At 61.4% G+C, this 115,343-nt stretch carries 97 protein-coding genes, 1 tRNA gene, 2 pseudogenes and 2 CRISPR repeat arrays (2 of these 102 running past the window's edge); of the genes and pseudogenes, 47 read left to right on the top strand and 53 right to left on the bottom strand.

All coding sequences use genetic code 11. The annotated features are described in order from the left end of the window. Both cobA and hemC read right to left on the bottom strand, forming a co-directional pair. Positions 1-525 carry the 5' portion of a uroporphyrinogen-III C-methyltransferase gene (gene cobA / locus HYG82_RS33735; RefSeq protein WP_179261463.1) on the bottom strand. Its footprint begins 312 nt before the window's first position, so 525 of the gene's 837 nt are visible here — the first part of the coding sequence; its start codon is at positions 523-525; the stop codon falls past the left edge of the window. A gap of 17 nt (positions 526-542) precedes the next feature. Next, the gene (gene hemC, locus HYG82_RS33730) at positions 543-1,676 is read right to left on the bottom strand and encodes a hydroxymethylbilane synthase (protein WP_179261461.1); all 1,134 of its coding nucleotides are present in this window, start codon (positions 1,674-1,676) and stop codon (positions 543-545) included. Positions 1,677-1,938: 262 nt separating this feature from the next. Here hemC and HYG82_RS33725 point away from each other — a divergent pair, with 262 nt between their 5' ends. Continuing rightward, on the top strand, positions 1,939-2,304 hold the full coding sequence (locus HYG82_RS33725) for a group I truncated hemoglobin (RefSeq protein WP_179261459.1): 366 nt from the start codon (positions 1,939-1,941) through the stop codon (positions 2,302-2,304). A gap of 266 nt (positions 2,305-2,570) precedes the next feature. Then, complete coding sequence (locus HYG82_RS33720; RefSeq protein WP_179261457.1) at positions 2,571-4,886, top strand: nitric-oxide reductase large subunit; 2,316 nt, start codon at positions 2,571-2,573, stop codon at positions 4,884-4,886. A 193-nt stretch (positions 4,887-5,079) separates the two neighbouring features. Here the strand turns inward: HYG82_RS33720 and hemL are convergent. The 6 genes and pseudogenes from hemL to HYG82_RS33690 all read right to left on the bottom strand — a co-directional run. After that, positions 5,080-6,427: pseudogene (hemL, locus tag HYG82_RS33715) on the bottom strand (glutamate-1-semialdehyde 2,1-aminomutase). 63 nt (positions 6,428-6,490) lie between these two features. Then, complete coding sequence (locus tag HYG82_RS33710) at positions 6,491-8,338, bottom strand: DUF7405 family protein (RefSeq protein ID WP_179261455.1); 1,848 nt, start codon at positions 8,336-8,338, stop codon at positions 6,491-6,493. Between the two features lie 370 nt (positions 8,339-8,708). Next, positions 8,709-10,388: an ammonium transporter gene (locus tag HYG82_RS33705; RefSeq protein ID WP_179261453.1), complete on the bottom strand. Its 1,680-nt coding sequence runs from the start codon at positions 10,386-10,388 to the stop codon at positions 8,709-8,711. A 533-nt stretch (positions 10,389-10,921) separates the two neighbouring features. After that, positions 10,922-11,953, bottom strand: coding sequence for a porphobilinogen synthase (gene hemB / locus HYG82_RS33700; RefSeq protein WP_179261451.1), 1,032 nt, complete (start codon positions 11,951-11,953; stop codon positions 10,922-10,924). 52 nt (positions 11,954-12,005) lie between these two features. Beyond that, positions 12,006-13,625, bottom strand: coding sequence for a succinic semialdehyde dehydrogenase (locus HYG82_RS33695; protein WP_179264499.1), 1,620 nt, complete (start codon positions 13,623-13,625; stop codon positions 12,006-12,008). A gap of 606 nt (positions 13,626-14,231) precedes the next feature. Beyond that, positions 14,232-14,771, bottom strand: a pseudogene (locus HYG82_RS33690) (RNA-guided endonuclease TnpB family protein); the annotation flags it as partial. A gap of 61 nt (positions 14,772-14,832) precedes the next feature. Between HYG82_RS33690 and HYG82_RS33685 the strand changes: the two are divergent. After that, positions 14,833-15,621 carry a TrmB family transcriptional regulator gene (locus HYG82_RS33685; RefSeq protein WP_179261449.1) on the top strand — a complete coding sequence of 263 codons (789 nt, stop codon included), beginning with the start codon at positions 14,833-14,835 and terminating at the stop codon, positions 15,619-15,621. A 606-nt stretch (positions 15,622-16,227) separates the two neighbouring features. Continuing rightward, positions 16,228-16,551 (top strand): 4Fe-4S dicluster domain-containing protein, encoded by a 324-nt coding sequence (locus tag HYG82_RS33680; protein ID WP_076582629.1) that lies wholly within the window; start codon positions 16,228-16,230, stop codon positions 16,549-16,551. Between the two features lie 10 nt (positions 16,552-16,561). Here the strand turns inward: HYG82_RS33680 and HYG82_RS33675 are convergent, their stop codons facing one another. Both HYG82_RS33675 and HYG82_RS33670 read right to left on the bottom strand, forming a co-directional pair. Beyond that, on the bottom strand, positions 16,562-16,726 hold the full coding sequence (locus tag HYG82_RS33675; protein ID WP_179261447.1) for a DUF6757 family protein: 165 nt from the start codon (positions 16,724-16,726) through the stop codon (positions 16,562-16,564). A gap of 59 nt (positions 16,727-16,785) precedes the next feature. Further along, positions 16,786-17,562: a PHP domain-containing protein gene (locus HYG82_RS33670; protein WP_179261445.1), complete on the bottom strand. Its 777-nt coding sequence runs from the start codon at positions 17,560-17,562 to the stop codon at positions 16,786-16,788. 236 nt (positions 17,563-17,798) lie between these two features. Here HYG82_RS33670 and HYG82_RS33665 point away from each other — a divergent pair, with 236 nt between their 5' ends. Continuing rightward, complete coding sequence (locus HYG82_RS33665; protein WP_179261443.1) at positions 17,799-18,086, top strand: DUF5789 family protein; 288 nt, start codon at positions 17,799-17,801, stop codon at positions 18,084-18,086. A 270-nt stretch (positions 18,087-18,356) separates the two neighbouring features. Further along, positions 18,357-19,988: an outer membrane protein assembly factor BamB family protein gene (locus HYG82_RS33660; RefSeq protein WP_284144998.1), complete on the top strand. Its 1,632-nt coding sequence runs from the start codon at positions 18,357-18,359 to the stop codon at positions 19,986-19,988. 64 nt (positions 19,989-20,052) lie between these two features. Here HYG82_RS33660 and HYG82_RS33655 read toward each other — a convergent pair whose 3' ends face one another. After that, positions 20,053-21,114 (bottom strand): zinc-dependent alcohol dehydrogenase family protein, encoded by a 1,062-nt coding sequence (locus HYG82_RS33655; protein WP_179261439.1) that lies wholly within the window; start codon positions 21,112-21,114, stop codon positions 20,053-20,055. Positions 21,115-21,710: 596 nt separating this feature from the next. On the opposite strand from HYG82_RS33655, the gene HYG82_RS33650 reads away from it, so the two are divergent. Further along, positions 21,711-23,516, top strand: a complete 1,806-nt coding sequence (locus HYG82_RS33650) for an outer membrane protein assembly factor BamB family protein (protein ID WP_179261437.1) — start codon at positions 21,711-21,713, stop codon at positions 23,514-23,516. A 26-nt stretch (positions 23,517-23,542) separates the two neighbouring features. Here the strand turns inward: HYG82_RS33650 and HYG82_RS33645 are convergent, their stop codons facing one another. Continuing rightward, positions 23,543-24,550 (bottom strand): DUF5784 family protein, encoded by a 1,008-nt coding sequence (locus HYG82_RS33645; protein WP_179261435.1) that lies wholly within the window; start codon positions 24,548-24,550, stop codon positions 23,543-23,545. Between the two features lie 181 nt (positions 24,551-24,731). Between HYG82_RS33645 and HYG82_RS33640 the strand changes: the two genes are divergently transcribed. Beyond that, a complete protein-coding gene (locus HYG82_RS33640; RefSeq protein ID WP_235217901.1) occupies positions 24,732-24,905 on the top strand; it encodes a DUF5786 family protein in 174 nt (57 codons plus the stop codon). Positions 24,906-25,091: 186 nt separating this feature from the next. Here the strand turns inward: HYG82_RS33640 and HYG82_RS33635 are convergent, their stop codons facing one another. Then, the gene (locus HYG82_RS33635; protein ID WP_179261433.1) at positions 25,092-26,096 is read right to left on the bottom strand and encodes a YkgJ family cysteine cluster protein; all 1,005 of its coding nucleotides are present in this window, start codon (positions 26,094-26,096) and stop codon (positions 25,092-25,094) included. Positions 26,097-26,207: 111 nt separating this feature from the next. On the opposite strand from HYG82_RS33635, the gene HYG82_RS33630 reads away from it, so the two are divergent. The 3 genes from HYG82_RS33630 (at position 26,208) to HYG82_RS33620 (ending at position 27,591) form a co-directional block, all read left to right on the top strand. Next, a complete protein-coding gene (locus tag HYG82_RS33630) occupies positions 26,208-26,453 on the top strand; it encodes a DUF7561 family protein (protein ID WP_179261431.1) in 246 nt (81 codons plus the stop codon). 179 nt (positions 26,454-26,632) lie between these two features. Continuing rightward, on the top strand, positions 26,633-27,163 hold the full coding sequence (locus tag HYG82_RS33625; RefSeq protein WP_179261429.1) for a DUF7342 family protein: 531 nt from the start codon (positions 26,633-26,635) through the stop codon (positions 27,161-27,163). After that, entirely contained in the window at positions 27,160-27,591 is a 432-nt protein-coding gene (locus HYG82_RS33620; RefSeq protein ID WP_179261427.1) for a toxin-antitoxin system TumE family protein, read from the top strand. The genes HYG82_RS33625 and HYG82_RS33620 overlap by 4 nt, the downstream gene beginning before the upstream one ends. Before the next feature lie 493 nt (positions 27,592-28,084). Here HYG82_RS33620 and HYG82_RS33610 read toward each other — a convergent pair whose 3' ends face one another. Beyond that, a complete protein-coding gene (locus tag HYG82_RS33610) occupies positions 28,085-28,279 on the bottom strand; it encodes a hypothetical protein (protein WP_179261423.1) in 195 nt (64 codons plus the stop codon). Positions 28,280-28,814: 535 nt separating this feature from the next. On the opposite strand from HYG82_RS33610, the gene HYG82_RS33605 reads away from it, so the two are divergent. The 10 genes from HYG82_RS33605 (at position 28,815) to HYG82_RS44320 (ending at position 44,164) form a co-directional block, all read left to right on the top strand. Continuing rightward, positions 28,815-29,036: a hypothetical protein gene (locus HYG82_RS33605; RefSeq protein WP_235217686.1), complete on the top strand. Its 222-nt coding sequence runs from the start codon at positions 28,815-28,817 to the stop codon at positions 29,034-29,036. A 581-nt stretch (positions 29,037-29,617) separates the two neighbouring features. Next, positions 29,618-31,431: direct repeats of the CRISPR family, unit length 30 nt; unit sequence GTTTCAGACGAACCCTTGTGGGGTTGAAGC. 228 nt (positions 31,432-31,659) lie between these two features. Next, on the top strand, positions 31,660-32,466 hold the full coding sequence (gene cas6, locus HYG82_RS33600) for a CRISPR-associated endoribonuclease Cas6 (RefSeq protein WP_179261419.1): 807 nt from the start codon (positions 31,660-31,662) through the stop codon (positions 32,464-32,466). After that, positions 32,453-34,600 carry a type I-B CRISPR-associated protein Cas8b/Csh1 gene (gene cas8b, locus HYG82_RS33595; protein ID WP_179261417.1) on the top strand — a complete coding sequence of 716 codons (2,148 nt, stop codon included), beginning with the start codon at positions 32,453-32,455 and terminating at the stop codon, positions 34,598-34,600. The genes cas6 and cas8b overlap by 14 nt, the downstream gene beginning before the upstream one ends. A 1-nt stretch (position 34,601) precedes the next feature. Beyond that, positions 34,602-35,678 carry a type I-B CRISPR-associated protein Cas7/Csh2 gene (gene cas7b, locus HYG82_RS33590; protein WP_179261415.1) on the top strand — a complete coding sequence of 359 codons (1,077 nt, stop codon included), beginning with the start codon at positions 34,602-34,604 and terminating at the stop codon, positions 35,676-35,678. A 2-nt stretch (positions 35,679-35,680) separates the two neighbouring features. Beyond that, a complete protein-coding gene (cas5b, locus tag HYG82_RS33585) occupies positions 35,681-36,499 on the top strand; it encodes a type I-B CRISPR-associated protein Cas5b (RefSeq protein WP_179261413.1) in 819 nt (272 codons plus the stop codon). Position 36,500: 1 nt separating this feature from the next. Further along, a complete protein-coding gene (locus HYG82_RS33580) occupies positions 36,501-39,113 on the top strand; it encodes a CRISPR-associated endonuclease Cas3'' (RefSeq protein WP_179261411.1) in 2,613 nt (870 codons plus the stop codon). Continuing rightward, positions 39,110-39,658, top strand: coding sequence for a CRISPR-associated protein Cas4 (gene cas4, locus HYG82_RS33575; RefSeq protein WP_179261409.1), 549 nt, complete (start codon positions 39,110-39,112; stop codon positions 39,656-39,658). The genes HYG82_RS33580 and cas4 overlap by 4 nt, the downstream gene beginning before the upstream one ends. Before the next feature lie 2 nt (positions 39,659-39,660). Then, positions 39,661-40,653: a type I-B CRISPR-associated endonuclease Cas1b gene (gene cas1b / locus HYG82_RS33570; RefSeq protein ID WP_179261407.1), complete on the top strand. Its 993-nt coding sequence runs from the start codon at positions 39,661-39,663 to the stop codon at positions 40,651-40,653. 1 nt (position 40,654) lies between these two features. Next, positions 40,655-40,915: a CRISPR-associated endonuclease Cas2 gene (gene cas2, locus HYG82_RS33565; RefSeq protein WP_179261405.1), complete on the top strand. Its 261-nt coding sequence runs from the start codon at positions 40,655-40,657 to the stop codon at positions 40,913-40,915. Positions 40,916-41,022: 107 nt separating this feature from the next. Further along, a CRISPR array of direct repeats spans positions 41,023-43,957; the repeat unit is 30 nt; unit sequence GTTTCAGACGAACCCTTGTGGGGTTGAAGC. A 72-nt stretch (positions 43,958-44,029) separates the two neighbouring features. Next, positions 44,030-44,164 carry a hypothetical protein gene (locus HYG82_RS44320; RefSeq protein ID WP_284144996.1) on the top strand — a complete coding sequence of 45 codons (135 nt, stop codon included), beginning with the start codon at positions 44,030-44,032 and terminating at the stop codon, positions 44,162-44,164. A gap of 174 nt (positions 44,165-44,338) precedes the next feature. Here the strand turns inward: HYG82_RS44320 and HYG82_RS33560 are convergent. After that, positions 44,339-44,426, bottom strand: a tRNA-Gly gene (locus HYG82_RS33560). Between the two features lie 217 nt (positions 44,427-44,643). On the opposite strand from HYG82_RS33560, the gene HYG82_RS33555 reads away from it, so the two are divergent. Continuing rightward, complete coding sequence (locus HYG82_RS33555; protein WP_179261403.1) at positions 44,644-46,509, top strand: helicase C-terminal domain-containing protein; 1,866 nt, start codon at positions 44,644-44,646, stop codon at positions 46,507-46,509. A 49-nt stretch (positions 46,510-46,558) separates the two neighbouring features. On the opposite strand, the gene HYG82_RS44315 is transcribed toward HYG82_RS33555, so the two are convergent. The 8 genes from HYG82_RS44315 to HYG82_RS33520 all read right to left on the bottom strand — a co-directional run bounded on the left by HYG82_RS44315 (position 46,559) and on the right by HYG82_RS33520 (position 54,409). After that, a complete protein-coding gene (locus HYG82_RS44315; RefSeq protein WP_284144995.1) occupies positions 46,559-46,681 on the bottom strand; it encodes a hypothetical protein in 123 nt (40 codons plus the stop codon). 412 nt (positions 46,682-47,093) lie between these two features. Beyond that, positions 47,094-48,188 carry a class I SAM-dependent methyltransferase gene (locus HYG82_RS33550; RefSeq protein ID WP_179261401.1) on the bottom strand — a complete coding sequence of 365 codons (1,095 nt, stop codon included), beginning with the start codon at positions 48,186-48,188 and terminating at the stop codon, positions 47,094-47,096. A 303-nt stretch (positions 48,189-48,491) separates the two neighbouring features. Continuing rightward, positions 48,492-48,797 carry a hypothetical protein gene (locus HYG82_RS33545; protein ID WP_179261399.1) on the bottom strand — a complete coding sequence of 102 codons (306 nt, stop codon included), beginning with the start codon at positions 48,795-48,797 and terminating at the stop codon, positions 48,492-48,494. A 645-nt stretch (positions 48,798-49,442) separates the two neighbouring features. Beyond that, positions 49,443-50,618, bottom strand: a complete 1,176-nt coding sequence (locus tag HYG82_RS33540) for a 60S ribosomal export protein NMD3 (RefSeq protein WP_179261397.1) — start codon at positions 50,616-50,618, stop codon at positions 49,443-49,445. Positions 50,619-51,731: 1,113 nt separating this feature from the next. Further along, positions 51,732-51,953 (bottom strand): hypothetical protein, encoded by a 222-nt coding sequence (locus HYG82_RS33535; protein ID WP_179261395.1) that lies wholly within the window; start codon positions 51,951-51,953, stop codon positions 51,732-51,734. A 207-nt stretch (positions 51,954-52,160) separates the two neighbouring features. Further along, positions 52,161-52,973 (bottom strand): CPBP family intramembrane glutamic endopeptidase, encoded by an 813-nt coding sequence (locus HYG82_RS33530; RefSeq protein WP_179261393.1) that lies wholly within the window; start codon positions 52,971-52,973, stop codon positions 52,161-52,163. A 106-nt stretch (positions 52,974-53,079) separates the two neighbouring features. Beyond that, the gene (locus tag HYG82_RS33525) at positions 53,080-54,051 is read right to left on the bottom strand and encodes a BtrH N-terminal domain-containing protein (protein ID WP_179261392.1); all 972 of its coding nucleotides are present in this window, start codon (positions 54,049-54,051) and stop codon (positions 53,080-53,082) included. Positions 54,052-54,193: 142 nt separating this feature from the next. After that, on the bottom strand, positions 54,194-54,409 hold the full coding sequence (locus HYG82_RS33520) for a helix-turn-helix domain-containing protein (protein WP_179261391.1): 216 nt from the start codon (positions 54,407-54,409) through the stop codon (positions 54,194-54,196). Between the two features lie 277 nt (positions 54,410-54,686). On the opposite strand from HYG82_RS33520, the gene HYG82_RS33515 reads away from it, so the two are divergent. From HYG82_RS33515 to HYG82_RS33500, 4 genes are all read left to right on the top strand, one after another. Next, the gene (locus HYG82_RS33515) at positions 54,687-54,884 is read left to right on the top strand and encodes a hypothetical protein (protein ID WP_179261390.1); all 198 of its coding nucleotides are present in this window, start codon (positions 54,687-54,689) and stop codon (positions 54,882-54,884) included. Beyond that, entirely contained in the window at positions 54,832-55,227 is a 396-nt protein-coding gene (locus HYG82_RS33510) for a hypothetical protein (protein ID WP_179261389.1), read from the top strand. The genes HYG82_RS33515 and HYG82_RS33510 overlap by 53 nt, the downstream gene beginning before the upstream one ends. 304 nt (positions 55,228-55,531) lie before the next feature. After that, positions 55,532-56,854, top strand: coding sequence for a putative manganese transporter (locus tag HYG82_RS33505; protein ID WP_179261388.1), 1,323 nt, complete (start codon positions 55,532-55,534; stop codon positions 56,852-56,854). A gap of 363 nt (positions 56,855-57,217) precedes the next feature. Beyond that, a complete protein-coding gene (locus HYG82_RS33500; RefSeq protein WP_179261387.1) occupies positions 57,218-57,430 on the top strand; it encodes a hypothetical protein in 213 nt (70 codons plus the stop codon). 366 nt (positions 57,431-57,796) lie between these two features. On the opposite strand, the gene HYG82_RS33495 is transcribed toward HYG82_RS33500, so the two are convergent. Continuing rightward, positions 57,797-59,029 (bottom strand): carbohydrate-binding protein, encoded by a 1,233-nt coding sequence (locus HYG82_RS33495; protein ID WP_179261386.1) that lies wholly within the window; start codon positions 59,027-59,029, stop codon positions 57,797-57,799. 471 nt (positions 59,030-59,500) lie between these two features. Between HYG82_RS33495 and HYG82_RS33490 the strand changes: the two genes are divergently transcribed. The 4 genes from HYG82_RS33490 (at position 59,501) to pspAB (ending at position 62,238) form a co-directional block, all read left to right on the top strand. After that, on the top strand, positions 59,501-59,815 hold the full coding sequence (locus tag HYG82_RS33490; RefSeq protein WP_179261385.1) for a YbjQ family protein: 315 nt from the start codon (positions 59,501-59,503) through the stop codon (positions 59,813-59,815). 86 nt (positions 59,816-59,901) lie between these two features. Next, positions 59,902-60,369 (top strand): hypothetical protein, encoded by a 468-nt coding sequence (locus HYG82_RS33485; protein WP_179261383.1) that lies wholly within the window; start codon positions 59,902-59,904, stop codon positions 60,367-60,369. Positions 60,370-60,672: 303 nt separating this feature from the next. After that, complete coding sequence (gene htpX / locus HYG82_RS33480; RefSeq protein WP_179261381.1) at positions 60,673-61,560, top strand: zinc metalloprotease HtpX; 888 nt, start codon at positions 60,673-60,675, stop codon at positions 61,558-61,560. Between the two features lie 24 nt (positions 61,561-61,584). Further along, positions 61,585-62,238: a PspA-associated protein PspAB gene (gene pspAB / locus HYG82_RS33475; protein WP_179261379.1), complete on the top strand. Its 654-nt coding sequence runs from the start codon at positions 61,585-61,587 to the stop codon at positions 62,236-62,238. Positions 62,239-62,625: 387 nt separating this feature from the next. On the opposite strand, the gene HYG82_RS33470 is transcribed toward pspAB, so the two are convergent. The 3 genes from HYG82_RS33470 to HYG82_RS33460 all read right to left on the bottom strand — a co-directional run bounded on the left by HYG82_RS33470 (position 62,626) and on the right by HYG82_RS33460 (position 65,667). Next, positions 62,626-63,027, bottom strand: a complete 402-nt coding sequence (locus tag HYG82_RS33470; RefSeq protein WP_179261377.1) for a DUF5518 domain-containing protein — start codon at positions 63,025-63,027, stop codon at positions 62,626-62,628. Between the two features lie 109 nt (positions 63,028-63,136). Then, on the bottom strand, positions 63,137-64,885 hold the full coding sequence (locus tag HYG82_RS33465) for an excinuclease ABC subunit C (protein ID WP_179261375.1): 1,749 nt from the start codon (positions 64,883-64,885) through the stop codon (positions 63,137-63,139). A gap of 26 nt (positions 64,886-64,911) precedes the next feature. Then, complete coding sequence (locus HYG82_RS33460) at positions 64,912-65,667, bottom strand: hypothetical protein (RefSeq protein WP_179261373.1); 756 nt, start codon at positions 65,665-65,667, stop codon at positions 64,912-64,914. A 190-nt stretch (positions 65,668-65,857) separates the two neighbouring features. Between HYG82_RS33460 and HYG82_RS33455 the strand changes: the two genes are divergently transcribed. From HYG82_RS33455 to HYG82_RS33440, 4 genes are all read left to right on the top strand, one after another. Further along, entirely contained in the window at positions 65,858-66,127 is a 270-nt protein-coding gene (locus tag HYG82_RS33455) for a DUF7967 family protein (protein WP_179261372.1), read from the top strand. 122 nt (positions 66,128-66,249) lie between these two features. Then, complete coding sequence (locus HYG82_RS33450; protein WP_179261370.1) at positions 66,250-67,182, top strand: ABC transporter ATP-binding protein; 933 nt, start codon at positions 66,250-66,252, stop codon at positions 67,180-67,182. Continuing rightward, positions 67,179-68,150, top strand: coding sequence for an ABC transporter permease (locus HYG82_RS33445; RefSeq protein ID WP_179261368.1), 972 nt, complete (start codon positions 67,179-67,181; stop codon positions 68,148-68,150). Before HYG82_RS33450 ends, HYG82_RS33445 begins: the two co-directional genes overlap by 4 nt. A 123-nt stretch (positions 68,151-68,273) precedes the next feature. After that, on the top strand, positions 68,274-69,257 hold the full coding sequence (locus tag HYG82_RS33440) for an ArsA family ATPase (protein WP_179261360.1): 984 nt from the start codon (positions 68,274-68,276) through the stop codon (positions 69,255-69,257). A 733-nt stretch (positions 69,258-69,990) separates the two neighbouring features. Here the strand turns inward: HYG82_RS33440 and ligA are convergent. From ligA to HYG82_RS33415, 4 genes are all read right to left on the bottom strand, one after another. Further along, positions 69,991-72,075 (bottom strand): NAD-dependent DNA ligase LigA, encoded by a 2,085-nt coding sequence (gene ligA / locus HYG82_RS33430; RefSeq protein ID WP_179261359.1) that lies wholly within the window; start codon positions 72,073-72,075, stop codon positions 69,991-69,993. An 85-nt stretch (positions 72,076-72,160) separates the two neighbouring features. Beyond that, positions 72,161-72,547 (bottom strand): 2Fe-2S iron-sulfur cluster-binding protein, encoded by a 387-nt coding sequence (locus HYG82_RS33425; RefSeq protein WP_179261358.1) that lies wholly within the window; start codon positions 72,545-72,547, stop codon positions 72,161-72,163. Between the two features lie 25 nt (positions 72,548-72,572). Next, positions 72,573-74,039: a selenium-binding protein SBP56-related protein gene (locus HYG82_RS33420; protein WP_179261357.1), complete on the bottom strand. Its 1,467-nt coding sequence runs from the start codon at positions 74,037-74,039 to the stop codon at positions 72,573-72,575. Between the two features lie 61 nt (positions 74,040-74,100). Beyond that, positions 74,101-74,481 (bottom strand): 2Fe-2S iron-sulfur cluster-binding protein, encoded by a 381-nt coding sequence (locus HYG82_RS33415; protein ID WP_179261356.1) that lies wholly within the window; start codon positions 74,479-74,481, stop codon positions 74,101-74,103. 172 nt (positions 74,482-74,653) lie between these two features. Here HYG82_RS33415 and rio1 point away from each other — a divergent pair, with 172 nt between their 5' ends. The 6 genes from rio1 (at position 74,654) to HYG82_RS33385 (ending at position 83,680) form a co-directional block, all read left to right on the top strand. After that, positions 74,654-75,529 carry a serine/threonine-protein kinase Rio1 gene (gene rio1 / locus HYG82_RS33410; RefSeq protein ID WP_179261355.1) on the top strand — a complete coding sequence of 292 codons (876 nt, stop codon included), beginning with the start codon at positions 74,654-74,656 and terminating at the stop codon, positions 75,527-75,529. Between the two features lie 90 nt (positions 75,530-75,619). Beyond that, positions 75,620-76,123: a metallophosphoesterase gene (locus tag HYG82_RS33405; protein ID WP_179261354.1), complete on the top strand. Its 504-nt coding sequence runs from the start codon at positions 75,620-75,622 to the stop codon at positions 76,121-76,123. Between the two features lie 117 nt (positions 76,124-76,240). After that, entirely contained in the window at positions 76,241-76,798 is a 558-nt protein-coding gene (locus HYG82_RS33400; protein WP_179261353.1) for a KH domain-containing protein, read from the top strand. Between the two features lie 208 nt (positions 76,799-77,006). Next, positions 77,007-78,680, top strand: a complete 1,674-nt coding sequence (gene thsA, locus HYG82_RS33395; RefSeq protein ID WP_179264497.1) for a thermosome subunit alpha — start codon at positions 77,007-77,009, stop codon at positions 78,678-78,680. 568 nt (positions 78,681-79,248) lie between these two features. Then, the gene (locus HYG82_RS33390) at positions 79,249-82,521 is read left to right on the top strand and encodes a glycosyl hydrolase (protein ID WP_179261352.1); all 3,273 of its coding nucleotides are present in this window, start codon (positions 79,249-79,251) and stop codon (positions 82,519-82,521) included. 166 nt (positions 82,522-82,687) lie between these two features. After that, positions 82,688-83,680 carry an ornithine cyclodeaminase family protein gene (locus HYG82_RS33385; RefSeq protein ID WP_179261351.1) on the top strand — a complete coding sequence of 331 codons (993 nt, stop codon included), beginning with the start codon at positions 82,688-82,690 and terminating at the stop codon, positions 83,678-83,680. A 476-nt stretch (positions 83,681-84,156) separates the two neighbouring features. Here the strand turns inward: HYG82_RS33385 and HYG82_RS33380 are convergent, their stop codons facing one another. The 4 genes from HYG82_RS33380 to leuS all read right to left on the bottom strand — a co-directional run bounded on the left by HYG82_RS33380 (position 84,157) and on the right by leuS (position 91,087). Next, positions 84,157-84,933 carry a YqjF family protein gene (locus HYG82_RS33380; RefSeq protein WP_179261350.1) on the bottom strand — a complete coding sequence of 259 codons (777 nt, stop codon included), beginning with the start codon at positions 84,931-84,933 and terminating at the stop codon, positions 84,157-84,159. A gap of 133 nt (positions 84,934-85,066) precedes the next feature. After that, entirely contained in the window at positions 85,067-85,831 is a 765-nt protein-coding gene (locus HYG82_RS33375; protein WP_179261349.1) for a bacteriorhodopsin, read from the bottom strand. After that, positions 85,828-88,086 carry a methyl-accepting chemotaxis protein gene (locus tag HYG82_RS33370; protein WP_179261348.1) on the bottom strand — a complete coding sequence of 753 codons (2,259 nt, stop codon included), beginning with the start codon at positions 88,084-88,086 and terminating at the stop codon, positions 85,828-85,830. Before HYG82_RS33370 ends, HYG82_RS33375 begins: the two co-directional genes overlap by 4 nt. A gap of 352 nt (positions 88,087-88,438) precedes the next feature. Then, positions 88,439-91,087: a leucine--tRNA ligase gene (gene leuS / locus HYG82_RS33365; protein WP_179261347.1), complete on the bottom strand. Its 2,649-nt coding sequence runs from the start codon at positions 91,085-91,087 to the stop codon at positions 88,439-88,441. Positions 91,088-91,263: 176 nt separating this feature from the next. Here leuS and HYG82_RS33360 point away from each other — a divergent pair, with 176 nt between their 5' ends. Beyond that, positions 91,264-92,034: an SDR family NAD(P)-dependent oxidoreductase gene (locus HYG82_RS33360; protein ID WP_179261346.1), complete on the top strand. Its 771-nt coding sequence runs from the start codon at positions 91,264-91,266 to the stop codon at positions 92,032-92,034. A gap of 27 nt (positions 92,035-92,061) precedes the next feature. On the opposite strand, the gene HYG82_RS33355 is transcribed toward HYG82_RS33360, so the two are convergent. The 3 genes from HYG82_RS33355 to HYG82_RS33345 all read right to left on the bottom strand — a co-directional run bounded on the left by HYG82_RS33355 (position 92,062) and on the right by HYG82_RS33345 (position 94,052). Then, complete coding sequence (locus HYG82_RS33355) at positions 92,062-92,880, bottom strand: hypothetical protein (RefSeq protein WP_179261345.1); 819 nt, start codon at positions 92,878-92,880, stop codon at positions 92,062-92,064. A gap of 232 nt (positions 92,881-93,112) precedes the next feature. Then, positions 93,113-93,532, bottom strand: coding sequence for an Hsp20/alpha crystallin family protein (locus tag HYG82_RS33350; RefSeq protein ID WP_179261344.1), 420 nt, complete (start codon positions 93,530-93,532; stop codon positions 93,113-93,115). A 64-nt stretch (positions 93,533-93,596) separates the two neighbouring features. Further along, entirely contained in the window at positions 93,597-94,052 is a 456-nt protein-coding gene (locus tag HYG82_RS33345; RefSeq protein WP_179261343.1) for a peroxiredoxin, read from the bottom strand. A 210-nt stretch (positions 94,053-94,262) separates the two neighbouring features. Here HYG82_RS33345 and HYG82_RS33340 point away from each other — a divergent pair, with 210 nt between their 5' ends. Next, positions 94,263-94,421: a hypothetical protein gene (locus tag HYG82_RS33340; RefSeq protein WP_179261342.1), complete on the top strand. Its 159-nt coding sequence runs from the start codon at positions 94,263-94,265 to the stop codon at positions 94,419-94,421. Between the two features lie 69 nt (positions 94,422-94,490). Here HYG82_RS33340 and pheA read toward each other — a convergent pair whose 3' ends face one another. Both pheA and HYG82_RS33330 read right to left on the bottom strand, forming a co-directional pair. Further along, on the bottom strand, positions 94,491-95,303 hold the full coding sequence (gene pheA / locus HYG82_RS33335) for a prephenate dehydratase (protein WP_179261341.1): 813 nt from the start codon (positions 95,301-95,303) through the stop codon (positions 94,491-94,493). A gap of 304 nt (positions 95,304-95,607) precedes the next feature. Beyond that, positions 95,608-95,916, bottom strand: coding sequence for a non-histone chromosomal MC1 family protein (locus tag HYG82_RS33330; RefSeq protein WP_179261340.1), 309 nt, complete (start codon positions 95,914-95,916; stop codon positions 95,608-95,610). A 238-nt stretch (positions 95,917-96,154) separates the two neighbouring features. Here HYG82_RS33330 and HYG82_RS33325 point away from each other — a divergent pair, with 238 nt between their 5' ends. After that, entirely contained in the window at positions 96,155-96,352 is a 198-nt protein-coding gene (locus tag HYG82_RS33325) for a hypothetical protein (RefSeq protein ID WP_179261339.1), read from the top strand. Positions 96,353-96,677: 325 nt separating this feature from the next. Then, the gene (locus HYG82_RS33320; RefSeq protein WP_425495344.1) at positions 96,678-99,566 is read left to right on the top strand and encodes a M14 family zinc carboxypeptidase; all 2,889 of its coding nucleotides are present in this window, start codon (positions 96,678-96,680) and stop codon (positions 99,564-99,566) included. A gap of 25 nt (positions 99,567-99,591) precedes the next feature. Here HYG82_RS33320 and pheT read toward each other — a convergent pair whose 3' ends face one another. The 3 genes from pheT to HYG82_RS33305 form a co-directional block, all read right to left on the bottom strand. Continuing rightward, positions 99,592-101,304 carry a phenylalanine--tRNA ligase subunit beta gene (gene pheT, locus HYG82_RS33315; protein ID WP_179261338.1) on the bottom strand — a complete coding sequence of 571 codons (1,713 nt, stop codon included), beginning with the start codon at positions 101,302-101,304 and terminating at the stop codon, positions 99,592-99,594. Beyond that, complete coding sequence (gene pheS, locus HYG82_RS33310; protein ID WP_179261337.1) at positions 101,304-102,830, bottom strand: phenylalanine--tRNA ligase subunit alpha; 1,527 nt, start codon at positions 102,828-102,830, stop codon at positions 101,304-101,306. The genes pheT and pheS overlap by 1 nt, the downstream gene beginning before the upstream one ends. A 137-nt stretch (positions 102,831-102,967) precedes the next feature. Further along, entirely contained in the window at positions 102,968-103,111 is a 144-nt protein-coding gene (locus HYG82_RS33305) for a hypothetical protein (protein WP_179261336.1), read from the bottom strand. Between the two features lie 185 nt (positions 103,112-103,296). On the opposite strand from HYG82_RS33305, the gene HYG82_RS33300 reads away from it, so the two are divergent. Next, a complete protein-coding gene (locus HYG82_RS33300; protein ID WP_179261335.1) occupies positions 103,297-104,283 on the top strand; it encodes a DUF5518 domain-containing protein in 987 nt (328 codons plus the stop codon). 105 nt (positions 104,284-104,388) lie between these two features. Here HYG82_RS33300 and HYG82_RS33295 read toward each other — a convergent pair whose 3' ends face one another. Together HYG82_RS33295 and HYG82_RS33290 are read right to left on the bottom strand one after the other, a co-directional pair. Further along, positions 104,389-105,690 (bottom strand): hypothetical protein, encoded by a 1,302-nt coding sequence (locus HYG82_RS33295; RefSeq protein ID WP_179261334.1) that lies wholly within the window; start codon positions 105,688-105,690, stop codon positions 104,389-104,391. Positions 105,691-105,870: 180 nt separating this feature from the next. After that, the gene (locus tag HYG82_RS33290) at positions 105,871-107,466 is read right to left on the bottom strand and encodes a tryptophan--tRNA ligase (RefSeq protein ID WP_179261333.1); all 1,596 of its coding nucleotides are present in this window, start codon (positions 107,464-107,466) and stop codon (positions 105,871-105,873) included. 104 nt (positions 107,467-107,570) lie between these two features. Here HYG82_RS33290 and HYG82_RS33285 point away from each other — a divergent pair, with 104 nt between their 5' ends. Then, positions 107,571-107,966 (top strand): methylated-DNA--[protein]-cysteine S-methyltransferase, encoded by a 396-nt coding sequence (locus tag HYG82_RS33285; RefSeq protein WP_179261332.1) that lies wholly within the window; start codon positions 107,571-107,573, stop codon positions 107,964-107,966. Positions 107,967-108,019: 53 nt separating this feature from the next. Further along, positions 108,020-108,949 carry an ornithine cyclodeaminase family protein gene (locus tag HYG82_RS33280; RefSeq protein ID WP_179261331.1) on the top strand — a complete coding sequence of 310 codons (930 nt, stop codon included), beginning with the start codon at positions 108,020-108,022 and terminating at the stop codon, positions 108,947-108,949. 8 nt (positions 108,950-108,957) lie between these two features. Here HYG82_RS33280 and endA read toward each other — a convergent pair whose 3' ends face one another. The 8 genes from endA to HYG82_RS33240 all read right to left on the bottom strand — a co-directional run. Continuing rightward, positions 108,958-110,028 (bottom strand): tRNA-intron lyase, encoded by a 1,071-nt coding sequence (gene endA, locus HYG82_RS33275; RefSeq protein ID WP_179261330.1) that lies wholly within the window; start codon positions 110,026-110,028, stop codon positions 108,958-108,960. A gap of 254 nt (positions 110,029-110,282) precedes the next feature. Beyond that, on the bottom strand, positions 110,283-111,059 hold the full coding sequence (locus HYG82_RS33270; protein ID WP_179261329.1) for a DUF91 domain-containing protein: 777 nt from the start codon (positions 111,057-111,059) through the stop codon (positions 110,283-110,285). A gap of 446 nt (positions 111,060-111,505) precedes the next feature. After that, positions 111,506-112,132, bottom strand: coding sequence for an OsmC family protein (locus tag HYG82_RS33265; protein ID WP_179261328.1), 627 nt, complete (start codon positions 112,130-112,132; stop codon positions 111,506-111,508). Between the two features lie 187 nt (positions 112,133-112,319). Further along, positions 112,320-112,550: an Lrp/AsnC ligand binding domain-containing protein gene (locus HYG82_RS33260; protein WP_179261327.1), complete on the bottom strand. Its 231-nt coding sequence runs from the start codon at positions 112,548-112,550 to the stop codon at positions 112,320-112,322. 55 nt (positions 112,551-112,605) lie between these two features. Next, on the bottom strand, positions 112,606-113,307 hold the full coding sequence (locus tag HYG82_RS33255; protein ID WP_179261326.1) for a hypothetical protein: 702 nt from the start codon (positions 113,305-113,307) through the stop codon (positions 112,606-112,608). Between the two features lie 172 nt (positions 113,308-113,479). Further along, positions 113,480-114,712, bottom strand: coding sequence for a DUF7345 domain-containing protein (locus HYG82_RS33250; RefSeq protein WP_179261325.1), 1,233 nt, complete (start codon positions 114,710-114,712; stop codon positions 113,480-113,482). Between the two features lie 205 nt (positions 114,713-114,917). After that, on the bottom strand, positions 114,918-115,292 hold the full coding sequence (locus tag HYG82_RS33245; RefSeq protein ID WP_179261324.1) for a hypothetical protein: 375 nt from the start codon (positions 115,290-115,292) through the stop codon (positions 114,918-114,920). Between the two features lie 21 nt (positions 115,293-115,313). Then, positions 115,314-115,343, bottom strand: the 3' end of a protein-coding gene (locus HYG82_RS33240) for a hypothetical protein (RefSeq protein WP_179261323.1). The gene runs 528 nt beyond the window's last position; only the last 30 of its 558 coding nucleotides appear in the window; the start codon falls outside the window, past its right edge; it ends in the stop codon at positions 115,314-115,316.

The raw sequence follows: 115,343 nt of genomic DNA, 5'->3' as shown, positions 1-115,343 counted from the left end.
GATGGTGCCGCCGGTGGCGGCCAGTGCGTCCCAGTCGACGGCCGACTCCTCTTTAGTGGGGTCTTCGTGGCCTGTGACGAACGACACCGAGGAGGCGTGATCTCGGTGCGTGACCGGAATACCGGCCACCGCGGGCGCGGCGATGGCGGACGTTACCGCGGGGACGACCTCGAACGGGATTTCGTGAGCCGCGAGATATTCCGCTTCCTCGCCGCCGCGACCGAAGACGAACGAGTCACCGCCTTTGAGTCGGACGACGGACCTGCCCGCGCGGGCGAGCTCGACCAATCGCTCGTTGATCTCCGACTGGGGCGTGCGCTCGCCGCCGGCGCGCTTGCCGACGTCTTCGCGACGGTGTTCCGGGAGCAATTCGAGTATCTCCGGTCCGGGAAGCTTGTCGTGGAGAACGACGTCCGCGGCCTCGATCAGGCGCTTCGCTTTGACGGTCAACAGATCGGGGTCGCCTGGGCCGCTCCCGACGAGGTAGACGGTTCCGGGCTCGGCGGCAGTATCGGATGCTGACATTCGCTGGTACTCGCTAGCTACTTCCCCGCGGGCTTATCTTCCTCGGAGACGCCGTCGTCGTCCGCGTCCTCGTGGGCGGCCTCGATCAGGTCCGCTGCACCGCGGTCCGCGAGGTCCCGTGCGAACTCGCGGGCGGCTTCGGCGTGCGTTTCGATCGGCAGATCGCGACTGGCCGCCACCGATTCCTCGCCGTCGCGGTCGAAGACGCTAACGGTCGCGTGGACATACTCTCCCTGGACGACCGCGTAGATACCGATCGGAGCGATACAACCGCCCCCCAGTTCGGCCAGGATCGTTCGCTCGACGGTCGTCTCGACGCGACTCCGCGGATGGTCGATCGCCGTCTGAACCTCGCGTGCCGTCTCTCCGTCGCTTGCGGTCACGGCGAGTGCTCCCTGTCCGGGTGCGGGAACGAACGTTCCCGTCGGCAGTTGCCGATAATCGACGTGATGGGTGAGCCCGCTGCGCTCGAGGCCGGCTGCGGCGAGGACGATCGCGTCGTACTCGGTCTCGACCTCGCGGCCGAGCGCCTGCCGCTCGAGTTCCGAGAGATCCTCGAACCAGTCGTCGACGGTGCGGTCGTACTCGGATTCGAAGTCCTCGCTGCCACCGTTCCCCTTCCGTTCTTTGTCGGCTTCCGTCCGGTCCTGATGTTCGTCCTGTAGTGCGGGGGCGAGGAGCTTCTCGAGCCGCGTGTCGACGTTCCCTCGCAGCGGTTCGACCTGGAGGTCCGGCCGCTCGGAGAGTAGCTGTGCGCGCCGGCGCAGACTCGAGGTGCCGACGGTTGCCCCGTGGGGAAGCTCATCGAGCTGCGAGCCGTCGGGCGTGACGAGGACGTCGCCGGGTCGCCCGCGTTCGGGAACCGCGGCGGTGACGAGGTCCGGCGGCTGCTCAGTCGGCATGTCCTTCATCGAATGCACCGCGCCGTCGAGATCTCCCTCGAGGACGCGCTCGTCTAACTCGCGGACGAACGCGCCCGTTTTTCCGAGTCGGTGGATCAACTCGTCTGTGATCTGATCGCCCGTCGTCTCTACGGTGACGAGTTCGACCTCGTACCGACGCTCCTCGAGGGCTTCTTTCACCAGGGCGGCCTGTCGCCGGGCGAGTGCCGACCCCCTCGTCGCCAGCCGCAACGTCCCGCGCGTTCTCATAGCCGTCAGTCGGGGCCTGGGGTATGAAAAGCGCACGCTTATCGGACGGATGGAGGACTCGACGCTGCCCGCTCGAGTCGCGGATCGATCTCGAACGCAGCGAGCGGTCGCTCGTGTAACTGGTGGGCCAAACGGGAGCCGTTTTGCGTCCCGACGATCGGTCGTGAGACGTCCGGGGCCATTTGCTTGTGATACACACGCATATTTATTCCAGGAAATCTCCGACGAACTTTATTTGCTCGAGGCGGGTACGTACGACCCGATGACAGACTCGCTGTACGAGCGACTCGGTGGCGAAGACTCGATCGCGGCCGTCGTCGACGAGTTCTACGACCGCGTCGTGGCGGACGAACAGGTCGCACACTACTTCGACGACGTCGACATGCAGAAACAGCGCGCCCACCAGACGCAGTTCATCAGTTCCGTCGCCGATGGCCCGGTCGAATACTCGGGCGAGAAAATGGAAACGGCCCACGCGGCTCTCGGGATCACCTCCGCGGATTTTCAGGCGATCGCGACCCACCTTGAGGAAGCCCTCATGGAGTTCGACGTCGACGAGGACGATCGGGAAATGGTACTCTCGGAAATCGCGAGCTATCGAGACGCGATCGTTACGGCCGCCGACTGAACCGTCGGCGACCCGATATCCGGACCGAATTTCTCGAGCGGCGGAGACGGCGACCGAGTCGTCGGTCCCACGACTTCGAGCCGACCGAATGCGACCGGTCCACTGTTTTCGAGACGAACGAAGTCCTCTGTTCGCTCCCGTCGAACCGGCCGGAAACGGCCGGTTCGTTCCTCGTAACCGGACGCACGAACACGTTCGCCCCCGCCTCCAGTCCATAGGAAATAGCGGGTCGTTTGAGGGGGATATCGTGCCTACTCTCAGTCGACATGCAAGTGAAACGAAAACAACTGGCGACGTTCCTCGCGACGATCTTCGTCGTCAATCTCATCGTCATGGGCGGTGGTGCCTGGCTTTCCTATGCGAACTCGCCCGACATCCCCGATACCATCGTCGGACCAAACGGCGACCCGATCGCGACGAGCGAGGACGTCCGGGACGGCAAGGCAGTCTTCCAGGAAAACGGCCTGATGAATCAGGGCTCGATCCTCGGCCGCGGGAGTTACTACGACACCGACTACACCGCCGACGCGCTCGAGTCGAAGACCGAGTACATGCGCGAGTACTACGCACAGGAGCGCTACGGCGAGAACTATACGTCCCTTAACGCAACCGTGCAGGCGGGGATCGACGAACGAGTCCGCGGGGAACTGCAGTCGAGCGAGTACGGTTCGCAGGTCGCGTACTCTGAGGCGGAAGTCTACGCCCACCAGCAGGTCCGCGAGGACTACGTCGAGCGCTACCACGAGGGCGACCGCGAGCGCGGGATCCCCGCGGGTCAGGTGCCGAGCGCGGAGGGGGCCGAAGACTTCGCCGACTTCGCGCTGTGGACCGCCTGGATCTCCCACACTGATCGCCCCGATTCGACGACGTCGTTCACCAACGACTGGCCGTACTCGCCCGCCGCGGGCAACGACGCCGGCGGCCCCGTGATGGTCTGGAGCGTCATCGCATTGGTGTTACTCGTCGGCGGGGCCGGGATCGCGATCTGGCTCTACCAGTCCATCGAACTCCCCGAACCCGACGCGAGCGGCGTTTCGATCCCCCATCCGAAGGAGATCGATCTGACACCGAGTCAACTGTTGAGCACCCGGTTCGTCCTGATCGGCGCGCTGTTGTTCGTCGCCCAGACGTTCCTCGGGGGACTGCTCGCTCACTACTACGTCGAACGCGACGGCTTCTTCGGCCTCCGCGAGGTGATCGGGTTCGACGTCCTCCAGTGGCTGCCCTGGTCGATCGCCCGAACCTGGCACGTCGACCTCGGTATCCTCTGGATCTCCACGCTGTGGCTCGGTGCCGGCCTCTTCCTCGCGCCGCTTTTGACCGGCCGCGAACCGCCGAAGCAGGCGCTGTACGTGAAGGGCCTGATCGGCGCGTTGCTGGTCGTCGCCGTCGGCGCACTGGCCGGCATCTGGCTCGGCATCAACAACGTCTTCGACGGCCAGCTCTGGTGGCTGCTCGGCAACGAGGGCCTCGAGTACGTTGAGATCGGCCGCGTCTGGCAGGTCGGCCTGCTGGTCGGCTTTCTCGGCTGGACCGTCCTCGTCGCCCGCGGGTTCAAGCCATTGCTCGACCGCGAGCCTCGCTACGGGCTGGCTCACATGATCGTCTACGCCGGCGGCTCGATCGGACTGCTCTTCATGGCCGGCTTCCTCTATACGCCTCGAACGAACATCGTCGTGACGGAGTTCTGGCGCTGGTGGGTCGTTCACATGTGGGTCGAGGGCGTCTTCGAGTTCTTCATCATCGTCGTCATCGCTCTGACGTTGGTCTCGATGAACCTCCTGCAGAAGAAATCCGCCGAGAAGGCCGTCATCTTCCAGGCCGCCCTCGTCATGGGCAGCGGCATCATCGGCGTCTCCCACCACTACTGGTGGGCGGGCCTCCCCGAAGCGTGGCTCCCTATCGGCAGCGTGTTTTCCACTCTCGAATTCATTCCGCTGCTGTTTATCCTCTACGAAGCGCTCGGCCAGTACCGCGCGATGGATGCTGCAGGGGCCGACTTCCCCTACCGGATGGCGTTTTACTTCATCGTCGCCTCGTCCGTCTGGAACTTCTTCGGAGCCGGCGTGATCGGCTTCTTCATCAACCTCCCGATCATCAGCTATTACGAGACCGGCACGTACCTCACTGTCGCCCACGCACATGGCGCGATGTTCGGCGCATTCGGCCTGCTCGCGATGGGGATGGCCGTCTACATCCTCCGGCTGACCACCCGCGACGCCCGCTGGACCGACCGACGCCTGCGCTGGTCGTTCTGGCTCTGTAACCTCGGGCTGGCGCTGATGATCTTCCTGTCGCTGCTGCCCATCGGCTTCCTCCAGCTCGAGACTGCCTTCACCCAGGGGTACGCGGCCGCTCGCAGCCTCGAGTTCTACAACGGCGGGCTGATCCAGACGCTGTTCTGGCTGCGCATGCCCGGCGACACGCTGTTGATCCTCGGTGCGGTCGTTTTCGCCTGGGACGTCACTGTGAAGCTGCTGTTCCAGCGGAAGGCGACCGCCGGGGAGACGCGCGACCACGTCATCGCGGATCGGCTCATCGCCGACCGCGGCTCCGTCGAACCGGTCAGCGACGACGACTGAGCCGCGTCCGTTTTATAAAACGCCGAGTACGTCGTCGAGCGTGACTGTCTCGGTAAAACGACCGCTGTCTTCGCGTTCGTCTTTTCTCATGGGGAAACGAACACCGCTGGACAAATATCCCTTGTAGTGTTTCCCGTACGGGTATGACACACGACTTCCTTCAGTCAGATAGAAAGCGAACTTGTAACGACTGCTATAGCGCTTCCTTGTACGCCTCGAGCGTTTGCTCGACGTCTTCCTCGGTGTGGCCGTAGCTGACGAACTGGCACTCGAACTGGTTCTGGGAGAGGAACACCTCCTGTTCTTTCATCTGGTTCCAGAAGATGCGCCGCCAGCGTTCGGTCTCGGCGTTTTTCACGTCGGCGGCGTTTTTCGGACAGTAGTCGTAGCGCGGGCAGGTCGGCTCCTGCCGGCAGCCGGCCTCGCACTGCTCCTCGAGGGAGTCGGGGCCGGGCCCGTCTCGCGTGAATATCACCTTGAACATGCTGTCGGTTCCGGTGACGGTGTAGCTGGGGGCCTGATCGGCGACGATGTCGGTCAGCCCGCTTCGGAGTTGGTCGCCGAGGGCGTTGACGTGGTCGTAGACGTCGTTTTCGGCGGCGAACTGGAGCGTCTCGAGGCCGGCGGCCATCGTGACGGGGTGACCGGAGAAGGTGCCGGCCTGGAAGACGTCGCCCGAGGGCGCGAAGTGCTCGACGATTTCGGCGCGGCCGCCGATCGCGCCGACAGGGAAGCCGCCGCCGATGATCTTTCCGAAGGTGGTCAGATCGGGGGTGACGCCGAACTCGCTCTGTGCGCAGCCGAGCCCGCCGACGCGAAAGCCGGTGATCACTTCGTCGAAAATGAGCAGCGAGTCGTGTTCGTCGGTGATCTCCCGGAGGAACTCGTGGTAGCCCTCCTCGGGGTAGACGATGCCGTAATTCCCCAGGATCGGTTCGGTGAGGACGGCCGCGATGTCGTCCCCGTGTTCGTCGAACACGTCGCGGATGGCGTCCTCGTCGTTGAACGGCACGGGAAGCGTATGGTCGGCGAACGATTGGGGGATACCGGCCGACGACGGCCGGGGGTTTTCCGCGTCGCCCTCGACCAGCGTGGACTCCTGTGCGCCGTTGGTAGCCGCCCTGCATGACGACGATCTTGTTCCGACCGGTGTAGCCACGGGCGAGTCGCACGGCCGAGACGGTCGCTTCAGTTCCGGAATTGACGAACCGGATCTTCTCGACGCTGGGGACGTGTCTGACGACGAACTCGGCGAGGTCGACCTCGACGGGCGTGGGCGTGCCGTACATCGGTCCCTCGCTGGCCGTCCGCTGGATAGCCGCTCGAACCTGCTCCGGGAGGTCGTGACCCAGCAACAGTGGGCCAAGTCCCATGACCCAGTCGATGTAACGGTTCCCGTCGGCGTCGACGACGTGGCCACCCTCTCCCTTTCGGACGAAGAAGGGATACGGCTCGATCGCCGCACGAACTGCGGAGTTGACGCCGCCGGGCATCACCGACAGCGCCCGATCGTAGAGACGTCGCGAGTCCTCGTGATTCATATTTGCAGCGTTTTCTCGGCGACGTTATAGAGGTGGTGATGCGGGAAGAGTCGTTTCAGCGTGTCAGTGCCAGAATGGGTCCCGATCGCTTTCGGTAACGGTGAGGTCGACGCTCCGGTGAATCGGTTCGCCTCGATCGTTGTACATGACGATTCGGCCAGTTTCCTCACCCGGCTCGAACTCGAGGTCGTTCGTCTCGAAGAGCAAAAGCGCGTCGGTGGTGCCGTCGCCCGTCAGGTCACAGAAGACTCTCGAAACAGGATTCGCGCCGCGCAATTGGTTGACCGTTTTTGGCCTTCCGAACTGAGCCTGCTCGATCCCGTCGGGGCTCTCCGTGAGGTCGAACACCGCGACACACACGTGGCGCTCCTCGAGATTGACCACCTGGCCGTTTCTGCGGGGCGAGACGTTGATCTCGACCGAGCATCCCTGTGCCTGCGGTAACGATCGCATGGACAGCGGCGGTAGCAGGAAATTCCCTCGACGGGTTGCTTCGATCTGGCTGTGGAACCCGTTCGCCTCCTCGGGGATGTCCACGTCGTCGTGATCGACGAACGGCTCGCCCTGGGGACCCTCGTCTTCGTCGATCAGCGGGATTTCTTCGCTCCCCTGGAAGCCGACGCCGCTCATCGCCTTTCGGACGTACGCCATGTAGCCGTTGAACCGCATCAGAGCGATGAAGTGGAGTCCCGACTCGGTCTCCATGTCGGTCGTGTTGAAGTCTCGCCGGAGAATCGTCGTGTCGAGTTCGCCGTCGGATTCGGCGTCAGCGTCCCGCTCGCTCAAATCGAACCGGGCGCGAACGAGCTTCTGGAGGTGGCCGACCAGCTCGAATTCCTCGGCATCCTGTTGGGTGCGCCGCGCGATGTCGTCGTCGGCCTCTGGGTCGCGCATCGGGAGGCCCTCGAGATCCGTCGTATCTCCGAGCTCGTCCGCGATTTCCCCGATCTCGTCGGGGTGGTGGTAGGGACTGAACATCCGTGCGGTGCGCATCTCCAATGACTCGTCGTACCACGACTCCAACTCGAGGTTCAGGCTCGAGGCGTGCTGGATGAACCCCTGGGCGAACGGGCCCGGCGGCATCGGTTTGGCGAGCGTCTGATTCTCGACGATCGTCACGTCGTCCTCGGACGGGACGGCGTCCTGAAACAGCGACTCGAAGCCCATCGACAGCGGGGCATCCTCGGGAATGTCGTCGCGCTCGATCTCTTCTCGAGGGACACCGCTGCCGACGAAGCCGGTCCGACGTTCGGGGAAGCCCGTCGGCCGATCGAAGAGTCCCTCGAACGTGTGTTCGATCGGCACGCCGTTGAGGTCGTCCATCTCCCCCCAGAGCGCTTCTTCGACCGCGAGCAGGTTCGCAACGGTATCGCTGGTGAGGTGGATCAGTATCTCCGCATCCTCGGGGATCGGATCCTCGTTCGGGACGTCGAGCGAGTCGATGAACTCCCGATTCCGCTTGAGATCGATTCCCTGGGGCAATTCGTCGTCGAATCGTTCGAAGTAGGTCCGGGAATAGCTCACCGTAAATAGCACTCCCTCGTTGTTCCACTGGAAGGCCTGCTCGATCTGGTCGAGTGCCCCTTCCATCTCGTTGCGATCCTCCGGCGTGGGTTCGCCGGACCGGTCGTAGTTTACGAAGAGTAGCAGCTGGTGGGCGGGCAAATGGGGAACGTCCTGTGCGTTGCGTTCGAGGAAGTCCGCCCAGGCGTGTTGTCGATTGCGTCGATCGGGTGCATCGACGCCGCCGTCGCTGGCTTCGACGGTTCCCGTCAGCCCGGTTACGCCCATCGCCGCCGATAGCGCGCTCGCACCGCCGATGGTTAGCGCCGACTTCATGAACTCGCGCCGCTCGAGCCCCCGCGTGTCTCCCTGTTCCCGCGTTCGTATACGTGCGTGTCTGCAAGGCATGGGTTGACTACCCATACCAAACCGACGAAACCATATACATTTTTCCTAGTAATATAATAAATTTTCATTTACGATACCGAAACCAAATCTATAGGGACGTCGTTGCGAAGCGAATGCGTGCTGAATGGGACGTCGACTCGACTTCGGTACCTGGTTGTACGGTCGAACCGACGATGCGCTGCCGATACCGTTCGCGGCAGCTCTATGATCCGAATCGGTCCGGTGGCGAGTTGACTGCTACTGGTTGACTACGGTATTTGGAGCCTCGAGCGACGGATCGGCGGGAAAACGAGAAACGGAGCGATTCGAGCGAGTTTGTATCGCGGACCACCCAATGGCGGTCACGATCGATCGCCCGCGGTTGCCGACGTTAGACGGCGTCGGTACCGGTCTTGCCGGTCCGGACCTGCGTCGCGGCTTCAACGGGCAGGACGAAGATCTTTCCGTCACCGGGTTCGCCGGTTTCGGCGGCTTCGCGGATGGCGGCGACGACCGTTTCGGCCGGAATGTCGGCGACGACGCACTCGATCTTGACCTTCTGATGGAGGTCGACCGTGTACTCCTCGCCGCGCCACTGCCCAGTCTTCGCCGGCTGTGAGCCGCGACCGGAGACGTTCGTGACGGTCAGCGACGGCGCGCCGGCTTCGGCGAGCGATTGCTTGATTTCGCCGAGGCGGTCGGGACGAACGATCGCCGTGACCATCTTGATTTCGTCGGCGTTCGGGCCGCTACCGTCTGCACGCACGACCTCGCTCGATCCACCATCGGTGGCGACGTCCGGCTTGCCGAACTCGGGGTAGGTATCGACGCCGTGTTCGGAGACGTCCAGGCCGTCGCGCTCGTGTTCGGGCGTGACGCGGGCCTGGTCGATTGCCTTGAGCACACCCCAGACCGCCGCTGTCGCGACGATCGTCCAGCCGGCGATAACGACGACGCCGACGACTTGCGCGACGAACACGTCCACGCGGGTTCCGCTAATGCCGCTCATGTACTCGGGTGAAGCGACGATCGGGAGCAGCAACGTCCCGAGGACGCCGGCCGATCCGTGAACCGGGAAGACTGCACAGACGTCGTCGATCTTCAGGTAGTTCTCGACGAACCCGAAGACGAGCGGCAACTGCGCGCCGGCGAGACCGCCGACGAGGAACGCGCCCCACCAGGTCGACGCGTGGGGGATCGCGGTGATGCCGACGAGACCAGCCAGCAACCCGTTCGCGACGTACAGCGTGTCGACCTTGCCGGTCTTGAGCCACGCGACGAGTCCGGCTCCCATCGCGCCGCAGGCCATCGCGATCGTCGTGGTCATGGCGACGCGCCCGACGGTAGCGAAGGCACCGAGCGCGAGTTCGCCCGATTCGGTAACGGTGAACACCGTCGCCGCGGTCCCGACGTTGAAGCCGTACCAGCCGAACGCGAGGATGAGCGTCCCGAGTACGGCGAAGGTCAGCGAGTGGCCGGGAATGACGTTCGCGGAGCCGTCATCGTTGTAACGCTCGAGGCGCGGTCCGAGCATCCAGGCGGCGGTGAGCCCCGCGATGCCGCCCATCCCGTGGACGATCATCCCGCCGGCGAAGTCGTCGAACACGACGCCGTTGTACGAGAGTAGCCCCCCGGACCACGTGAGCCCGGTGACAACCGGGTAGATCACCGCAGCTAGCAGGAACGTATACGCGACGTACGCGCGAAGTTTCGCGCGGCCGGCGACCGCCCCGGAGACGATCGTGGCGGCCGTCATTGCGAAGACGGCGCCGAACAACCAGCCGACCCAGTCGTTTACTCCGCCGACGTCGAATCCGGGGGCGAAGCCGCCTCCGGCGACGAAACTGTCGGCGCCGACGCCGATGAGGAAGAACACCGTCACGCCGACTGACCAGGTCAACAGGTTCTTCGTCAACTGGTTCGCGACGTTCTTCGAACGCACCTGACCTGCTTCCAGCATCGCGAAGCCGGCGTGCATGAAGAAGATCAGGAACGACACCATAAGGACCCACATGAGGTTGATACCCTCTGCGAGCACTGCCACGTCGGACTGGAGCAGCGTCGGTTCCATCAGACAGCGACCTCCGTTATGCTCGTTCCACAACCGGTGTGTTGTAGACGTTTGTCCACGTCCTGGCTAATCGAGTTCATGGTTTTCTTCTGAATCACGTTTGAAGCCGAGGTACTTACTCTATATAAGGATTAGTGTTAACAATTGGCCAAAAATAGGGGGGTAATAGGGACAACCGGACAAATCTAGAGGTGGTTTAATGTGTATAAGGGGATTCGATCCTGCGGATTTTTCGAACTATGGTTATATATTCTCCTTTTGTAAACCCTAATCAGCTGAATCTGAACGGTAATTCCGACCCAGGTGAGCTATATCACGCCCTCGAGGGACGAACGATGCTCGCGCGCGGCTTATGTTGCCACTCTTGAGACTGGAACCCGGGTCCGGTGGACGTTCGTCCGATTGAGCTAGAACCGGACGCGTCGTCTCGGCAGCGGCGCCGAACCGGCCGATTTCCGCTGGCGGCGCCGAACCTCGGCCGGCGACGGTGCTTCTGGGCGGTTTTCAGTCCCGTCAGTTTACAGGTGGCCGGCCTATCTGGGGCGGCCGGCTGTCAGTCGCTCCGCGACAGCTTCAGCGAAGTACGTCAGGATCAGATCTGCGCCCGCTCGCTTGATCGAGAGCAGCGATTCGAGCGCGACATCCTCCAGATCCAGCCACCCCTTCTCGGCGGCCGCATGGAGCATCGCGTACTCGCCGGAGACGTTGTAAGCGGCGACTGGATGGTCAAATTCCCGGCGGACGCTGCTGACGATGTCGAGATACGGCAGTGCTGGCTTGACCATCAGGACGTCGGCGCCCTGCTCGGCGTCGAGTCGGACCTCCCGCAGGGCCTCCCGAGCGTTCGCGGGATCCATCTGGTAGTGACGCCGGTTTCCGAACGACGGGGCGCCGTCGGCGGCGTCCCGAAACGGACCGTAGAACGCGCTCTCGTATTTGGCCGCGTAGCTCATGATGGGCACGTGTTCGAAGCCCTCCCGGTCTAGGGCGTCGCGGATGGCGCCGACCATTCCGTCCATCATCCCGCTCGGTGCCACCATGTCGGCACCCGCACGGGCGTGTGAGGCGACGATTTTCTCGAGAGCCTCGAGCGTCGCGTCGTTGTCGACGGTCAGCGTGGGTTCGCAGGCCGGCTCGCCCCCTTCGACCACGTCGTCGGCCCGCAACTCCTCCTCGAGCGGTCCGCAGTGGCCGTGATCGGTGTACTCGCAGAGACAGACGTCGGTGATGACGTACGCGTCGGTTTCGTCGCTGATCCGCCGAAGCGCCGCTTGAATAACGCCGTCGTCCGCCCAGGCGCGACTTCCCTCGGAATCCTTCGATTCCGGAATGCCAAAGAGCATGACCGCCTCGACGCCCGTTTCGAGGACTTCCTCGACGCGGGCGACGGCCTCCCCGACCGGGACCCGCTCGTGGCCGGGCATCGACTCGATCGGGCGGCGCTCGTCGGTCGTCGCGTCGACGAACACAGGGGCGATCAGGTCGGCAGGCTCGAGGCTGGTCTCGCTGACGAGCCCGCGGACCCGATCCCGCCTGAGCCGTCGGGGGCGATGGGTGAGATCCATAGACGGGTTTTCGCCGGGAACCGCAAAAACGACTCGCTCGCGAAATCGGCCGTCAGAATCTCGCGTTTCGGAGCCACCGTTCGATGCTCGAGACGGTCGGCAACCGGTGTTGCAGACGTGTCAGCGCAAACATTCCGCGGGCGTACCACGACACCGGAATCCCGGGTGGCGCGTCGAGCGGCCCGATCCGGGAGGTGGTGATCGTCCGGGATTCGAGGTAGCGCTCGATCCCCTCGCGACCGTGTCGTCGACCGAGTCCGGAATCGCCGAAGCCGCCCATCGGCGCGTCGACCGACGCCCAACCGGAGATGTACGCGTCGTTGACGCAGACGGTCCCGCAATCGATCTCGCGGGCGACGGCGACCCCACGCGTCCTGTTGCCGGTCCAGACGCTCGCGTTCAGGCCGTAGTCCGAGTCGTTCGCCCGCTCGATCCCCGTCGCCACGTCCGGCACGGATTCGACCGAGACGACCGGGCCGAACGTCTCCTCGCAGGCGGCCGTCGCATCCGGATCGACGTCCGTCAGGATCGTCGGCTCGTAACAGAACGGTCCGACGTCGGGCCGACGCCGGCCGCCCGTGAGGACCGTCGCACCTCGATCGCGCGCGTCTTCGACGTGGGATTCGACGCGCTCGAGCTGGTCGCCGTCGATCAGCGATCCGACGTCGTCCGCGAAATCGAAGCCGGTGCCGAGCGTGAGCCGTCGCGTCTCCTCGACGAAGGCATCGAGAAACTCGTCGTAGACCGCGTCGGCGACGTAGAGTCGCTCGGCGGCGAGACACAGTTGCCCGGCGTTCGTAAAACAGGCCTGGACTGCCCCGCGGGCCGCCTCTTCGACGTCGGCGTCGTCGAGAACGAGTAGCGGGTTCTTCCCGCCCAGCTCGAGCGAGCACCCGATCAGATTTCGACCCGCCCGTTCGGCGACGGATCGGCCCGTCTCGGTGCTGCCGGTAAACGAGACGTAGTCGACGCGGTCGATCAACGCCGGGCCGACCGTCGCCCCCCGGCCGGTGACGATTTCGAAGCAGCCGTCGGGCAGTCCCGCTCGCTCGAGCAGGTCAGCCATCGCGAGCGCGGTGTAGGGCGTCTTCTCGTCGGGTTTGAGGACGACGGTGTTGCCGGCGACGAGCGCGGGGAGGACGTCGGTTAGCGAGAGCGTGAGGGGATAGTTCCACGGCGAGATAGCGCCGACGACGCCGACCGGCTCGTACGTCACGTGGGCGGTCGTCGCCAGCGGAAACACGCCGCGTCGCCGATCTTCGCCGAGGGCTTCGGCCCCGCGATCGGCGTAGTACGAACACGCCATCGCCACGTCGACGACTTCTTCGACGGCGTGGCGGCGAGACTTGCCCGTCTCGAGCTGGAGGCAGTCGAGCAGTTCCGCGCGACGTTTCAAAACGAGGTCGCCGAACCGCTCGAGAATTTCGCTACGCTCGTCGATCGGCGTCTCGGCCCACGACGACTGCGCGCTTCGGGCGCTCTCGACGGCCCGTTCGACGTCATCTTCGGTACAGCGGGGGATCGATCCGATCACAGCGTCTGTCGCCGGCGCTCGAACGTCGATCGTCTCGGTTCCGGCGGCATCGATGCGCTCGGTCAACCCCGTGAGCCATCCGTCGAAAATGCCCGTCGCAGCGAGGGCGTCCGGCGGCGAATCCGTTTCGAGTGCCATGGCTACCGGTAACTCTGCGCCCGCGCTCATACGCTTTTGCCTCACGGGCCGTGTCGACTTTGCCTCACGGGCCGTGTCGACTTTGCCTCACGGGCCGTGTCGACTTTGCCTCACGGGCCGTGTCGACTTTGCCTCACGGGCCGTGTCGACTTTGCCTCACGGGCCGTGTCGACTTTGCCTCACGGGCCGTGTCGACTTTGCCTCACGAGCCGTTAGTCGGCCGGCCCCTCATCGAGGCTCGCCTGCTGACCGATTCCGCCGACCAACCGAGTCTCGCGGAGCCCTCGACGCTCGTAGCCCGACCCAGATCCGACTGTTGTTACAGCCGAAACAACCGTCCGTGGACTTCGATCTGACTCGCGCTCGCCTTATACGTCCTGCGAGAAAACGTTGCTCAATGACGATGCAGTCACGGCGGAAAGGAGCAGCGCAGTGTACGGATTGCGGCAGAGCGCTTGCGGTCTGGCTCACGTCCGACGACCCACGACCGATCGGAAGCACCACCGGCTGTCCGTGCGGCGGGACCTCGTTTCGAACGCTCGACTAGTCATCGTTTGACATCCTTCTCCGGCTAAAGCCGGAGGAATCCCGAGCATTGGGATAGTAGGGTTTGTAGTCTCCCTGTTCTCTCGGTGTGAACCGACCGCTCTCGCGGTCGAACATGAAGACTTCGGGGTGTGCCACCCAGCCGTTACTCATATTCCCCGTCGGGGGACTCTGCGTTATCTTTCTGCGAATATTCACCGCGCCGTTCACGTCTGCGTTCACCGTCGTTTCGCACGCCGAACAGACGTACAGACCGCGCTCCACGCGGTTCACATCTCGGATCTGCCCGCAACACGAACACGTCTTGCTCGTGTTCTCTTCGTCTACGCGGTCAACGAGGATGCCGTGTTCCTCGGCTCTGTATTCGAGGAGCCGGGCGAATCGGTCGAACTCCCATCCGCTGAGTTTCTTGTTCCCTGACGCACCCCCGTTCCGCGAGTCGCCGTTCTCATCCTCGCGGATGTCGCGAAGGTCGCCAACTGCTATCTTCTCCACATCTTCTTCGACACACCGTTGTACGATATGTTTCGCGAGCGTGTGGCGGAAGTGGTCTTTGCGCCGGGAGAGTTTCCGCCGAGCCGTCCGCGCACGCTTCGACGGTTATAACGACGTGGCGGGAGAAGGCAGCGTTCTTTCCCGACCGCTGATCGTGTACCGTCGTGTGCCAAACGCCGAGGAAGCGGTCACGGCGCTCGAGGAACTGGGCCTGACGGAGTATGAGGCCCGGTGCTTTGCCGCCCTCACTCGCCTCTCGAAAGGGACGGCCAAGGAGGTTAGCCAGGTCGCAGACATTCCTCGCTCGCGGGTGTACGACACCATCGAGCGCCTCGAGCGCAGGGGGTTGGTCAGCGTCCAACAAACGGAGCCTCGCGAATACAAGGCCGTCCCGATAGAGACGGCATGTCGCCGAATTCGCGAGGATTTCGATTCCCGAATCAACGCCGCGGAGAACGCTCTCGGCCAACTCGAGAAACCCGACTCAGCGGACGACGAGGGAATGTGGGCGATTACGCAGCCGGAACACGTCACCGAACGCATCGTCACCTTCCTCGAGGAGGCCGAGGAGTCGATCCATTACCTCGTTGCTGCGACCGAGGTGGTCGACCCCGAAATCCAGACGGCTCTCGGGTCGGCGGTCGACCGCGGCGTCAACACGTACATCGAAGTCTCCTCGGAAGCAGGCGCCGAGAAATTCACGGCGGCGGTGCCGAACGCGAACACGACGATTGCGGCAGATCTCGAGACGACGAACGACGTCTGCTCTGAACTACCGGCACAGCTGCTTCTGGTCGATAAGCGAGCGATCGTCTCGGCCGGAATGAAAGAGAGCGACCTCCCCGACGTAGTCAACGAGATGGCCGTCTGGACGTACGGTCGCGATCACGGGTTCGCCGTCTGGATCCGCGAACTACTCGACAACCGCCTCCCCGACCAGGTCAGGGAATCGTAGCGTCGAGTCTCTTTGAAAGCGCACCCCGATTCGCAAACGCCGGTCGGATGGCACGAGACCGAACGCATCGTCACCGCTCGACCCCGTCAGCCGGCGAGCAACGTGGCAAGGACCAACACGACGATGCCGGCCCCGCTAACCAATATCAGTCCCACTTTCCATCCGACGGATTCGACCGCCGAACTCGATCGCTTGCTTCCGATCGCGTCAATAGTAGTCGCTGAACGTCATTGCACACCCCGCTCGCGAATTCGCGGCCAGCGAGTGCTCGCTGGCCGCAGTAGTTCGACCGGTGGGTAAATCGTTTCAACGACTACTATAGCTGCTCGTCGAAGCGCGCGAACGTGTCCGGCCAGACTGCGATCGGAACACCGAACAGTATCACGGGTAAGCCGAGCACATTGATGCACGAATGCACAGTGAAAATCACGATAAATCTGTCGAGTACACACGCCGTGCAATCCTGCGTTCGCCACCAATCACTGACGCCGTGGGGGACCGCTGGCTCTCGTCTCCAGACCGCCGTCCACGTCTACCACGAGCGGCGGACGGGGCGCCCGTGAGCACGTATCTTTAAGTACGCGTCCCTCTATCTGTCTGTTAGCAATGGCCATAGACCCTCAGTTCCACGAGAACCGCGAACAGGTCGACGAACACGAAGGTCACGTCGTCTGGGGCCCCGTCGACGAACCGGAAGAACTCGGCATCCACGGTACGCACGTCGCGGTCGATTTCGACCTCTGTATCGCGGACGGCGCCTGCCTTGAGGACTGCCCGGTCGACGTTTTCGAGTGGGTCGACACGCCGGGCCACCCCGAGAGCGAAGAGAAGGCGGACCCGGCCAAGGAGGCGCAGTGTATCGATTGTATGCTCTGTGTCGACGTTTGCCCGGTCGATGCGATCGACGTCGACGCCGGACGAACGGCGTAGCGACGGCGGTTTACTCGGCTCGGTCGACGTCGACTTTTTCCTTCAAGTTCTCGAGTCCGTCAGCTTCGGCGAGTTCCTGTAACCGCTCGCGGAAGTGTTCCTCGCAAAGGCCAACTCTGAGTCCGTCGGTCTCCGCTGCGAAGGCGGCCTCGCGGTCACAGTAGTGGCAGTTCATACACGACCATTCGAACCACGTTGCATTGAACCCTCCGCTATCGGCGAAGTCGTGGGGACTCACGTCGGGAGTCCGAGCCGTTCGTACGTCCGTCGAGAGAGTCCATCGACGCCGAGGTGCTCGTCGTGAGCATCACTACCCCCGGTCGTGAGCAAGTCGTAGCGCTCGATCGTCCGCTCGACGGGGGAAGTGTCGACGTCCCTGCCGTACGGGTACTGCAACTCGACGGCGTCGAGGTCGGCTGCGAGTTCGAGCGCACGTTCCGGATCGCGATACCGCAGCGGGTGAGCTAGCGAGACGAGCCGACTCGACTCGGTCAGCGCCGCGCGACCCCGTTCGAACGACGGGACGTCCCGCGGCACGTAACACGGACAGTCGGAGCCGATGAGGTGATCGAACGCGTCCTGATACCCGTTCTCCGTATCGGGATGTGCGTCGATCGCCCGCGCGATGTGTGGTCGCCCGAACCCGCTGGCGACCGTGACGCCGAGATCGAGTTCGAGTCGCGATTCCACGCAGTCGACGATCGCCCGTCCGCGCTCGATACGGTTCGTCTGGATGTCATCGAGAATGGCTTCGAGGTCGGCGCTCGGTTCGAGTCCGTACCCCAGTAAATCGATCCGTTGTCCCCCGTTCGTCTCGACTCGAAGTTCGATCCCGTGGATGAGCGTTACGCCGTCGCGCTCGACGACCGGCTCGTCGAACGGCTGTGCCCGATCGTGGTCCGTCACCGCGACGATTTCGACGCCGCCGCGGTGAGCGGCCTCGGGAATCGCCTCGAGTTCGAGGCTCCCGTCCGAACGGGTCGTGTGGACGTGTAGGTCCGCAAATGGCATACCGTATCCCAACGCTGCGGCTCCTAAATGCGTTTCTCCGGTTTTGCTTCTTGCCCCCGTTTTCCGGTCGACATCACGATACCGTCGCTTCTCCACGACGTCCGGTTTCGTACCCGACTTCGCCGCTTCCGTCCTCGACTTCTCTAGGGTAATATTAGGTATATTAGGTCTGGGGTGCTACTAGGAAACATAGATGGACAATGTTTATAATTATCGTTCACAGAAGATAGGGTGTAATGCTGCTCAATGGCACCGGCGAGGTCATCGACGACCACGAGTATCCCGCGACAACCGAGGAACTGATCGACGAATACGGCGATCGAACCCTCGAACTCCCGAACGGTAGCGAAACGGTCGGTGACGTACTCGCTCGCCTCGAGTCCGAAACCTTCGAAAATCCTGAAGACGCCCGCTTCGCCGTCTACTCTGCCGTCAGCGACAAGGCCGTCGGCCGCGTCGGCTACAGCGACCGCGACCCGACGCCGGTCGGCAGTCCGTACTCGCCCGACGCCGTCTCGTTCTGAGATTACCCGTTTCTGCTCGATTGTAAATCTCGATGGACAACCGCCGACGTGGTGTCGACCGTTTCGATAGCGTTCCCGAAATCGGCCACCCAGAAACTTACGCCGTTAATAACGGCTGTTCTCGAACGTAACTAACCTGGCGACGGCCTCGACGGTACCTTCGGGCGAGTTACCGCCACGCACCGCTCGATACTGCGATTTGTCAGTCGTATCAGCCTCGAATCCCACGGCTGACAGTACTACGGAGTTCGCACACCGGTTGAACTATCGATGAGGCTATTCCACCGATATAATTGTAATTTCACCAATTGTATTATCTGCAACGTATGGATAACCTGCCGTCACGTTCCAGTACACGTGAACAGTACAAATAGCGATGAGTATCGAGAACCAGTCAGTGATCGAACCTCCGCTCGACGACGCGTTCTCCAGAGCATAGCCGGTATCGGTATCGCATCGACCGTCGGTGCCGCGAGCGTGACCGGAGCAAACGCGACGGAAATCGGAGCCGGTGACGAGATATGGCGCTGGGACTACCCAATGGAATATGTGCCGAATCTGATGGCAGCTGACGGGACCATCTATGTGGGAAGCGTCGATGACGTTACCGTATATGCACGGGATGCAGCCACAGGTGATGAAAAGTGGACATTTTCTGACAGCGGGCGTCGCGTATCGACAATGGAACTCATCAACGGAGTTCTTCTCGTCGATAACTCACCCGACTTGGTCGCGTTGGATGCGGAGACAGGGGAAGAAGAGTGGCGCCTCGACCGAGATTACGTCGCGACCTTGCTGGCGGTGATAGATGACACGGTATTGTGCGAATTCGATAGTACCCTGTACGCGGTGGACGTCGCCACGGGGGAGGAACAGTGGCATTTCGACGCCGACGAGATCTCCTCGACATCGGACCCGCGGGCAGCAGACGACATCGTTTTCGTCTCGAGTAAGGGCGTTCTGTACGCGTTGGACATTGCGACGGGCGAGGAAGCGTGGCGCTTTGAGGCCGACGACGATGTCGAGTGGATACGGACGCCAGTAGTCGAGAATACCACCGCTTACACGTGGAGTAAGGGCACCCTGTACGCATTTGACGTGGAAACAGGAACGGTTGAATGGCAGACGGACTGGCAGTTCGACGTGATCGATTCCGAGGTTAACCCACGAATGGTGGTCGACGGGACCCTCGTTATCGAGAACTATCTCGGCGTCGAGGCCCCACCAACGCGGCACGAAGAGCGAGAGATAGCTACGTACCACAGGCTCTCCGCCGTCGATGCGGCCACGGGCGAAATGCAGTGGCACTACGAACTCGAAGCCGAAGGGGACTATCACCCAGAAGGGACAAAATTTGAACTCCATACGGAGACAGACGGGATGCTCTTTCTGGAGCATTACGCTGGCACGGCGAAGGTGAGCGTAGTAGATGTTGCCACGGGCGACGAAACATGGACTACTGAGTACGACTCCGAAGTTGATTCAGCGATGGTGCTTGGCGATCTCTTTATCGTGAACGATGGTTTCGAAGCGGACATATCTGCGGTCGAGGCTGCCACCGGTCAGAAGGGCTGGCACTTCGGCGACGGTAGCAAAGACTACACCGTGACAGGTTCGGACGGAACCGTTTTCGTCGCGGGTGAAGATAACGTGTACGCGCTCGATGCTGGCCCGGCCGGCTCGGGTGGGGGTTCCGAGGACGAGTCCGGAACTCCCTCGAGCGATGACTCCGGCAACGAGTCCGCTGCAAACTCGAGCGAGGAAAGCGGAACCGGATCCGACGGTGGCGGGGACGAGATACCCGGCATGGGGATCCCCGCCGCGGTGAGCGGTCTCGGCGGTGTCGGGTACCTGTTGCGCCGGCGTCTGGAACGCTCCGAACCCGACGACGAAACAAAGTAGGGGTTTTCTAGAAGCCGCTCGTCCCGGTCCGTCGACGATACTGCCTGCGATTCCTGCCGCCGATCTAGAACTCGTCGATGACCGGAATGCCGACCGTCTCGAAGTCGGTCATCGCCTCGAGCTTGTCGTTGACGTCCTCGAGTCCGATCGTTTCGGAGACGACTGCCTCGGGTTTTAGTTTCCCGGTTGCGACCATCCGGAAGATCTCGTCGTAGCGGGTCACCGGCATCCCGAGCGAGCCGATGAACTCGATTTCACCCATGACCATCGCGTCGGTCGGCAGGTGGACCATGCCCTGTTCTTCCTGGGTCGTAAGCCCGACCTGGATGTGCTGGCCGCGCGTGTCCAGGCTCTGTACGGAATTCTGGCTGGTCGTTTCGATTCCGAGGGCGTCCATCGCGATGGCGGCCCCGCCGTCGGTGATCCCTTTCACCTCGAGTGGGACGTTCTCTACGTCCTCGGCGTTGACCGTCTCGACGGCCCCGAGTTCGCGAGCCTTCTCGAGTTTCTCGTCTTTGAGGTCGACCGCGACGACGTTGCCGCCCAGCGCGTCGGCGATGTGGACCGCCGAGAGACCGACGCCGCCACAGCCGTGGACCGCCACCCAGTCGCCCGCGCCGACGTCGGCGCGGTGGGCCAGCGCGTGGAACGACGTCATGAAGCGACAGCCGAGCCCGGCCATATCGACCGACGAGACGTCGTCGGGGAGTTTCACGAGATTGTGATCGGCGACCGGGACGTGAACCTGCTCGGCGAACGCACCCTGAGCCTGTTCGATGAACCCGAGCGGCATCACGTTCTCACAGGTGTTGGAGTGGCCCCGCTGACACTGGGGGCAGACCCCGTCGCCGAGATTGAACGGGACCGCGACGTGGTCTCCCTCGGCGATTCCTTCGACTTCGTCGCCGACGGCAACGACTCGACCCGCGGGTTCGTGGCCGAGAATCTGGCCGGGCTCGGTCTCGATACCGAGCCACCCCCAGTCGCCCTGCCAGCCGTGCCAGTCGCTCCGACAGACGCCGCAGGCTTCGACCTCGACGACCGCGCCGGTCGGCGCCGGATCGGGTGCGTCGACGTCTTCGATCGATAGCGGTTCCGCATGCTCCTCGAGGACTGCTGCGCGCATAGTGTGGGTCACGGTCTCAACTCACAAATATGTGCGAGTCAGTTTCAGCGGTCGAGAGTTCGACGCCGTCGAGCCGTCCCGGTCGGAAACCCGTCTCCGACGTCGTCCCGTTTTGGAATCGAGTCTCGCTCGAGTAGTCTCGCGTCCGTTCCCTCGAGTTCCATCACGCACTGACCGTCACTTCGCAAACGGCCGTGTCAGGTACTACCGAAACAACTCTGCAATTCGTCGGCACTCTCGATATGGGTTGGTACTTTCTGAATTAGACGCGAAATAAATTTGGCTCCAGCGAAACGGTTGTTGACAGAGTTCGATAGCATCCCTTGTGGAAGCCTTTCTCTCGGTTTCGTTCCGCATATTTCTCCGACTCGATGGATCACCGACAGTCGGGTCGTGTGCGGAACGTTAGTTCGCCAGCAGCGCAGGCGTGGATCACGCTTCCGAAACGTCGAAGGTGCATTACACGTTCCGTGTGTTGACTTCTGACATTATTGTACGAGGTGCAATCGTCAGACGACATATCCCACCCGGCAGTTACGTTCGGTATGAATTTTATGGATCGTATTATTATCTGGAATGAATCAAACTGTATCGGCATGCAAGAAAACGGATGCGGCGCCGATGGCCAGCAGCCAATTGCGAGCGGGTTACACCGCCGGCGGTTCCTCCAGGGGACGACGGGTGTCGGTATTCTGGCAGCGACAGGCATCGGTAGCGGTACGTCGGTTGCTTCACGCGAGACAGCGACGCCTGCCAAACGCTGGCAACGAGAATTTCCGTCGCCTGGACCACACCATATTACGGCCGGTGACGAATGTGTCTTTGCGTCGCAATCGAAAACGGGGTCCTCGGATGGCGAATTCGTGATCGCACTGGAAGTTGACACCGGGGACGAAGCGTGGCGGTACGACCTTGGGGATCAGCCGATCGGGAGTTTGACCGTAGCGAACGATACGGTGTTCGTGAGGACCGATTTTTCCAGTCACGAAGAAAACGAACGGGGCATCTTGCTCGCACTGGATGTGAGTACGGGTGACGAAGTATGGCGACTCGACCCCGCTGCTACTGATGGCCCAATTTCCAGAATGAAGGTGATCGACGACGTCGTCTGCGCCGAAACCCCTCCGTACAGCACGCAGAACCTGTACGCGTTCGATGCTGAGACTGGCGAGGAGCGGTGGTCCATGGATGAGGCCAACTACAGTTTCAACGATTTCTCCTACCATTACGATTCTCGTTCACAGAGTACAGGTGGGAAGGTCTTCGTCACAAAAATCGGCGAAAATTACGACACAAACGAAGACGATTCACTGCTCGCCATCGATGCGGCCACGGGCGAGCAAGTATGGGAGTCACCTCACGAGTTCCACTTTCTCTACCTCTTCCATGACGGCACCATCTACTTCGGGAGGGAGGGTACCCTGCATGCCCTGAATGCGACAACGGGTGAAGAGGAATGGACAGTTAGTCAGGGGTACTCCGTTGTCCCGTTGACAGTTGCCGATGGGACCCTCTTTTTGCAGAGCACGTTTTTAGAGGAGACGGAGACTGATGGCGAGGTGGAACGGGGCAGGGTGCACGCGGTGGATCTTCAAACCGGCAACGAACAGTGGCAGTACGGTCGGATTCGTCCGGGTCTGGTCACGGTCTCTGACGGCACTGTCCTTCTGATGGAATACGACACCGTGTACGGGATCAACGAGTCCACGGGTGAGGAAGAATGGAGCACCACACGTGACGGTTACATCTTCACAACGCTCCATTCAGGACAACAAAATCGAACCGTCAATGCGCCGGTCGTAGACGACACGCTCTTTGTGTCGAGCTATAAACAATCGAAATCCGGGTTTATCGTAGACGCGGTGGACATACAGACCGGTAAGACGGAGCAATTCGTTGCCACAGACAGTCCCACTACTGAACTGACAGCCCGGAACGGGACACTCTTCAATGGAACCGAAACGCACCTGTACGCGCTGGACGTCGACAGTGGCTCGAGCGAAAATGGTGGTGAGTCCGGATCCGGCAACTCGGACTCGAAATCGGGAGACGAATCGTCGGATAGCGGAACCGATGGCGAATCAGGCGACTCGGGTTCGAACACGGGAGACGAATCGTCGGGTTCGGGAGACAGCGGTGAATCCGGCGATTCGAAATCCGGTGCCGAAGAGAACGCCACAGACGGTGGCGATGCGGGCTCCGACACCAATTCGTCGGGGGCTGCCGACGACGGGGCCTCCGATTCCTCGCCGAATTCGGGGGACGACTCCGACGATTCTTTGAGGGAGAGTTCGTCGGATGCCGATGACGAGACTCCCGGAATGGGGATTCCTGCGGCAGTAACGAGTCTCGGCGGTATCGGGTACGTATTGCGTCGGCGCCTCGAGTCGGACGATTCGTAATCGAACGGAATGCGTTTGGCGTGCCGTCAGTCGACTACCTCGAGGGCGTCGCCCAACTCGAGGGGCACCGCGCCCTTTCGGTAGCCTTCGACGCGGCCGTTCGGTCGGGTGCGGTAGACGACCGCTGGACGGTGGCGCACGTCGGGTTGCTCGCCGCGGACGGCGGCCCAGGCATCGTCACGAAAGCTCGAACAGTCGACGAACAGGACGGCGCCGCCGCCGTGTGCGGCCAGTTGGCCGTTCGTCTTGGTTTCGGCCGTGTCACGGACGGCGGCTACGGGGCCGGAGGCGGTGCGGTTCTGGGGCGGTTGCGGGCGCGTGACTTCGACGAGGACGTTCGTGTCGTCGTTTTTGGCCCGGAAGTCGAGCGAATGTCCGGTCGTGACCTCGATCTCCGGGACCACGTCGTAGCTCGCGTCGGTGAGGATCTTCGCGGCGATGAATTCGGCCATCGCGGCGCTCATCCGGACGGGATCGACGTGGTCGCTCGTCCCGAGTTTGCCCGACATGACGTGTCGGTAATCGTCGAAGACGCCGGTTTTCAGGAACTTCTCGAAGAAGCGGGTCGTCTGGCGCCAGTCGGCGTCGGGGAATCCGGCGGCGTGTTCGCGGAAGAATGCACGCGTCGAATGACGGCCGTCTTTGGACATGAAAACCGGCAGGAAGAACCACGAGAGATGGGGGAAATCGGCGAGCCAGGGGTCTTGCTCGTGAAGCGTCGCGGTCAGTTCCCGCGTTGCCCACCGAGCCACGTGGTAGGGAACGTCCTGCCAGCCGAACTTATCGGTCTTCCACAGCGAGGGGGGCGTTTCCGTGTTCCCCATCCAGTAGGCTTCGTCGTCGGTGCGTGCAAACAGAGCGACGTCACCGTTTTCCATTTCGAAGCGGTGGGTTTGCCAGTCGCCGCCGATCTTGAACCACGGCGTGGCAGCGCGAGCGCCGATGTTCGATTGGAGCGATTGGAGGATATCGTGTTGCACTCGCCCGTCGCTCCAGGACTGCGGCGAATATCGAAAGCGTAGCGGCCGTGCCACAATCCTCTATACGGTACGGGGTCCCATATACTGTTCGTTAGTAGCTGTTGATCGGTTCTGGTCGATCAACCGGCCGTATCACGTTCGCGATTTTAACCCTATCCGAACAGTTCACACCAGTGATTGGTATGACGGACCGTTACATTAATAGTCGAGTCCACACTACATGTTTACACTTACCATGTCAATGGGTGCCTATGATGAGGACGAACACGAGCGTCGCGAACAGCAGGCTTCAACTGTCGATGCGGATTTCGACGACGAACGAACGATCTATCACGGCCAGGTCGAGTACGACTCGGGCGACTCCGCAGAAGATCTTCTGGATCAGTTCGAGCAAATAAAGTCGGAGTAGCGACGTTCCAACTCGGATTTTCGCCCTCGTTGGGACCTCCTCGAGCGGCAGGACCGTCTCTGGTCGGGGCTACCGTTTCCACCGGTCACAGAGTGGTCACTCGGGATCGTCCCAGCCCGGCAGTGGTCACTCGGGATCGTCCCAGCCCGGCAGTGGTCACTCGGGATCGTCCCAGCCCGGCAGTGGTCACTCGGGATCGTCCCAGCCCGGCGTTTCGGATGCGCCGCGTGCGGTCTCTACAGCATCGGCGACGTCCGTCGACGGCACCACCTCATCTGCGTCTCGGTAGCGCCGATGCCAGTCGCGTATCGCCGGCCCGACCCAAGAGCTGCCGTTTTCCGACGCCGCTTCGGGGTCTTCATCGTCCAGCACCCGCGCTTTCGCCCGCTGGTAGTGGTGTTCGGAAATAGCGAGCGTGCCGGGACTCGAGGCGGCGGCGACCGCGATCGGTTCGGCGCGATCCCGCCGTCCGAGAGTACCCGCCGCGGTCCGGTCGACGACGCCCTCGAGCTCACCCGGTTGCGGATGGGCGAACACCTTCGTCCCGAGCGCCTGCGAGCCGAGCAACAGACCCTCGGGTTCGTCGTGACTGGCCTCGAGCAAGCGATCTCCGCCGACGGCATCCTCGACGCGCTCACACTCGGTTTGCTGCTCGAGTGCGAGGTTGTACTCGGGGTACGCGCTGCATTCGTCGGGAAAGAGTTCGCTCTCGTGGATTCGACACTGCAACGTCGTCGGGTCGAGAAAAACGCAGGTCGGCAGCCACCGCGGCTCCTCGCGGTCGAAGGGGGCGACCGGCTTCGGCGGTTTCCGGAGGCCCACGAAGAATGCCGGCCGACCTGCGACGGCTGCGATACTGCGTCCGTCTACGTCGACGCCTTCGCTCTCGTCGCGAGCCTCCCAGAACCGCGGGGTGAGCGCGTCGGCTATCCCTGCCTCGAGGAACGCCCGCACTTCGTCGCGAGTCAGCGGGACGAAGTTCGGATCGTCGTCGAGCGGGTCCCGTCCCGGGACCCGCCCGTTCCCGCCGCCCGACGGCTCGCGCCGACGCCGGTGCCGGCGCTCGGGATTGGGTTCGACGCCGTTGCCGCCGTCGTCGCCGTCCGACGAGCCGGTCGATTTCGAGGCATCCGCCAGCAGCGGTCGCCAGTCCATGCAACAGCCGGCACAGCCCTCGCAGTTCACCTCCATACAAGGGGGTACGACGGCGGATCGTATAACCGCTGTGCGGATACCGACGACCGGCCGAGTGCCCGGATGTTCGGAGGAACGATTTTCACCGTTCGGAACCCATACGTTCACATGTCGAAGGATTCCTGTGACGGCTGCGGGCGAACGGTCACGGTTTCGGGCGGGATCGCCAACCTCTGGTCGTTCGGGAGGGACGCCGGCACCGTCGGGACCGCGATAACCCTCGAACTCGAGGACGGGACGTCACACCTGCTTTGCTATCCGTGTCTCGAAGCGATCCCCGATTACCCGACCGCCGAGGACGTCGAACGGCTCGAACAGGTCGACGGGGAGTCCTCCACACTCGGCACTCGGTGATTCGATCCGGTGCTCCGCCGGTCGTCGCACTGTCGATCGTTCTTTCGGAGCAAAAAGCGAGGTTCTCGAGTGTTAGGTACTGTCCTCGAGAGTGGATCTCGAGGCAATTTCGAGCGCCTGTCCCTACCATATATTTTTTGCAGACAAGATATATGCGTTCTCCGCCCGAAGAGGGAGCCATGTCGGATCGACCGGGACCGCCTGACGCTACCAGACAGTGGGATTCCGACCGGACGACGTTCCAGCGCGTCTACGATCTTCTCGTCGGCACCACGGAACCCGCATCCGCACGGCAGTTCGCGGAGTGGGCGGACTGTTCGGAGAACGGGGCTCGGCAAGCGCTCGAGCAACTCGTCGAAATGGATATCGCGGACTCAACGGGATCTCGTCCAGCGCTGTATCGGCGGAATCCGTCGTACTTCCGGTGGAAGCGCGTCGAGACGCTTGCACGCGAACACGGTGCAAATACGCTTCGCGCACGTCTGGAGGAACTCATCTCCGAGGACCGCAAACTCCAAGAGAAATACGACGTCCCCGAACCGGACGCTGTCGTCGTCGCAGATGAACCAGCTGAAAACCACGACATGCTTCACGACCGGTGGGACGACCTGACGGAATGGCGAACGATTCGGCGGGATATTACGATCCTGAAGCGGGCAATTCACCGCGCCGAGTCATCGAAGGACGGGCACGTGCCGTCGAAGACGTGACCGGGCGAACCGAAGGCCCGAGTGGACCGCTGGACGTTTCGACGCTCGAAATACTCGCACAGCGTGCAGCGACGCATCCGCTCTGTTTGGACTGGGAGTTTCGGCCTGACAGCATCTCGCCCCGCGTTCTCGAGATACAACTGGACGACGCGCAGTACCCGTCTTTCGTCACCGCCGTTCGAGTCGATGTTCGCTGGTTCGTCGGCGGTGACTACACCGTCCACTACCTCGAATTTCGTCCGAACGAGACCTGGCAATGTCGCTGGGATCGACACCCCAAACCGGTTGGACCCCGGGAACATTTTCATCCGCCACCGGACGCCTCGTCTGATATCGCGTCGACACCACTCGAGTCGGACCATCATCTGGACATTCTCTTCGAGTTGCTGGAGTGGGTCGAAGACCGAATACAGACGATATGCGAGTAGCAGGAGGCGCCTCGAGACCGGTGGCAGCCGCGTTCGCTGGCCGCCGAATCGTGTGCGGATCGGATACGATGGATAGACGGCTGCATTCGGATTCACTGCGACGACCCTGAACCGTGTCGTTCCGATCCATCCCAGGATGACTGCGCGGGCCACCGGTGGACAGCGAAGACAGCACTCGAGACGACCGAGAGACAGCAGGTGTCCTCGGAGCTCAGCCTCGCCGCGGTCTCGAGGGCTGACCGACGACAACCGATCGACCGAGAGACGCACTGGTACCGGAACTCGCACGTACGTTCCGTCGTCGTCTTTAGTGAATCGCTCGAGGCGGTCGATCTGTTTCCCAAGCACGTCTGGATCGACGTGCTCGGAACGCAGGTGCGCGCCTTTCTCGAGTTCGCGCGTCTGGAGTTCGGCGATGCTCGTTAGTTAGCGATCTCGACGGCGGGCTCGAGGACGGGTTTCCCGACCGTCGACGGACACACGTGGTCGGCCGTCATCGGTCACCCTCCCGCGCGTCGTTCCATATTTCGCCGGGCTCGAGTCGCTCGTATACCTGGATCGTCTCCTCGACGTTCCGGATCGCCGGCCCGAGCGACAGCGGCGCCAGTAGCTGGTCGTCGAGCGTCTCGATATCGGCGAGCACTTCCTCGAGACGGACTCGAGTGTGGTCGTGAGCGGTGGGTGTCATGGATGATCGGCCTCCGGGTTCACGATAGCGACTGAGAAATCGACCGACGTCAAGAACAACTCACCATGATCAAGACAGATCGTCGTGATTGCAGTTGCAACTCGTTTCAGGTCCCTATTAGCTCCTGTTTCGAGTTTATCGCCCTTTTTATGGAGTTTTGCTTCCGTTTGTTCGTCAATTCCATCGTTGCCTCGAGAACATTGACCGCGGACGATATCGGTGTTCTCTGCAGCCCTATCCGAAACTTCTTCCGTAGGTGGTATCGTAGTCGTCATTGTCCTTCTACTGGAGGACGCAGGTCGGGTGCTCCAGCACCCGGCCGAGAATTGGTTTCCGGCCATTCTACGCCTCTGCCTACTGATCCACCATCAATACTCTTTAAATTTACGATAGAAACTTCTAATAGGATTTTACAATTGTAACATATTCGTGCCGTTGAGAAGGGTTACTCTTGTAAATGTTGAACAGTAACCAATCACTTGTGACACTCTCCGGCGAGGACCTAAACGAGCTTGATAGGCGGATTCTTGAGTACATGCATGACGGACGAGTCTCGCCAACCCTCATCCGCCGGTTCCTCGAGCAGGATGCCGCGGATGAAAATACCGATGTTAGCGAGGATAATGTCGTCTCGCGCCAGTACATCAATCAGCGGATGAAACGGCTCGCTGAACACGAACACATCGAAAATTTGCTCGATACTGGCGTGTACGAACTTCGTGAAGATCCTCGAGAAGAGAGTAAACAGGATGAGTGACCATCTGGGCCATCAGTATCGACTCACTCCTGAACTGGGTTTCCTATCTCGAACATTTTCCGTCGACTGAGTTCGGGTTTCACTCTATAGTAGTCGGTGAAACGATGTCCCCACCGCTCGCACTGCTGTGGCCAGCGAGTGAGTGGTCTGCGTCACTTCTGAATCTTGGCTACGCCGGTACGCTATTCGAATCCGGCGACTCGAGCGAACGCTTCTGAAACGAGTATTCAAATCAAACCCCGATCACTCACTCGCTGGCCGCGAATTCGCATCGGGGTGTGCAATGACGTTCAACGACTACTATCGTTGACTCTCGCGCACGAAGACGTTCGCATTGAAATTTCGAGGCTGCGTTGGCCTAATCGGCAAGACTTCGAAGGCAATCCAAATCGACGATAATCAAAAACCAATTTCTCGGCCCTCTATGTAACTCAGATCGGGTCACTCTTAGATATCTAAACAGGCAAGATTTCAGCCTAATTTTCGTCGACCCCCCGGGGGAGTAGCGACTATTGGAGGTCGACGGAAAACGATTAGTACGAACGCAGTCTACAAACCCTCATAGCCTGATTTCGGGCATGGTTTCAGACGAACCCTTGTGGGGTTGAAGCATTCAGGACGTTACCAAGCCCGGCTACAGATTAGAGGGTTTCAGACGAACCCTTGTGGGGTTGAAGCCTGTGAGGTATCGCTGGCGTTCAGATTCGCCAGTCGTGTTTCAGACGAACCCTTGTGGGGTTGAAGCGGTCAGATACGGAGAACTCCACTCAATCACTCGGTCAGTTTCAGACGAACCCTTGTGGGGTTGAAGCACCAAGACCGTCCGACTCGGCGCGGATCGGATCGAGTTTCAGACGAACCCTTGTGGGGTTGAAGCCGCTGTCCGGATACGCCATTCCGCACGTCGGACACGTGTTTCAGACGAACCCTTGTGGGGTTGAAGCCTCAAGATTGTCGACTAACTCCCATAGTGCTTGCTCGTTTCAGACGAACCCTTGTGGGGTTGAAGCCTGATAAGTTGGAAATGGGGACAATGGGGACTCTATCGTTTCAGACGAACCCTTGTGGGGTTGAAGCACTGTTCAGATACTCCCAATCCTCTTGCACCGACTGTTTCAGACGAACCCTTGTGGGGTTGAAGCTCAGCCCATTTGGTCTGTGAGAGGCCCTGGTCTTCGTTTCAGACGAACCCTTGTGGGGTTGAAGCCGTTTGAACTGGACGAACTCGCGTGTCATTACGGATGGTTTCAGACGAACCCTTGTGGGGTTGAAGCATGAATAGTACAACATGGATGGTGGGAACCGAACCCGTTTCAGACGAACCCTTGTGGGGTTGAAGCATCAAGAGCACCTACGACGGTATCAAGGGCATCAACGTTTCAGACGAACCCTTGTGGGGTTGAAGCGCCCCATTGATATCTACGTCGCTTCTAATATGCCGTAGTTTCAGACGAACCCTTGTGGGGTTGAAGCCCATAAGGAAACTACGTCTAAGTGGTCTTTCGAAAAAGTTTCAGACGAACCCTTGTGGGGTTGAAGCGCCCCATTGATATCTACGTCGCTTCTAATATGCCGTAGTTTCAGACGAACCCTTGTGGGGTTGAAGCAATGAGAAGTACTATGAAATTGAAATAGCGATAAATGTTTCAGACGAACCCTTGTGGGGTTGAAGCCTGTATATAGGTCTTTGACCTTTCAAAAAGGCAAAGTTTCAGACGAACCCTTGTGGGGTTGAAGCCAGAATAACAAATTCGAGAGTGCAACCGTCGAGACGGTTTCAGACGAACCCTTGTGGGGTTGAAGCCAGAATAACAAATTCGAGAGTGCAACCGTCGAGACGGTTTCAGACGAACCCTTGTGGGGTTGAAGCCGCCGTAAAGATATGTAATGTACGGATTTAAACCGTTTCAGACGAACCCTTGTGGGGTTGAAGCTTGGAGTTTTTCGTACTCCTCGACTTCGGAAATTGGTTTCAGACGAACCCTTGTGGGGTTGAAGCACCGTCACCGCGTCACCGGCCGACCCAGTGCCGTCACGTTTCAGACGAACCCTTGTGGGGTTGAAGCGGGAATATTGGTCTGTCATCGACACCGTCATGTTATCGTTTCAGACGAACCCTTGTGGGGTTGAAGCGAATATCCATGCAAGTGGTGGCGCGACTCGGACCAGTTTCAGACGAACCCTTGTGGGGTTGAAGCCGCCAAAGCGTGATAGTGTCGCCGTCGCGCTCAATGTTTCAGACGAACCCTTGTGGGGTTGAAGCAGTGAATATTCGGATGGTACGACCGCTCCGGGGCCGGTTTCAGACGAACCCTTGTGGGGTTGAAGCAGCTGGTCTCTGACCTCGAGCAAGCTCGACCGATCAGTTTCAGACGAACCCTTGTGGGGTTGAAGCGACTGGTAGACTTATCGCGTGCGAAGCTTTTTGCGCTTGTTTCAGACGAACCCGTGGGATTGAAGCAGAGACAACCATTCGTCGGAGGATAACTCCGCTACCTTTCACCCGAACCTCAGTTGGATTCCCGATCATCTGGTGGTCGGCGAATAGTTTTATGATGTTGCTTTTATAAATCGGAGGCATTCGGATGATTATCAGTAGGGGTGACTATTGACGGTGCGGATCATGGCTCACTTGTCTGCTCGAGCGGATACAGCCTACGACAACGCCTACCATCACAAACTTCGTGGACGATTGTGGCGTGCGCTCGAGGGGACTGCGTATGACGGCCGGCACGATTCCGGTGAGCCGCCGGGGTTCGTAATGTCGAACCCGTTTCCACCGGGGGATATGCGACACGGAGACGAGCGCAATCTGCTCGTCGCCTCGCATGATGAGGAACTTCTCGCGCACGTGGCCGAGGACCTCCTCGATGATCGTGAATTGAACATCGGCGAGATGCCGTTTCACGTCGAGGACGTGACCTCGCTCGAGCCTGACGTCGGCGAACCCGGAACCAGGGGAACGCTCGAGACTGGGACCGGACTGCTCGTTCGAATTCCGCCGTGGCGGTGCGATGAATACGGAATCGACCATCCCGGCGGGGAGACGGCGGTCTTCTGGCAACCCGAGCACACGACCCGGCCGCTCGTGGAACAACTCGAGGCGAACCTCGATAAGAAACATCGGCTGTTCGCACACGAGCATCTACCAGGTCCAAGTGATGTTGACGACGAGCTATTCGACGGCTATGAACTCATCAAGACGTTCGCCGTCCCAGTGACGGTAACCGAAGGGCGGGAGATGACGTACGTCTTGAGCAAGTGGCGGTTCGACTACACGGTCCGAGACGATCACCACCGGCGACACCTGAATCTCGCTCTCGATTGCGGGCTCGGGGAACGAAATTCGCTTGGACTGGGGTTCGTCAACGTCGCTGATCGGACACGACCCGGTGAGACGGAACTCGAGGGAGAGAATGCTTTCGCCTGAGGGGTTTCGAGAGACATATTCCGAAGCGGATTTAGCAGAAGAGTTGCCGAATTCGCCGATTGGATCGCTGAGGGACCTGCAGTACCTCTACGGAAAACTCTACACGCTTGCAACCACGGGCGGCGGCGAATACGCGCCCTACCTTACACCGGATGCTGCGGACGACCTCATCGATACTGAGGACAGTTTGATCGCCGTCAGAGTCGATGTTTCGAATGACCAACCGCGATTGGCTACCGATAATATCGGCCCCATCCAGCTGACGCGATACACGGATGGACTGGTTCAGCAGGTTAGCCACTGCAAGTACTCCGCAGCGCGTGGGATCGACCACAGCGTTACCCATCAGGCTGGCCGAAATAGCGATCCCGAAAAACTTGCACGCTACGCGAAAGAACGGCTGACTGCGTGGGCAATGGATGACGTGGTGCAGAAAGTCGCCGGTGCCCACGATGATGGCTGGATTATCGATCAACTCGCTGAACTCGCGGAGAATGAGCAAGTTCTCGAGTCAATTGAGGACGGTGTGATAAAAAGTCTTGGCGGCGAATCGGCGACGGCACTCTTGACCGTTCAAGTGCGAACTGAACCAAATGGCGAGTATCGTTGGCCCGGTGAAATCGACGTCTTCCTTGAGGCGATGCGTGAACGAAAGCTTTCGAAACTTGTCACCAAAAACAAGGCAAACGATTCCTCGGGTGATGCGACCGATCTCGTCACGGGACGACCATCTCGAACGGTCGGTACCTCCGAAGATCCACAGAATTACTACCTCGGCAAACAGCTCGAGAAATTCCCGGGACTCGACATCGAAGAAGCGTGGCGATCACATCCAATTTCAGAGGATGCCGCAGTGACGGTGATGAATGCCGAGGCATTCGTCGAGGCCTGTACGTACCGGACATTTGGGACAAAAGTGTACTACCTTCCATACTTTTTCGGTCGCATATCGCCCGAGAAAGCGTACAACCTGTACGGACTACTCTATCGAGCATTGTCGGGTGACGAAGACACGACTCCGATCGAGGATGCGTATATTAAACGGCGTGAACTCGACATCGATGAGGCCGATCTCCGGTTCTACGTCTCCGCCGTGATGCCGCATCAGATGTCACGGTACGATGTCTTCGGCGAAACGCTAAATGGACGGCTCCAATATCCACGAGAACTTGCTTTCACTCACAATCGTCTTGTCGAGAACATCTCCGCATTCAACACTCAGAACGACTGGACGGCTCCGTTGCCGACGAACGAGTCATGGGATCTGATTTCGACTAATAACCAACGGCTCCATTCCGTCTCGACGGGCTGGTACTTTTATCAGACATTCGGCGAACGCGACGATGCTGACGCTGATGCCGACGACCCGCGGATCGAGGCGCTCGTCAGTGTGTTAGGCGGCGAGCCAATCCCCGTTGAGATACTCCTCGGGGAGTACGTCGATCGTATCATCAGCGAGGAAACCGACGACGAGTACGACGAATTCCCGTCGTTTCTGGTCGCGAGCCAGTTTGCCCAACTGTGCGCATTGGCCGACGGTGATCTCGGGTTATTGACAACGACCGATCCGAGTAAAGAACCAATCACACGAGAACCGCGCTACGAAGAACACACAATGGACATACCAGACAGCTTAGCTACCGACGGGGGCTACCCCGCCGAGACGAAACTTGAATCGTTCATCGAAGACACACCTGCGCTCACTCCCCTGTCCGGTGAAGAGTCGGTCACGAGTGAACGACGGGGCGCGTTCCTGTTAGGCGCGCTCGTAGGCGATATCGGGAGCTATCAGGAATACAGTGAAGATCGTTCGACGACACTGGTCGATCAATACCCAGTGAAGTCTATTACTCGGTCGCGGATCAAGAAGATAACCCAAGAAACGATCGCAAAGACGCTCACCTATACCCGCCAAGAGAAGAAGGGAGGGAAATCCTATCCCGGGACGAAAGCTGAGCACATTGTCGATCGGCTCCGCGAGACGATCCTCGATCCCGACCCAGATGAGTGGGAGATTGGTACCGACGATCTCCGGTTCTACTACGCACTTGGAATCACCTACGGCATGAACGATCATCCCGACTGGAACCAGACAGAGACCGACCAACAAGCAGACCTCGAGGAGGATTATTAATATGTCAGACACAACCGATACCGTTCAGAATCGCTCAGAAATGGTCTTCCTGTATGATGCTGTCGATGCGAACCCTAACGGGAATCCGCTTAGTGGTGCGAATCGGCCGCGGATCGATCCACAGACCCAGCAAGCAATCGTCACCGACGTTCGATTAAAGCGGTATATTCGCGATCAACTCGACGATGACGGTCACGGAGTCTATATCCGAAACGTCCAGGAAGATGGGAACCGGTACACACGAGGAGAATTGCTTGAGGATCGGCTGAAAGACGTCAACTATGACGAGTACGATCTATCAGACGACGACGAAGCTGATCAGTTTCGCGAGGATATTTTCGGTGAATTCCTCGAAAACAGCGTCGACGTTCGTTACTTCGGTGCGACTATGTCGGTCGATACCGACGACGAATACGCAAAGCACCTGCCGGATCACTTCACCGGTCCCGTTCAATTCTCGCCGGGGAAATCGATTCACGCCGTCAACGAGAACGAAGAGTACGACAGCCTGACAAGCGTGATCGCGACTCAGGAGAACAAACAGCAGGGTGGATTCGATCTCGACGACCATCGCATCCAGTACGGTTTAATCCGATTCCATGGGCTCGTTGACGAACACGGTGCCAAAGATACGAAACTTACCGAAGGCGACGTCGAGCGGATTGACACGCTCTGTTGGCGTGCGATCAAAAATCAGACCATCAGTCGGAGCAAGGTTGGGCAGGAACCTCGCCTCTACTGCCGAGTCGAGTACGCTGAGGAAAGTTTCCATCTCGGCGGACTCGACAGAGATATCGAACTCGACGGCGATCAGTCGAAACCCGATGAGGAACTTCGCACTGTTCGGGACTTGACTCTCGAGATAGACGATTTCGTTAGCCGTCTCGAAAATGCAAGCAGCCGGATCGAGCGGGTTCGAGTTGTTGCAAGCGACGTCCTGGAACTTTCTCACGACGGTGAGGTCGGCGGGCCCGAGGTGTTGTACAGTGCTCTCCGTGACGCCATCGGACCAGACGCCGTTGAAGTCGTTGATGTATACGACGAACACACTGCAACTCTCCCGGATGACACCAACTAACGATGGGGCAGGAATCGCTTGAACAGTGGTCGAATGATGGTGATAACGGCGAAAGCGCTGATTCCACCGAGGTTCCGGATCGCTGCCTTTCCATTACCATCCGGGGACCGTGGGGGCACTTTCGGCGGATCGAAGGCAATATCGTCAAGCAGACCTACCGGATTATCCCACGAACGACAGTTGCGGGGCTACTCGCCGCCGTTATGGGGATCGAACGGGATGGTTACTACGAGTTGTTTTCGCCCGGCAACTCGGCTATTGCGATCGAACCCGTTCGCGAGATCCGAACGATCAACATGCCGATGAACACCCTCTCCACGTCAGCCGGGAATCTCCAATCGCTCAATGGTCGCGGAAAAATCAGCGTGAAGCTACCAGATCCTACGACGCTTCGCCAGCAACACAACTACGAGGTCCTCGTGGAACCAGCCTATCGCATCGATGTTTCACTTGCAAATGACGAACGCTATCGCGAACTCCGAAATACCCTTGAGGCGGGAAAAAGTCACTACGTTCCCAGTCTTGGCCTCTCCGAGCACCTCGCAGAAATCGAGTATCACGGCAATTTCGAAGTCGAAACTGACCACGGGGGCGATCAAACCGAAGTGAACTCCGCCGTTCCGAACGCCGTCGAAGATGTCGTTCTCGAGCCGGGGACACGATGTCAGGTCGAGGAATCGCCTGCGTTCATGAGACGTGATGCGGGCGGTCGAACGACTGCCGGATTCACGGCGTACACGTACAATCCTGACGCCGGTCCGCTCACGGTCAAGAACGTCGACCCGGCCCGAGTCGACGGTCGGACCGTGGTGTTCGTCTGAAATGCCAATTCGGTATTCTCATCCCCCGGAAGAGAAACACAATGGTGTTCATCTTTTCGATCACTTGGAAGATGTCGCCGAGCGGGTCCGATACGTAGTTCCTGCGGATGCAAAGACGCCTGCCGAAGAACCGATTCGGGATATCGTCGAGACGATTGCGTACGTTCACGACTTCGGGAAGGCGACGACCTACTTCCAGCAGTACCTTGGAGTGGTATCCGGGAGCCCAAAATTTGAGCAGTTACGATATCACGCGCCAGTCGGCTCTTTCGCCGCATACTATGCTCTCAAGGCTCGGGGGTTCGACACTGAAACCTGCCTGGCAGGCTTCGTTGCTGTCGCAAAGCATCATGGTACGTTACCAGACATCCCGAAATACGTGTTTGAACGCTCTCATCGCCGTAGTAACGTTTCGGAAGGGAACCAGAATGCTGCGGAAAAGCAGCAGGCCATGATCGCGATGCAACTCGATGACATAAACGACCACGTACCCGAACTAGCTCAGGAGGTGTTCGAGACGGCAACGGCAGGGGCCGGATCGTGGAACTCGTTCCGTACCGAATTCGGTGATCTACTTGGGGAGATCGAATCGACTGTCGCAACGAGTGGTACCGGTGTCGGAATCAACAGAGAGGCGGTATCCGAGTCCTGCTACGCGCTGGTGCTCGAGTGCTGGGGATCGCTTGTCCTCGCGGATAAGACGAGCGCTGCCTCGGCGGCGAACAGTGTTGGGCCATCTGCTGGCACTTACGAGGCAAAGAAACCAACTCTTGAACAGCTGAACGGGTACGTCGATGATCTCGAGCGAGAGTCAAGTTCCGATCCGGACGGCACTCACAGCGAGCGCCTGAACTATCACCGATCGCGTGCTCGAGCGGCCGTTCTCGAGAACGCCGGGAAATTCGCTAATGAAGGCGGGGGCGTTGCAACGCTTACGCTTCCGACGGGGATGGGGAAGACGTTGTCCGGACTCTCAGCAGGGCTTAAAGTTCGAGACCGACTCGACGGTCAGCGTATCATCTACGCGTTGCCCTTTACCAGTATCATCGACCAAGTGATCAACGAGGCTGAGGACGTTTTCAAAACTGACACTACAGGCCGACTCCTCACTGCCCACCACCACCTTTCGGAAACGACGATTAACGACAATGATCCCGACGTTGCTGACGAAAATGACGACGTCGCCGGAATACTTGCTGAGAGTTGGCGCGCTGGACTGACAGTGACAACGTTTGTACAACTGTTCGAGAGCCTCGCAGGACCGTCTAATTCACAATCGATGAAACTTCCTGCTCTCAGAAACAGCGTGGTTATTCTTGACGAGCCACAAAGCCTCCCTCTCGAGTGGTGGAAGCTCGTTCCGCGCCTCGTGTCGATTCTCACGGACCGCTACGATGCAACGGTCATCGCGATGACCGCAACACAGCCCCGGTTATTCGACGATGCGACCGAACTCGTTGACAATCCGGACAGACACTTCGAGGCCGCTGAACGCGTGCACTATCACCTCGACCCATCGACAGAGCGGTATATCGCTGATCAGGCAAATCCAAAACCCTATGCGGAAGCAATTTCGGAGGTCAATGACGCATTCGAGGCTGACGATTCCTCACTAGTGGTCTGTAATACAATCGACAGTGCGAGAAAATTCACGGAACACGTTACTACTGCGAATCCGGAACTGGTGAACGTCGGTCAGGTATATGCCGAGCAACTCAAGGCCACCGATGACGCCGATGATATCGACCCTACAGCGATCGCCGGTCAAGTTACGACTATCGGGGACCGATCACTGCTTCATCTCTCGACTCGGCTTCGTCCGATAGATCGACTCCATCTCATCGAGACGGCGAAAACACTCACCGAGTGTGATCACACACTCGCGACGGTGTCAACCCAACTTGTCGAAGCAGGCGTCGATATCAGCTTCGACCGCGTCTATCGAGATCTCGCCCCTATTGACAGTATTGTCCAGGCGGCTGGCCGCTGCAACCGTTCGTTTGAACAGGATCGAGGTGACGTTACTGTCTGGTGGCTTGATGCACCCGATGACCAAAAAAAGACACCAGCCGAAGCGGTGTACAACCGGGGGACGTCACTCCTCCCGGTCGCCGCCGAAACTCTGGAATCCGTTCGATCCGACAGTAATTCTCTTGGGGAGATGGTTGTCTCTCGGACAGCCGTCGATCAATATCACAAAAAATTACATCATGAGAAAAACGTCGGAAAGGAAGAGTTTGTCACGTATGTTGACGAGGCGAGGGGTGATAAACTCGCATCGCTATCGCTTATCGACCAGCGCCACGTAGTTGACGTGGTCGTCTGCCGAACAACTAACGAACGCGAGATTGTCGATTCGATCCAGGATGCATTTGATCAATACGAATTCTCGAAGATAAACCCGCTCCTCGACGAACTACGGTCGAGACAGGTTTCAATTCCGGTCTACCAGCCTGATTCGAAAGAAGCACGTGAACTTATGGACCTTCCCCCAGTTCATCACGAAACGAATCTCCGCTACGTCGATCCATCGAGACCGGAATTCAAGAACTTCTTCGATCCTACTACTGGGTTCGTCGTCCCTGACAACACCGTAGAACGCCGGTTCCTATGACGGAAACCGATCCCGTTACCCGTCTACTCGAGACTGCTCGCGGGAATCCTGTTGATAACCCGTTTCGTGTTACGGGCGTGATGATGCAGTATTACCACGTTTGTAAGCGCGAACTCTGGTTCGAATCGCGTAATCTCGAGATTGACCGTGAAAACCCTACCGTCGTCCGCGGGACTCGCATAGATAATACGGCTTATGATGAAAATCGGCGCAATCTCCACCTCGGGATGATCTCGATTGACTTACTTGAAGACGGTCGTGTCATCGAGGTCAAACCTTCTTCGGCGCTTACAAAACCTGCGAAGATGCAACTCTCGTACTACCTCTGGTACCTCGAGCAGATTGCCGAAGTCACGACGGATGGCGTGCTCGCTCATCCTAAAGAACGCAATCGTGAATCGGTCGAACTCACAGACGAACGGAAGATGAAAGTCGAAGATGCGATTCGGGGAATCTACGACGTGGTGAGCAAAGAAATGCCGCCACCCGCCGTGGAGAAGCCGTTCTGTGATTCCTGTGCGTACCACGATTTCTGCTGGTGTTGACAATGGATCGGAATTACCACGTGTTTTCAGACGGACGAATTGAACGTAAGGACGACACTATCCGGCTCGTGACAGACGGTGATGAGAAGAAGCACCTCCCAATCGAAAACGCCGAAGCACTGTTCGTTCACGGTCAGATCGACTTCAATACCCGGCTGATCTCCTTTTTGAACGACCAAGGTGTGGCCCTGCATGTCTTCGGATGGGAAGATTACTACGCTGGATCAATAATGCCCGAGCGAGGCCAAACCTCCGGTCAAACAGTCGTCTCGCAAGTCCAAGCCTACGATGATACCGAACATAGACGAGAACTGGCTGCATCGATCGTCTCGGGAAGTATTCACAATATGCGATCAAATGCAGTCTATTACGACAGTCGTGATCGCGATCTCGAGGCCGAAATTTCTGCCCTCGAGCAAGCTGCTTCTCGTATTGATGATGGTCTACCCATTAACGAATTGATGGGAATCGAGGCGACCGCTCGAAAAGCATACTACCGCACGTTCAACGAGATTTTACCCGAAGAGTTTCGCCTTTCGAACCGTGAATACAATCCGCCACCCAACGAGATTAATAGCTTGATCTCGTTCGGAAATTCGTTGGTTTACGCGAACTGTGTGTCTGCGATACGAGCGACTGCACTCGATCCCGCGATCAGCTACCTTCACGAACCTGGTGAACGCCGCTATTCACTGTCTCTCGATCTTGCAGACCTATTCAAACCGATACTCGCGGATCGCGTTCTCTTCCGCCTCGTCAATCGAGGGCAGATCACTCGAGATGACTTCGAAACCGAACTAGGTTCGTGTTTGCTGACCGAACACGGCCGCGAAACCTATTCTAAAGCGTTTGAAGAGACGCTCGAACGAACCGTCGACCATCCAAACTTAAATCGAAAGGTTAGCTATCAATATCTATTACGGCTCGAGGCGTATAAGCTCAAGAAGCATCTCCTTGCTGGCGAACGGTACGAACCGTTCAAGCGGTGGTGGTAAGATGTACGTGATAATGGTATACGATCTCCAGGCAGATCGAACGCACAAAGCGCTGAAACTCGGCCGACGGTATTTGACCCACGTTCAAAACTCTGTCTTGGAGGGGGAGATATCGGATGGTGATCTACAACAACTTCGTGGGGAGATCGAAGACCTGCTTGAACCCGGTGAATCGACCATCATCTATGAGCTTTCATCAGATTCTCTTCTCAATCGAACCGTCTTCGGTGAGGATCCGACAGAAGACCAGCGGTTCCTATAGTGGGAGAATATCATCGACCCCCCGGGGTCAATCGACTATTGGAGGTCGACGGAAGTTCTTTATCGTGACCTCCACACTTAGGGTCTGTAGCCCGAATACAGGGCATGGTTTCAGACGAACCCTTGTGGGGTTGAAGCCTACGACGGCGTCGCACCGGGATCGAACCTCTATGGTTTCAGACGAACCCTTGTGGGGTTGAAGCGTCGACATAGGTCACGATCGCCCGGCGCTGTTCGGGCGTTTCAGACGAACCCTTGTGGGGTTGAAGCAAACACACGCCGGATACCCATCAAGATGACTGATGTTTCAGACGAACCCTTGTGGGGTTGAAGCGGCGGGCCTTTGCTATCCGCAATCACGTCTGTCGGGGGTTTCAGACGAACCCTTGTGGGGTTGAAGCTTGCGCGCGAGCCACCAGAACCCCAGTCCAAGAGGGGAGTTTCAGACGAACCCTTGTGGGGTTGAAGCGTCCTGATAACTTTCAGATCCATAGTGTATCAGATCGTTTCAGACGAACCCTTGTGGGGTTGAAGCGACCGTCAGATCAACCGTATCCCGGAACGTGTCGACGTTTCAGACGAACCCTTGTGGGGTTGAAGCGATTGATGTTTGACCGTTCCCCACTGGTTGCCATCGTTTCAGACGAACCCTTGTGGGGTTGAAGCGTCCGCTACCGTCGCGGAGATGGCGATATCGCCATTGTTTCAGACGAACCCTTGTGGGGTTGAAGCCCCCTGAAATATAGTTGATGACCCATAGTTTAGTTGTTGTTTCAGACGAACCCTTGTGGGGTTGAAGCCTAGATTTCCGGTGTTGACGCTAGCCAAACATCCGGGTTTCAGACGAACCCTTGTGGGGTTGAAGCGATCGCCTCTGGTGCCGCTATCGGGCTGTTCACAACCGTTTCAGACGAACCCTTGTGGGGTTGAAGCAAACTCTGGCAGAAAGGCATGCTCGTGGCGGAGTGGTTTCAGACGAACCCTTGTGGGGTTGAAGCTTACATTACGACGCGGCATAGCCGGATATGAACCCGTTTCAGACGAACCCTTGTGGGGTTGAAGCTTCACGGAAGACGAGATTAGAAGTATCGTCCAGACTGTTTCAGACGAACCCTTGTGGGGTTGAAGCCCCATCTGCTCGAGCCCGATTCAAAACACTATCGTTTCAGACGAACCCTTGTGGGGTTGAAGCGGTCTAAGATTGACTCTCTGACTGAACGAATCCAGGTTTCAGACGAACCCTTGTGGGGTTGAAGCTTTCGTAAAGAACACGTAGTAATGAAAGTGAGTGAAAGTTTCAGACGAACCCTTGTGGGGTTGAAGCAAACTCGACTACAGTTACCGTCTCGTTCGGGGTCCAGGTTTCAGACGAACCCTTGTGGGGTTGAAGCCGACGACACACCTGCAGCGTCCACCAAAGACTTCGTGTTTCAGACGAACCCTTGTGGGGTTGAAGCTCCATGGATTGTTTCGTGAATAGACCATGGTTTTATGAATGTTTCAGACGAACCCTTGTGGGGTTGAAGCCCTACGTACCAGTGTGTTGTAGTCATGATTTAGACGGTTTCAGACGAACCCTTGTGGGGTTGAAGCATCTGGCCCTGGAAGGTATCCGTCTCAATAGCAACCGTTTCAGACGAACCCTTGTGGGGTTGAAGCTCCGAAAGAATCCACACAATGACTGTTGTAGCAGCAGTTTCAGACGAACCCTTGTGGGGTTGAAGCGGCCGGTTGCGGATGATCCCGCCATAGGTCATGTGGCGTTTCAGACGAACCCTTGTGGGGTTGAAGCTCCGAACTCGTAAACGCTGCAAAGCGTGGCGACGGTTTCAGACGAACCCTTGTGGGGTTGAAGCAGCGGGCCGCGGGGAATCCTCATGTCGGCGATGTTGTTTCAGACGAACCCTTGTGGGGTTGAAGCCCCGCCAGCGTAGCCGGTCATTTCGGACCAGCGGTTTCAGACGAACCCTTGTGGGGTTGAAGCCCCGCCAGCGTAGCCGGTCATTTCGGACCAGCGGTTTCAGACGAACCCTTGTGGGGTTGAAGCAATGGTACGTGAATTACCGGAGGTGGTACGATGAGTGTTTCAGACGAACCCTTGTGGGGTTGAAGCGTCGCGAGTTGGCGGCGTGCTGACCAGCCCGTTCGGGTTTCAGACGAACCCTTGTGGGGTTGAAGCGGAAGAGCGAACAGATCGCTCGAGCACGAAGTACGGCGGTTTCAGACGAACCCTTGTGGGGTTGAAGCACCTTGGGGTACCAGAGGGCGGCCACCTCAACCTCGGTTTCAGACGAACCCTTGTGGGGTTGAAGCTAACGCTTTGTTTTCTGTGGTCATTGTTATTATCGAGTTTCAGACGAACCCTTGTGGGGTTGAAGCTCGCGGTCGAACCCAGTCGCCGGCGCTGCCGTGCTCGTTTCAGACGAACCCTTGTGGGGTTGAAGCTCCATGGAAAAATACCTGCAAACGAATATTACGGTTTCAGACGAACCCTTGTGGGGTTGAAGCATCCCACGGAGCACCGCCGTTGCGCGCGAAGAGGAAGGTTTCAGACGAACCCTTGTGGGGTTGAAGCGTCCTCGAGATTGTCGAGTTGCTTGCGTTCGAACGTTTCAGACGAACCCTTGTGGGGTTGAAGCCTCTTCGAATTCATCCGCCAAGCAGTTATTGCAGATGGTTTCAGACGAACCCTTGTGGGGTTGAAGCTCCAGGCGTCGGTGCAAGCGGGCGTCGAGTCCCTCCTGTTTCAGACGAACCCTTGTGGGGTTGAAGCATGCAGAACCACCCACATCGTCCGGGTCCATCTTGCGGTTTCAGACGAACCCTTGTGGGGTTGAAGCGCCAGGTCTCGAGCACTGTCCGGAGGACCTTGTTCGAGTTTCAGACGAACCCTTGTGGGGTTGAAGCCCCCGGAAATCCATGTCAACGGTCGTGCCTTCAGGGTAGTTTCAGACGAACCCTTGTGGGGTTGAAGCTTATCCCGTGTGAGGCAGACGATTCGTCTATTCTGGCCGTTTCAGACGAACCCTTGTGGGGAGAGAGCGATCGACTGGCTCGGTATATCGAGGAGGAGCGCAGGCGTTTCAGACGGACCCTCGTGGGGTATCTCGAGACGATGCCCTTTCAGCTCGAGGTCGGAGACGAAGCCGTTCACGAACCGGGACACATCGAAGTCGAAGCGCCACTGGCGTTCCTCGAGAGCTTCCTCGATCAGCTCCCCGATGAATGTCAAAAAATGACCGAATACTGAGTCTGCCGTCCCGTACGTCGGAACCGAGCAGAGGTGTCGAGGTATCTTTGCAGCGGTCGGCGTTGCCACCGACCGCCGCGCCCATGACAGATAGTTCGGCCGACGGACACACCGTGGGAGCGTGAACACGGGCGCAGTCCGTCACCGAAGTCACGGCACACCCAACGCCGCGAGCGGAAGGGGTGGGATTCGAACGCCACGAGGCATAGTGCCGCCGCGGAACCAATGGCACCGCGGTGCTCTTCCGCTGAGCGACCCTTCCGTACTGCAAGCCGAGGACGGATTTCGTATTTGTAATCGGTCGGCTACCCGTCCGGTTGTTCGAACCCGAGTCCCGTAGGCGGTCGATACCGTCAGGTAGACGCCGGTTTCGATATCGCTCGAGGGTGGTCACTATCGAGAATCGCCCGACGCAGCGTCGCTTCAGTCGGCGCGACGGTTCGCAGCATTTAGGACGCGGCCGTGCGGTAACTCGAACGGTGAACCCCGAGCGGATCTTCGATGCGTTTCCCGCGCCGAGCTATCGCGGGGCGCAGCAACAGGCCCTCCGTGACGTTCGCGACGCCTTCGCGGCCGGCAACGACGTCGTCCTCGTGCGCGCCCCGACGGGTAGCGGGAAGTCTTTGCTCGCCCGCGCAGTGGCCGGCTGCGCCCGTCGCGCCGACGAGGGCGATCCGAGCGACGCCACGGGTGCGTACTACACGACCCCGCAGGTCTCCCAGCTGGACGACGTCGCGGCCGACGACCTGCTGGCCGATCTGAACGTCATCCGCGGCAAGTCAAACTACTCCTGCATCCTGCCGAATGAGCGGAATACGCCGGTCAATCAGGCACCTTGCGTCCGCGAACGTGGGTACGACTGTTCCGTGAAACACCGGTGTCCGTACTTTTCGGATCGAGCGATCGCATCGAACCGGGAGATCGCGGCGATGACGCTCGCCTATTTCATGCAGACCGCGGGCAGCGAAGTATTCCGGACCCGTGACGTCGTCGTCGTCGACGAGGCCCACGGTCTCGCCGAGTGGGCGGAGATGTACGCGACCATTCAACTGGGGCCGCGGACCGTCCCGTTCTGGGACGACCTCCGCGTTCCGGAGGTCGAGACCGTCGAGCGGGCGGTCCGCTACGCCGAGAACCTCGCAGGAACCTGTACGCGCCGGAAAGACGAACTACTCGCCCAGGATTCGCTGTCCCCAGCCGAGGTGCGCGAACGCGACCGGCTGCAGGAACTCATCGGCGAACTCGAGTGGTTCGTCTCCGACTTCCGCGATCCGCAGAGTCCGACGACGTGGCTGGTCGACCAGTCTGACCCCGCCGGGAGCCGTCGAGCGGCCGCCGAGGATGACGAGAATGATGACGACCCACAGGGCGGTCCGCTGACGGTCAAGCCGATGAACCCCGAAAAATACCTCCAGCACACCGTCTGGGACCGCGGCAACAAGTTCGCGCTGCTGTCGGCGACGATCCTCAACAAGGACGCGTTCTGCCGGCAGGTCGGGCTCGATCCGGAAACCGTCGCACTGATCGACGTCGATCACACGTTCCCCGTCGAGAACCGGCCGCTGTACGACGTCACGCAGGGAAAGATGACCTACGGGCAGCGATCGGAGACGACGCCGAAGATCGCCCGAACGATCGTCCGGCTCATGCAACGTCACTCCGACGAGAAGGGCCTCGTCCACGCACACTCCTACGACATCCAGGAGCGCCTGGCCGACCTCCTGGCCGACTTTGGCGTCGGCGACCGAATTCGTGTCCACGACCGCGACGGTCGCGACGCCGCCCTCGAGGCCTGGACGGCCACAGACGATCCCGACGTCTTCCTCTCGGTGAAGATGGAAGAGGCGCTCGATCTCAAGGGCGATCTCTGTCGTTGGCAGGTTCTCTGCAAAGCGCCGTTCCTCAACACCGGCGACTCGCGAGTGGCTCACCGCCTCGAGGAGGGCCAGTGGGCGTGGTACTATCGGACGGCGCTTCGGACCGTCATTCAGGCCTGCGGCCGGGTCGTCCGGGCGCCCGACGACTACGGCGCGACGTACCTCGCCGACTCGAGCCTGCTCGATTGCTTCGAACGCGCTCGGACGGACATGCCCGACTGGTTCGAAGCGCAGGTCGACCGGATGGAACAGCCGACCCTGCCGGCGTTCGACCCGAACGAAGCGCTGGGGGACGGCGCCTCGAAACCGGGGACAGGAACGAAGATGGGAACCCAGCCGACTGGGGGTTCGGACGGGACTGAGGCCGCCGAACGGGGAGACGCAGACCGCGGGACGTCTCGGTCCAGTCGATCGCGGCGTTCATCGCGCTCGAGTCCGCTTGCTGACGTCTGGGACACGGACGAATAGTGGGACGGAGACGAGCAGTTAGCGCCTTCTCGGCCCTACATCCCGCTCGTTAGAGAATTGCGGTCGCACCCCAGGCGACCATCGAAGACACCATGAGTAGTGCGAATACGAGGGCGATGAGCTGATTTCTGTCCATGAACGGAGGGATTCGCTCCGCAAGTATCAATGTCACGACCCCCACCGCTTCTGCGCTACCGGATGTCGTCGGTTCGGACACCGATGGTTGCTGGACTGGTCGGTTTGGGACAGGTCGCTGACTCGAACCGCTCGTCGACCACGGTTCGATCGGCGCCGCGCTGTAGCACTTAGCATGGCTATTTTCGGGGGATTCCGATCAACCCGCCCGGCACCGTCGGCGGCCGCCTCGAGGCGCTCTCGGGTCGAGAGATCGTGTTCAGCTACCTCCGGTGCGCTTCGACTGGACGGACCCTAGCCGCCTTCCAGGCGGGGGTATCCCGCTGCGGATGCTCGCTACCACACCGAAGACGAACGCCAACAGGCAGTAATAGGGATTCTGACGATGGAAAACCCTGGTCACATCGTCCAGCATGGACATATTGAAGCCCACGCCGAGAACGATCGCACTACTCGAACCGAGCATCGACGACGACGTGTGCAACACCTGCGCTGTGACTCTTCACACGCCGCTTCTCGAGCACCTCGAGTTCCCGTCCGGCTTCGTCTGCAGCCCGTTCGAGTCGCTCGAGCGGTCGGTCCCACAGCAGGGGTTCGGGGGTCGCTTCGTGGTAGTGGACGACGCCGCCGGGGACCAGCGCCTCGAGGGCGGCCGGGAGGAACTCGTGTGCCTCGTCGGTTCGCGTCCCGTGGTCGGAATCGGTCTCATCTGCGGCAGTGCCATCCGACCTGCCGTAGTAGCCCATGACGACGCGATCGGCTTCGATTTCGCCCGCGACCTCTCTGCAGTCTGTCATATATGCGTCGACCCGGTCGCTGACGTCGTTGAGCATGGCGTTTTCGAGCAGGTAGCGGAAGGCAGCCGGGTTGATCTCGGTCGCGGTGACCCGCGCACCGGCCCTGGCCAGCGGCAGCGTGAAGTAGCCGATGCCGGCGAACATATCGAACACCCGGTCGTCGGCCACGGACTCGAGGTCGCCCATTCGAGCGCGCTCGGCCTGGTTTCCGGGGGCTAACATCACCGACGCGGGATCGAGCCCGTATCGGGTTCCATGTTCCGTGTGGATCGTTTCCGTGTTCCGTTCACCCGCCAGGTGCCGGGTTTGGGGCTTCCGATAGGTCCCCGCTTCGCCGTCGGTGGCGATCCCTTCGTCGGCGAGTACGCTGTCTGCCTCGCCGTGTAACTCGAGCAGCGCTTCGCTGAGTTCGGTTTCGTCGGGACAGTCTTCGGGAACTGTCACGAGAATCACCGATCCGATCACCGCCCAGGAGCCGGGTGCGGATTCGAGTTCCTCGTCGCTCCAGCCCCGCTCTGTGAGCAGGGACTCGAGAGTCGCATTTCTGAACTCTGGTTCGAGCTGACGGATCACCTCGCGAACGCTGGTACGCTGGGGAGGTTCCTCGACTGGGAGTGCAACGTGTGCATCGTCGTACTCTCGCACGCATCGCGACTCGTCGTAGACGCCTTCGCTCCGGAGCGATTCGATGGCGATGTCGGCTCGAGGCTTCGCTATGACTGCGCTAAGGTATTCGTCGTGACACATCTGGGATGGTACGTCTGCGTGTACCTGGGTCTCTGCCGCGAAATAATGACGGTGACGGCGAAAAATCTGTCGACACGGTAGCGATCACCCGAAAACGATCGTCGGATTCACTGCCCAGCGATGCTTCTCTCACGAAACCGATGCCGCCCGGAGCGGTCGATTGGGGCACTCTACCGTGTCGAATCTCCCGCGAAAAGTCCGACCGATCGTAGCCGCTTCGAGGAACCCCTCCGGACTTCGGCGTCCCGTAACTCGTGGCTGTTCTCCGTTGGCAAGCTAGTTCGCCGTATTGCACGCAGTTGGTCACAGTATCTGATACGTCCCGTTTCGCTGCTGTGGTTGGATACCCGATAACGCACCGTACGAGGTCGGTTTCGCCTCCAATTCGACGGCAACAGCGTGGCCACCGAGAGGACTTTCGACGGCGTCATTGACTCGTACTCCCTCGACGTACACGAACGTCGCGAAAGAAGTGGTATCAGTCGCCGGATCGAACACGTATTTGGTCTCTCTGGGGCTAATCTTCGTTTTCGAGATGAGATTGTCCGAGAGACTGATCGCAACTGCGCCTCGAGCCAGAGAATACGGATCTGCCACGTGTGTGCGCATTATCTCACTCCTTTCCAGAGCCGCTCCGATAAGACGTCTGGGACCCAGAACCTCTTCGACGACGCCTAGGGGTGTATCGTGACGAATCGTTTCTTCGACGAGTCTCTCATCTGCTAGTTCTTCGTAGCGGGTAATACCGTACTCTGACGAGTCAACACTGTCACGCGGGTCCGACACGAATCCGATTTTGACCTGCGTTTCCGGAGCGTCCGGATTCGGGGGAGTGATACTCGCGTCTCCGATCGGCGTCAATCTGAGACTGATTTCGCCGAGATTTCCCACTGATGGCCTGGCCATACGGGGCGTCTCAGTAACCTCCGTGGTGGAAAAGAGCGGGTGTGCTCTCTTGACGAAAACGCCTGCTACGTCGAAGGTGTAGGGGTCACTGCTAGCGGTCGATTCTCGACAGCGAAACGCCATCTCGACGTATTTTTTCTCTCGCTCGTCGTTTCGGCCGTCGCCTCCTCCTCCTGGCTCACTGAATTTTGCGCCCGCTCCGAACGAGATGTTTCCTCCCAGTAACCCGGCACAGACTGTTCCCAATCCGGACAAGTACTCTCTCCGTCGCATCAGAATAGATTATGCAGAAGATAGTTAAAAACTTATCAAATAATGGCTTCACAAACGGCGCTACTGCGGATGAATCTATTCCCCAGGTCCTTCTCGCGGCATGACGTGGAGACCGGCGCGGCTCTTCAGTACCGGCACAGTCTCGGCATTCGGATCGAAGTAGTCCGGCCGTGCGATGGTCTTCGACTGGAACGTCTCCGGATCGAGGACCTGCACGGCGTTGTCGTCCTCGACGGTGACGACCGTCGTCTCGATGGCATCCTCGAGCCGGCCGAGTCTGCGGGCTTCGGGCGACGTCCCTTCTTCGTAACTCGCCTCGTAGCGCTCACCGGTCGTCGCGCGGACGCCCTTGAGGTTGCCGCGAGCACTGCGGACGATGACCGGGCCGCCGTCGTCATCGGCGAGGTCGATGACGTCGCCGGGCGTATACGGTGGCAGGCGGACGGCGAACGTGACCCGATAAACCTCGTTACCGTCCTCGTCTTCGGTCACGAGCGTTTCGGCGTCGGTGACAGTGCCGCCGAACTCCTCGATCATCTTGTTTGCGATCTTCTTGCCGATTTTGTTGGTCGAGACCTTGATATTCAGACCGTCGGGGGTCTCGTTCGTCTCTGTGACGAAGGCGTTGCGGTCGCCCGTCGCTTCCATGTCGGCGACGATGGTAGTGGCGATCTCTTCTGCACGCTCGATTTCTTCGGTCGTCGGGGTACGGTCCTCGGCGCGAATCTGGACGATGCTTGCGTAGTAGTCGCCGGCGATCCGGCCACAGCGAGTGCAGGTCTGTCGGGAGATTTTGACTGGAATCGTTACCTGCTCGTCGACGGGCGTCCCGCGGACGACGCCCGTGAAGTAACAGTGCATGCGTATCGTGTTCTGGTCGACCTGTTCGGGTTCGATCTGCCAGGCGACGTCTTCGACGTCGACGTGGACACCGAGCGCCTCGCTGACTTCTTCGATGGCGATGTCGGTGTAATCTTCTGCGCCGACATCGACCCATCGATTTCCCCGATAAACCGCCCCGCACCGCGAACAGACGCGAACGTCTATTCTGTCCGGTGCGTCCACGAAGTCGAAGTCATCGAAGTAACACGAATCGCAGAGTTCGACCTCGGCACCTGGTCGTAGCGGATCGTTTGCGTGCCCACTGGCACGTTCGGAGGTGACTTCATCCGGGCCGTCGTCCGCGTCGCTCGCCGATCGATCGGGAACCGGGTCCCCGCAGCGGGGACAGAACGCACGCGACTCACTCATTGTCCTCCGTTTGGGGCTCACGGAGTTAAGCCACCCGTTCTCTCGTTACGACTCCTTGCTTCGCCTCTGGTGGCCGCGTCGATTTTCCCGTCGACCGCGATCAGTACGCGCTCGTGACGTTCGAGTCGTTCCACGCGAAACGAAGGGGTTGACCACCCAAAACCGTCAGACATGCGTCAGACGCTGCGGCGGAATGCCTTCGTCAGACGTGACCACGTCTCGTGGTCTCCATGTGAAACGGTGGGGTCCGGGAGAGCGGGCAAAACGAGCGGCTTTGCTCGGCGACAGGGCCCGATCTGTCCAAAATATACTGGATAATGAGTCAATCCTAAACCCGGGCGCATTTCTTCCATCATCCCTCTCGGCTTCGAAATGGCGTCGAAAGCGGTGACGATGGTCAGTGACGAATCGCCAACACTCGTGTGTGGGAGATCGGATTCGAGTACGGTACCATCGTGGGTTATCTGCTCATCGATACGTGATGACGTCGGCGGTGACTGAAGGATTGCCACCTGGGTCCCGCTGGGAAAGTCGGGATGCGGTTGCGTATTTCAGATCAACAGGGATCAGAAGGGCAAAACAGGTATTATTCCCTGCCAGCTGGCGAGCCACAGGACGCAGTTGGTGGCTGTCGCTTCTTTCTGCACGTTCTGGATCGATACATCCGCTGATGGATTTATTCCGCTCGGAAAGACGGTCCCAGTGTTCGATGTGGGATCAAAAAATCGGCTTCGAGACGGGTTGGTCGTCGATTGTGATCGATGTAGAGAAAACGCCGACAGGGGGCCGGCGTCGGAGTCCCCATCCCACAGGTGGTGTGTCAATTGGGGCGGGGTCCGAGATCGGGTGACAATGTGGCTATTGACTTCACGTTGGAACGATCTCGACTTCGGCGAGGGACAGTGATATTTCGAAGCGGATCAGTGGTCTCCGACCAAATCCTTCCACTCGCCATTTTCCCCTTGCTGTCACGGGATTATAATGCTATTGGCCAACAGTGCAGGTGATAAAATCCATCGGAAATATCTTGTGATAACTACTATGGTTCCATTCAAACTTTTGCCACTGTCGCATCTCTACTCTCTCCGACGTCGCGACGAAGCCGGTCTGTGATTACTCGTACAGAAACGAGAGGAGATAACCGACGGCTGCTAGTCCGATCAGAGCCAACAGAATCTGGGGGTAGAACCGTACCTCATCCGGACTGAAGTAGGTACTGAGAATTGCGTGGACCCACCCTATCGCCGCGATGGGAATCAGCACACCCAGAGTCAGTTGGATGATGGTTATCAGATCGAGAAGGACCCCTTCGGATATCGGTTGGTCGGTGGACATGATAGCTCAACTCCCGGTAGAAATGATGAATTTTGCGTATGATTTCGAGTATTCGCGGTCGATTTTTGATTTGTATACGTCTGGATAAAATGATTGGCTGGTCTGTTGTCCGGTATGTCATCAACCATGGATACGGGACCGCGTTCGTCGACTGCACGACATCGAGATGCGTGGACAGAACGGCATCTGTCTGGATATTGTCTTCCGTTAAAGACGAGTCTTCCGTCGGTCCAACGTTTCGTTCGGCACCATCGACCGACCGTACACGAGTACGAGGACGAGGACAATGAGCCACCACAGTCCCGAACCGACAACGAGCGGGAGCATCGTCGAACCGCTACCCATACCGCCGGACCCGCTCAGAACGGGCCCAAGATTTGTCCCCGCATGCATCAACATCAGCGGGAGGATACTCCCGTTCGTCCCGTTTACGAACGCCCCAAACACGGTGGATGCGCCGATCACGAACACCGTATACCGAAGCACGGGCACCGGTTCGAGGACGAAGTTTCGATGTCCCAGGAACAACGGCAGATGCCACGCCCACCACAGCACACCGACGACGATTCCGGCCGTCACGACCGACACTCGTTCCTGAAGCCTCGGTTGGAGGAATCCACGCCAACCGATTTCTTCGATTCCACCCAGGATGAGGGCGTTCGCGAGAACGAAGAGCACGATGAGCGGGAGACTCGCCGGTGGAGAATAGGATAGGTTTCCTCCGCCGAGCGCCCGGAGGACCGGTCGAACGTTCGTAATGGTGAGCGGAACGAGGATGGCGACGAGATACAGTCCGGGGTGCAATCGCCACGCAAAGATCCCCGACAGCCACGCTCGCAGTGAGGTGTCGCTCGCCCGCACAGCGGCGATTGCGCCGAGCGGAACGCCCCACTGTCGTGGGAGCGTGGTCGGGAGTGTCTCCCACCAGCCGAACCCGTAGTACACTGCATCCCACGTCCACGTCCACCCGAAGGCAACGAGTACGAATATCGCGAGTTGCTTTGTTGCCCGTTCCGACATAGGTTCTCGTAGGCGCTGGCGACGGTATCAAGGTGGGTGACATCGACCGAGGCGGAATCGTCCGAGGGCCTCGTTGTATGACCTCCATACGCGACTCCGAAGCAGTTCACACTGCCTTCGCGAGGTCCGCGAACAGCGCCTCCTCCCGATCCGCGAGGTCGTGTGCGAAGTCGCTCGCCTCCGTGAGGTACTCGGTGCGCTCGGCTGCACCGTCGGCGTCGCTGACTGCCTTCAGGATGCTGCCAAGGGATGTCCAGCCGTCGGCGATTCGGTGCATCCGCTCACCGAATCCGGGGTCGAGACCGGCGTCCGCGCCGAGGGTATCGAGGAAGGTAGCGTAGAGTCGGCGGAACGCACCACCTCCCGTTCCCCGGCGCTCGATGTTCTGGTAGGCAAACCGTGCGGTCCATCGCACGTCATCGCACGTCGTCCACGCCGGAAGGTCGTCCGCAAACGTTCGAATAGCACCCACGCCACTTTCGGGTTTGCCGCCGTCTTCCATCGTCTCCGCCGCCAGTTCGATTGCCGCCAGCGTCGCGGTGTCAGTCGCGACCGTTGGGGTGGGGTTTTCGACGGCAAGCCAACGGCGTTCGAGCGGCCAGAACCCGTGATCCGAACTCCAGGCGTCGTCGAACGTCGTTCGAGAGACCGTTTGTGGCTCGGCGAACTCGCTGTCCGAAATGGTCACAGAGTCGTCATCCATATCGATGACGACGACCGTGTGAGGGCCGAAGTGAGTATCGCTTCCGAAATATGGCAGGTAGAAGAGGTCGACGAAACACAGCACCGGTCCCGATTCGACTTGGATTTCGAGCGCATCCCAGGCCGCGTCTTTCGACTGGCCGTCCGTTTGGGCGATCGAGATTCCGAGCGTCTCGAAGAACGCCGCCTCGAGGTGCGCACTTCGACCCAGTATCGTACGAGAGGCGGGTCCCGACTCATCGTACTCGAAGCCGATACCTGCACCGAGACCAAAGCACGACGCTTCGTCGACCCCCCACTCGTAATAGGTCGCGAGGTTTCGGAGGGACGCGGACCCGCAGTGGTCGCCAGACGCATGCTGATACTCGGTGAGCATACCGGACAGTGGGACGACGACCAGAAAAACGATGCCGGTTATCGTTCTCGCGGTCGCCGTTCGTGCGATCGTAGCTCGTATATCGGTTCTTTCCTGTAGCTCCCGTGGATAAAAGGGTAGTTTCCACTATACGTCAGACCACTTATCTTTCATCTTTCCGTGGGTCATCGACGATTTCGTAGAGACCTTCGTACACTTTGCGTGCGTTGCCATGTTCCACGAGCCGTCCAAGACGATCGCGTACGTACTGTAGACTGTAGCCGGTCTCTTCGGCGACGAAGGGCGCAGTAACACGCCCCTCGTTCAACATGTCGAGTAACTTCTCGTCGGCTGGTCCGAGATCGTCTTCGTCGAGCATCGAATCTCGATCGATAGGTAGTGTGCGCACGTCTAAAGGGACGATGGCTTTAGACTTGGTCCCCAACCCTTGTCCCTTAGACCCTAAGTATTATTGTTTTTGCAAATAGACTGGTTAGGAGGAAGCGTGGGACGGTCGAGAACGCTCTCGGCCCGGTGTACCAGCACCGGACCGCGCTTCTGGTCACCAGAAGCAATGACGACTAAACTCAGCACGGACGAAGCCGTTCGGACGTACAGCCCGCCGACTCGAGCCCCCACACGGAGGTCGGTCCCCGATGACCGCGGAGGGGGACCGCACGAGAATCAGGCTCGAGGAGGTCCTCGACGATATCCGTACCCTCGAGGGATCGATCCCCGCCTCGTTGACGGTCGAGCAGGCGATTGGCAACCTCGAGACGACGCTCGAAGCGTACGACCGCCATGAGTTCGACGGGTCCGACGGGTCCGTCCGTTCTGGCGGTGGTCCACGGTGACGATGCCCTTCGAGGCTCCGTCTCCCGACGACGCGATCGAACCGCCGCTTCGCAGGAGCGCGTCGACTCTCTCGAGAACGATATCGACGCTTTCGAAACGGGACGCGGCGGTCTAGACGCAATCGCGGATGCTGCTTTGAACAGAGCCGACGCGAACACCGCTCGCATTGCCGAACTCCAGACGCGCTCCCTTCTCTATGATGCCCAGCTGTCGCCAAACCGCCGGTGCCGGTGTTGCGTTGCAGACAGTGGCGGGAGGCGGGTCGTTCTCGAGCGGTTCGGCCCCTGGCACGCACTCTCTCCCTCTCAGCCCGGCCGTGGATTAGCCCCATCTAATAATTAACTTTGATAAGAAGAGTTTTATGATTAGCCATCTCAGTTACTCCTGTTCACCGATCCATGCTGATAGCAGACACTGTATCCCCGTTCCGAGCCGACACGAGAACGAAAGTCATCCTCGAGAGATGCCTCGATAAGGGCTGTGGCGATGGTAGTGAGGGTGCCGACGAGTGGTACTGCGCGTTCGCGGACTGTCCCGACAGTGTGACTACCTGGAACGCGACAACGGTCGGGCAAATTTCGTCCGTTGCACACGATTCGCCTCGTTGCCGGAGCCATTCAGCCGCCGATTCACGTTCTACTCTCTCATGATTCGACTATGGATTCTCGCGGTGTTTTCGGACGCGCTCAATATCACGGGACAGCAGGCCGTCGATATCCTGATTTTCTCCCTGCGTGACGGCTTCGTTCAGGTGAGCGCGTTCGTCGCGATAACCGTCCTCATCTTCAGCTATATCCAGTACGTGACGGGCGGGCGCATCGTCTCCTACCTCGAGTCTAACGAACGCATGCAGCCGCTGGCGGGAGCGCTACTCGGCCTGACGCCCGGCTGTGGCGGTGCGATTATCGCGATGCCGCTCTATATCCGCGGCACGATAAGTTTCGGGACCGTCGTGGCGACGCTCGCTGCGACGGCCGGTGATTCCGCGTTCGTCATTCTGGCGCTCGCTCCCGAAGCCGCGCTGTACGCCTACGGATTGGCCTTCATCTCGGCCGTTTTGTTCGGTTACGCGATCGATATCTGGGGGCTCGGCGTTGGTCGCGTCGACGAGGCTGTCGCTCGGGTCAGTCAGCCGATGACCGACGGCGGGTTTACGACGACGAACGTCGCCGACGGTGGCCCAAGCATTCCCGAGTACCAGCGCACGAATAGCCACTGCGACTCCAATGGACACCGCCAAGGACACGGGACGGGGAGCCGGACCGGACTCCACGGACGGATCGACGACGCCGTCGAAACGGTCTCGCCCGCGATGCGACGGTTCAGTCACGGCGTTCACGTCCTCTGGTGGGCCGTCGCCGTCGCAGGGCTGGTCGCTGGGGTCCTGTACCTCGCTCGCGGCGCGCCCGAAGTTCCACTCGAGTTTCGGCCCACGTTTTTCGGGCTGTTCACCGTTGCAGGACTCGTCGGAACGTCCGCGTCGTTCTACCTCCATTTCGTCGGCCGACGCTTCATCGGCGAGGGTGACGCGGGCCGGGTTCGCGACGATTTCGCCAGCACCTACGAGACGTTCCAGCACGCGGCCATGGAAACGAGCATGGTCACGGTCTGGGTCATCGGTGCCTACCTCATCTACGAGTACGGCATCGTGATATTCAACGTCGAAATCGCCGCAGTTGCAGCGGCTGCGGGAGTGCTCGCTCCGTTTGGCGGTGCGTTGCTCGGGTTGATCCCGGGCTGTGCCCCCCAGATCGTCTTCGCCGGGATATACGCCGAAGGGGGGATCCCGTTCTCGGCGCTGACGGCGAACGCCATCAGTCAGGACGGGGACGCGCTGTTTCCGTTGATGGCCATCGACATGAAGGCGGCCATCGTCGCCACGATCTACACGACGATTCCCGCACTCATCGTCGGAGTGGCCCTCTACTACGTCTGGCCGTTCGCGAGCTTCGGCTTCGGAGTGCTATGAGATATACAAACGCGTCCTCGTTCCACGGATGAACGCGATTTCGCGATAGCCGCGGTCCGTCATACGTTCGGGATAGTCAAGACGGACGACCTGACGGTAACACGGTCACCGTCGATCTCGAGACGAACTGAGTGATAGACCCGAAAAGCGAAGGCCACAGCCCCTGCCGGAAAGAGGGAGATGACGTGGGCGAATGTGTGGAATACAAACACGCCAGGCTGAATAACCGACCGAGACTTATGTGTGCTACTGCTATAAGATATTACTAATACGAATGAGGTTGTAGAATTGACCGGGTACGTAAGTCCGTGCCCGGAGCCGTGACACCGACGAACTATGGCCTCAGACGGACCCACAATCAGAGTGAAAGAAGACGAGTCGGCGGGTGAAAGCTACATCGTAGAAGCAGAGTACAGTGACGAACAAATCGAAGAAATCGAAGACGAAATAGAACGACAACTGATCGACCGCGGCGTCAATACACAGAGGGTGGACATAACGGATACGCTCAGAAGAAGTGATACCTGGGAGTGCCATCACTACAAAAACTGTCTGACTATCTGTGTTCCGCTCTAGGACGATCCCACTCCACATTTTTGTCGGCGCAATGTACTCGCCGTCCTCGAGGATGGCGAATATCTCAATTCCGCAGCGTACCGCGAGAAGAGCGACGTGTCACCGTTTTCGAACTCGAGTTCGTCGACGGCTTTGCAAGACTGACGTCGCAATCGACCGGGCTGCCGGTAGCCGGCAGTCCGGTCTGTTCGGCGAGTTCAGACTCGACCGGTTCGAGGCGGACGGCGGTCGCTCCGGGCGGAAACCGATGTGGCCGGCTCTTCAGCATAGAAGCTATCGGATTTCCAGCCGCGAATCGGGACGAGTATTTCAGTATGTGAAACCGCGGGGCTTGCCCCCGCGGTACTACACGTTCCGCAGTGAGTGCTACTCGGCTGGTTGCCAGACGTACCACGCCTCGTTGCGTGGTTCTTGTCCCTGCGTCCACCACTGGGCTTCCCAGGTGGTGCCGTCGTGGGTTACTCGATCATCCTCGCGGTAGATTTTGGACGAATCCCACGCGGGGGTCGGACCTGCACCGGGATCGACAGGAGTGACACTGCTCGTGTCTTTGACTCGCTTCCAGACGTACCACTGCTCGTCTCGCGGTTCCTCACCCTGGGTCCACCACTGGGCCTCCCAGACGGCGCCGTCGTGGATCACGCGGTCGCCCTCGAGATAGACTTCGTCTTCCTGCCAGTCCGGGTACGATCCACTGCCGTCACTTCCGCCGTTTCCGTTCTCGCCGCTGTTTCCATTGCCGCCCTCGTTTCCGGTCTGATCCTCGTTTCCGGTCTGATCCTCGTTTCCGTTGTCGCCCTCGTTTCCATTGTCCCCCTCACCGCCATTATTGCCGCCATCACCGTCGGAGGGGCCGGGACGTACGACGACAGCGATACTGAGGTCGCTACTGCCGCCGGGAGGATCGTTGGTATGTTCCGCCACGATCCGGTCAGTTTCGCCAGTCCTGTTCAGCGAGTTGGTGGCCGTCTGCAGGGCGTCACCACCGATGGTGAGATCGGTGCGAATCGTCATGCGGTCGGGTTCTTGGATTCGCTGTGGATCGTCGTGCACCCAGCCACAGATGTGCATGCCGCCCTCGACACCGTCCGTCGACGGACAGTGGCTCTCGCCACCGTCATAATCGTTGACGAGTCCCGCCGACGAATAGATGGGATCGCTGGTATCGGCTCCTCTGAGGGCGATGATGGATGCGGAGGCATGGCTGGAGGAACCGATCTTGATTTCATACGTATCCGGCTCGTCGTTCGTCGCCACCCGATAGAATACCTGCCCGTTCAGGTCCGCACCGCCGTACGCCAGACACTCGTCCTGGCCGTTGTACTCCTGCTGGCAGGAAGCGAAGCGGGTCCAGCCGGGTTGATCGGATTCGGGAACGCCGCCCCCGCCGCCGACGTACATGATCAGGACATCGCCTTCTCGAACCTGCTCTGGATTGTCGATGCCGAAGTCACGGTTGGCGTCAATGCTTGCTGAACTGAACGAAACGAGACGGACCTCTCCCGTTGCCGCTGAGACGGACGAAACCGCCAACCCCGAAGCCGCCGTCGCGAGCATACTGCTCAGAATCCGTCTGCGTGAACGTTTTCGTGTTGTCATATTTGTGTCTCTGGATAGAGATGTCACTCGTTGTCGAGCGCGTCCCACGCACCGCCACGGACCCCCGTAGAGGCGTCTCGCTGCTGCCCACAATGTCGTCACCGTGCGTGTTAGTTGCTAACATGACGGGGGCCTATTTATTTATTATGAAATAATGTTGAATCTAACTGCTGTAACAGTTGAAATATAGCCGGTGAATGTGCCCGTTTGCCGGGTCCAGTGTGTGCCTCCGCATCCGACGGTTCGATCGGTCATCTCGAGGTCGAGACGGTTGCCGCCGTGGCGAACGATGCGGTTGTACTTCGTCGGGCTTCGACTGCCCGGGACCGCCGTGCCCCCGGATCGGGAACCCGCCGCATGAACCTGGTGACGGACAGCAATTACGGACGAACGAATAGCAGTGGGGGATTCGCTGTGAACGGCGCCGGTTGATGCAGAACTTTAATGTAGTCACTGCAACAGGTGGCTCGCATGGAGTTCGTCACCACTGAAACGGTCCCCAACCGCGAGATAGACGACTCGCTCGGCATCGCTCGAGGGAACACTGTCAAAGCACGGAACGTCGGCAGGGATATCACGCAGAGTATTCGGAACATCACCGGCGGCGAGCTGAAGGCGTATTCCGAACTGCTCTCCGACGCTCGTGACGAAGCCCTCGAGCGCATGGCTGAAGATGCCCGATCGATGGATGCTGATGCCGTCGTCAACGTTCGTCTCGAAAGTTCCGAAATCGCAAACGGTGGGTCGGAAGTCATCGCGTACGGCACCGCCGTGACGCTGAAGTAGCCCCCTCGCGTCCACGACGGTTCGATAAACGCGCCGGTTCGATAAACGCGCCGGTTCGATAAACGCGCCACGAGTAACGTATACCCATGGTCGAACGAAACGACCCGGCCAGAGCCGGCGTCAGAGCCGGCCGGATCGTCGGGCTTCTGACCGCCGGACTCGCGGTCGTGAGTCTGGTGCGATTTCAGGGGTCGTTCTACGCGGACGCGACGGCTCTGCTCGGTCTGATCGGGATCGAATCGGGTCGCTCGGTCGTGGCACTCTTCTGGTGGAACGTCGTCGTTGCGGCAATCGCTCGCTACACTATCGGGTACGTGGTCGGCTCGCTCGTGGGCGTCCTGTACGACTGGCTCGAGCATCCCCCGCTGCCGGTCTTGCTCGGAATCGTTCTCGTCGTCGGCATCGGCGACGGACTTCTCGCCGGCATCGATACGCGTAGTGTCCTCATTGGGAGTGCGTACGTCGTTGCCTGGCTCTGTTACGTTCCCGCCTTTTACCGGATCTACGATCCGGATGCCGGGGATGATCGATCCGGTCCCCTGCGGCTTGGCTGACAGCCGACGTGGGTATCCGTCGTGAGCCATCCCGTCACGCGTCTCAGTTCAACCCGTCTTGCGTCCATTCAGTCCGCCGCTCGTCGCCCCCGATAGTATCGTCGAACGTCGCGCCCGATTGCGCACCACGAACGAACGGTGTCATCCACCGTCCCACTACGCTCGAGCCAGAAAGCGGCCTGGTTTCGATAGCTTCGATACGGCTGGGAATTTCGAGGTGTCTGGGTAGTCGACGCCGAGCGACGGAACCCGCTCGGGCTTGACGTCAAGGCACTTATTTCCTCGGAGCCCCTCGTTTCGAGTATGAACTGGCAGGCGGACTGGGGACTGCGCGCTCGGATGTTCGTGACGATGTTTCTGCTCTTTGCGTTGTACATCGTCTTCGCCGGCGCGCTCGTCCTTTACATCGGCGGCGGATTGTGGATGTTCGCGTTACTGTTCGGCGGATTCTCGCTGGTCCAGTACTACTTCAGCGACACGCTCACGCTAAAGAGCATGGGTGCGAAGTCGGTCTCCGCCGACGAGTATCCACAGCTGCACGCGTCGATCGAACGGCTCTCACAGCAGGCCGACCTCCCGAAACCGAAGGTCGCAGTCGTCGATTCGAAGGTCCCAAACGCGTTTGCGACCGGACGCAACCAGCGCAACGCTGCCGTTTGCGTGACCACCGGCCTCATGCAGATGCTCGAGCAGGACGAACTCGACGGCGTCCTCGCACACGAACTCTCCCACGTGAAAAACCGCGACATGATGGTGATGACCATCGCCTCGTTCCTCTCGACGATCGCGTTCATGATCGTTCGCTGGGGCGCGTTCTTCGGCGGCGGGCACGGCCGCGGCCGGGAGGGTGGTGGCGGCGGTATCATCGTCGCGATCCTCGTCTCGCTGGTCGTCTGGATCGTCAGTTACCTGCTCATTCGGGCGCTCTCGCGCTACCGCGAGTACGCCGCCGACCGCGGGGCCGCTGCCATCACCGGCAACCCGTCGGCGCTCGCGTCGGCGCTGCTGAAGATTTCCGGCCAGATGGACAAGGTTCCGAAAGAGGACATGCGCGAGGAAGCAGAGATGAACGCTTTCTTCATCATCCCGCTCAAGTCCGGCATCGTCGGCCGGCTCTTTTCGACGCACCCGCCGACCGAACGGCGGGTCGAACAGCTTCGTGACCTCGAGCGCGAAATGCAATCCTTCTAACGACAGGCGCTCCTCACACGAACTATGGGACTGCTGGACGGGCTCCGCGCCGTACTCGGGATGCGCGCCGAGACCGACGCTGGGCGCGACGCCGACCCCGACGACCTGTTCGGAATGAGCACTGCTTACCTCACGATGGAGGCCGATCTCGGCTACGAGTCACTCGACGTCGGCGCGCTCTGCTTTTCGGGCGTCGACTCGAGCGACTTTCGGGACGCCGTCGACGAGGTCGAAGCCATTCTCGAGGCCGGTCAGGAGGAGACCGGGACCGACTTTTCGGTCACGGCCGACGACCACGGCTACCACTGGGTCGTTCTCGAGGACGACGACCCCGAGGACCTGATCACGAGCATGCACTTCGCTGCGGACACCTTTATCGAGCACGGCTACGGTTCGCGGCTACTCGCGGCCGTCTTTGCGTATGCCGACGGCGATGCTGCGTCGCGGCGTCGAGACGATGCGGGCGGACCCTCCGCCATGAACGGAACGGCGTACTGGATCTACTCTTTCCGACGCGGCCGCTTCTACCCGTTCGCCCCCCGATCCGGTCGGGAACGCGACTCGAGCGCGGAGTTCACGCTCGAGTCCGCGCTGGACGGCGAACTCGAAATCGAGCGCGAGAAGGAGTACTGGTATCCACTCTGGCCCAGCGAGGGGGGAACACACCCCTGGGAGTAATCGATTCGAACGGCCGGTGGTTCGTACTCTCGATCGCCGGCTTCCAAACTGTGTTGGGGTCACCGATATTGCCGTTCCGCCCAAAGATGGAAGTACGCGGCAGGAAGCAACGACGACGATACCACAGAAACCACATCATCACCACATCATCACCACTTCACAACTGCGCCATACACCAGTTGTTCCCTTTTCCTGCCGCTCCTCCCATTCTCGCCGATGAGTCGCTGACTCGAGCAAATACGGACACGAGAGCGAGCGCCAGAGACTGTTCGTCAGCGCGCGATCGATGGCTCATCTTTGCGTGTCCCCCGCTTGGACGGAACCGACCTGTCCGCGGTCAAAACGGTCGGTTCGCCGAGAAAACGTTTGGTCTGTCGAGTTTCGCTTTCACGCCCGCGCACCGGCTACCGTCCGGGAAGCCCGGCGTCCGCTGGCCCACGATCCGATCGCACCACCGAGTGCACCAGGGATGGCGTAGAACGCGAGCAGGAGCACACCCCCGACGAGTACGCCGAACGTCGGCACGAGTCCCGCGAAGAGCAGCGTCGTGAACGTCACGATCGCTAACGTGATGAGCGAACCGAGGACGGTTGCGATTCCGCCGTGAACGGCACCGGTGGGTACCGTGCCACCGGCGATGAAACCGGCGACGAGACCGCTGACGACGCCGATCGTTCCCCACGACAGTGCCAGAGACGTCGCGTTCATTCCGACGACAAGTCCGCTGACGACGGCGAGGGCCAGAGCGACGACGAAGCCCGCTACGATAGCTTTCCAATTTACTTCCATGATCACTAGTATGAGAGGCTGCCAGAGGCAATAAAGGCAATTTCAGCGTTTACGGATAGTGCAGGTATGCAGACTGGATTACTGACGAAACGCCCTTCCCGAGGTCTCGTCAGAGCCGCGACTTGATGGTCTCTGCCGTCTTCGCGCCGATCCCATCCACGCTCCGGAGATCCTCGAGGCTCGCTTCGCGGATGTTTTCGACGCTGCCGAAGTGTCCGAGGAGGCGTTTTCGGGTTTCGGGGCCGACCCCTTTGACGTCGTCCAACACTGTCTTGACCTCGTCCCGAACGGTCTGGTGGTACTGCACCGCAAAGCGGTGGGCCTCGTCGCGGACGCGCTGGAGGAGGTGCAGATGCGGCGCGTCACTTGGCCACGAGAGCTCCCGGTCCGGAGTGACCACGCGCTCTTCGGCTTTCGCCAGCGCAACTGCCGGGACGTCCCAGCCGACCGCAGAGAGCGCGTCTCGGGCGGCCTCGAGTTGCCCGTCGCCGCCGTCGATCAGCAACAAATCCGGATCGGGGCGATCGTCGCGACCGTCGACAGCACGGTGTGCTCGCCACTCGAGCAAAGCGCGCATGTTATCGTAGTCGTCGTTCTGCTCCGTGAGCTTCTTTCGCCGGTAGTCGGCTGTTTCGGCGCTCCCGTCGACGAAGGTAACGTTGCTGCCGACCGCCGCCTTGCCGTGTGCGTGGCTCACGTCGAAGCCCTCGATTCGCCGAGCTGCGTCGAGTTCGAGAGCGTCCGCGAGCAGTCCGCATTCGTCGCGTCGGCCCACGTTTCGGCGGGCATTTTTCAGCGCGAGGTCGACGAGTTTCGCTTCCCGCCCTGCGCCCGGGATGCGGACGGCGACTCCTTCGGCCTCGAGCCAGGCCGCGACTTCTTCGTCGTCGTGGCGCTCGGGCAACAAGAGTGCGTCGGGTAGTTCGCGCTCGGCGTAGTACTGGACGATAAAGGCCGACAGAACGGCGGGGACCCCGTCCGTTTCGTCGTCCCTCGCGGAGCCGGGGGCCTCGAGCGTGTGCCGTTCCCTGTCGACTAGTTTGCCGTCTTCGGCGCGCAGTCGGGCGACGGTCGCGTCCTCGCCTTCGATGGCGACGCCGAGAACGTCGACCGCCCGCTCGTCGCCGATCGACTGGACTGCCTCGCCGCCCTCGCCGTGAAACGCGTCGACGGTCTCGAGTCGGTCGCGCACGTGAGCGGCTCGCTCGAAGTTCTGATTCTCCGCGGCAGCTTCCATCTCTCGGCGAAGCGGGTCGGCGAGGACCCCTGTTTCACCCTCCAGAAAGCGCTCGACGGCGGTGATGTCTTGCGAGTAGCGTTCGAGGCCGATCTCGCGGGTGCAGGGCGCGGTGCAGAGCCCCATTTCGTAGTCGAGACAGGGACGATCACGGCCGGCGTACTTGTGGTCCGAACAGCCGCGGACGCCGTACGTTTCTCGGAGCGCTTTGACGACGATTTCGACCTGACCTTTGTTGGTATAGGGACCGAAGACCGTCGCCGACTCGTCGGGATCGCGGGTGATCTCGATGCGGGGTGCCTCGTGGGCCGTCAACTGGATCATCGGGTAGGACTTGTCGTCCTTGAGGCGGACGTTGTACCTGGGTTGATGGCGCTTTACCAGGTTCGCTTCGAGCAACAGCGCCTGCGTCTCCGTGTCGGTGACGGCGATCTCGATTCCGTCGGCGCGGTCGACCATCCGTCGGATCCGCGCGCTTCGGGGATCGGCGTAGGAGCGGACTCGGTCCCGAAGGTCGACGGCCTTTCCGACGTAAAGCGTCGTTTCGCCCGCACGAAACTGGTAGACGCCCGGTTCGCGGGGCAACGATCCGGCGCGCTCGCGAACCCCATCCTCGTTCATCGACGGCCCTAGAACGTCGGCAGGTTTTAGCCTGACTCCTCGTCTCCGAGCCACTCCGCCCCTGGCCGATCGGTTCGATCTCGTTCATCGCCCGGTCCGTCGCTTCGCGGCCGCGTCTCGCCACCGGCGATGCCGCCACTTCTATCGTCCGCCGTGCGCCCTTCGCCGTTCGTGTCCGGTCGAATCGCTGCCTCGAGGACGGGGACCCGATCCGCCTCGAGATCGGCGCCACCGAGGGGGAGCACGAGGTCGTCGTCGCCGCGTATTCGGAGGACGATGCGATGGGATCGCGAGCGAACGTAGCGAACGAGCAACGCAATAGCGACTGCGAACGCGACGCCGCCGCTCAGGAAAATGCCCCAGTTGAGCAACAGCAGGGCGGTCTCGATCGCCGAGAGCGCAGCGTCGACGAGGCTTTCGACGGTGTTCATTCCCGGGACCGAATCGCTACCCTGCGGCTCGAATTCAGGGACGTAAGCGGTGAACCTGACGGCCCTCGCCGTCTCTATCAATCCGACGCCGACGGCGGCGGCGACGATCCCCACGCAGAACTGACGCAGTCGGTCATCCGTTTCGACGCTTACGGATCCGACGTTCGGTCGATCGACGTAACGGAAGTTCGGACCGTCCGAACTCGGTGTAAATGCCATGACACGGCGGTTCGTTACGACCACCGTCGCATCCTCGAGGTCGACGCGCCGCTCGACGGTCTCTCCATCGTCGCACAGCTGGTCGACGTGTTCGCTCCAGCGTTCGAGTCGCTCGCGTCGGGTGTCGGCCATCAGTGCTCGTCGTCACTGATCCGACGTCGGCCCCCAAGTACGTCGGGGCTCGTTCGCACGAGTAGGGTCCGCCTTCCGGATCGAGACGGGACGGTCGCGTGCTATCACGATCGCGTTCGCGTCGGGCTCTGCCTCCCTGGATTGCCCCTACACGGAACATTCTCGGTGATCGACCCCGAACCCGTTGCGTATGAGTGACAAGACGGTCGAGTGCTGGCTCGTCGAACGGGAACTCGGTGACCGCGATTTCGTTACGCTCGTCTACGCGACGCCGGACGGCTCACGCTACCAGCAGCGCCATCGGTCTTCGACGGCCTTGCGGACAGGCTCCGAGGTCACCGCCGCCGTCGACGTTCCCGAAGCCGAACTCGAGCGGGTGCCCGACGCGGAGACTCGCGATCGGTATGCCGCGGAAGTCGAACGGACCGCCGACCGGTACGATCCTGACGATCCGATCTAGAACGGAAGGTAATAATTCCTATCTGTTAGCGATGAAAACCGTCTAAGCGTGCGAAAACCGATGGTTTCAGCTATTATAATGATGTCAAAAACCTTATCGGGCAACGCGATGACCGGACGAATATGCAGGCTCTTACAGTCGACAACCTGACCAAGTCATTTGGTCAGACCGTCGCCCTCGACGACCTCTCGTTCGAGGTCAAAACGGGCGAGGTGTTCGGCTTTTTAGGCCCGAACGGCGCCGGCAAGTCGACGACGATCAACGTCGTCCTCGATTTCGTCCGCCCGACCGCCGGTTCCGTCACCGTCCTCGGTATGGACGCTCAGCGCCACAGCCGGGACATCAGAAAACGAACCGGCGTGCTCCCCGAGGGCGTCGAGACGTACGATCGCCTGACCGCCCGCCAGCACCTCGAGTTCGCAATCGACTCGAAAAACGCCGACGACAGCCCCGAAGCGCTATTGGAACGCGTGGGCCTCGAGGACGACATCGACAGAAAGGCCGGCGGGTATTCGAAGGGGATGGCTCAGCGGCTCATGCTCGCGATGGCGCTGGTCGGCGACCCGGAACTCCTCATCCTGGACGAACCGTCGACCGGTCTCGACCCGAACGGGGCCCGCGAGATGCGCGAAATCGTTCGCGAAGAGAACGAGCGAGGTGCGACCGTGTTCTTCTCGAGTCACGTCATGGGACAGGTCGAGGCGGTCTGCGATCGCGTTGGCATCCTTCGGGACGGCGAAATGGTCGCCGTCGACTCGGTCGAGGGTCTGCGCGACTCCGTCGAAAGCGGCACCACGCTGCGCGTGACCGTCGACCGAATCGATGACGACGCTCTCCAGGCAGTTCGCTCGCTCCGCGACGTCACCGATGTCACCGTCGAGGAACGGAATCCGCCCACGATCGTCGCGACCGTCGAGGGTTCGAAGACGGCCGTTCTCTCGGCGCTCGAGGACCGCGGCATCGAGATCGAGGACTTCGAGACGACCGAAGCCTCGCTCGAGGACGTCTTCCAGTCGTATACGACTGGATCAACGACAGGGGTGCACGCGCGATGAGTGCTGACGTGGGAACTGCGCCCGACGAAACGAAACGGGGGTCGGCCTCGAGTTCGATCAATCCCGTGAGCGTTCGTGCGGTTGCGAGAAAAGACTTTCAGGATTCGATCCGCTCGTGGTTGTTCTGGGGCCTGAGCGCGTTTTTCTTCCTCTTGCTGGTCATCGCGGCGGGTATTCTCTCTTCTCTCGGCAGAGATGTCACAGCACAGGTTTCGATGTTCGACGTTATCGTCTTCTGGCTCATTCGGATCACGAAAATCATCGTGCCGCTTATCGCGTTGATACTGGGCTGGAAGTCGATCGCTGGCGAACGCGAATCCGGGAGCATCAAGATCCTTCTTTCGTTGCCCCACTCGCGAAAGGACGTCATTCTCGGAAAGCTTCTCGGCAGGTCGGCCGTTCTGACGGTATCGCTAACAGTCGGGTTCGCGCTTGCTGCAGTTCCCATCGCCGCAATTCTCGGGACCTTCGATGTTGCCAACTATGTCGGATTGCTCGTGATGTCGATCATCTACGGCGTCGCCTACACGAGTATCGCCGTCTCCCTCTCGTCGCTGACGCCGTCGACGACCATAGCAGGTGCGGGGATAATCAGCGTGTTTTTCCTCTTCTATGGCGTCTGGAACGGCCTCCTTGGAACGTTCCAACTGCTCGGCCAGCGCGACATCCTCTTTTTCGACACCGTGACGTACACGCGGGAGATTCAGGGACAGGAGGTACTCGCAGAGCGGCCACCGAACTGGGCATACTTTATCCGTGCCATCGATCCCGGAGAGGCGTACATCAATGGTCTCAGGCTGCTCACTGACGTGGACTTGATCGAGAACATCGTCGCTTTCAACGCGCAACTGTTCGGCGGCGAGTATCCGTTCTACCTGACGGACTGGTTCTCGGTTTTGATCCTGCTGTTCTGGATCGTCGTCCCGACCGCGGTCGCCCTCTACCGATTCGATCGCGTCGACATCTGAATCGGCGTGTTGGCGGCTTATTCAACGTTTTGAACCCAATCCGAGTTCCGCACGTCTGCCGGTCGCGGCGTTTCTGTTCTGTCGGGGTGTCCGTTTAGGGGAGCGGTCGTGGTACGCGCCACTATGACCGATTGCATCTTCTACGGTGGCAAAGGCGGCGTTGGCAAGACGACCTGCGCGGCGGCGACCGGCCTCTCGTTGTCAGCCGCCGGAAAGGCGACACTTGTCGTCTCGACTGATCCGGCCCACTCGCTGGCCGACTCTTTCGAGGTGGACCTGGGACCCGATCCGATCGAACTCGAGGGCCTCGAGATCGCGGCGTCGCTCGGGTCCAATGCCGACACTCCCGGCGGCCTGTGGGCCGTCGAGATCGATCCCGAGACGCAAAAAGAGCGCTACGAGAAACTGGCACAGGCGCTCGCTGCCGACCTCCGTAGTGCGGGAGTCCGTCTCTCCGACGAGGAAATCGAACGATTCTTCGCCGGAGGCGTGCCGGCCGGCAGCGACGAGATAGCGGCGCTAGATCTTCTGGTCGAGTACGTCGATTCGGGCGAGTGGGACACCATCGTCTTCGATACCGCACCGACGGGGCACACCTTACGGTTGTTCGACATGCCCGAGGTGATGGGACTGGCACTCGAGACGGCTCAGTCGCTGCGCGGACAGGTTCGCCGGATCGGATCGGCCGCCCGGACGGCGTTTCTCGGCCCGATATCGGTGATGACCGGTGATCGGGACGAAACGGACGATCTCGCGGCGTTTCAGGCTCGTCTCGAGCGCGCCCGCGAACTGCTCGTCGATCCTGAGCGCACCGAGTTTCGCGTCGTGCTCATCCCGGAGTCGATGGCCATCTCGGAGACGGAGCGACTCGTCGAACGACTTCGGGAAGCCGGCGTCCCGGTCGAACGACTGGTCGTGAACCGAGTCCTCGAGGACCCCCACGAAGGGTGTCCGCGCTGTCGATCGCGCCACCGTCGCCACGAGGAGCGACTCGCGGAGATTCGGGCGATGTTTCGAGACCTCGAGGTCGTAACGTTGCCCGACCTCGAGGGGGAAGTACAGGGCCGCGAGTCCCTCGCTACGATTGCCGAGCGACTGCCGAACTGAGTATTCACACCGCCACCGGCTGCAGTTACGTCGCCGAAAGCCAATCGAGCGGGTATGCCCGCCTCGTTCGGCCGGGGACTCATCTCCGCTCGGTACGGCGGTCGGTGTCGCCGTCGCAATCGTCGCGACCGTGGGAACGCGATTCTTCGGATGGGAGTGGGGGTCGGAGCAGCTCGTCCCGACGACGTCGGGGCCGTGGCCGTCGTGACCGCTGTTTTCGACATCCTCAGCCGTCGCGGATAGTATCGCCAATCGTCGAGCAGCCGGGTTCCAGTTCTCCGATGAGCGTACGGAATCGCCGCTCGTTCGCCCGTTCCATCGTTCGTTCATTTCCCTGTTTGGTGCCGTCGGCTCCGGAACCGAACGACGCCAGAGAACACATAATGTAATGGAATATACAATTACCACGAAGCTTATGTACATTTACCGACTGCTCGAAGGTGTAGCTGGCACGCTACTGATCCACGTGAAGCGTCTCGGAAAGTACCTGGAACGGCTGTACCGAAAGAAATCTGCGACGAGGATTTATCGATGTTCGAACTGCGGTTGTACGTACGAATCCAACACGATGACTTGTCAGGAATGTTGGAATGAACGACTCGTGCGCATTAAATAGTCAGTTTCAATTCGGTCCGGCGCGATTCGGATTCCGAGGCGGAGCCGGGGTCGGTTCCGCCGACGGACCGCTGGGATGTCTCGACTCGACCGGACTAAAGCGGACTTCGGTCTTCGACTACGCGAGGTCGATTCCCTCGTCTGCGAGCAGCGCCCGGAACTCGTCCTCGTCGACGATGGGGACGTCGTTGGCATCGGCGTCTTCGCGCTTCGTCGCACCGGGATTGTCGCCGGCGACGAGGTAGTCCGTGTTGCCCGAGACGCTGCTCGTCGCGTTTGCGCCGTGAGCTTCGACGAGCTCTTGGGCTTCGCTTCTGGTCACGTCTTCGAGCGAGCCGGTGAAAACGAACGTGAGTCCCTCGAGTTCGTCGCCGCCGGTATCGACTGCGGCTTCCTGTGGGATGACGTGACCGAGTACGTCGTCGACCACGGCTGCGTTGGCCTCGCTCGTAAAGAAATCGTGGATCGTCTCGGCGACCGTTTCGCCCACGTCGTCGACGCCCTCGAGTCGGTCGGGCTCTTCCTCGGCGACCTGGCGGAACGCATCGAACCGGCCGAACTCGCGGGCCAGTTCGCGGGCCGTCGTCGGGCCGACGTGGGGAATCCCCATGGCGGATATGAAGTCGGCCAGCGCCGGTTCGCGACTGGCGTCGATCTCCGCGAGCAAATTCTCGGCGCTGGTTTCGCCCCACCCTTCGAGGTCTGTGAGGTCCTCCCGGTCGAGTTCGTACAGGTCCGCGACGGTCGTGAGCAGGCCGGCGTCGACGAGCTGGCGGACGCTCTCCTCGCCGAGCCCCTCGAGGTCGAGACCGTCGTCGCCCGCGTAGTACTCGATCGAACGCCGCAGCTGGGCGTCACAGCCCAGGCCGCCGGTACAGAACGCGATGGGACCGTCGCGTTCGACGGGACTGCCGCAGACGGGACAGGTGTCGGGCATCTCGTAATGGCCCTCGCTCCCTTTCTCGACGACTTCCTCGACGTACGGGATGACGTCACCCGCGCGTTGGACGCGGACGGTGTCGCCCACGTTGACGTTCTTCTCGGCGATCTCCTCGGGATTGTGGAGGCTCGCTCGCGACACGGTGACGCCGCCGACGTCGACCGGTTCGAGCAGGGCGACGGGCGTCAGACGGCCCGTCCGTCCGACCTGGACCGCCACGTCGGCGATCCTCGTGACCTCCGCGCGAGCGGGGAACTTGTAGGCGAACGCCCACCGGTCGTGGCGGGCCGTCCGGCCGAGTTCCTCGCGAGCGTCTCGGGAATCGACCTTGAGGACGACCCCGTCGATTTCGTAGTCCAGGTCGTCGCGTACCTCGAGCAGCCGATCGCGATAGTCGATCGCACCCTCGACACCGTCCACCATCTCGACGCGGTCGTTCGTCCGCAGGCCGTACGTGGAGAAGCGTTCGAGCTCGCTCCAATGGGAGTCTTCGAGTTCGCTCGCTTCGAGGACGTCGAAGAAGAAGACCTCGAGCGGGCGCTCGGCGACGACCGAGGGATCGAGCTGTCGGATCGTTCCGGCGGTGGCGTTGCGCGGGTTCGCAAACGCCTCATCGCCGCGTTCGATGCGCTCGCGGTTGTGCTGCTGGAAGGCGTCTTTGGGCATGTAGACCTCGCCGCGAACCGCCAGGAAGTCGGGATAGTCGCCGTGAAGCCGCTGCGGGACGGAACCGATGGTGCGGGCGTTACGGGTGACGTCGTCGCCCTCGCGGCCGTCCCCGCGGGTGACCGCGCGCTCGAGGCGCCCGTCCTCGTACACGAACTCGATGGAGATTCCGTCGAATTTGGGTTCACAGACGTACCGGACGGATCCGACTTCCCGCTCGACCCGATCGCCGAATTCCCGGACGTCCTCGGCCTCCCCGCTCTGGTCGATCGAGAGCATCGGCGCGACGTGGGAGACCGTCTCGAATTCCTCGAGGGGCTCCCCCCCGACGGCTCGAGTCGGGCTGTCGGGATGGGAGAGGTCGAAGGCCTCCTCGAGGTCGCGCAACCGAGCGAACAGCGCGTCGTAGGTTCGGTCGGCGATCAACGGCTCGCTCTCGACGTAATACCGGCGGTCGTGCTCGCGAATGGCCTCCCGAAGCAGTTCCACTTGCCGCTCGGCTTCGTCCTCGGAGAGGTCCGCGACCGGCGCGAAGTCCGTCGGCGGATCCTGGAGATAGGGATTGTCTTCGTCCGCGTTCTCGTCGGCAGCTGCCATTGCTCGAGGATAGCCGGTCGCACCCGTTAACGTTACTGACTGTGTTCGGGTCGTTTCGCTGTCGTCTCGAGCCCTTCGCGCCCCGTCACTTCCACGGATTTTCCACCAGTTCGGCGTGAACGCTCGAGCCGACGGCGATCCGACAGTCGACCCGCGGCGAGGCGATACACAGGAGCACGTAGCCGTCGTCTCGGTGTCGATCCTTCAGGGCCCGCGGTCGTCGACGGTACGCGAACGCGGCTTCGACAGCGCCCGCTCCGCTGTCGCGCCCGGCATCCGCCGGATCTGACTCGTCGACCTCGAGCAGTCGCCCAGTACAGGTCCCGCACGCGCCGGTCCGACAGCCAAACGGCAGCGCGACGTCGACGCGGTCGGCCCCTTCGAGCACCGTCTCATCCTCGCGGATGTCCATCGACCGCGTTCGTCCGTCGGGCCACTCGAGGCGGACGTCGTGGCTCGGTGCCCCGGTCATGTCGCGGGTCGATCGCCGGCACCCATCACTGCCAGACGTCGCTCGTACAGTCGCCGTCGGGCCACCGGATCTCGTGGGCACGGGCCGGCCCCGCCGGGCACTCGCCCCAGTCGACGAGGAAATCCTCGTCGAGCTCGAGGGTGCCCTTTCGGGGATCGACGTCGGCTTTCAACATCACCGACCCCCGCTCGCCCTCCTCGGGGTAGAACTGCTCGTCCCACGAGGAGAACAGCGAGGTCGTCCAGTAGAGGCGCTCGCCGTCGAGCGAGAGCTGTATCATCTGCGGTCCGGCGCTCAGTTTGCGGCCCTGAACTTCCTGTACCTCGCCGAAGGTGCCGCCGACCGAGAGCGAGTCCGCGCGTCGCGGATTCGACGGGTCCGAGACGTCGTACATCCAGATGTCGCCGTGGAGCCAGTTCGAGCCGAACAGGTAGCGGTCGTCCATCGAAATCAGGATGTCGGTCGTCAGGCCGGGAACGGGCATATCCCAGTCTGGGTGCTCGCGGGCTTCGAAGTCGATCACTTTCTCGGCGCGGTATTTCCCTTCCCCGTCCGCGGCTCGCGGTTCGTCACCGCTCGCTTCATCCGCGGCGCTGCGCGCCGCGCTCTCTTCGTCCCGCCAGAAGTGAAAGATGTTCGACGAGAGCGCGGCACCGACGAACCCGTGGGTCGACTCGGGGGTGTGAAGGAACCGAACCTCGAGCGGGATCAGTCCTTCCTCGCCGAGGTCGATCGTCTGCTCGACGGTTCCGGCCTCCCAGTCCCAGAAGTGAAGCTTCCGTCCGTACCTTCCTTCCTCGACGTCGTCGAGGTCGAAGCCCGGGTAGTAGGTCTTCGGCGCGGCCCACTCGCTGGACACCATCACGTTCTGGCGCGGCTGGTACCAGTAATCGTAGTTCATCTCGATCTCGCCCGGCGGTTCCCATCGTCCCTCGATCTCGAAGTCCTCGTTCAGCTCGAGGAACCCGCCCGGAAGCTCGCCGTCGGCGTCGCCGAGCATGCTGATCAGTATCTGTCCGTCCGGGATACAGTGGACGGTATGCGGGGCGGAGAGGTCGTACTCGTAGACGTCTTCGGGTTCGATCACGGAGACCAGTTCGGGATTCCGCCGCTCTTTCGTATCGACTACGTGAATCCGCGAGGAGCGCTGGCCGGGGACGATCAGGTGTCGCCGCTCGAGGCCCTCGACGTGGCACGACGACGAACAGGCGTTCCACCCGAAATGGTGGAGTTCGTCCCCCCGGTTTGGCAGTTCGATGCGGTCGACGATTTTGCAGTACGTGTCCGAATCGGGATCGATGTCGACGACCGCCACGAAATCCGGCGCGTCGACGTCCGTGCCGACGTAGAGGCTCATCACGTAGGCCAGTTTTTCTCGATCGCTTTCCTCGATGGCGGCCTGTGGCGTCGCGTAGCCGGGTCCCTCAGCATGGTGGCTGTGCTCGTGTTCGTGGTCCGGCTCGACGTCGTCAGGTATGCTAGCGTCACTCATGGTTCTCCCGACCACGAACGAGTAAATAAATTTGGTCGGGGTGCCGGGAGCGATCGAGGAATTACGCCCAGGGACTGTCTCCGACTTCGGCGCGGACCCGCGGGCCGACCTCGATGCGGCAGTCTGCTCGCGGGCGAGCAATACAGAGCAGAACGTAGCCGTCCGCCCGTTCGGAATCGGTCAGCGCCGCCGGCGGCCGTCGATAGGTGAACGCGGCCGTCGCGTCGAGTGGCGCTTCCGTCCCGCTCGCGTCGGCGGCGGCCCTCTCGTCCCCGATCCCGGTCAGTCGTCCGACGCAGGTGATACAGGTCCCCTTCCGACAGTCGTAGGGCAACCGAGCGCCCGCTCGCTGGGCCGCCTCGAGCACCGTCTCGTCTTCGGAGACCTCGATCGTTTGAGTTGAGCCGCCGGGCCACTCGAGGGTCACGTCGTGGCGCGTCATCGGTTGTCCGTTGCCGTCGGCGCCCGCAGATGTTCGTCTCCGCTGTTCATAGCAAGTCTTGGATTCGAGCGGGCAAAAAGAGTGGACCTGACCGCTCGCGCGGTCGCTCCTGTCCGGTGTCGATCGAACGATACCCAGTCTTTACCCGCGCCCGACCCATAGACGCGGCCAGATGGGACAGGGAACGGAAACGGAGTTCGGACTGGTCGATCTCGAGGAGGCCGATACACCGGGTGACGAGTGGGAGGAGATCGATGTCTCGGATACCGAAGCAGATCGGATCGCCCGCAAGCGCGACCGAGAGTTCGAACAGTTCGAGGAGCGCATCAAGGACGCCGACCAGTTCAAGGTCGAGCAGTCGGTGTTCGACGACGCGACGTTCGCGGCGCTGTACAAGCTCGTCCAGGACGGCTACGTCGAGGCCTTCGGCGGCCCGCTCTCGACGGGTAAAGAGGCCAACGTCTACCACGCGCTGGGAGACGACCGCGAGGTCGCGGTCAAAGTCTACCGGATCAACGCCTCGAACTTCCGGCAGATGCGCGATTACCTCGAGGGAGACCCGCGCTTCGAGGGACTGGGCGGCAAGAAGAAAGACGTCGTACTGGCCTGGACCAAGAAGGAACTGGCGAACCTCCGGCGCGCACGGAAGGCCGGCGTCCGCGTTCCCGAACCGATCGCCGCCGAGCGCAACGTGCTCGTCATGGAGTACATCGGCAACGAAGACGGTCGTGCGAAGCGACTCGGCGAGGTCCAGATCGAGAACCCCCAGACCGCCTACGAGGTCATGCGCGAGTACATGCGCCGGCTCTACTCAGCCGGCCTGATCCACGGCGACCTGAGCGAGTACAACGTCGTCTTCGACGAGGGCCAACTCGTGCTCATCGACCTCGGGCAGGCCGTCACCGTCCACCATCCCAACAGCCGTGACTTCCTCGAGCGCGATTGTCGGAACGTCGCCTCGTTTTTCTCCCGGCAGGGACTGGACGTCACCGAAGACGACCTGCTCGAGTACGTCTCGAGTCCCGAACCGGACCCGTCTCGAGACTGATCTCGATATCGCTCGCATCGTTTTCCAGCCATCGCAGTCGACCGTTGGTGCTCCCGAACGCCTTAGTGGATCGCCCTCGCGGGAACGAGTATGAACATCGGTATCATCTCGGATACCCACGACAATGCGGCGGCGACCGAACGCGCGATCGAAATTTTCCAGGAGGAAGGGGTCGAGATCGTCATCCACTGCGGCGACTTCGTCGCGCCGCTCGTAGTCCCGTACTTCGACGAGTTCGAACTCCACGGCGTCCTCGGGAACAACGACGGCGACGCCGCCAACCTCCAGGCCGCGTTCGACTCGCTGGGCGGTGAGAGCCAGCTCCACGGCCGCTTTGCCGACCTCGAGTTCGACGGCCTTTCCGTCGCCGTCCTCCACGGCGAGAGCAAAGCGGAGGTCGGAGCGATCGCAGCGGGTGAGACGTACGACTTCGTGTGTTACGGCCACCACCACCAGCGCGAACTATCGGAGGATGGCCGAACGACAGTGGTCAACCCGGGCGCACACTTCCTTGCGAGGTCCGAGGAGGATCGAACGGTTGCGATACTCGATACGCTGTCGGAATCGGTGCGCTTCCGGTCCGTTCAGGACTAGTCTCGTTCGAATTCTGCCGTTCTCCGAGGGGTACCACGGGATGCGCGCGTCGCTTTCGGACCTCACCCGAGGCCTGCGGTCCAAGGTCTTAACCTCACCCAGCCAGTAGCAGTCTGCATGCAGCACGTGAAGATTCCGCAGGACCGCATCGGCGTTCTCATCGGTGAGGGAGGCGAAACGATGCGCGAGATCGAAGCGGAAGCGGAAGTGCGACTCGACATCGACTCGGAGAACGGCTCCGTCGCCGTCGAGACTGTCGGCGATCCCGTCCGCGGCCTCAAGGGACCGGAAATCGTCCGCGCTATCGGGCGCGGGTTCGCTCCCGAGGACGCCCTTCGGTTGCTAGAAGACGACATGATGTTGTTCGACATCGTCGACATCGACGCCGCTTCGAGAAACAAAAACGACATGAAACGAAAGAAGGGCCGGCTCATCGGCGAAGGTGGCCGAACCCGAGAACTGATGGAGGAACTGACCGGCGCAGACGTCGTCATCTACGGCTCGACTCTCGGGATTATCGGTGCGCCACAGGAGGTCGACGCCGTCCGTAACGCTGCGGAGATGCTCTTGGATGGCGCGCCCCACGGTGCCGTCTACTCGTTCCTCGAGGAGAAGCACAACGAGATGAAACATCAGGGAATGGAGTACCACCGATTCTCTGGCAGCCAGTCCTGAACGGTGTGTTTCCACGTATTTCGGCTGTTTCTCCGGTCTTCTCACTTGGCCAGATAGCTGGCGCGGTCCATCTAACTATAAATACTCCGTAAGCGATCGGTTCGGAAACGCCGGACGGGGGTATGATCGAGCATCCGTTTCCAAGGCGTAGCAAAAGAGTTATATAGAATAGCAATCAATCCACCAGTTGACTATGGCTCAACAGCAGATGGGCAACCAGCCCCTCATCGTTCTTTCGGAGGACAGCCAGCGAACCTCTGGCAAAGACGCGCAGTCGATGAACGTTCAGGCCGGGAAGGCCGTCGCCGAATCGGTACGGACGACGCTCGGTCCGAAGGGGATGGACAAGATGCTCGTCGATTCCTCGGGTAACGTCATCGTCACGAACGATGGCGTCACGCTTCTTTCGGAGATGGAAATCGATCACCCCGCGGCCGACATGATCGTCGAAGTCGCGGAAACACAGGAAGACGAGGTCGGCGACGGAACGACCAGCGCCGTCGTCGTTGCCGGTGAACTCCTCAGCCAGGCCGAGGACCTGCTCGACCAGGACATTCACGCGACCACCCTCGCTCAGGGATACCGCGAGGCCGCCGAAGAAGCAACCGAGGCACTCGAGGAGATCGCCATCGACGTCGCCGAAGACGACACGGAAGTCCTCGAACAGATCGCCGCGACGGCGATGACCGGCAAAGGTGCCGAAAGTGCCAAGGATCTGTTGTCGGAACTGGTCGTCGAGGCCGTCCAGGCGGTCGCCGACGACGAGGGCGTCGAGACGGACAATATCAAAGTCGAGAAGGTCGTCGGTGGCTCCATCGAGAATTCCGAACTCGTCGAGGGCGTCATCGTCGACAAAGAGCGCGTCTCCGACAGCATGCCGTACTTCGCCGAGGATGCCTCGGTCGCCATCGTCGACGGGGACCTCGAAATCAAAGAGACGGAGATCGACGCCGAAGTCAACGTTACCGACCCCGACCAGCTCGAGCAGTTCCTCGAACAGGAAGAGGCCCAGCTGCGCGAGATGGCCGAAACGATCGACGACGTCGGTGCAGACGTCGTCTTCGTCGACGGCGGCATCGACGACATGGCCCAACACTACCTCGCACAGGAGGGCATCATCGCAGTCCGGCGCGTCAAGTCCAGCGACCAGTCGCAGCTGGCTCGCGCGACCGGTGCCACACCCGTTTCGACGGTCGACGACCTGTCCGAGGACGACCTCGGGTTCGCCGGTAGCGTCGCCCAGAAGGAGATCGCTGGCGACCAGCGCATCTTCGTCGAAGACGTCGATGACGCCCAGGCAGTCACCCTGATCCTCCGTGGCGGCACCGAACACGTCATCGACGAAGTCGACCGCGCCATCGAGGATTCACTCGGTGTCGTCCGAACGACCATCGAGGACGGCAAAGTTCTCGCCGGCGGTGGCGCACCCGAGATCGACGTCTCGCTCGCGCTCCGTGACTACGCCGACTCCGTCGGCGGTCGCGAACAACTCGCCGTCGAGGCCTTCGCCGACGCACTCGAGGTTATCCCGCGGACGCTGGCCGAGAACGCCGGACTGGACCCAATCGACTCGCTCGTCGAACTCCGCAGCGCTCACGACGGCGGTGACACGGGTGCTGGCCTCGACGCCTACACCGGCGACACGATCGACATGGACGCCGAAGGTGTCTACGAGCCGCTTCGCGTGAAGACCCAGGCCATCGAGTCCGCCACCGAGGCGGCCGTCATGCTGCTGCGCATCGACGACGTCATCGCCGCTGGCGACCTCGCGGTCTCCCACGACGACGACGAAGAAGAGGCGCCCGGCGGCCCCGGCGGCGGCATGGGCGGCATGGGCGGCGGCATGGGCGGTATGGGCGGCGGCATGGGCGGCATGATGTAAAACGAACCGTTCACTTCGGCCGGCGAAGCCGGCCTCGGCAACATTCGATCAAACGCCTCGTCGCGCCCGCTGGTTGCTTGTCAGCCCTTGCGGTGACGACGGAGGCCACCGCTCGAAGTCGGTCCATACTCTTATTTCGCCGTTTTCGTCGTCGCTCTCGAACCCGTTGGTGGAGTCTGCACTCCGCATTTTCCGGTCTCTCCGGAGTGGCTGTGGTTTCGGTTCGGCTTCCTTCGTACCGCACTCCGCTGGTGCTGATTCGAGCGTTCATTTGACTGGCGCTCGACGGACCGCGGCCGTCCCGAACGATTCGGGGTACTCGCCCTGTGCATCCCCAGATCGCCGGAACGTGCCGCTCATGTATATTCCTCCACCGGACAAAATTTTAGTATCCATCATTGTATATTGTGTGGTTACATTGGATAACAATTAGCAAGGGAAACACACACATACTGTATTGATCGACACGACGAAGCGCCGAAGATGGAGTCCGGAGATGGCTCCGTGGACAACTGGGAAGTGGGATGTTACGAGGCGGGGAAGGCGTGGACCTTCAGAGTGACAACAAATGACAGAAGAGCGATCAGACGGCAACGAGCGGAGTATCGAACTATCACGCCGGGACTGTGTGAAAGGAATCGGCCTCGCGGCGGCGATCGGCCTCGCGGCGGACGCCGCGGCGGCCGCGTTTAGCGACCCGGAGGTCGTCCGCGTGGGAGCGGGTAGCTACGCAGCGCGACGGCCCCAGCCCGACAGTTCGGAGTTTACGGAGGACGACCAGCGGTACAAGTACGTCTCGCCGTCGCCGGTCGTCCACGGAACCTACCTGACGGACGATGCACCACCGACGCCGCCGTCGAACACGTGGTGGAGTCACAACTGGTTTACCGGTTCCGGGCACGAACACGGCGGGCCGAACCCGACCGTGGCGCTCCCGTGGTACGTCGAAACTACGGTCGACGGGCTGACGGCGATTTACGCCGACGACTGGCTCACCGATCCCGGCGAGTCGGTGGCGGAGAGAGGCTTCGTCAAACTCGACCATCGTTACACCCCCCGGATCGAACTCGGCCACTCTGCCGGCGGATTCGGCGACTCTCGCGTCGACGACTGGGGCGATTTCCACGCCCGTCTCGCCTGGGGTTCGGACTCGAGTGCGCGCATGGACGTCACCCTCGTCAAGGGGTCGCCGTTTATTTTCGCCGAGTACGGTGGTGGCGACGCCGAGATCCGTTTCGCGGATCTCTCGGGCGGTGTCGCGCGGCCCGAGAACGTCGAGGTCTGGGCAGACCGCGGGAACGTCCTCGGCGTCTCAGTCACCGGGAACGACACGAACTACGACTACGTGCGCCACTTTGGCATCTTCGCACCCGACGACGCGACGTGGGACGGGGTCGGTACCGGCGACCTCTCGAGCAGCCTGGGCTCCGGCGACTACCTCTCTGTTGCACCGTTGCCGAACCGCTCGATCGAGACGCTCGATCGCCTCGAGGACTACGCGTACAACGTCGTTCGCGACACCCGGGTCTCGTACGAGTACGCCCCCACCGACGCGAACGGCGACGTCGTGTCCGAGGTCCGTTCGACGTTCGAGTTCGTCACCGACAACAAACCAGAGAGCCGGGCGACCGGCTCGCTCGCCGGATTGCTTCCCCACCAGTGGAAGCACACCGACGCCGAACTGACCGACCTCGAGTACTGGTCACCGCGCGGGACGCTGAAGGTCCACGCCGGGACGACATTCGAGACGACGAAGACCTATCCGGGGATTCTCCCGCACATGCCCGACGAGGGAACCTACGACAGATCGACGCTCCGGTCCTACGTCGACGTGGAGGAGCGTGCCGATCTCTGGGAACAGGGCGTCGGCAGCGAGTGCAGCACCTACTGGATCGGCAAGGACTTCGATCACCACCTCCGGACGATCCCGATCGCACAGCACGTCGGAGACACGCCGGTGCGTGACCGATCGCTGGACGCGCTTCGAACCCGTCTCGAGGGGTGGTTGACCGTCCAGGATACAAGCTACGGGACGACCGAAGAGGAGGAGGCGTTTACTTACTGGGACGAATTCGGCTCCCTGATCGGCTATCCGGCCGAGTTCTACTCGTCGGATTTCCTCAACGACCACCACCTGCACTACGGCTACTTCGTGAAGGTCGCCGCCGAACTGGCCCGCCACGACGGTGATTTCGTCGACGAGTACGGCGAGATGGTCGACCTGCTCGTCCGGGAGTACGCCAACTGGGAGCGCCCGACCAGCGACAGCATCGACGTGACGACGCCGCGGGAGTCACCTGCAGACGCGTTCCCCCATCTCCGGACCTTCGACGCGTACGAAGGGCACTCGTGGGCGTCGGGCTTCCCGCTCGGCGACGGGGCGAACCAGGAGTCCTCGTCGGAGTCGATGGTCGCCCACGCGTCGGTTATCATGTGGGCCGAACACAGGATGGCGACAGCCGACGGAGACGACGAACGGGCGACCTACCGGGAGATGCGCGACACCGCCATCGTGCTCTACACCGAGGAGATGCACGCGATCTGGGAGTACTGGTTCGATACCGACGACGACTCCCACCCGGACGACTGGGGAGCGAATCTCGCCGAGGACGAGACCGCGGGGGCGACGGGTGCGCCCGACGGACTGCGCTACGACGCCTACGAATACGCCTCCATCATCTGGGGTGACGGCTACCACCGCCAGACCTTCTGGGGCCAGACCACCATGGAGGAGATCTGGGGCATCAACTGGCTCCCGATCGACGGCCACTCGTTCTACCTAAACTGGGACGAAACGTACGCCGACGCCAACTGGAATCGGATGGTCGAGGCCCGCGGCGGCGACACCGACTTCCTCGAGGGATGGCATACCCCCGCGATCGGCTACCGGGCGCTTTCCGATCCCGGCGATGCCGTTGACATCGCAGACACCGAACTGCCGATCGGGCGAAAGTCCGCTTACATCTACCACTGGGTACACAACCTGAACGCGATGGGGACGCCCACACAGGCCGTCGTCGCCGACGTGCCACAGGCGGCCGTCTTCGAAGACTCGAGCGGCGATCGGACGTACGTGGCGTACAACGCCGGTCCGACGGACACGACCGTGGCGTTCTCCGACGGCTACGAACTGGACGTTCCCGCGAACGCGCTGAAGACGTCCACCGGTGACGTAACGTACGGATTGCGGGACGTCGACTCCGAGGACCCGACACAACCCGGCAACACCAGGGGCTCGACACAGCCCGGTGGCTCCGACGATCAGTCGCCACCGGCACCGACGAACCTGTCCGCTCCCGGTACGACTGCGACGACGGTCACCCTCGACTGGGACGCCAGTTCTGCGACGGACGTCGCACACTACGTCGTCTTCGTCGATGGCACCGTCGACCACGAGGTCGCTGCCGGGACGACGGACACGACCGTGGGGGAGCTCTCGGCCGGAATTACCTCCGAGTTCGCCGTTTCGGCGGTCGACGATGCGGGCAACGAGTCCGGCAACGCGGGACCGATCACCGTCACTACGGAAGCATCCGCTGACCCCGGTGACGACGAGGTGTCCGGCGACGGTTGGTCGGCGACGCTCTCCGAGACGAGCGCTACCGAGCTCCGAGTCGAATTCGATCACGATGCCGGCTCGAGCTGGGTCGACCTCCACTACACAGTCACCGATCGGGTCCAGCAGAACGTGCGGATGTTCGACCAGGGTGGTTCCCACACGTACACTGTGGACGGTCTCAGCGTCGGCGATCGCGTTCGCTACTTCTTCACCTACGAAGCAAGCGGGGCGGCGGACACGACGGCTACCTACAGTTACTCGGTATCGCCCGCCGATCACTGAAGCGGTCGCTCCGCCGGTGGGACCCGCTCGAACGGCTATTGTGGGTCACCCGGCGCTTCCGTTCAGCGCTCGTTCCGGACCGACTCCGGTCGTCCCGTTCAATCCCGGAATCGCCTCCACTGCCGATGTACGACGAACTAAGTAGCCGCCCGCAATATTCGCCACTATGAACTCGCTACTTCTGGACAGCGACGACGTCGACGAATACGCACGACTCGACGCCGTCATCGATGCCGTCGAAGAGGCGTTTGCGGCCTTCGAACGCGGAACGACGCAGATGCCCGCGAAATCGTATATCGACCTTCCACAGTACAACGGTGACTTCCGGTCGATGCCCGCCTATCTCGATACGGGAGAGTGGGACGCCGCCGGGCTGAAGTGGGTCAACGTCCACCCGGACAACCCCGCTGACCACGACCTGCCAACCGTCCTGGGAACGATGATCTACTCCGACCCCGAAACCGCGTTCCCGCTGGCGATCATGGACGGCACGTCCCTCACGATGAAACGAACCGGCGCTGCGGCCGCCGTGGCCACGGATTATCTCGCCGTGGCGAACGCGTCGAGCCTCGGTCTCGTCGGGGCCGGCGTTCAGTCCTACACCCAACTCGAGGCGATCAGCGAGGTTCGCCCGATCGAGACCGTCGTCGTCTCGGATCCCGACGAAGAGCGGGTCGAGCGGTTCGTTGCGGCCTTCGAGGATCGATTCGATATCCGCGGCGGCTCCATTTCTGAAGCGGGTCACTGCGACGTACTCTCGACGGTGACGCCGGTCGAGGATCCGATCGTGGGCCTTGAGGACGTCGGCGACCACACCCACGTCAACGCCATCGGTGCCGATGCGGAGGACAAGCACGAACTGGCTGACGAAGTACTCGCAGCGGCGCGGATCGTCATCGACGATCACGAGCAGTGTACCCACTCTGGCGAGATCAACGTCCCCTACAGTGCGGGAACGCTGACGGATGCGGACATTCACGGGGAGATCGGCGAACTGGTCGTGGGGACGAAGGAGGGGCGGACCGACGACCTCGGCATCACTGTTTTCGACTCGACCGGGCTCGCGATACAGGACGTCGCGGCCGCACACGTCGTATACGAAGCCGCTCGAGAGAACGAGGCCGGGTACGATTTCGAAATGATCGATTCCGGCCGATAGCGGGTGAACGCGTACAGTCAGTTGGTAAACGCCGCCTCGTGAACGCAGGCCCGCTACAGCGTATCCAGCTGACTATTTGCCGCTTCGTCCCCGCGGCTCGCTCGATTACATGCCGCGAGTTCCTTCGGTATCATCGACGCCGATTCGGGAGAAAGGGAGACGGGTAGAACGATGGTTCGACCGATGATCGTTCACAACGGCGAGAGTCCGAGATCGAGCCCAGCCGATCAGCGGACCGAATCGGCCACACGAAACTCGAGTTCAGCGACGGCAAACTGCGGTATGAATGCGTTTCTCAGATTCGACGACAGCGTCACGGCGCGGTGCAGTCAGCTGGCTGTATCGGCTGCCGATTCGGTGCCTCACAAAGCATCGTTCTGCCGGACCAGTGCCTGTCCGACGTTTCCGCGAGGAAAAACACACGAACGAACTTCCCGGAATTCGGCCACACGAGACGAAGGCGCAACTGGACAGCGTTAGCCGTGAGAGGAATCCGGCGTACCGGGCCGACGTGGCATCGAGACGGTCATCGACAGTTTGTCTGCATAGTAGAAAATCGGATCGTCGGTCGGCGTCGGCAGCCCGTTGGAATCGAACAGTGTATTCTCCTCGATACTCGCGGTAGCGGGCTGGAGCGGCCACGGTTCGTGTGCGATCTCGACTGCGATAACGCCGCGATCGGTCGACGCGTAGAATCGTCGACGTGCGGTGAGCCAGTAAGCGAGCGTATTCGGTTCGGCAGTGAACGGTTCGCCGTCAGGGCGGTAGGCCGCAGCGAACGTGGCTGGAATGCCACCGTCTCGACCCGTCCGCTCGCTCGAGAATCTAATGTGGTTGCGTTCGGTCGCGCTGACTCGCGTCCGGGCACGGGAAACGGGAAACCGAGCGGCCTGACCGATGGTCGTGGCGATCAGCGAGTTTCCGATATCGATGCTGAAGAAGTAGAGGCCGGGTTCGCCCCGATACCGAACGCGGGTCCTGACGGCGAGTTCGGCGAACGCGAACCGCAGTATCGACGGCGTTCCCCGAAACCCGACGTTCGTGAGTACGAACGGGAGGATACTCACCCAGGCGTGGCCGTCCCGCGTCTCGAGGTGCATTTGCCCCGGGATGTGCGGTCGAAGTTCGTCTGGATCGACCGGCCAGTGTGCAAATAACCCATCACGCCAGGTCATCGAAGCGACGTGTGGTACTTTCAATTCCGACCCACCTGTGAACGTCCATCGAGACGAATCCGTGCGTTGTTCGTTCATCCTCTGAATCAACAAATACTGTAGTAAACCGTACGACGTACGAGCGTATAAAATGGATAGTTAGCTGTCAGATCCGGTGGTGATTCTATCGCATAGCGGCGTCGTCCCGACAGCAGGAGAGCGACCGTGGTCGTCAGTCAGCCAGTTCGACCGACGATTCTTCGGATGACTCGAGGGTGACGCCGTCCGACCCGTCGTCGCCCATGTCCCCGGACTCCAACTCCTCGATGAGTTGGCCGGTTGCGCCGGTCGCCCGGAGTACCAGCACGCCGAACCCGATTCGAGTGAGTGCGTCGATATAACTCCCGACGAAGATCCCGCTGAAGGCGTTGAGTAGCCCGAAGCCCTGCCGCGACAGGAGGCCGACGACGAGGTAGGCTCCGAAGAGCAACAACAGCAGGTTCCGCAGTTTGCCATAGAGCAGGACGCGCTCGCCACTTTGATTGCCAGATTGCCGTGTGATCGGCCAGATCAGCCAGTAAGCCAACAGACCCAGGAGAACGAAATTCGCGATGTTAGCGACGTAGACGGTTGGTTCCGTCAGGAAGTATCCGGCGACCGTGGCACTCGTCCAGGAGATCTGGAGGGCATTGAGTGTGATCAGCTGTTTGCGCGATGCACCGGCGACCATACCCGTGATGGTCACCATCATCGGTCCCACGGTGAAGTATTCGATGTACCGGCTCACCTGAACCGGTTGCCCGGTCGGAGTCGTCACGAAAAACTGCTGTGTCGACATTCCGAAGTACGCCAGCGAGAGTATTCCGCATATGATCGGAACCGGGAGATAGTACCGGCGCTTGCCCTCGGGAAACTGGGCGACCCACAACAGGAAGAGTCCGGTCGCCGCTGCCATCACGTAGAACATGATCCGATAGAGCGTCTCCGCGGGTATCATTGCGAATCACCGTCCCATACCGGTGCAGTAGCAGACGGATCGGCCGGCGGCGCCGAGACGGTAAACTCGTCGACGGCATCGGCGAGCACCGTCGCCCGTTCGTCGAGTCGCGTCGCTTCGGTCGAGACGTCGCTGATCGTCGCCGTCGTCTCCTCGGCGGCCGCGGCGACCTGCTGGGCTTGCGATGTCGTCTCGTCGGCGACGCTCGCGACGTCCTGGACGATCGTCGCGAGTTCCTCCGCGGATTCGGCTTGCTCGTCGGTCGCCTGGTCGATCTCTTCGACGCCGGCGGCTACCTGTTCGATTTCCGCTGCGATCCGGTCGAGTTTTCGCGAGAGGTCGTCGACCCCGTCGGTTGCCGACCCGATCATCGTCTCGGTTTCCTCGATTTGCGCTGCGCTTTTCGTCGCCCGCCGTTGTATCGATTCGATCATGGTTTCGACGTCTCCGACCGCCTCTTGAGTTTGGTTTGCGAGTTCTTTGACCTCGTCGGCGACGGCCTGGAAGCCGCCGCTTTCGTTGGAGGCACTCTGGGATCGGGAGGATTCGATGGCCGCGTTCAACGCGAGCATGTTGGTCTGGCCGGCGATTTCGTCGATTAACTCGACGATTTCCTGGATCTGATCTGCCTCCTCGTCGAGCGCTCGGATCGTCTCGGCGACGGATTCCGTCTGTTCGCTGGCGGTGTGCATTTCCGTCCTCGTCTCCTCGGCCGCCCGCCGGCCGTCCGTGGCCAGTTCGTCGACCTGACTCGACTGGTCGGCGATGTTACTCGTTGCCGCCGCGACCTCCTCGACGGTCGCGGACATTTCCTTGACCTCCGTCGTCGCAACGGCCAGGTCGTCCGCCTGCTTTGCTGATCCGTTCGAGATCTCCTGGATCGACGTGGTGACTTCCGCACTCGCCCGCCGAATTTCGTCGGAACTGGTCTGGACTTCGGTGCTCGTGCGGGCGACGTCGGCCGAAATCGCCTTGACCTTCGTGACGGCGTCCTCGAGGTCGTCGATCATCTCGTTGAACGCGGTGGCGATCGACACCAATGCATCGTGGTCGGTTTCGGGTTCGAGTCGGCGCTCGAGGTCGCCGTCGGCACACGCGGACATGACCTCGCTGTACCGTTCGGCTTCGGCGACGAGTTCGCGATTTCGCTGTTCGGTTCGTTGCTGGGCGTCGCGGGCGCGCTGGCGCTGCTCTTCGAGGTCGTCGAGCGTCTGTCTGAGCGAGTCCCGCATCGAGGCGAACGAATTGTACAGGATTCCGACCTCGTCGATCCGGTCGGTCTCGAGTTCGACCGTAAGGTCGCCCTCGCCCATCCGCTCGGCCTTGCTCGCGAGCCGACGGAGGTTCAGGGACATGTTGCCCCCGAGGACGATCCCGACGAGCCCGAGATGAAGGGTGAAGATCAACAGCAAGGCAACTAACGCCGATGAAGCAGCCTTTTGTGGACCGTATACGGTCGACGCGGTATCGTAGGTCGAGACCGTCAGCGAACTGTCGCCGACGTCGATCGTCGCCGCCGTCGCCGCGTATTCCGTGTCGGTCCCATCGGGGACGCCCGTAGCGACGCTGTCCGAGTCCGGAGAGGTTGCAGCTAGAACAGCTTCGTCGCCGACGGGTGCTTCTTCGCCGACCGCGGCGATCGATTCGCTGTCGGCGTTTGTGACGACCGTCCGACTGGATTCGTCAGTTTGTAGCGCTGTCGTGAACCCGTCGATGGGAACGGAGACGACCACGTACCGTTGGCTGCCGTCCCCGCGCTCGACGCCTGTAACGAACGACAAGACCGAGTCGTCGGTCGAGAGCCCCTGATGGACAGGGCCCGGTCCATCTGTTGTGCCTTCGATGCCGGCTGCTTCGAAGAACTCCTGTTCGGTTGCCCCGTCATCGCTGCTCGCGAGAACGGTCCCGTCACCGTCGAGATAGTGGATCGCTGCGATCCGATCTGACCGAGCGGATTGTACGGCCGCGAGCCGCTCTTCTACCTCTGCGGTGCTTCCGTCCTGGAGAGTCCCGTCAGTGGCGAGTCCGGTTGCCGTTTCCGCGTTCGTCGTCAACCAGGCCGCAGCGACGTCACTTCGGTCGTCGGTCTGATCGCTGAAGTGGGCTTCCGCCGCCGGGCCGACGGTACTGGAGACGTAGCCGAAAAAGAGCGCAGCAACGAGAAGCGTCGTCACGGCGACCACCACGAACAGGACTCCTATTTTTACGCTATACGTTTCTCTGAGTCGATCTGGGAGGCGGTCATCTATTGCCATAGTAACATGAATGGTTCATAGGGCGCGAAATTGTCCAATGCCTTCCCACTTATTGCTATTCCATGTACATTGAATGTATCGATTGAATTTATTATGCTGAATGCTACTCATTCGCTATCTCTTACAGGAACACCAGTTCAATACAGTATTCGACCAGTCTGTGGCTCACAGCGGTCATCAGAAAAAACATAAGCAAATATACTACTAATCGGCGGCGAGTCGAGAACGGTCTGTCAATCACGTCTCCCTCGAGTCAGCAAACGGCAGTGGGCAGACCCGGTTGGACCGAATGCGGCCGTCGATCAGACGTCGTCAGGTCGCCGCTCAGGTTCGTCTGGCCGGCGGTGAGACGTCAGTCGTCGATTTCGATCGCCGGACGGCCGGGCTCGGCGTTTGCGAGGACGTCGTCGCCGGCCGCATCGGCGTGAATGACTCTGACGGATGCTTCGAATTCGCGTTCGATCAACCACGCAGCCGATTCGAGGGCAGCGTACTCTTCGTCTGGCTCGAGCGTCATCGACAGGGCCTCGCGCTCGGCCTGGAGATCCTGACCGTAGCTGGCGGCAGCGTCGCCCCGCTCGCGGATGTGTGACTCGCCCATGAGTTCGCCGATCAGGTTGTCGGCGTCGCTCTCGATCGCTATCTCGAGGGCGTCGTATTTCCAGTCGGGAGCGACGACGACGTCGATCGCCGTCGGATCCTCGATTCCGGCGACGTCGACGATATCGCGGATGTCTTCGCGAGTGTTTTCGACCAGTCGGCGACGCTTTTCGACCCGCTCCCGGTCGATTTCGGCGGCCGGCCAGTCGGCCGCGGCGACGAATTCGTCGTGTCCCAGTTCTTCGTACAACTCCTCGGCCAGATGTGGGGCGACCGGCGCGAGCAAGCGGACGACCGCCGACAGCCCACGCTCGTACGTCTCGGCGTGGGGTTCGGCGTAATCGCTGTACTGCCGCAGCGTCCGCGTCAGGTCCTGCGTTTCGCGCAGTGCCTTGTTGAAGGTCAGTTCGTCGTATTCGCCGGTTGCGATGGCGATCGTCGCGTCGATCTCGCTGTCGACGTAGCTTGCGATCGCGTCGTCGTCGCCGTCGGGTTCGTCCGTGACGTACTCCTCGACCATCTCCTGTAACCGGGCTAAAAAGGCATACGTCGACCTCACTCCCTCCTCACTCCAGTCGAAGTCCCGTTCCGGCTGTGCGGCCTGCATCATAAACAGGCGAGCGGTATCCGCCCCGTATTCCTCGACGATCCGCTGTGGAGAGACGACGTTGCCCTTCGATTTGGACATCTTTTCGCCCTCGAGCTGGACCATTCCCTGCGCGAGCAGGTTCGTAAAGGGTTCGCGGTGTTGCAACCCCTCGTGATCGGCCAGCACCTTCGTGAAGAACCGCGAGTAGAGCAGGTGCATTACGGCGTGTTCGATGCCGCCGACGTACTGGTCGACGGGCATCCAGTCGTTGGCCCGCTCGCGACCGAACGGAGCGTCCTCGAGAGACGGGGAGACGTATCGCAGGAAGTACCACGATGAGTCGACGAACGTGTCCATCGTGTCCGTCTCGCGGACGGCGTCGCCGCCGCAGTCGGGACAGGTCGTCCGTTTCCACTCTTCGGCGGCATCCAGCGGGTTCCCGGTCGTGTTGATGAATTCGGGAAGCTCGACTGGCAGGTCTTCTTTCGGAACCATGACGGGACCGCAATCGTCGCAGTGGACGACCGGAATCGGCGTCCCCCAGTATCGCTGCCGGGAAATACCCCAGTCGCGGAGCTGGTACTGCGTCGCCTCCTCGGCGTTTTCGATGTCTTCGGTCAGCCGTGCGCGAGCGGTCTCGCTGTCGAGACCGCTGTACTCGCCGGAGTTGATCAGGACGCCGTCGTCGGTGAAGGCACCCTCGCTTACGTCGGGCGCGGTCGGCGCCTCGTCCCCGTCGGGTTCCGGAGCGATGACGGGTCTGACGTCGATGTCCTTCTTTTCGGCGAAGGCGTGGTCGCGCTCGTCGTGGGCCGGCACGGCCATCAGCGCGCCCGTTCCGACGTCCGAGAGGACGAAGTCGGCGACGTAGACGGGGATTTCCTCGCCTGTGACGGGGTTCGTTGCAGTCAGGTCCGTCTCGACCCCGTTTGGCTCGTCGCCTTCCGGATCGGCCTCGTGGTGAACGAACTCGTGGACCGCATCGTCCGTTTCGGCCAACTCCTCGCTGATCGGGTGGTCCGGCGCGAGCGCGAAGAACGTCGCCCCGAAGATCGTATCGACGCGGGTCGTGAACGCTTCTACCGCCCCGTGGCCGTCGATATCGAATTCGAGCTCCGTCCCGTACTGACGCCCGATCCAGTTGCGCTGCATCTGCCGAACCGAGTTCGGCCATCCCTCGAGGTCATCGATCGCGTCCAACAGTTCGTCGGCGTATTCGGTGATCTTCAGGAACCACTGCTCGAGAACGCGCTGTTCGACGGGAGTGTCACAGCGCCAGCACAGTTCCGCTTCGCCTTCGACCTGTTCGTCGGCGAGGACGGTCTCGCAGTTGGGACACCAGTTGACCTCGGCGTCGCGTCGCTCGACCAGCTCTTCCTCGTAGAAGCGCTCGAACAGCCACTGATTCCACTGATAGTAGTCGGGCGTACACGTGGTGATCTCGCGGTCCCAGTCGTAGCCAAAGCCCATCGCGGTCATCTGGTCGCGCATCGTCTCGATGCAATCGAACGTCCAGTCCCGCGGGTTGGTGTCGCGGTCTTTCGCTGCGTTTTCGGCCGGGAGGCCGAACGCGTCCCACCCCATCGGATGGAGGATATCGTCGCCGCGCATCCGTCGGTAGCGAGCGTACGCGTCCGTGATCGTATAGTTACGGACGTGGCCCATGTGGAGCTTTCCGGACGGGTACGGGTACATCCCGAGAACGTACGTCGGATCGTCCACGTCGTCGGGCGTCCGATAGACGTCTGCGTCGTCCCACGCCTCTTGCCAGCGCCGTTCGACCGTCGCGTGGTCGTATCCCGCGTCGCTCATTTGCTTATATACGTATGGTGGTGACGCCATCCTATACCTTTCCATACCTCTGTCGGGCGATGAGTCGGTTCGGCGGTTCGCGTGCCCCGATTCCGCCGATCCAGCGGGTCGAGACGAGTCCGTGCGACCGGCCCAGTGGTGGGAACTTTTATTCTCGTCTCGTCTGATCACGCTGTATGGTCGCAAATTCTACCGTCTTCGTTACGGGCGCCAGCCAGGGATTGGGCCGCGAAATCGCCGTCACGTTCGCTGATCGGGGCGCCAACGTCGTCCTCGCGGCCCGAAGCGACGGTATCTACGAGACCGAGGAGCTGATCGATGCGCCTGACCGAACGCTTGCACTTGAGACCGACGTGACCGATCCCGAATCGGTCGCCGACGCGATCGACGAAACGGTCGAGACCTTCGGTGGCCTCGATTGCCTCGTGAACAACGCGGGGATCGCCGGTCCCACCGCGCCGGTCGAGGAGACGACCGACGACGAGTGGCTCGAGACGCTGGACGTCAACGTCGTCGGCGTCGCTCGCGTGACCAGACGGGCCGCCCCGCACATCCGCGAGTCGGATCAGGGGAGCATCGTCAACATCTCCTCGATCGGCGGCAAGCGGCCCTACGCGAACCGAACGCCCTACGCCGCATCGAAGATGGGTCTGATCGGGCTTTCCCGCGCGTTGGCGGCCGAGTTCGGCGACGACGACGTAACCGTCAACACGATCTGCCCCGGTCCGGTCGAGGGCGAACGGATCCGGAACGTCTTCGAACGGCAGGCCGAGGAGAACGGCGTTCCCGTCGAGGCCATCGAGGGCGAGGTCCGCGAGAGCCTCATGGTCGACGAACTGGTCCCGCCCGAGGAAGTCGCCGAACTGTGCGTCCACCTCGCCAGCGCCGACTCGCGTCACATCACGGGCCAGGACATCAACGTCTCGTCGGGCGGTGCGTGGTACTAGCGCCGACGCCCGAACCGAGAGACGAATTCACAGGACTCCGAGTATGGCGACGAACGCGCCGAGAACGATGAGTGCACCGCCGACCACCCTGCGCATGTGGACCTCCGAGCGTCCCCGGTCTCGCTGCGCCTCGAGATCCCCAGCCGCGATCACCAGCGGCGTCGCTTCGGTCCCTCGGAGGACGTATCCGTCGACCGTCTCGGTCAGTTCGCCGCGAACCAGCAGTTCGTCGCCGGACCGGACGACGGTGGCCTGATACTTGTCTGGCATGCTGGTCGTCCCGCCGACGCTGATCGTGAACTCCACGTCGCTCAGGACGCCGTCCTCGCTGGCCAATCCGGTCCGCTCGAGGAGTCGATTGACGGGATCGAGTTCGCCGAGATAGACGTCTTCCGCCGGGTCACCGAGATAGCACTGCGACGAGTCGAAGGGGTCGGTCGGGCCGTCGTCCCGCCGGATTGGGAGCGTAGCGGCGTCCACGCGAACGCGGTCCCAACTGTGGTCGATGGCGAACTCGCCGACGGCCAGCTCCCCGTCGACAGTTCGCCATCGTGAACCGCCTCCCTGTCCGCCCGTTCCCTCCTTCTGGCGGACCCGCCATGCCCAGAGTGCGGGCGAGCCGCCCCCGTTCAGATCGAGTGGATTCCGATCCGGCACCGCTGGCTCGGAGACGTACACTGGGCCCCGGATCGTCGTCTCGCGCCCCGGTTCGATTCGGTTGTCACTCTCCGTCTCGAGCTCCTCGATCGTCGTATACCGCTCGTAGACTTCACTCGCCCGTGACAGAACGACCCCACCGAAAAGAACGAAGACCCCTGCGACAACGAGTGCGATCAATTGGGCCATGGGCGAAACGCAATCATCGAGGTATAATATACGCACGAAAGAAGCCGATCGGGACGGCGAACCGGTGGCGCAACTGCGCGAACGTCAGCGGCTGCCGATTCTCCCCGTTCGGTCGGCGAATCGAGTCTCGTCCGGCCGATCCGACGGTCCACGCCGCGTGGCTACACTCGGTCCGGATTCGACCAACTGACGCTGTACATCGTGTCCGACTCGAGCGGCCCGCGGTCGACGGCTACTCGATGTCGATCTGTCGCGATTCCTCGCCGCCCGAGACTTTCGGTAGCCGGACCGTCAGCACGCCGTTTTCGAAGCCGGCGACCACCGCTTCTTCGTCGACGGGTTCGGGCAGGCGGATTCGCCGACTCGCCGACGTTTTGGTTCGCTCGCGACGAAGATACTGCCCTTCCTCGTGGGCTTTGTCGCCCGTCCGGTTCGCCTCGAGGCGGAGCGTTCCCTCCGAGAGCGTCAGGTCGATATCGTCCGTTTCGTATCCCGGCAGATCCGCCGTGACGACGTACTCGTCGCTCGTGTCGGCGACGTTGATCGGGACCGATCCCGGGACCTGTAGGCCGCCGGCGGTCATTCCCTCCTCGACCTGGCGACTGAGTCGGTCGAGCAACTCCTCGATATCGTCGAACGGGTTGGGTCGCATACCGAAGTCTACGGTTCCGACCGGGATAAATTCTGCCTGCAGTGTCACGACAGAAGGGAAGCCACTATTCGGGGAGCGTAACGAGCCCGTCGTCGAGTGCGTCGAGTAGAACGCTACGAGCGTGGCCGTCGGCATCGACGCCTTCGTAAACGGCCTTCACCTCGCCGTCGGCCAGGAGGAACGTCGTCCGCGCCGTCTTGCCGTCCCGTAACTGGACGCCGAAGGTCTCTGCGATTTCCGCGTCGGGATCCGCAAGCAGGTCGAATTCGAGTCCCTCTGCGTCGCAGAACGATCTGTGAGAGTCGACGTCGTCCGTCGAAACGCCGTAGACGTCGACGCCAGCATCCCGATAGGTTTCGCGCTCGCGCTGGAACTGGTTCGCCTCGACCGTACAGCCCGGGGTATCGTCTTTCGGATAGAAGTACAGGACCGTCGGCTCCTCGAACGTGAGGCTGACCGGTTCGCCATCCTGATTCGGCGCAGTCACGCTCGGGGCGTTGTCTCCTGTCTCGAGTGGCATACCGGTGGTACCGCGGGACGGGGAAAACCGTTTATGGTACGGAGACAGTGTCCCCGTCACTCGTTGCACGCCGGCTGATCCCGATCCACGGATAGTTGTTTGCCGATCAAGGCCAACCGTCACGTTCGCTGTAACACCGAATCGATCCGATCGCGGTCATTTCTGCCCGCGTCGGTCGACTTATGCAGGTCACTCCAACTACTATCTCGTATGGTCGATCCAGTTCTTCATACAGGCGCGTCCCATCCCGATCTCCTGTGGATACTCGTTCCGTCGCTTCTCACGTTCGTCGTTGGCCTCGGGGTAGCCGCATACGCGGATCGCATTCGAGCGTGGCTCGGTTTCGAGACCACGACGACGACCGACTAATCACGACGACCGACTAATCACGACGACCGATCGATTGCACATCTCCGACTCCTCGAGCCCTCGCGCGCGCTATTCGACGACGTGTTCGGTATCGTACGACCCCAGACGCCGAACCCAGCCGTTTTCTGCGAGTTCCTCGAGGTCTTCGATCGCCTCCATCGTTCGAGACTCGTAGAGCCCTGCCTCGAAGTCGACGTGGAAGACGTAATCGCCCAGCCGTTGCCCGCTCGGTCGCGACTCGACGCGGGTCAGGTTAATGTCACGGTCTGCGAAGGGCTCGAGCAACTCGAGCAAGAGCCCGGGATAGTTTGCGTTCGGATACACGACCAGCGAGGTTTTCCCACCCCCTTTGGATCGTTCCTCGGCCGGGGCGAGCGCGAAGAAGCGCGTCGCGTTCGAGTCCTGATCCTGGATGTCTTCGGCGAGCATCTCGAGGTCGTCGCCGCCGAGGGCTGGATGGCCGATACCGGCGACTGCGGGGTCTTCGCGAGCGAACTCGACGCCCTTGGCCGTACTCGCGACGGCCTCGAGGGTCGCGTCGGGGTACTCCCGCTCGAGGTACGTCCGACACTGCGCAAGCGCCTGGGAGTGACTGGCGACGGTGTCGAAATCCGGCCCCTGTGCGAACAGCGCGTGCCTGATCGGCGTCACGATTTCGCGGACGACGGCGACGTCGTAGTCCGCGAGCGCGTCGAGGCTCTCTGTGACGCTGCCTTCGATACTGTTTTCGATCGGGATGACGCCTCGATCGTACTCGTCGCTCGCGACGGCATCGACGATCGCCGTGACCGATTGTCGGAAGTCGATCTCGTCGTCGTCGGCGATCGAACTCGTCGCTCTGTGAGAATAGGTTCCTTCGGGACCGAGCGTAACTGCAGCCATTACACGCTCGTAGTCGGCTACGGGTCAAAAGACCGTCGGGTTTCGCGAGACCTGCCAGTCGAATCTCACCCGGTTCCGTCGCTTTCAGCGTGGCCGACCACTCTACACCGTCCCGACGATGGCCATCCGTCTCCAGGTGCTGGGGAACGCGAAGTCTCTGCGTAAAAATCGGGCTTTCAGCGACCGCTCGGCTCGTCCCGACGGACCCGCTGGCTCATCATCGGTACGCGTACGCGACCTGTGGCGGTCGAACGACGCTGCTCACGGCCGGCTCGTACCAGAGAGAGCAACTCACCCGAGCGGGTTACTCGTCTAGGTGTTCGATCCCCTTCTTCGATACGTTTGCTTCCGTGATCTCGTCGGGCATCCAGTCCGGCTTGTCACTCGGTGCAGTCTCTTCCCAGGCCCAGCCATCGTAAATGTGGACCTTGTCTGTCCCCTTCTCTCGCAATTTGAGCTCGACGCGTTCCGCCGACTCCTCGCTCGAGCCCGGCTCGAGCCGTCGTGCCGCTTTGAGCGCTGCTTGTCGGGGCGTGTTGCCCGAGAAGACGCTCGACTCGTCACCGCCCGATTCGCGCAGCGCAAAGTTTCGTTTACCGTCTTCGCGTACCATGATTTTCGCCTCCGTGTCAATTCAACGCATGGTCCGACATAAAGATATCCCCGAAAATCGACCGACTGCGCCGGTATCTTTAAGTCAATTGCGCACACTACATTTCCACACTATCCAACCTTCCGTTTTGTTCGAGAGCGGTGACTATCGTTTACCCGTTCGTGTACCGAGGTTCACTGCTAGGGCGTCGAAAACACTTAAGTATATCCTACGGCGAAGTTCGGGATAGAATCCCGCGATGGTACGGAAAAAGAAGCTGAGTCCAAGCGGTGCGAAAGACGAAGACGGTAACTACCACAACGTCCACCTCAATCTTCACGAGGATGAACTCGCAGTCGCGGGCATGGATATCGGCGACGAGGTTTTCGTCCGAGTTCGGGACGGGAAAATCATCATCCAGAAAGCAGACAAAGAAGAAGTCGAACACGAATTTTAGGCAACTACCGTCGGTTTCGTTGATCGGGCCCGTAGATTCCGTAGTTGCAACGCCATCACCTGGACATCGTTTGTTCTCTGCTTTACCGGTGGTATCCGACTGAACGGTTCTGTCTACTCGAACGATTCTGCCCGATCTTGCGCTCTTCGCTCCTTTTCTCCGTGTCTTTTTTGTCTGTGCTCTCGTGAGACGAACCTTCGTCGTCGAACAGGCTAGAACCGACTGTTTCTCCTACGTAAACATTCGGTTCTCAGCGATATTGTCTCATTCCTTGTTTTATTTATTTAAAATCATTATTGGTCTCAGATGAGGATAACCAATACTAATGGCTAACAACGATAGCTACGACGGGCGGTCGATGGTCAGCGACCGTCGTCTCGACTCTGACGCCGGCAGCCCTACTCCGAACGACACGTTCACAGAGAGCATCATCGATCGACGAACCTTCCTCAGTCTCTCGGCAACGACGGGTGCAGCGCTCGCCCTTCCGGGATCTGCCACCGCGGACGTGCGCGGCGAACCGATGACCGACGAGTGCGCATTCGTGGTCAATCACACTCCGGCCGAGTACGAGACGCCAATCGGTATCGAGTTTGCCGACCAGAACGCACTCGAGACGTTCGCAGACGAGTACGCGACGGCACCCGATCCCGACCTGCCTCGGGCACCGAAAGCGGTCATCCGCGACTCGCCGACGCTCGCGGCACACGCACACCTCACCGCTGACGAGGTCGCTTCCGTCCTCGGGCAAGACGGCATCGAGCGACTCGACTTCTCCCCGGGTGCGAATCCGTGGTGGACGCTCGAGTCGCCCTACGCCGACGGCGTCTTCCCGCCGGTCGAGGAGGCACGTAACTACGTCTCGTACGACGAACTCCTCTCCGGACTCGATCATCTCGAATCCGCTCATCCCGACCGCGTACGTGTCGAAGCGATCGGTGAGTCTCCGGGCTGGTCGAATCGGTTCACCGGTGAGAACCCCGATCCGAAACCCATCCACGTCGCCGAAGTGACGGCAAATGTCCGGGACGAGGAGTCGTTCGCTGCAAAGGAGAAAGTAGTTTACTCCCTCTCGATTCACGGTGACGAACGAGCCGGAGCCGAGAGCGGGTGCCGTCTGATCGAGGACATCGCAGCAGGACGGGCGGACGACTTCGAGCCCCTGCTCGACGACGTCGTCATCCTATTTTTGTTTCCCAATCCCGATGGGTGGGTCGCACGGACCCCCCAGACCGAGATCCCGTGGGTCGAGGCCCACGACACGAACTTTCAGCGGGGCAACGCGAGCGTCTTCGACAGACAGCCGGTCGATACCAACCGTCAGTACCCGACGATCGGATGGACGAATCCAAGCTTCCGTCCGGCCGAACCGAACGGTGCTCCCGACGAATTCGATGATATCGTCCCCGACTCCCTTTCGATCGTCGACCATTTTCGCGGCTACGACAATGTCGCCTTCTTCTGTGACTACCACGGGATGTACACCGCGGATCACGTGGTATTCGGCCTCGAGTCGAACGCGTCGTTCGACTACGGAGAGACGCACGAATTCGACGAGATCTGCGTTCGAAACGGCAAGGGGATGCGGGCTCACTGGGGCGACGTCGGACCGATCGAAGACGATATCGCGACCGCAATCGAGGAGATGTATCAGTGGGTAGATGACGGGGCCAAAGCGGTCCCGGACGGTGAGAGCTACGACGGGTTGTTCGACTGGGGGACGATTTACGATTCGATCGGCTACCAGGTCACGGGCAGTCTGTTCGGCTGGGCGGGACAACCCGAAGCGTTCGGCGGCCTCGGGGCGACCGCGATGTCGCCGGAGGTGATTCTCTCCAATCACCGAGTTGCGGCACAGAAGGAGTGGAAACCGTACTGGTCGCGCCACTACGTCACCGCGTATCGAACTTCGATGCGTGAGTGTGCGGAAACGATAGTGCGCGAACCGAGTGCAACCGTCGCGACCGGCGGGCAGGACACCGCGTACGTCACCACCGACGCACTCACGCGCTCGTCGGCCGATCTTCCACACACCGACACCCCCTCCGTTCGCAACCCCGACCGTCGCGACGGCTGTCCAACCGAGGTGCGACGAAGCAGCGAAGTCGTGCATCCGACCTCTACTGGCCGCTCGAGCGTTGCGGCGGACGCGAACGACTCGTCACATTCCCTATTCATCCGCTTCGACGGCGTCCGACACGCCACCGAGGGGTCGATTCGAGTCACCGATCCGGACGGTACCATCGTTCGGGAGATCGATCTCACTGCGAAGGAGGACCCGACCGACCCGACGGCGCGAAAACACGATTTCGAGGACGCGTTCGTCCGCCGGCCGCGGGCGGGTCGGTGGGACATCGACGTCAACTGCGACGCTGACGTACACGTCGACACGACCGTGATCGACGTCGACGGCGAGATACCCGATCCGGAAGCCGTACTCGGATACGAACAGCGCGAGTACGCCGTCAACCCGATGCAGTTTTTCGCCGATCTCGAACCCTACCTCGAGGACGGCGCCATGGATGGAGTAGGTGTCTCTCAGGTCACCGCCGGCCAACTGGTCCGGGACGATGGGACGACGTGTCGGTACGACACCCTCGTCGTCTCGTCTGATGCGGGGATCGACCAGCCGTCGTATATCGAAGCGATCGAGACCTTCGTCGATCGCGGCGGCGATCTGGTGCTTACGGACGCGGGTGTGGCCCTTCTCGGCGAACTCGACGTGGGCGCCGCCGCGTCGATCGAACCCACGGACGTCCGTGACGTCGAGATGCTGTTTGCCGTCCTCGAGGACAGGGCCCTCGATCACCCTTTGCTCGCAGGAATCAGGCCTCGACAGCGAGAAATTTGGACGGGACCGCAACTCGGCTACACGACGGAACGCGACCAACCAGCGACGATCGTCGACCGCGACGCATTCACGGCAGCCGGTGGCTCCGTCGCCGGCTCCCTTTCCGGTTCGGAGCGCGACGGCGATCCCGGCCCCGCCGATTCCGGTGTCGGCGCCGGAACGCTTTCGGCGGGCGACTCCGAGATCACCGTGCTGGGATCGGTGCTCCCACCCGCCCAGCAGACCGAACTCCACCCCTTCGGAATGGCGGACTACGCCCTCTCGTTCCTGGGACATACCCTTGTCTGTAACGCGCTCGGCTTCGAACAGCGACGCTACGACGCCGACGGCGAACTCGTTCGAACGTACGGCGAGATCCGGTAGCCGGTGGGCCACCCCGTTCGAGGACCTACCGCAGCGCCTCGAGGTCGAACTCGAATGCAGAGACCGGCATCTCGAGGTCGTGTTCGACGAGGACCTTCGGGTGGACTTCGCCGATAACACCGACTTCGGTCCCGTCGATGACGACGGCTGCAGTTCGACCGGAAATGAAGGTCGGATGGTCGGTCGCCGGCGTCTCGAGGTCGACATCGAAGTTGCGAGTCAGCGCCTGGAGGCGGGCCTTGGCGTCTTCGTAGCCGACGTCGTGGTTCGCGAGAACGGCTCCGACGCGACGGCTCTCCGCGACGCCGGTATTCTCGCCGTCGTCGACCTCGGCGGTGAAGCCGATTTCGGCCAGATTCTGCGGGTACGCGCGGTGCGTGTTCCGCTCGAGGACCATCAACAGCGAGGGAAGGACCCACGTTCGCAGCATCGTAAAGTCCTCGCTGTAGGGCTCTTTGATGGTCGCGGGCTCGCCAGCCCCGTAGACGTCCTCGCCCGGTGAGATATCGAGTCGGTCGTAGTTCTCCGATTCGCTTATCATATGGAAGTTAAGCAGGTCCTCGAATCCCAGGCCGACCAGTTGGGTCCGGGCTGCGTTCTCGAGCCGGGAGCGCTCGTGACGGCCGCCGACGGTCCCGACGTCCGGATAGCGCGGCTCGAGGTCATTGAAGCCGTAGGCGCGTCCGAGGTCGTCGATGACGTCGAGCGGGTGGAGGACGTCGACGCGGTACGGGGGGATCGTCACTTCGTAGACGAGGGCGCCCTCGTCGTCTTCGCGCGTTTCGGCTTCGAGCCCCGAGCGCTCGGCGAGATCGATCACTTCATCCGGATCGAATCCGATCCCGAGGATGGTCTCGATGCGGTCGTGGGCGACCGTCTTCGTCTTCGTCGAGAAATCCGGACGAACTAGTCCGTGATCCGGATACTCGATTTTGACTTCCTCGATCGTGGCTCCACGCGCCGCGAGCGCGTAGCAGACGATGTTCAGCATCTTGTCGATCGTCCACTGGTCGGTACCGGTCATCTCGACGAAGAGGTCCCGTGAGTCGGTCGTGACCTCGGTTCGTCGGCCGTTTATCACCGGCGGGAACGAGAACAATCCGATGCTGTCGTAGATTGCGGGGTAGCGTTCGTACTCGCTGACGAGATCAGCGTAGGTCTGGCCGGTCTGGTGCTCCTCGAGTACGTCGGCGGGCGTCATCTCCTGATCGGAATCGAGCGGGACGAATCGGTCTCCGTCGGGCTCGACGCCGACGTATTGGATGGTCGGGTTGCCTTCGGTCGCGGCGGTCCCTTTCAGCATCGTCAGGTCGTGGATCCCGATCGCGCCCTTCGCACGCTTGCGTCCCATCGTCGCGTGAAGCTTTTCCTGAAGCTGGATGAGCGAGTCCAGCCCGTCGTCGTCCAGATCGACGTCGCGGATCACCGCTCCGGTGACGTACGGCCGTTCGTCGGGGACCGACTCGTCGACCTCGATGGTCCACTCGGCGCTGTTCGGTGACGGGAGGTGAATCCCCCTCGCGTCACCGTACTGATAGCGCATCGAGCGGGCGACGCCCTCGACGGAGAGCCGATCGAGACGGTCGGGCGCGAACTCGAGCTCGAACGTGCCGTCTTCCGTCCGTCCCTCGAACTCGAGGCCGAGTCCGAAGAGGTCGTCGATCAGTTCGTCGTCGCCTTTCTCCTCGTGACCGGTCAGGTCTCGCAGTTCGTCGGGGTCGATGTCGACCGTGGGCATCAGTAGGTCACCTCCGTCTCGCGCAACAGTTCCAGGTCACACAGCGTCCCGTGGATGTCCCGGATATCTTCGAAGCCGTACATCAACATGAGCAACCGTTCGAGCGCGAGTCCCCAGGCCATCACGTCGCACTCGACGCCGAGGGGTTCGAGCATCTCCTCGCGGAAGATGCCCGAGTTGCCGATTTCGACGAGTTCGCCGGTCGTCGGGTGGGTGCCGAAGAGTTCGAAGCTCGGCTCCGTGTAGGGGTTGTAGTGGGGCTTGAACTCGATGTCGGTGATGCCGAACTGAGAGTAGAATTCCTCGAAGGTGCCCATCAGGTCTCGGACCGAGAGTTCCTCGGCCATCACCCACCCTTCGATCTGGAAGAACTCGAGCAGGTGCGTCGGGTCGAGCGTATCGTTTCGGTACACCTTCTCGACGCTGAAGTACCGCTGTGGCGGTTCCAGTCGTCCGATCTCCTCGCCAGAGAGGTATCTGGTCGACAGCGAGGTGGTATGCCCGCGCAGCGCGAGCGCACGCGCGAAGTCTTCGTCCCACGGCGAGTGGTACCCCTCGCCGTCTTCGCCGACGCCTTCCCTGTGAGCGCGCTCGACGCGCTCGACGAGGTCCGCCGGAAGTTCATCGATGTGCGTCGGCTGCTCCAGGGCGAACCGATCCCAGTGGGTCCGCGCCGGGTGGTCCTGTGGCATGAACAGACAGTCGTTGATCCAGAAGTCCGCGTCGACGTGTGGCCCCTCCATCTCCTGAAAGCCCATCCCGACGAGGACGTCCTTGACCCGCTCGGCCGTCTGGCGCAGGATGTGGACGTTGCCGCCGTCGAACCGTTCGGCGTCGGCCTCGACGTTGTACTCGGTGAACTCGACGTCCTCCCACTCGCCGCCGGTCAGCAGTTCCGGTGTGACCTGGCCGACCGTCTCGGCGGTCTCGATTCCGGCCATCAGCTCCGTGACGGCGCGTTCGGTCAGGGTCACCTCGCGGACCGTCGACTCCCGGCGTTCGACCAGCCCGCGGCGCTCGAGTTGCTCGACGGTCTCGACGTCGACGTCGACGCCGTCGAGCGGCGCGTCGTCCGCGTCGGCGAGTTCCTCGAGCGCGTTCGCCTCGGAATCCGCCTTGGGGTTCGCGTCGGGGTCGGCGGTGATCTCGCCACTGTCGATGCTGCCGTACCCCTTGCGCGCGTAGTTCGAGAGCGCGATGTCGACCGCGTCGCCCCCGAGGCCCGACGCGCCGATGACACGTCCCATCGAGACGGAATCGGCGTCGGCACCGGCTTCGAGAGCGGCCTCGTAGAGTCTAACCTCGGGAAGTCCGTTTTCGACGTACTCGCGCCCCTCGTCGGTCGGCGCGACCGTTTCGTCGACGCGCTCGCTGACGGCAACCAGTCCCTCGTCCTCGAGTTCGAAGACCGCGCCGGTGACGGTCTCCGGGGGAAGGTCGGTCGCCGCGGCGAGGGCGTCGACGGACGTTGCCTCGTCCGCACTCGCGGTCTCTAGGACCGCGACCTGTTGTGCTGGGAGTTGCATTCGCTTGTTCGTATGGCTGCGTGTCGGTCAGTTAGCGGTTCCGATACCGACCGGGACGGCGCCCCGGCGGCCACCTCGAACGGTCGGTTTCGCCGCGAACGCCCTGTGTGAGCGCGTGCGGTTCCACCGGCCCCAATTCACCGGGCGAAAAAGAAGCCGAATCCCGTCTGCAATCGCTGTGACCGATCGCCGACACCGGCACGTTCGCTTCGTTCGTGACCCGCGTCTCGTTTCGGTCTCCTCATCGAGACGCCGGCACACGCGTGGGATTCGAGCGCCATACGGGGTGATATCCCGTTCGGACCAAAAACATTGCGGGTCGATCCCACGGGGATCGGTTCCTCATCTCGATCCCGATAGAGAACCCCTCTCGCAATAGCCTCGAGCCTCTGCATCGGTCGCTTTGCCGCCCGGTGACGAACGTCTCTCACCTAGATTGATACGTTCGTTCAGTGATGTAATGACTATGGGGACTCGTTCGGGCGACAGTTCGTCGGGATCGTCCGTCCGACGCATCGCGGGATCGTTTCTCGCCGGACTCGTCGCGATCGGCGTGGTGGCTATCGCGGCTATCGATTCGTCGCGGTTCGTACTGGCGGCCGTCCTGTCGCCGGCGGTCGGGGGCGCTGTCTCGGGGTTCTTCGCGCGCGGTCGACGTCGGCTCGGTACCGTCCTCGGGATGTTGCTCGGTCTGACGGTCATGATCAGTTCGTTCGCGCTATTCGGCTACTGGCTCGCAAACGCGCCGCCGATGACCGGCGGTGCCGGTCTCGGAATCGCCGCGCTGTTTCTCATCGTCGTCGTCGTCGGTCTTCTGGCGATCCTGTTCGGTGGGCTCGGGGGCCTGCTCGGCGCGACGCTCCGCAGCGAACTCGACCGAGCGCCCCGAACGGGGGCGGTCGAGGAGCGCGAGGACACCGCCGATTCCGGCCGGTTCGGCGACAGCGGATCGGCCGACGTGACGGTCGATTCTCGACCGGAAGCCGAGCGACCGACGGTCGGGAGTTCCGATCGAGACGCCGACGATCGTACGGTCGGGAGTTCCGATCGAGACGCCGACGATCGTACGGTCGGGAGTTCCGATCGAGACGCCGACGATCGTACGGCCGACGACCGGCGGCCGATCACGAACGTCATGGTCGGAAGCGCGCTTTCGACCGTGATTTTCTTCGTCCCGGGATCGCCGTTCATCGGGGGTGTGGCCACGGGATACCTCGAGCAAGCTGGGTGGCGACGCGGCGCGGTTCTCGGTGCCGTCTCCGGGCTCGTCGCGACGCCGCTCGTTCTCGCCGTACTCGTGCTTCTCGCGGTCGCCGTCTTCTTCGTGTTCGCAGGTGTGTTCGTTGATTATCTTCCGTGGCTCGCCGCCCTTCTCGCCGCCTATTTCGTCGTACTGTCGGCCGTCGGCGGTGCGATCGGTGGTGCTCTCTCTTCGCCCCGGACGAACGGTTGACGGCTGCGTCTTCGACGCGAACGACGGCACGGCGATGCGTCTCGGCGAGCCGATCCAGTCCCGGTCGTCTCCGTGCCGGCTCAGTCGCCCCACCGATTCGACCGTCTAATTGTTCGAAGCTCGAGCCGGCTCGAGCGAGCTGGCGTCGAGCCATTCGAAGCCAGATCGATCCGCGGTCGGGTTCGCATCGGGTATCGCCGCGGGATCGATCCTATCGGCGAACTCGATGCGGATCTCGACGGGCCCTGCGGCCGGTAGCTCCGGGAGAAAATCGTCGCTCTCGAGGAGTCCACGCGCCGAGACGTTCCCGCCCGCATCGAGCGCGGCCCCGAGCGCGCGGTAGCGGTCGTCGTCGGACCGACAACTGACGCCGGTTCCAAACGCATCGTTCGAGATGCGCGCGGTCGGGCTGGTGCCCGAGAGCGTGCTGAAATCGTCCGTGCCCGTTGTGCGGTCCTTCGTCGACCGGTTTCGAGATCGCTCGCTCGACCTCTCCGGCGACACGTCTCGCTCGGATTCGCTCGCACCGGATTCGCTTCCGTCGGTCGATGCAGCATCGTCGGTCCCTCGCTGTGAAACCGTGACCGATGGCGACCCGCCCCGCATCTCGTATCCCTCGACCGCGTTCGACTCCGAATCTTGCTCGGCTTGCGGACGTCCTTCCGCTTCGTCGATCAGCGACCCGACGTTCACCGATGGTTCGTTCTGGTGTCGCACACCTCGTTCGAGCGCCCACGACGGCCACGGGCCGTCAGCGTCGGCGCTTATAGACCCGCCGGTCGGCCTGGATACCCCTTCCGGTTGTTCGACCGGGACGTACGCCTCGAGTCCGTACTCGGGCAACAGTGGCCGATCGAACGCGTCGATTCGTGGGCCGTACCGATCGCGGAGTCGCTCCAGTTCGCCGACTTCGATCAGCGCACCTCGCCAGCGATCGATACCGGCCGAAAGGAGGATGAACCGGGCGTCGGTCCCCGCGAGCAGCGACTCGCTGATGTCCCGGAGAACGGCGGGCAGGTTGTTGGTTCCAAGCGGCGTCTCCGGGTAGGTGATCGTCGTCTCGCGATGCCGACCGCGTGGATCGGCGGCGACGATTTCCGCCCCGTGGGGTGACGGCGTGACCGCGAGCGTCCAGCCGATCGCCTCGAAAACGGCTTCGAGTTCGCTCGCGAGGTCGGTCTGCGAGTATCGGGCTGCACAGGCGATCCCACGGTCGCTCTGAGCGATCAGCCGTCGGAGAACCGCCGTCCGATCGATCCCGTGTCCGAGTGCGTCGGTCAACACCCCCTCGAGTGTACTCTCACCTGTCGATTTCCGCTCGATGTCAGTCGCCGTGACGCCGAATGCACCGAGGACGTCGGCAGAGACCAGCAGGTCGTCGTTCGAATCTCGGGGATGCGGAGCCATCGATATCTGCGGGTTCCACAACCGGACCTATATATCTTCGTCAGACGCCAAAACCCAACTCAGAGGTCGTCCGAAATTCCCTCTCAGTCTGCGTGCCGGATAGTCGCCGCGCGAACCCGAGAGCGCGTTCCGTGTGTACGTCGCATCGATCGTGCGTCGCGCACCGATTTCGCGTCGCGCTCAACGACGCCGCGGCGATTCGAGTTCGATGTCGGCAGCCTCGAGCAGGTCTTCGACTTCGTCGCGTTTTTCCTGGTGCTCCGCCAGGAACTCCCGCATGAGCTGGGCAGCCTGCTCCTTGCAGTCACCACACAGGCGCTCGCCGCCGACGCATTCGTCGTAGACGCGTTTGGCGAATTCGTCGTCGTCACCGGCCAGCAGGTAGGCGTAGAGTTCGTAGACTGGACACTCGTCGGCTCGGCCCCCCTTCTCGCGCTGTTCTTCTGCGGTCTCGCGGCCGCCGGTCGTCGCTGCCTTTACCTTGTCGTAGCCGTCCTCGGGGTCGTCCAGTAGCGAGATGTGACTGGCCGGGATCGAGGAGGACATCTTGCCGCCGGTGAGCCCGGTCATGAATCGGTGATAGATCGAAGACGGCGGCTGAAAACCGTAGCCGCCGGTGTCGACTTCGATCTCGCGGGCGAGTTCCTCGGCTTCGTCGCGGTTGATCTCGAACGCGTCGACGTGTCCCTCGTAAACCCGCTTTTCGCCCTCGATGGCGTCGATCAGCGCCTCGAACGCCTCGTCGGTCGCCCGCCGATCGAAGAATCGGATGCGCGGTCGGACCGGTTCCATGCCGGCTTCGTTTAATTTCGCCAGGACTGAACGTAGCGTCTCGGCGTCGGCGTCGAGTTCCGAGAGGGGGGTCCCTTCGAGCGCCTCCGCGACGTGGACGCACCGAAGGCTATCGTCGTCGAAGTCGGCGGAATCGAGCTCTTCGTAGAACTCCGCGACCAGGTCGCGCTCGTCGAGATCGAGTTCGAAGCTGGCGTAGGCTTCAGACACCTTGAAGAACCGCATCCGTTCGGCGAGATCACGGGCCAGCCGGACGTGGGGGTCCTGGTCCGGTCCGACGGGGATCACGGTCGGCTTTGGCTCCTCGAGTTGCGGGTAAAGAATGTCGGCCATCTGGGTGACGACCGACTGCATGTGTGAGACGTCAGTTTCGCCGTCGAAGCCGTAGATCGCCTGCAGCTCGGAGAAGTTCGCTTCTGCGCCGAGTTCGAAGGCCAGATCCTGTAGTTCGCGGTTCGTCGACTGACGGTAGAGCGTTCCGTCTTCGAGGTCGAAGCCGAGCGCGAGCAACGAGAGCAAGTAGTCACGCGCGTGTTCGTCGATCTCCTTCCAGCTCATGCCGCGAGCCGAGTTGGCTTCGAGATCGGCGATCAGCCCGTAGGCGTCGGCACCCTGTTGCTGGTGCCAAATGATCTCGTCGAAGACCAGCTTGTGACCGATGTGAGGGTCGCCGGTCGGCATGAACCCGGAGAGGACCGCTGCGGGCTCGTCGTTTTGCAACGCCTGCGCGACCGGGCGATAGTCCCTGTGCCCGAAGATGACCCCTCGGCGCATCAGGTAGTGGGGATTCGGGACCTCTTCGAGGACCTCGTCGAACTCCTCGATGCCGAATTCCTCGAACAGCTTCCGGTAATCGGAGACGCTCGAGGATCCCCAGGGGTCCAGCGCGACGTCGTCGGCTCCAGCAGCGCCACCATCCGCGAGCGGTTCCCCGGTCGTCGGTTCCCCTGACTCGGACTCCTCGAGTGGATCGTCTCCGGTCATTAGTGTGCGTTTTGGCGCGCCAGCGCGCAAAAGCCTTCGGCTTCGCTCTCGGTCGAATTTCCGACACTCGAGAGTAAAGTGGGTGCGGGCCGAACGTCGATCCGATGCGCATTCGGGTATTCGGGCACGAGCGGGAGATCGACGGGTCGCGGATCGACGCGACGCCGACAACGATCCGTGAGCAGGTGCAGGAATACGAGGCCGGTGAGCGTGACGCGTTCGACCTCGAAATCGAGTTCCCCGATGACTTCACCGGCTCCGTCATGCGAACGATGACGGAGATCCCAGCCGGCGAAACGCGAACGTACGGGGCGGTTGCGTCGAAACTCGAGACCGCACCGATCGCGGTCGGGCAGGCCTGCGGTCGCAACCCGATTCCCGTGATCGTCCCCTGTCACCGAATCGTGGGCGTGGACTCGCTCGTCGGCTACACGGGTGGACTGGACCTCAAACGGCAGTTGCTCGAGCACGAAGGTGCGGCGATTCCGGACGAGTCGTAGCGATCGTCGACCCGTCGCGCACGTTTATACTCCGTCCACCCAACGGATCGGGCATGACCGGGTTTCCCGTTCTGACGGACGGCGACGTCTACTCCCAGTTCGAGTACGAACAGGTCGTCGACGCCATGCGCGATGCGCTCGCGCAGCGAGCAGCAGGGGCCCTCGAGGCCCCGCCGCGCTGGCACGTCGATGCGGGCGAGGGGGAGCTGGTGTTCACCGCGGGAGCCGCTACCGGACCGACCAACGCGGCCGGGTTTCGGGTTTACGAAACCCATCCCGAGTCCGGCGACGATCATACGGAACTGGTGGCCGTCTTCGACGCGACGACCGGCGCGTTCGAGGGGCTGATCGTGGGCCACGCGGTCGGCGGGCTCAGAACGGGCGGCATCGGCGGCGTCGCCATCGATTGCCTCGCTCGCGAGGACGGCACGACGCTTGGCGTGCTCGGATCGGGGTTCCAGGCTCGAGCGCAGGTCGGCGCGGCGTGTGCGGCCCGCGACTTCGAAGCGGTACTGGTCTACAGTCCGACGGCCGAGAGCCGCGAGGCATTCGCCGAAACGGCGGACGGTGAGGTCTCGCCACCTGTCTGCGCAGTCGATGATCCCGAATCAGTCGTCCGCGAGGCCGACACCCTCGTCTGTGCGACCGACAGCGACGAACCCGTTTTCGACCCCGACTGGCTCGCATCCGGTACCCACGTCACGACGATCGGCCCGCGCTTTACGGATGCCCATGAACTTCCGCTCGACGTCGTCGACCGCGCCGACGTCATCGCGACCGATTCGGTGATACAGGTCGACGCGTTCGATAGGCCGTACATCGCTTCGGGCGCGAATCGCGAGCGGATGGTCGAACTCGCGGACGTCCTCGCCGAACCCGAACTCGGTCGCCGGCGTGAGGACGCGATCACGCTCTTCTGCTCGGTCGGGTTGGCCGGGACGGAGGTCGTTCTGGGGGCGGCGTTTCTTGAGCGATTCTCGTAGGTCGGTGCTCACGGCGTGAGCCGTTCGAGTGACCACCACTCGATTCCCCCGTCTTCGTCGGACTCACCACTCACGAGCGCGAATACCATCGTCTTTCGAACGCCGTGTGCGAGCCGGACGTCGAGCGCCAGATCGCGCGGTTCGAAGACGTACGCCGCCGGATGGACGCGGACGAGCAACTCGGAGTGACCGAGGTTTTCTACGGATTCGACATCGGCGTACGTCCGAAAATCCGCGCCGAACTTGTATCCCGTTTTGGGGACGACTCCCCGTTCCCGCAGCACACTGTAGACCGTCAGTCGCCGATCGAACCGCTCTCCTTCGACCTCCCGCCCTCGTTTGCGGACCGTCTCGGGCTCGAGGGAAAGTGCACCTCGTTCGGCGAGGTACGTCGCCTCGAGCAGGGAACACTGTAGCGTCGGCCGGTCGTATTCCCGTCCCTCTAGGGGCTGGCCGTAGAACGCTCTTTCGTAGAGTTCGAGTGGGGGGTCCCAGATGACCACTCGATCGGCGAGGAGGTCCGCCTCGCAGTTCGCCGGCATCTCGCCGCCGGTGTCCGACGTTCCGGTCGGATTTCGGCGGTCGATCTTGAAGTAGGTGATTTCGCTCTCCTCGTCGACGACCGCCAGGACGCCCTCTCGGAGTTCGCTGGCTGGAATATCGGTTCGCTCGCCAATGATTCGTAACGCGTACGCAATGTCGCCGTCTCTCGGCCCTTTCCCCCGAGGGAACACGGCGAAGTCCGCCTCACTGCCGGGTGGATTCGGAATCCACGGCTCCGCGGCCGGTGAGAGGTAGAATCCCCGCGACCGCAGATCTGCGTAGACGAGGAACCGAACGCCGAAGTCGAGCCCGGGTTCGCGAGCCACGAACTCCCGAAATTCGAGTCGCTCGCCGCTCTCGACGTCGACGACTGCCTCGAGATCCCCTCGATACAACAGGTGAGCCGCCTCGACGGGCGCGAGAGCGATTTCGTTCCCGTCGAGCGGATAGCCGTAGCCCCGCGAGTCGTGATACCGCTGGCGTGCGTCGCCTCCGACGCGGACGACGCCGTCGTCGAACCGCCCCTCGAGTGCCATATCGGGTGTTGGCTGGCCGGGACTAAGTGGCTGCGGATCGGTTGCCGTCCGTCGCTACGGTTGCGTCCCTTCATCGGATGAAACTGTCTCGAAAGCCCTGGCACGGTCGACTCCCGGAATTCGCTGCGGTCCTCGTTGCGCTCCTCCTTCGAGCCCTCGGTCATCGGGGTTCGTCGACCGCGCCAGCCCCTTTTGTTCCCGCTACCCCAGCGGCGGCTGATCGGGGGCTAGCGCACGGTAATTCTGCGGGTTGCTCAGTCGTCCGTCTCGGATTCGGCCTCGAGTACTCCGTCCAGCGCTCGATTGCAGGTCCTGTCGAGACACCGGGTGCCGCTTGCGGTCTCGAACGTCGGTAGCCCGCACCCGCACTTCCCGCCGACGACGCCAGTGGGAACCGCAAAGCCAGTGTCGCAGTCTGGGTAGCGTTCGCACCCGGCGATGAGGCCCCCTCGCCGGAGAATCCGGAGATCGCCATCACAATCCGATTCGGGGCACTGCCACTCGCGGTCGAAGGCCTGGCTGACCGCAGCGTCGAGCGACTCGCAGGCGCGGTCGAGACAGACGTCGAACGCTAGTCCTCGTTCGACGCGCATTCGAGGAAGACCGCAATCGCAATCGCACTGCTCGTCTCGGATTGTGGCATCCGTCGGCACGCCATAGCAGTCGCCGCAACCGACGCAGTTGACGCCGCTCGAGCGGACGAGCGCTCCGTCGCAGTCGGGACACACCCCGACGGGCGTCCCGGCCGCGGAAGCCGGGTAGTGTGCGAACCCGTCCTGCTCGTGGGCTGCGATTCGCAGCGTCTGGGTGTCTTTCTTCGCAACGAGTGTGAAGTCTCCCGTGCGATCGCTCGAGACGCTGTCCGCACGGGTGATCCACGCGACCGGCTGGTAGCCGTCGATATCGTGGACCAGCACGGTGTTGTCCGGCTTGACGAGCGTCGTTACTCGGCCGCGGTACTCCTCACGGTCGGTATTCTCGGTGATGACGGTACAGTCACCCGCGAGGATGCGGATTGCGTCGTCGATCATAGGGCCGTTGGCCGCGGTTTCGTACTTAAACTCGAGGTCAGCGGTTTCGAAACTGCGTCGAGCATCGTCCGAGGCCGGAAATCGAACCGTCACACCGATTTTTCGTCTAGTAGTCGTTGAACGTCATTGCACATCCCGCTCGCGAATTCGCGGCCAGCGAGCGCTCGCTGGCCGCAGCAGTGCGAGCAGCGGGGAAATCGCTTCAACGACTACTATATTTGCCAGGTGCTTCCCCGAACTCGGCCGGCGAAGATACATCGTCGACCGACGTGTGCACGTCTTCGTGTGTTCTCCGCTCTCAGACACGAAATCGATGAGCCCGAACGCTAACGGCGTCTTGAAGTCGTTCGTTTCGATGAATTCCCCGACACCCCGTCGCTCGCTGGTACTCGGTGCCGGTTCAAAACGAAAAACTGCCCGGAGCCGAACGTCTCTCGCTGCGCCGTTCAGGCGGGTGTGCTGAAATCGACCTTCGGTCTGTTGGGGTGTTCCATCGTCACGAGATTGTAAACGGGGGAGCGATTGTAGTACTCGCGAACCGCCCCTTTCTCCGCCTCTGTGAGATCGCCCGCAACCTCGACGTCGATCTCGAGTTCACCGTACATCTCGTGGGCCCTGTCGACGTCGTGGATGCCAAAGAGCATCCGGAGATCGATCGGGGCGCGCACGGTCGTCGTCACGTCGTCTATTTCGATCCCGTCCCGAATCGCGTTGAAGACGACGGTCCCGTTGATACACGCCGTGAGTCCGGCCAATGTGCCTTCGACCGCTTCGTAGCGGTCTGTCGGTTCCTGATATCCCATCGCGTCTTCGAGTTCCGGCGGCAGGCCGAACTCGAGAGTGTGTTCGCGATCCATTCCCATCTCCTCGCCCCCGAGAGCCCATTCGCCGATCGTGGCGGCAGTCCGATTTGCGACGTCTTCGGTGACGCCCGATGCGCGAAATTCGAGTTTGGCTTCGTCGGGATTGGCTTCGACCCACTCGATGAACTCGAGGTGTTCACCGGCGTCGACGCCGTGTTCGATCTCACCGGTTCGTTCCGCTGGGGGTTGCCGTTGCTCGTCTGGTGTCATCGTCCTCCCTCAGATACGAGTAGGCTCACCAGCGGCTTAACCGTATATTGCGGTTTTGCCGGAGGATCCGGAGACACGTCCAGTTTCCCGGACCTGTCCGGGAGCCATTCTCCACGCCGCAGCCGAGTAGGCATCGATCGCGGGCGGTGACGAGGAATCGGACGACCGGCCACGGACGGGCAGCCGATCAGTCGATGCAGACGTACGTTCGCGTCGTCCCGACGCCCTCGAGCGACCGAATCGTAGTCGTGACTGTCCCGAGTACGTCGTGGGGCTCGTCCCCGGTGAGTTCGACGATGACGTCGAAATCGCCCGCGATGACGTGCGCCTCGACGACGTTCGCGGTGTCGCGGAGAGTCTGGCAGACCTCCCCGGAGGTACCTGCTGCAGTGTCGATCAGTACGTATGCGTAGACCATTTCGCTGACCTACGATCCCACGGATCAAAAAACGAAAGTGCCCCGTAATCGCCCCTCAATTCTCGTTCGGACTTCTAATGGTCCCGTTTCCGCCGTCTACTCGTGTTTCGTCGGCAGAGCTGTCATCGCCGGCGTTCGGTCTGCGGGTAGCGCGGTCGTCGCCCATCGACCGTCCGACCTCGTCACCGGCGACCGACCGTGCGATCGCGGTCGTGTCCGGTCCGCCGAGTTCGCCGGCACGGTCTCGCAACGTTCGGATCGACTCGACGTCGACCCCGCGTTCCGCGAGCACCGATTTGGGCAATCGGGCTGCCGTCGTCTCTGCCGCTGTCACCTGTCTCTCGACCGTTCGCAACTCGGCAACGGTTTTCGCGACTTCAGCACGATAGCGCCCCTCGCTGCGTTCGCCGGCTGCTCGAGATTCGTTCAACGTCTCGAGTCTGGCCTCGAGTTCGTCGAGGCGCGTTTCGGTCTCCTCGATTTGGGCGGCGACGATGGCGGCTTTCGTCTCGTTCGTCTCGGCGTTCGCGATCCTGACCCGGTAGGCTCGCTCCGAGACGTCGCCCTCGATTTCGGCGTTCTGGACGCCGACTGCGGCAACGAACCGTTCACCCGGTTTGACCGATTCGTTCCCTGCTTTGGGGTCGGTATCTGCTTGCGATACATCGTTCGACACGACGCCCGCCGCAGCGAGGGGAACCGCGACTGCCGTGACGACGAGTACTGCGACCAGCGTGATCGACGTAGTTCGATTCATTGGTATGTCGGTGTCTTCGATTGGTGATATACTCTCGAGACGTTGACTCGAATTCAACGTCAGTTAACGCGATTCAACGCCACTTTCGATCCGGTTCCGTCCATCGATTTCGCCGATTCTGCCTGATCTGCCTTCGCCGTCCGATCCATCCTGCCGTCTGCATATGGTCGTCTCATTCCGTTTCGTCACCGTCGTTGTCGGTCGCTGCCTTCGTCTTCGGTCCCGCCTCGTCTCTCTCGGGTAGCGAGAGTACGTTCTCGCGACCGAGGCGGAACGACTCGAGTTTCTCCTCTTCCCGCAGTCCGCTGACGACCTTGCTCGTTTTCGCGTCGGTCCAGCCGAGTTCCTCGACGACGGCCTGCTGTTTCATCCGGCCATCGTGGTTTCTGAGGAGACGAAGGACCTGCTCTTCGTTGCTAAGAAGTTCCATATCCGGTGACCCGCTCGTCCTCGAGTCGTCGGCCGTCGCGGTTGCCGTGGCGACGTCCGAACCGGACGCAGGACCGGAATCGGTGCCGGAACCGGATGCAGGACCGGAATCGGTGCCGGAACCGGACGCAGGACCGGAATCGGTGCCGGAACCGGACGCAGGACCGGAATCGGACTCAGGTACCGAATCTCCGGTACCGCCGATGGGCTGATCCGCAGTCCGCGTGCGGGTACGGTACCACCACGCCAGGGCGGCGCCGAATCCGAGCACTCCGACCGCAATTCCCGCGATGATCGCGGTGCTCGGGCCGGCACCCGCGGCGGTGACGACGACCCGCGGCTCCCCGGAGATAAAGTCCGTTTCGCCCCCGCGCCAGATCACGGCTTCGTCGCGTTCCTCGTCCGGATCTGGCGTGACCGACGCTCGCTCGTATTCGTTCGGCCACTCGATCAATAGTCGCGTTCCGTCGTCGAGGTATATCCCTTCGATCGCGTCGCCAGCGCGCAGTTCGTCGCCCTCGACGGCGGCGAACCCGTGCCAGTCGAACGTGTACCTGACGACCCCGTACGAGCGCGCGAACGACTGACGCTCGGTGCTTACGTCGAACTCGTCGGCGGTCATTTCCCGCCCCGTCGCATTGCTCGCCACGTCGACCGTCTCGGTCATCCGTTCGGCGAACGTCCGCGTGTGATTTTCGGGATCCTCTCGAATGTCGTCCCGCAGCGACTCGAACGCCGTCGTGCTCTCGTTGTCATCCAGCCGGACCCAGAACTCGAGCGTCCACTCGGCGGTCCCGTTAGCTCGAAGCCGAACGTCCATGCGAACCTCGTCCGCGTCGATTCGATCCTCTTGGAGCGTAAACGGGTTCGACTGCGACTGACTCACCTCCGTCGCCCCTACCCCGGTAACGAACGGTACAGTCCCTGTAAGAAGTATCGCGACGATCACGACCGTTACCCCGACGCGACCGTTCATACCGCTCGATGCGCGTGCCATCGCTTAAACCACACGAAAGTCGACCTTTCGCGTCAGCGAACGAACCAGCGAACGGAGGCTTGCGGTGTCCAATTCGCAATGCAACGGACACTCGAAAGCGCGGAGGGCCGCAGCGTCAGCGGGGAGCGAAAGAAGGAGGGTCAGTAGCGATTCCGAAGCGCTCCGAACCGTCAGCGGGATTGATTTAGGCACCCGGGACGCCGAGTGCCGAGACCGAACCGACGCCGATCAACTCGAGGGCTGCGAGGACGACGACTGCGGCCGCCCAGGCGACGATGCCGACTGCAGCGGCCCGTAGCCAGCCGAGTCGGAATCGCCATTTGACGACGCCGACCCACGCGACAGTCGCCAGCAGCCACCCGAGCAGCGGGATCGCCGCGAGGACGGTCCATGCAAGTGCGCCGAACAGTGCAGTCAACACTGCGTGAGCGTATTCACCGGTTTCCGAGACGACGTGGGTGCCGGCGTACAGCGCGCCACCGCCGACCAGCAGGCTCACGGCGAACGAGAGCACCCTGTCCTCGAGGCCGATCGGCGCAGGCTGAGCGAATGGTGGCATGGTGAGTTTGTACGCGATGATCTATTCGTCGCTGCTGTCGGACTCGTTTCC

It is taken from the genome of Natrinema halophilum (assembly GCF_013402815.2).
Classification (GTDB): Archaea; Halobacteriota; Halobacteria; order Halobacteriales; family Natrialbaceae; genus Natrinema; species Natrinema halophilum.
This window is presented reverse-complemented; position numbering and strand designations above follow the sequence as displayed.

Coding starts and splice junctions, on each gene's coding strand:
- HYG82_RS33530 (WP_179261393.1), bottom strand. CDS start 52,973: ATGTCGGAACGGGCAACAAAGCAACTCGCGATATTCGTACTCGTTGCC.
- cas6 (WP_179261419.1), top strand. CDS start 31,660: ATGGCTCACTTGTCTGCTCGAGCGGATACAGCCTACGACAACGCCTAC.
- leuS (WP_179261347.1), bottom strand. CDS start 91,087: ATGAGCGACGCGGGATACGACCACGCGACGGTCGAACGGCGCTGGCAA.
- HYG82_RS33665 (WP_179261443.1), top strand. CDS start 17,799: ATGCTGCTCAATGGCACCGGCGAGGTCATCGACGACCACGAGTATCCC.
- pspAB (WP_179261379.1), top strand. CDS start 61,585: ATGGGACTGCTGGACGGGCTCCGCGCCGTACTCGGGATGCGCGCCGAG.
- HYG82_RS33540 (WP_179261397.1), bottom strand. CDS start 50,618: ATGAGTGAGTCGCGTGCGTTCTGTCCCCGCTGCGGGGACCCGGTTCCC.
- HYG82_RS33580 (WP_179261411.1), top strand. CDS start 36,501: ATGCCAATTCGGTATTCTCATCCCCCGGAAGAGAAACACAATGGTGTT.
- HYG82_RS33485 (WP_179261383.1), top strand. CDS start 59,902: ATGGTCGAACGAAACGACCCGGCCAGAGCCGGCGTCAGAGCCGGCCGG.
- HYG82_RS33550 (WP_179261401.1), bottom strand. CDS start 48,188: ATGTGTCACGACGAATACCTTAGCGCAGTCATAGCGAAGCCTCGAGCC.
- HYG82_RS33630 (WP_179261431.1), top strand. CDS start 26,208: ATGTCGAAGGATTCCTGTGACGGCTGCGGGCGAACGGTCACGGTTTCG.
- htpX (WP_179261381.1), top strand. CDS start 60,673: ATGAACTGGCAGGCGGACTGGGGACTGCGCGCTCGGATGTTCGTGACG.
- endA (WP_179261330.1), bottom strand. CDS start 110,028: ATGGCACTCGAGGGGCGGTTCGACGACGGCGTCGTCCGCGTCGGAGGC.
- HYG82_RS33420 (WP_179261357.1), bottom strand. CDS start 74,039: ATGAGTGACGCTAGCATACCTGACGACGTCGAGCCGGACCACGAACAC.
- HYG82_RS33605 (WP_235217686.1), top strand. CDS start 28,815: ATGCATGACGGACGAGTCTCGCCAACCCTCATCCGCCGGTTCCTCGAG.
- HYG82_RS33495 (WP_179261386.1), bottom strand. CDS start 59,029: ATGACAACACGAAAACGTTCACGCAGACGGATTCTGAGCAGTATGCTC.
- HYG82_RS33465 (WP_179261375.1), bottom strand. CDS start 64,885: ATGAACGAGGATGGGGTTCGCGAGCGCGCCGGATCGTTGCCCCGCGAA.
- HYG82_RS33460 (WP_179261373.1), bottom strand. CDS start 65,667: ATGGCCGACACCCGACGCGAGCGACTCGAACGCTGGAGCGAACACGTC.
- HYG82_RS33375 (WP_179261349.1), bottom strand. CDS start 85,831: ATGATACCCGCGGAGACGCTCTATCGGATCATGTTCTACGTGATGGCA.
- HYG82_RS33280 (WP_179261331.1), top strand. CDS start 108,020: ATGACCGGGTTTCCCGTTCTGACGGACGGCGACGTCTACTCCCAGTTC.
- HYG82_RS33440 (WP_179261360.1), top strand. CDS start 68,274: ATGACCGATTGCATCTTCTACGGTGGCAAAGGCGGCGTTGGCAAGACG.
- HYG82_RS33510 (WP_179261389.1), top strand. CDS start 54,832: ATGAGTTCGACGGGTCCGACGGGTCCGTCCGTTCTGGCGGTGGTCCAC.
- HYG82_RS33340 (WP_179261342.1), top strand. CDS start 94,263: ATGGTCGATCCAGTTCTTCATACAGGCGCGTCCCATCCCGATCTCCTG.
- HYG82_RS33385 (WP_179261351.1), top strand. CDS start 82,688: ATGAACTCGCTACTTCTGGACAGCGACGACGTCGACGAATACGCACGA.
- rio1 (WP_179261355.1), top strand. CDS start 74,654: ATGGGACAGGGAACGGAAACGGAGTTCGGACTGGTCGATCTCGAGGAG.
- HYG82_RS33490 (WP_179261385.1), top strand. CDS start 59,501: ATGGAGTTCGTCACCACTGAAACGGTCCCCAACCGCGAGATAGACGAC.
- HYG82_RS33245 (WP_179261324.1), bottom strand. CDS start 115,292: ATGCCACCATTCGCTCAGCCTGCGCCGATCGGCCTCGAGGACAGGGTG.
- HYG82_RS33610 (WP_179261423.1), bottom strand. CDS start 28,279: ATGACACCCACCGCTCACGACCACACTCGAGTCCGTCTCGAGGAAGTG.
- HYG82_RS33380 (WP_179261350.1), bottom strand. CDS start 84,933: ATGAACGAACAACGCACGGATTCGTCTCGATGGACGTTCACAGGTGGG.
- HYG82_RS33390 (WP_179261352.1), top strand. CDS start 79,249: ATGACAGAAGAGCGATCAGACGGCAACGAGCGGAGTATCGAACTATCA.
- ligA (WP_179261359.1), bottom strand. CDS start 72,075: ATGGCAGCTGCCGACGAGAACGCGGACGAAGACAATCCCTATCTCCAG.
- cas1b (WP_179261407.1), top strand. CDS start 39,661: ATGGATCGGAATTACCACGTGTTTTCAGACGGACGAATTGAACGTAAG.
- HYG82_RS33545 (WP_179261399.1), bottom strand. CDS start 48,797: ATGCGCACACACGTGGCAGATCCGTATTCTCTGGCTCGAGGCGCAGTT.
- HYG82_RS33650 (WP_179261437.1), top strand. CDS start 21,711: ATGCAAGAAAACGGATGCGGCGCCGATGGCCAGCAGCCAATTGCGAGC.
- pheS (WP_179261337.1), bottom strand. CDS start 102,830: ATGCAACTCCCAGCACAACAGGTCGCGGTCCTAGAGACCGCGAGTGCG.
- HYG82_RS33705 (WP_179261453.1), bottom strand. CDS start 10,388: ATGGAACCGACGCTGCTCCAGTCCGACGTGGCAGTGCTCGCAGAGGGT.
- HYG82_RS33330 (WP_179261340.1), bottom strand. CDS start 95,916: ATGGTACGCGAAGACGGTAAACGAAACTTTGCGCTGCGCGAATCGGGC.
- HYG82_RS33290 (WP_179261333.1), bottom strand. CDS start 107,466: ATGACCGGAGACGATCCACTCGAGGAGTCCGAGTCAGGGGAACCGACG.
- HYG82_RS33720 (WP_179261457.1), top strand. CDS start 2,571: ATGCAAGTGAAACGAAAACAACTGGCGACGTTCCTCGCGACGATCTTC.
- HYG82_RS33270 (WP_179261329.1), bottom strand. CDS start 111,059: ATGATCGACGACGCAATCCGCATCCTCGCGGGTGACTGTACCGTCATC.
- HYG82_RS33260 (WP_179261327.1), bottom strand. CDS start 112,550: ATGGTCTACGCATACGTACTGATCGACACTGCAGCAGGTACCTCCGGG.
- HYG82_RS33455 (WP_179261372.1), top strand. CDS start 65,858: ATGAGTGACAAGACGGTCGAGTGCTGGCTCGTCGAACGGGAACTCGGT.
- HYG82_RS33265 (WP_179261328.1), bottom strand. CDS start 112,132: ATGACACCAGACGAGCAACGGCAACCCCCAGCGGAACGAACCGGTGAG.
- HYG82_RS33635 (WP_179261433.1), bottom strand. CDS start 26,096: ATGGAGGTGAACTGCGAGGGCTGTGCCGGCTGTTGCATGGACTGGCGA.
- HYG82_RS33695 (WP_179264499.1), bottom strand. CDS start 13,625: ATGGCACTCGAAACGGATTCGCCGCCGGACGCCCTCGCTGCGACGGGC.
- HYG82_RS33355 (WP_179261345.1), bottom strand. CDS start 92,880: ATGGCCCAATTGATCGCACTCGTTGTCGCAGGGGTCTTCGTTCTTTTC.
- HYG82_RS33710 (WP_179261455.1), bottom strand. CDS start 8,338: ATGCCTTGCAGACACGCACGTATACGAACGCGGGAACAGGGAGACACG.
- HYG82_RS33405 (WP_179261354.1), top strand. CDS start 75,620: ATGAACATCGGTATCATCTCGGATACCCACGACAATGCGGCGGCGACC.
- HYG82_RS33535 (WP_179261395.1), bottom strand. CDS start 51,953: ATGTCCACCGACCAACCGATATCCGAAGGGGTCCTTCTCGATCTGATA.
- HYG82_RS33680 (WP_076582629.1), top strand. CDS start 16,228: ATGGCCATAGACCCTCAGTTCCACGAGAACCGCGAACAGGTCGACGAA.
- HYG82_RS33370 (WP_179261348.1), bottom strand. CDS start 88,086: ATGGCAATAGATGACCGCCTCCCAGATCGACTCAGAGAAACGTATAGC.
- HYG82_RS33675 (WP_179261447.1), bottom strand. CDS start 16,726: ATGAACTGCCACTACTGTGACCGCGAGGCCGCCTTCGCAGCGGAGACC.
- hemC (WP_179261461.1), bottom strand. CDS start 1,676: ATGAGAACGCGCGGGACGTTGCGGCTGGCGACGAGGGGGTCGGCACTC.
- HYG82_RS33285 (WP_179261332.1), top strand. CDS start 107,571: ATGCGCATTCGGGTATTCGGGCACGAGCGGGAGATCGACGGGTCGCGG.
- HYG82_RS33345 (WP_179261343.1), bottom strand. CDS start 94,052: ATGCCACTCGAGACAGGAGACAACGCCCCGAGCGTGACTGCGCCGAAT.
- HYG82_RS33425 (WP_179261358.1), bottom strand. CDS start 72,547: ATGACCGGGGCACCGAGCCACGACGTCCGCCTCGAGTGGCCCGACGGA.
- cas2 (WP_179261405.1), top strand. CDS start 40,655: ATGTACGTGATAATGGTATACGATCTCCAGGCAGATCGAACGCACAAA.
- HYG82_RS33255 (WP_179261326.1), bottom strand. CDS start 113,307: ATGAATCGAACTACGTCGATCACGCTGGTCGCAGTACTCGTCGTCACG.
- pheT (WP_179261338.1), bottom strand. CDS start 101,304: ATGCCCACGGTCGACATCGACCCCGACGAACTGCGAGACCTGACCGGT.
- hemB (WP_179261451.1), bottom strand. CDS start 11,953: ATGGATCTCACCCATCGCCCCCGACGGCTCAGGCGGGATCGGGTCCGC.
- cas7b (WP_179261415.1), top strand. CDS start 34,602: ATGTCAGACACAACCGATACCGTTCAGAATCGCTCAGAAATGGTCTTC.
- HYG82_RS33520 (WP_179261391.1), bottom strand. CDS start 54,409: ATGCTCGACGAAGACGATCTCGGACCAGCCGACGAGAAGTTACTCGAC.
- HYG82_RS33640 (WP_235217901.1), top strand. CDS start 24,732: ATGTCAATGGGTGCCTATGATGAGGACGAACACGAGCGTCGCGAACAG.
- HYG82_RS33360 (WP_179261346.1), top strand. CDS start 91,264: ATGGTCGCAAATTCTACCGTCTTCGTTACGGGCGCCAGCCAGGGATTG.
- HYG82_RS33505 (WP_179261388.1), top strand. CDS start 55,532: ATGATTCGACTATGGATTCTCGCGGTGTTTTCGGACGCGCTCAATATC.
- HYG82_RS33350 (WP_179261344.1), bottom strand. CDS start 93,532: ATGCGACCCAACCCGTTCGACGATATCGAGGAGTTGCTCGACCGACTC.
- thsA (WP_179264497.1), top strand. CDS start 77,007: ATGGGCAACCAGCCCCTCATCGTTCTTTCGGAGGACAGCCAGCGAACC.
- HYG82_RS33450 (WP_179261370.1), top strand. CDS start 66,250: ATGCAGGCTCTTACAGTCGACAACCTGACCAAGTCATTTGGTCAGACC.
- HYG82_RS33250 (WP_179261325.1), bottom strand. CDS start 114,712: ATGAACGGTCGCGTCGGGGTAACGGTCGTGATCGTCGCGATACTTCTT.
- HYG82_RS33725 (WP_179261459.1), top strand. CDS start 1,939: ATGACAGACTCGCTGTACGAGCGACTCGGTGGCGAAGACTCGATCGCG.
- HYG82_RS33660 (WP_284144998.1), top strand. CDS start 18,357: ATGAGGCTATTCCACCGATATAATTGTAATTTCACCAATTGTATTATC.
- HYG82_RS33445 (WP_179261368.1), top strand. CDS start 67,179: ATGAGTGCTGACGTGGGAACTGCGCCCGACGAAACGAAACGGGGGTCG.
- cas8b (WP_179261417.1), top strand. CDS start 32,453: ATGCTTTCGCCTGAGGGGTTTCGAGAGACATATTCCGAAGCGGATTTA.
- HYG82_RS33400 (WP_179261353.1), top strand. CDS start 76,241: ATGCAGCACGTGAAGATTCCGCAGGACCGCATCGGCGTTCTCATCGGT.
- HYG82_RS44320 (WP_284144996.1), top strand. CDS start 44,030: ATGCCCTTTCAGCTCGAGGTCGGAGACGAAGCCGTTCACGAACCGGGA.
- HYG82_RS33295 (WP_179261334.1), bottom strand. CDS start 105,690: ATGGCTCCGCATCCCCGAGATTCGAACGACGACCTGCTGGTCTCTGCC.
- HYG82_RS33515 (WP_179261390.1), top strand. CDS start 54,687: ATGACCGCGGAGGGGGACCGCACGAGAATCAGGCTCGAGGAGGTCCTC.
- HYG82_RS33655 (WP_179261439.1), bottom strand. CDS start 21,114: ATGCGCGCAGCAGTCCTCGAGGAGCATGCGGAACCGCTATCGATCGAA.
- HYG82_RS33470 (WP_179261377.1), bottom strand. CDS start 63,027: ATGGAAGTAAATTGGAAAGCTATCGTAGCGGGCTTCGTCGTCGCTCTG.
- HYG82_RS33415 (WP_179261356.1), bottom strand. CDS start 74,481: ATGACGCGCCACGACGTGACCCTCGAGTGGCCCGGCGGCTCAACTCAA.
- HYG82_RS33305 (WP_179261336.1), bottom strand. CDS start 103,111: ATGGCGCTCGAATCCCACGCGTGTGCCGGCGTCTCGATGAGGAGACCG.
- pheA (WP_179261341.1), bottom strand. CDS start 95,303: ATGGCTGCAGTTACGCTCGGTCCCGAAGGAACCTATTCTCACAGAGCG.
- cas4 (WP_179261409.1), top strand. CDS start 39,110: ATGACGGAAACCGATCCCGTTACCCGTCTACTCGAGACTGCTCGCGGG.
- HYG82_RS33525 (WP_179261392.1), bottom strand. CDS start 54,051: ATGCTCACCGAGTATCAGCATGCGTCTGGCGACCACTGCGGGTCCGCG.
- HYG82_RS33670 (WP_179261445.1), bottom strand. CDS start 17,562: ATGCCATTTGCGGACCTACACGTCCACACGACCCGTTCGGACGGGAGC.
- HYG82_RS33625 (WP_179261429.1), top strand. CDS start 26,633: ATGTCGGATCGACCGGGACCGCCTGACGCTACCAGACAGTGGGATTCC.
- HYG82_RS33300 (WP_179261335.1), top strand. CDS start 103,297: ATGGGGACTCGTTCGGGCGACAGTTCGTCGGGATCGTCCGTCCGACGC.
- HYG82_RS33325 (WP_179261339.1), top strand. CDS start 96,155: ATGGTACGGAAAAAGAAGCTGAGTCCAAGCGGTGCGAAAGACGAAGAC.
- cas5b (WP_179261413.1), top strand. CDS start 35,681: ATGGGGCAGGAATCGCTTGAACAGTGGTCGAATGATGGTGATAACGGC.
- HYG82_RS33320 (WP_425495344.1), top strand. CDS start 96,678: ATGGCTAACAACGATAGCTACGACGGGCGGTCGATGGTCAGCGACCGT.